The following is a 112210-nucleotide window of genomic DNA, read 5'->3' as shown; positions in this document are numbered from 1 at the left end:
CTGGTCGACCAGGACGCGGCGGAGATCCTCGCCAAGGAGGCCATCGACTCGGTCCTCGACCTGGAGAAGATGGGCCTGCCGTTCAACCGCACGCCCGAGGGCCGGATCGACCAGCGCCGGTTCGGCGGGCACACCCGCGAGCACGGCCAGGCCGCGGTGCGCCGCGCCTGCTACGCCGCCGACCGCACCGGTCACATGATCCTGCAGACGCTCTACCAGAACTGCGTGAAGCAGAACGTCGAGTTCTACAACGAGTTCTACGTGCTGGACCTGCTGACGGACCACGACCTCACCACCGAGCAGATCGAGGACGGCGCCGAGGTCAACGCGACCGGCGTCGTGGCCTACGACCTGGCCAGCGGCGAGATCCACGTCTTCCAGGCGAAGGCGATCATCTTCGCCACCGGCGGCGCCGGCAAGATCTTCAAGACGACGTCGAACGCGCACACCCTCACGGGCGACGGCATGGCGCTGGCCTACCGTCGCGGCCTGCCGCTGGAGGACATGGAGTTCTTCCAGTTCCACCCGACGGGCCTCGCCGGCCTCGGCATCCTCCTGTCGGAGGCGGCCCGCGGCGAGGGCGGCATCCTGCGCAACTCCGAGGGCGAGCGGTTCATGGAGCGCTACGCCCCCACCATCAAGGACCTCGCGCCGCGCGACATCGTCGCCCGGTCGATGGCCAACGAGGTGCGCGAGGGGCGCGGCGCCGGTCCCAACAAGGACTACGTGCTGCTCGACCTGACGCACCTCGAGCCCGCGCACATCGACGCGAAGCTCCCGGACATCACCGAGTTCGCGCGCACCTACCTCGGCATCGAGCCCTACACCGAGCCCGTGCCCGTGTACCCCACGGCGCACTACGCGATGGGCGGCGTGCCGACCAACATCCTGGGCGAGGTGCTCCGCGACAGCCACAACGTCGTCAAGGGCCTCTACGCCGCGGGCGAGGTCGCGTGCGTGTCCGTGCACGGCTCCAACCGCCTCGGCACCAACTCGCTGCTCGACATCAACGTCTTCGGCAAGCGCGCCGGCCGTTCCGCCGCCGCGTACGCGAAGACGGTGGCGCAGCACAAGGACATCGCCGAGAACCCGACCGCCCGCGTCGAGGCGCAGCTCGCCGAGATGCGCGACCGACCGGACGGCGAGCGCGTGGCCGAGGTCCGCAAGGCGCTGCAGGAGACCATGGACGCGAACGCCCAGGTCTTCCGCACCGGCGACTCGCTGAACGAGGCGCTGGCGGAGATCCGCGACCTGCAGAAGCGGTACCGGAACGTCTCCGTCCAGGACAAGGGCAAGCTGTTCAACACGGACCTGCTCGAGGCGATCGAGCTCGGGTTCCTGCTGGACATCGCCGAGGTGACCGTCGTCGCCGCGATCAACCGCAAGGAGTCGCGCGGCGGTCACTACCGCGAGGACTTCCCGGCCCGCGACGACGCGAACTACATGCTGCACACGATGGCGTACCGCCGTCCGACGTCGGCCTCCGACGCCGCCGACGGGCACGTCGCGGGCTACTTCGACCACGTCGAGGACTTCGGGGACTACAAGGTCGTCCTCGGGTCCAAGCCCGTCACCCAGACGCGCTACGAGCCGATGGAGCGGAAGTACTGATGACTGCTGTTCTCGAGAACCCCGCCACCGAGCCGAAGGCCGGTGCCGTCCCCAGCTTCGAGGTCACGCTCCGCATCCGGCGGTACAACCCCGAGTCGGAGCACGGCGAGGAGTCGACCTGGGACGACTTCACCGTCCAGGTGCACGGCACGGACCGCGTGCTCGACGCCCTGCACAAGATCAAGTGGGAGCAGGACGGGAGCCTGACGTTCCGCCGGTCCTGCGCCCACGGCGTGTGCGGCTCGGACGCGATGCGCATCAACGGCCGCAACCGGCTCGCCTGCAAGACGCTCCTCAAGGACATCAACCCGGACAAGCCGATCACGGTCGAGCCGATCAAGGGCCTGCCGGTCGTCAAGGACCTCGTGGTCGACATGGAGCCGTTCTTCGCCTCCTACCGCGAGATCATGCCGTTCCTCATCACCTCGGGGAACGAGCCGACCCGTGAGCGCCTCCAGTCCGCCGAGGACCGCGCCCGCTTCGACGACACCACCAAGTGCATCCTGTGCGCCGCGTGCACGTCGTCGTGCCCCGTGTTCTGGACCGACGGGCAGTACTTCGGCCCGGCCGCGATCGTCAACGCGCACCGGTTCATCTTCGACAGCCGGGACGAGGGCGGCACGCAGCGCCTGGAGATCCTCAACGACAAGGAGGGCGTGTGGCGCTGCCGCACGACCTTCAACTGCACCGAGGCCTGCCCCCGCGGCATCGAGGTCACCAAGGCGATCCAGGAGGTCAAGCGCGCGATGATCACCCGCGCGTTCTGACCCCTCGCCCCACCCTGCGGACGCTCGACTCCCGCAGCGCCCAGGAGCCCCGTCGTACCCCGCGTACGACGGGGCTCCACGGCTTTCCGGAGCCCTGGCCCCGGCGCACGACGCGCTCGATCTCGGCCGCGTCCCGCATGGCGGCGACCTCCGCCTCCGCGTACGCGATCTCGTCCAGCCGCGGTGGGTCGTACATCCACGCGCAGACGAGCAGCAGCACCCGGGCCACGAAGTTCACCAGCACCAGCACCGTCACCAGGCCGGCGAACGCGGCCAGCAGCGCGTTGCGCTCCGCGCCGGCGGCGACGACGGACGTCCCCGCCCAGCGCAGCACGCCCGAGACCAGCCCGGCCGCGACGCAGGCGATGAGCACGTCGCGCCGGCGGCGCGGGCGTACCCGGGCCACGACCCGGATGATGAGGTAGACCAGCAGCGCGTCGAGTGCGACGCCCACCGCGGCGGTGCCGAGCGCGGTGATCTGCGCGATCAGGACCGACCCGCCGAACAGGTCCTGGACCTGCCGGCTGATGGTCTGGGAGACGATGCTCGCGGCGGCCGACGCCACGATCATCGCGCCCAGGATCGCGAAGCCCAGGAGCTCCCAGACCTTCGACAGCACCGGGCTGACCCCGACGACGGGCTGGTCGAACATCGACCGCACCGAGATCCGCAGCGCCCGCATGAAGCCGATCGCCGTCCAGAGGAACACGACGGCGGCGATCACGCTGGTCCACGTCAGTGCCGAGCTCAGCAGGAGGTCGCTGGGCGCGACGACGCCGTTCTCGTTCTCCGGGGTCTTGATCAGCCCGGGCAGCCACGTGTTGATCTGCTCGAACACGGCGTCCTGCAGCTCGGGCCGGCTCGCGAGCGTCCTGGAGAAGACGGTGAAGGCGATCGTCAGCCCGGCGAAGAGCGAGAAGATCGCGGTGTAGGCGATGCCGCCGCACAGGAGGGCACCGCGGCGGTCGATGTACCAGTACCAGGACCGGACCGCCCGCAGGCTCTTGAACCAGTCGTAGACGGTCAGGGACCGATCCCTGACACGCGCGAGCCGGTCGTCCACGACGACGACCCTACACAGCGGGACCCCTCAGGGAGCGGTCCGCTCCCCCGCGAGCCGGAACGAGCGCTGCGGGCGCCACACGCCGTCGTCGCCGTGCTCGTACTGCCAGAGACGGTCCACCTCGAACACGCCGTCGAAGTCGGCCATCTCGACGAACGCGCGGTCCAGGTCCGCCTCGGAGACCTCGTGCGCGACGGTCACGTGCGGGTGGTAGTTGAACCGCAGGTCCTGGGCGAGCACGCCCGACCGGGCGGCGGTCTCCAGCTGCTCGCACTCGGCGATGCCCTCGGCGAGGGCCACGAACACCACCGGCGAGATCGGGCGGAACGTGCCCGCGCCGCGCAGGTGGACGCGGAACGGGGGCGTCTCCGCCGCGACCTTCTCGAGGTGCTCCACCACCGCGTCGAGCACGGACTCGTCCACGACGGTCGGGCCGATCACGGTGATGTGCGGCGGGATCGCGTCCGCCAGGGGGTCGCCGTGGCGTCCCCGGGCGGCCTGGAGCGCCGCGGCGTAGGGCTCGGGCACCGCGATGGCGACGCCGATCCGCACCTGGGCGGGCCCGCGGTCGGGGAGGTTCACCGGGCGCCTCGCGGCAGCAGCCCGAAGCGTTCGTAGACGCGGTCGAGCACCGGGCGGGCGATGTCCCGCGCGCGCTGGGCGCCGTCGGCCAGCACCTTGTCGAGCTGCGCCGGGTCCGACAGGTAGGTCTGCGCCCGCGCCTGGAACGGCTCGAGGAACGCGACGACCGCGTCGGCCAGGTCCACCTTGAGGTAGCCGTAGCCGCGCCCGTCGTACTCGGCGGCGATCTCGTCGACGCCGCGGCCGGTGACGGCCGAGAAGATCGTGAGCAGGTTGGAGACGCCCGGCTTGGCCGCGGGGTCGTAGCGGACGCCGTACGACTCGTCCGCGTCGGTGACGGCGGACTTGATGGCCTTGACGGCCTTCTTCGGGTCCTCGAGCAGCCAGACGACGCCCTTGCCGCCCGCGTTGGACTTGCTCATCTTGGCGGTGGGCTCCTGCAGGTCCTGGATCTTCGCCACGGCCTTGACGATGTGCGCCTCGGGGACGACGGCGGTGCCCTCGCCGAAGCGCGTGTTGAGCCGGGTCGCGAGGTCCCGGGTGAGCTCCAGGTGCTGGCGCTGGTCCTCGCCGACCGGCACGAGGGCGGTGTCGTAGAGCAGGATGTCCGCCGCCATGAGCACGGGGTACGTGAAGAGGCCCACCGTGGTGCCCTCGGACCCCTGCTTGGCCGACTTGTCCTTGAACTGGGTCATCCGCCCGGCCTCGCCGAAGCCGGTCTGGCAGCTGAGCAGCCACGCCAGCTCCGCGTGCTCCGCCACGTGCGACTGGACGAACAGCACCGACCGCTCGGGGTCGATCCCGCCCGCGAGGTACTGGGCGGCCGTGCGGCGGGTGCGCTCGCGCAGCGCCGCCGGGTCCGGGTTCACCGTCAGGGCGTGCAGGTCGACGACGCAGTACAGCGCCTCGTGGTCGTCCTGGAGCGCCACCCACTGGGCGAGCGCGCCCAGGTAGTTCCCGAGGTGCAGCGACCCGTCGGTCGGCTGCATGCCGGAGAAGATGCGGGCGAGCTCCGGCGCGGACGCTCCGCGCTCCGGGGACGGTGAGGTGGCGACGTCGGGCATGGCGTCCATTGTGGCAGGTCGCCGGGCCCCCTCGGAAACCGCGTCCGGGACCGTGCCCGGCCGCGCCGACGGGGGACGCGTCAGGTGGCCTCGTCGTCGAACGGGGCGGGCGCCGTGACGCGCGGCTCGGCGGGCGAGGCCGTCCCCGCGGACCCGGCGGCCCCGCCGGCGGCGGCCGTGGCCGCGGCCCGCGCCGGGGCCGGCGCCTCGTCGTCGTCGTCCATCAGCGCCTCGCGCACGATGCGGCGCGGGTCGTACTGGCGCGGGTCGAGCTTGGACCAGTCCACGTCCTTGAACTCCGGCCCGAGCTCGGTGTCCACGCGCGCCTTGGTGTCCTGGAGCAGGCGCTTGCCGCGCTTCACGAGCGAGGCCAGCTGGGCGGCGTACCCGGGGAGGCGCTCGGGCCCGATGAGCAGGACGGCGAGCACCACGATGATGATGAGCTCACCGCCGTTGATGTCGAACACGGGAGCAGCCTAGCGGTCGCGGGCCACGGCCCGGACGCGGCCCGGTGAGCGGACGGTGCCGGTCATTCGCTCTCCCGTTCCTGCAGCACGACCCGCACGTCCCGCTCGTCACCGTCGGAGCGCACGCGGAGCGTCACGGCGTCCCCCGGCTGACGGGCCCGGATCGCCACGATGAGCGCGTCGCTCATCGTGACCGGCCGGCCGTCGATCGAGAGGATCACGTCGCCGGGGCGGATGCCCGCACGGTCGGCGGGGCCGTCGGGCGTGACAGCGGCCTGCCCCTGCTGCGCGCCGGCGGAGACCTTGACGCCCTCGCCGTCGTACGACACGTCGAGCAGAGCCCCGATCACCGGGTACGTGGCGTGCCCCGACTCGATGAGCTGCTCGGCCGTGTGCCGTGCCTGGGAGGCGGGGATCGCGAAGCCGAGGCCGATGCTGCCGGTGGCGGACATCGCGCCCGGCGGCTGGGCGATCGCCGAGTTGATCCCGACCACGCGGCCGTCGGCGTCGATCAGCGGCCCGCCGGAGTTCCCGGGGTTGATCGCGGCGTCCGTCTGGATGGCGTCGATGAACGCCGTCGCGGCGCCGCCCCCGGTCTCGTCCCCTGCCTGGACCGGGCGGTGCAGCGCGCTCACGATGCCGGTCGTCACGGTGGAGTCGAGTCCCAGGGGCGCACCCACGGCCAGCACCGGGTCGCCCACCACCACGGCGTCGGAGTCGCCGAGCGCGAGGGGTGCGAGGCCGTCCTCGTCCACCTTGACGACCGCGAGGTCGTAGTCCGCGGTGCGCCCGACCACCTCCGCCGTCCGCTCGCGGCCGTCCGCGAACGTCACGAGGGCGGCGCCGCCCGAGCCCGCGGCGGGGGCGACCACGTGGTTGTTCGTGAGGATGTAGCCGTCCTCGCGCAGCACGAACCCCGAGCCCGTCGAGACGCCGTCGGCGCCCGTGACCTGGATCGACACGACGCTCGGCAGCACGTCGGCGGCGAGCGTCGCCACGGACCCGTCCGGGCGGGCCGTGCCCGACGAGGCTCCCGTCGTCGACCCCTGGCTCGCGACCGGTCCGGGCGTCGGGAGCGCCGCGTCGTCGGGCCGGCCGTCGTCGAGCGCGTCGGAGACCCGGTCCCCCGCGAAGCCGCCGACCACGCCCGCCACCAGCGCGAGCGCCGCGACCGCCGCGATGCCCGGGCGCCGCCGACGCGCCGGCCGCAGGGGTGCGTCGGTCGCCGGCGGCACGTCGGACGTCGGCGACCCGGAGTGCGGCCCCGGCTGTGACCCCGCGGGAGCGGACAGCGTGGCGGGGAACACCGACGCGGCCGACGCCGGCGCGAACGGCTCGGGCTCGGGCTCGGGCGCGACGGACGGCTCGGGGGCGCGCGCCGGCGGCTCGGGCGGCGCGAACAGGTCGTCGTCGGGGCGGGACGGGTCGGTCATCGGTGCCAGAGCGCTCCTGTCATGGTGGTCCAGCCGCGGGAGATCTCGTGCAGCACGCCGGAGTCGTCGCCCTCGGCCGAGCCGGGGAACGCCGCGACGATCTCGGCGAGGGTCTCGGCCGGTACGTCGGAGGTCGCGTCGAGGGCCGTGTCGCCCGCCTGCCACGCCACGTGCCACGGGTCGCTCGAGAGCACGCGCAGGTCGTGGTCGCGCACCAGGAGCGTGCCCTCGCCGGCGGGCGCGGCGGCCGCCGCGTCCGCGAGGCGGCCCTGCCGCAGGCACACCACCGCGGACCCGTCCGGGCCGGACAGGTCGAGCTCCACCGAGTCGGTGCCCGACCCGTCGGTGCCCGTGCACCCGTCGGTCCGCAGCGCGGCGACCTCGTAGCCGTCCGGGAGGGCGGCCGGGGCGGCATAGCCGTGCTCGGACAGCCAGGCGAGCGACTCCGCCGTGGCGGCCCGCGCGGACGCCGCGTCGACGTCCCCCTGCTCGGCGCCGGCCAGCAGGGTCAGCGCGGCCACCCTCGACGGGTCCGGGCTCACCACCGGGACCTGGCCCAGCACGAACAGGGTCACGCCGAGCACGCCGACGCCGCCGGCGCCCACGGCGACGAGGCGGCGGGTGCGGGTCCGCCGGCGCGCCCCGAGGTCGCCGGAGAGTGCCGGCTCCCAGGCGGAGGGCCGCTCCCAGCCCGTGGCACGCCCGCGGTCGCGCAGCGGGTCGCCCGTCGTGGACGGGATCGACGCCGAGAGCGCGAGCAGCCGGTCCGTGAGCGCCGGGTCCGGGGCCACGTCGCACGCGGCCGCCAGGGCGCGGTGCGCGGACCGGGCGGCGTCGAGCTCCGCGGCGCACCGGGCGCAGCCCGCGACGTGCACGAGCGCCCGCTCGGTGGACGCGGCGTCGAGCTGGCCGTCGGCGAGGTCGCTCACCCACGGCCCGAGGTGGCCGCCCCCGACGTACCCCGTCACGACGCGGCCCCGCCGCTCGCGTCCCGCGTCACCTCCGCGCGGCGGTGCTCCAGCGCGTCGCGGAGCTGCGCGCGGGCCCGGTGGATGCGGGAGCGGACCGTGCCGAGCTTGATCCCCAGCGTGACGGCGATCTCCTCGTAGCTCAGGCCCTCGATGTCGCACAGGACGACGGCGGCCCGGTACTCGGGGCGCAGCGCGTCCAGCGCCGCCTGCACGTCGTTGTCGAGGTTGGCGTGCTCGAACCCGCGCTCGGGCCGCCCGTGGTCCTCCGGCGCGGCCACGCGGGCCGCGTCGTCGCCCATCGCCTCCATGCGGATGCGCTTGCGGCGGCGGACCTGGTCGAGGAAGAGGTTGGTCGTGATCCGGTGCAGCCAGCCCTCGAAGGTGCCCGGGGTGTAGCTGGACAGCGAGCGGAACACCCGCAGGAACGTCTCCTGCGTGAGGTCCTCGGCATCCTGGCGGTTGCCGCTCAGCCGGTACGCCAGCCGGTAGACGCGCGCCGAGTGCTCCCGCACGATCGAGTCCCAGCTCGGGGGCGTCCAGGCGGCGGCGTCGGGCGCGCCGACGGGCGCCTCGGCGGGGGCCGCGGGCGCGTCCGGCAGGGTTACGGGGTCGGTCGTCATCGTCACCATCGTCCCACGGCAACGTCCGGGCACGCCGCGACGTTCCCGCGTACGATCACCGCAGCATCACCCCGCGCCGGCCGCCCGCCGGCGACCCGCCGTGGAGGAGCGCCATCAGCACCGACGTCGACGCCCGCAGCGGTCGCACCGCCGCCTGGGCCTACAGCGAGTCCTTCGTCCCCGAGGACGACGTGCTGCTGCGCGCCCGCGAACGGGCGGCCGAGCTGGGCTGCCAGGCCGCCTCCCCCGGGACCGGCGCGCTGCTGCAGGTCGTGGCCGCGTCGCTCGGCGCCCGGGCCGTGGTGGAGGTCGGCACCGGCACGGGCGTCGCCGCGCTGTGGATGCTGCGCGGCATGCCGGCCGACGGCGTGCTCACGACGATCGACGCGGAGCTGGAGCACCAGCGTGCGGCGAAGCGGGCGTTCGCCGAGGCCGGGATCCCGCCGGCCCGGACCCGGGCGATCCCGGGGCGCCCCGCCGACGTCCTGCCGCGCCTCACGGACCGCGCGTACGACCTGGTGCTGGTCGGGGCCGACCCGCACGGCTACCCCGAGTACGTCGAGGCCGGGCTTCGGCTGCTGCGGCCCGGCGGGGTGCTCGCCGTCGACGGTGCGCTGCACGGGGGCCGTGTCCCGGACCCGGCCCGACGGGACGAGGTGACCACCGTGGTGCGCGAGGTGGGCCGGTCGCTGCGGGCCGACGAGCGGGTGGTGTCCGCGCTCGTCCCCACCGGGGACGGGCTGCTGCTCGCCGTGCGTCGCTGAGACGCGAGGAGCGCGGGGCGGTCGCTCCGCCCCGCGCTCGTCACGGCTGTGTGCTGCCCTCGCGTCGTCAGCCGACGACGGCCTGGAGTGCCTCGCCCAGCTCGGTCGCCTCGGTGGCGTTCAGCTCCACGACCAGACGGCCGCCCCCCTCGAGCGGGACCCGCATGACGATGCCGCGTCCTTCTTTGGTGACCTCCAGCGGCCCGTCGCCCGTCCGCGGCTTCATCGCAGCCATCTGTGGCTCTCCATTCCGTTGTCCGGTTCCTCGGCCCCACCTCGACCCCCGTGGCGCCCGCCGGTCGGCGGGGGCGGGTCGAGGCGCGCCTCACCATTCTAGTTCAGAACCTGCCCCTGACTTCCACACCCCGGACGTCAGCGGCCGACAGGCGAGACCCTCGACCGTCAGGCCAGCCCACGCGCGACGGCCCGTGGCGGCGCCTCGTCGCGGACGGCCGCGACCAGGTCGAGCACGCGCCGGGTGGCGGCCACGTCATGGGCGCGGAAGACGCTCGCCCCCAGCCATGCGGCCAGCGCGGTGGCGGCGAGGGTGCCCTCCAGGCGGTCGTCCGGGCCGAGCCCCAGCGTCTCGCCGACGAAGTCCTTGCGGCTGAGCGCCATGAGCAGCGGGTACCCCAGCCCGGCGAGCGCCTCCGTGCGGCGCAGGAGGTGGAGCGAGTGCCACGTGTTCTTGCCGAAGTCGTGCGTCGGGTCCACGAGGACGGAGCGCGGCGGCACGCCGCACGCGACCGCCCGCGCGGCGGCCGACCGCAGCGTCGCGACGACGTCGTCCACGACGCCGTCGCGGGGGTCGGCACGCGGGCCGCCGTCGAGGCGCGGCGGGTACTCGACGCGGTACGGGTCGGTACGGGGCACGGCCCCGCCCGTGTGGGAGCAGACGACCCCGACGCCCGCCGCGCCGGCCACCTCGACGAGCGCCGGGTCGTGCCCGGCCCAGGTGTCGTTGACGAGGTCGGCCCCCGCGGCGACGGCCTCGCGGGCGACGCCGGAGCGCCATGTGTCGACGGACACGAGCAGGTCGGGCAGCTCCTCGCGCACGCGCGCGAGGAACGGGACCACGCGCGCGATCTCCTCCGCCTCGTCGACCTCGGGGCCGACGCCGGCCCGCACGCCGCCGACGTCCAGGATCTGCGCGCCGTCGGCCCACGCCCGGTGCGCGGCCTCGAGCGCGGCCCCGTCGTCGGACAGCCTGGCCGGCGCGTAGAACGAGTCGGTGGTCCGGTTGACGATCGCCATCACCGCCGGCCGGAGCGCGCCGTCCGGGCCCCGGCCGACCTCGCGGCCCCGCAGCACCAGCGGGGTGCCCGCCGGGGGAACGCCGTGGGGCGTGCCGTCCGGGTCGCTCACGACCCGTCGGCCGAGGCGCGCGCCGCGTCCTGCTGGTCCTCCTGGAGCTCCTCGCGGGCCTCGCGCTCGGAGGCCGCCAGGGCCCGGCCGCGCTCGACCACGAACTCGACGGCCTCGGCGGGCGAGTCGGTGAGGTGCAGCAGGTCGAGGTCGGCGCGGCTGATCATGCCGCGGTCCGCGACGGCCCCGCCCACCCAGTCGAGCAGCCCGCCCCAGTAGTCGGTGCCGATCAGGACGATCGGGAACTCCGTGACCTTGTGCGTCTGCACGAGCGTGAGCGCCTCGAACAGCTCGTCGAAGGTGCCGAAGCCGCCCGGCAGCACGATGAAGCCCTGCGCGTACTTGACGAACATCGTCTTGCGGGCGAAGAAGTAGCGGAAGTTCACGCCGAGGTTCACGTACTCGTTCATGCCCTGCTCGAACGGCAGCTCGATGCCGAGCCCGATCGACGTGCCGCCCGCCTTGTGGGCGCCCGCGTTGGCGGCCTCCATGATCCCGGGCCCGCCGCCCGTCATCACGGCGTACCCCTCGTCGGCGAGGAGCCGGCCGACCTCCACGGCCTGCGCGTAGTCCGGGTGGTCGGGCTTGGTGCGTGCGGAACCGAACACGGACACCGCCGCCCCGACCTCGGCGAGGGCGCCGAAGCCCTCGACGAACTCCGACTGGATCCGCATGACGCGCCACGGGTCGGCGTGCACCCAGTCGGCGTCGCCGCCGCCCGACAGCAGCCGCTGGTCGGTGGTCTGGGCAGGGATCTGCGTGCCCCGCAGCAGCACGGGGCCCTTGCGGTAGCCGCGCCCCTTCTGCGGCACCCCGTCGTCGCCCCGGCCGGTGCCCGAGCCGGGTGTGGTCGTCGCTCGCGTCATGCCTTGAGCCTAGGCTCCCAGCAGCCAGGAGCGCAGCGCGTCGCGGCCCACCGCGAGCCGGGCCACCGGCAGCCGCTCGTCGTCCTTGTGGGCCAGCACCGGGTCGCCCGGCCCGAAGTTCACCGCGGGGACGCCGAGCTGCGCGAACCGCGCGACGTCCGTCCAGCCGTACTTGGGCCGCGGCTCGGTCCCCGTGGCGCCGAGGACGGCGGCGGCGAAGTCCGCCACGAGCGGGTCGTCGAGGCCGGGCCGCGCCCCGGGCGCGGCGTCCGTGACCACGACCTCGAAGCCCTCGAACAGCCGGCGCACGTGCGCCTCCGCCTCCTCGACGCCCTGCGACGGGGCGAAGCGGTAGTTGACGGTCACGGTGCAGGCGTCGGGCACGACGTTGCCGGCGATGCCGCCCTGGATGCCGACGGCCCCCAGGCTCTCGCGGTACACCAGGCCGTCGACCTCGACCTCGCGCGCCTCGTACGCGGCGAGGCGCGCGAGCACCGGCGCGGCCGCGTGAACCGCGTTCACGCCCGTCCAGGCGCGGGCCGAGTGCGCCGTGACGCCGTGGGTGCGCACCTCGACGCGGAGCGTCCCGTTGCAGCCGCCCTCGATGCCGTTGTTGCTGGACTCGCCGAGGATCGCGAAGTCGCCCGCGAGCGCCTCGGGGTGATGGTCCACCAGCCGGCCGAGCCCGCTGAGGGACGCCTCGACCTCCTCATGGTCGTAGAAGACGTACGTGAGGTCGTGGACAGGCTCGCGGCCCGGCCGCCCCAGCTCGACGGCGAGCGCGAGCATGATCGCCACGCCGCCCTTCATGTCCACGGTGCCGCGGCCCCACATCTCGACGGTGCCGTCCGGGGCGGTCTCGAGCCGCGTGGGCAGGTTCGGGGGGTCGGTCAGCGGCACCGTGTCGAGGTGGCCCGCGACCACCACGCGCCGGTCCCGGCCCAGGCGGGTGCGCGCGACCAGGGCGTCGCCGTCGCGCAGCACCTCCAGGTGCGGCTGCGCGCGCAGCACCCGCTCCACGGCGTCGGCGAGCGCGGCCTCGTCGCCGGAGACCGACGGCACGTCGCACACCGCGGCGAGGAGGTCCACGAGGTCCGACGACGCGATCGTCGCGGGGTCGAGGAGCGCGTCGAGGTCGGGGGCGGCGCCGGCGGCGGGCGGGGCGGAACGGTCCGTGGTCACGCGCACCATCGTGGCAGACCCGCCGACTAGGCTGGGCCGCATGACGACGCCTGCTTCCTCCCGCCCCGCCTGGGGCCTCGGTCTCGCCACGGTCGCCGACGACGGCACGACGCTCGACGTCTGGTACCCCGCGCCCGTCCTCGGCGCCCCGCCCGAGTCCGACGTCGACATCCCGGCCGAGCTCGACGCCCTCACCGAGCGGGACGACGCGCGCCGCGTGGACGTCGTCGTCGTGCGCACCGTCGTCGACCTCGACGCCGCCCCGGCGGACACCGCCGACGCGTACCTGCGCCTGCACCTGCTCTCCCACCGGCTCGTGCAGCCGCACGGGCTCAACCTCGACGGCCTGTTCGGCGTGCTGACCAACGTCGTGTGGACGTCGCACGGCCCCTGCGCGGTGGAGGGCTTCGAGGCCACCCGCCTGCGCCTGCGCGCCGACACCGGCCGCGCCGTCACGGTCTACGGGATCGACAAGTTCCCCCGCATGGTCGACTACGTCGTGCCGTCGGGCGTGCGCGTCGCGGACGCGGACCGCGTGCGCCTCGGCGCGCACCTCGCGTCGGGCACCACGGTCATGCACGAGGGCTTCGTGAACTTCAACGCCGGCACGCTCGGCGCGTCGATGGTCGAGGGCCGCATCTCCGCCGGCGTCGTCGTGGGCGACGGGTCCGACGTCGGCGGCGGCGCGTCGATCATGGGAACCCTGTCCGGGGGCGGCACGGAGATCATCAGCGTGGGCGAGCGGTCCCTGCTCGGCGCGAACGCCGGCCTCGGCATCCCGCTCGGCGACGACTGCGTGGTCGAGGCGGGGCTCTACCTCACCGCGGGCACCAAGGTCACCGTCCTCGGCGAGATGGGCGCGGACGGCGACCCGCTGGTCGTCAAGGCCCGCGACCTCGCGGGTCGGGACAACCTGCTGTTCCGCCGCAACTCGCGCACCGGCACGGTCGAGGTGCTGGAGCGGGGCGGCGTCGGCATCGAGCTCAACGCCGCACTGCACGCGAACTGACCGTGACCGGACGTCGGCGCCGACGACGAGCACGGGCGGCGGCGGGCGCGACGGTCGCCGCCGTGCTCGTCGTCGCCGTCGGCGCGACGGCCGGCGTCGTGTGGTTCCTCGACCGCACCGAGGCTCCCCGGCCGGAGCGCTGCGCCGCCGAGCTCGCGGGCACGTCCTGGTACCTCTCGCCGGTGCAGGCGGAGAACGCTGCGCTGCTCGTCGGGACGTCCGTGCAGCGCGGGCTGCCCGGCCGCGCGGCGACGATCGCGATCGCCACGGCGCTGCAGGAGTCGCGCCTGGTCAACATCGACTACGGCGACCGGGACTCGCTCGGCCTGTTCCAGCAGCGGCCGTCGCAGGGCTGGGGCACGCCCGAGGAGATCATGAACCCCGTGTACTCCACCGGCGCGTTCTACGACGGGCTGGTCGAGGTGCGCGGCTACGAGGACCTCGAGGTCACGGTGGCCGCGCAGGCGGTGCAGCGCTCGGCGTTCCCCGAGGCGTACGCCCAGCACGAGGCGCGGTCCCGGGCCTGGGCGTCCGCCCTCACCGGCCACTCCCCGGGCGCGATCACCTGCACGCTGCCGCCGACCGCCGACGACGACGCACCGGCGGGCGGCGAGGCCCGCGACGTCCTCGCCGAGCGCGCGGCCCGCGACCTGGGGCTGCGCGCGGACGCCCTGCGCCCGGCGACGGACGGCGACGAGAACGCCGTCGCCGTCGACGCGACGGCCGTGCCGCTCGACGGCGACCTCGCGACCTGGGCCGTCGCCCACTGGGCGGTGGCGACCGCGTCGGTGACGGGCGCCGAGGAGGTCCGGGCGGGCGCGCAGGCGTGGTCGCGCGGGGAGGGCACGTGGTCCGTCGTGGACGACGACGCCGACCGCCTGCCCGACGGCCAGGTCACGATCGTCCTGTCGTGAGTCCTGGCCGCGGGCCGGCGGTCGGCGTCGGCGGTCCAGCGGTGGGGCGGCGCTCCGGTCAGCGCCGCTCGAGCGCCACGTAGTCGCGCTCGGTGGGGCCCGTGTAGACCTGCCGCGGGCGGCCGATCTTGGTCTGCGGGTCGCTCATCATCTCGCGCCACTGGGCGATCCAGCCGGGCATGCGGCCGAGGGCGAACAGCGGCGTGAACATGGCCGGGGAGAAGCCCATGGCCTTGTAGATGAGACCGGTGTAGAAGTCCACGTTCGGGTAGAGCTTGCGCTCGACGAAGTAGTCGTCCGACAGGGCGATCTCCTCGAGACCGCGGGCGATGTCGAGCAGCTCGTCCTTGGCGCCGAGCTGGTCGAGCACGGCGTCGGCGTGCTTCTTCACGATCGCGGCGCGCGGGTCGTAGCTCTTGTAGACGCGGTGCCCGAAGCCCATGAGGCGGACGCCGGCCTCCTTGTTCTTGACCTTCTTCATGAAGGTCTCGACCGAGTCGTCGCCGCTGCGGATGCTCTCCAGCATGGTGAGCACGGCCTCGTTGGCGCCGCCGTGCGACGGGCCGGACAGCGCGTTGATACCGGCGGCGACCGACGCGTACAGGTTCGCGTTCGACGAGCCCACGATGCGCACGGTGGACGTGGAGCAGTTCTGCTCGTGGTCGGCGTGCAGGATGAGGAGCTTGTCCATGGCGGACACGAGCACCGGGTCGGACTCCCACTGCTCGTACGGCCGCGAGAACGTCATGCGCAGGAAGTCGTCCACGTAGCCGCGGGCGTAGTCCGGGTACATGAGCGGCTCGTCGCGCGTGGCGCGGTGCAGGTACGAGGTGATGGTGCGGATCTTCGCGAGGATCAGCACGGTGGCGAGCTCGACCGCCTCCGGGTCGTGCGGGTCCAGCGACTCCGGGTAGTAGGTCGCCAGGGCGTTCACCGCGGAGGCCAGGATCGACATCGGGTGGCCGCCGCGCGGGAACGACGACAGGAAGGCGCGGAAGCCCTCGGGCACCAGGGTGTGCCGGTTGACGCGCTCCTCGAACCCGGAGAGCTCGGAGGGCGACGGCAGCTCGCCGTGGATGAGCAGGTACGCCACCTCGAGGAAGGTGGACGAGTCGGCCAGCTGCTCGATGGGGTATCCGCGGTAGCGCAGGATGCCCTGGTCGCCGTCGATGTAGGTGATCTCGGACTCGCACGACGCGGTGTTCGTGAACCCGGGGTCGACGGTGACCATCCCGGTGTCCTTGAGCAGGGACGACACGACGATGCCGTCGTTGCCCTCCGTGGCGGGGACGACCGGCAGCTGCCGGGCGGTGCCGTCGACGACGAGCTCGACCGCGGCGGGCGTGCTGCCGGCGGCAGGCGTGGTGGAGGTCATGACTTCCTTCCGTGACGGGCCCGCCGGGTCCCGACGACGGGACCGGAGAGCGCGTGACTCGTGACACTGGGACGGGGGCGGCCCGGGGCACGCCGGTCGCGTGAGTCCTCCAGGGCTACCGCGGCCTGCGGTCGAACCTACCCCCGAACACCAAGGCGATCCAATCCCCTGCTCATCGCGCAGTCACGTAGATGTGATGCGGGACACAGCCTCGGCCACGGAATCGTCCGGCGCGGTGAGCGCGACGCGCACGTGCCGCTCCCCCGCCGCACCGTAGAACTCCCCCGGCCCCACGAGGATCCCCCGGCGGGCGAACCACGCGGCGAGCTCGCGCGACGACGCCCCGGCGGGCGGCCTCGGCTCCGCGGAGCCCGCCGCGGGCCGCGCCCACAGGTACAGCCCTGCCTCGGAGCCGTCGACCACGAACCCCGCGGCGTCGAGCGCGCCGCGCAGCGCGGCGCGCCGGCGACGGTAGACCTCGCGCTGCGCGGCCACGTGCGCGTCGTCGCCCAGGGCCGCGGTCATCGCCGCCTGGACCGGGGCGGGCACGATCATGCCGAGGTGCTTGCGGGTGGCGAGCAGGCCGGCCACCAGGGCCGGGTCGCCCGCGACGAACGCGGCGCGGTACCCGGCCACGTTGGACTGCTTGGACAGCGAGTACGCCACGAGCAGCCCCTCGTGGCTGCCGCCGGTGACCCGCGGGTCGAGCAGGCTGGGCACCCGGGAGACCCCGTCGTCGCCCACCCACTCCGGCGCCCACGGCAGCTCGGCGTAGCACTCGTCGCCCACGACGACGGCGCCGATCTCGCGCGCGGCCGCCACGACGCGGCGTAGGTGCGCGACGTCGGCGACCTCGCCCGTCGGGTTGCCGGGCGAGTTGACCCAGACCATGCGGACGTCGCCCCGCCCCGCCCAGGCGCCCACGTCGTCCGTGGCGAGCGGCGTCGCGCCGGCCAGCCGCGCGCCGACGTCGTACGTCGGGTAGGCGGTCGCCGGGTGCACGACCACGTCCCCCGGCCCCAGGCGCAGCAGCGACGGGAGCAGGCCGACGAGCTCCTTGGAGCCGACGGTGGGCAGCACGGCCTCCGGGTCGAGGTCGGGCACGCCGCGGCGCCGGGCGAACCAGCCCGCGACGGCCTCCCGCAGCGCAGGCGTGCCGTGCGTGAGGGGGTACCCGTGGGCGTCCGACGCCGCGGCGAGCGCGTCGCGCACCACCGCGGGCGTCGGGTCGACCGGCGTGCCGATCGACAGGTCCACGACGCCGCCCGGGTGGGCGCGCGCCGTGGCCCGCACCTCGCCCAGGGTGTCCCAGGGGTAGGGCAGGGAGCCGAGGTCCGCGAACCCCATCAGGCCTGGGGCGGCAGGGCGGAGATCATCGGGTCGTCCTTCTCGATGACACCCATCTTCGCGGCGCCGCCGGGCGAGCCGAGGTCGTCGAAGAACTCGACGTTCGCCCGGTAGTAGTCCTTCCACTGCTCGGGGACGTCGTCCTCGTAGTAGATGGCCTCGACCGGGCACACGGGCTCGCACGCGCCGCAGTCCACGCACTCGTCCGGGTGGATGTACAGGGACCGCGAGCCTTCGTAGATGCAGTCCACGGGACACTCCTCGATGCACGCCTTGTCCTTGACGTCGACGCACGGCTGAGCGATCACGTAGGTCACTGCGGGCTACCTTCCAGGTGACGAGGGCGCCGCCCGCACGGGGCGGGGCTGCGGTACTCGGTGTCTCTTCGGTGCTACCAGGGCTGGCAGAGCTGGCAGAGCGGGCAGTGCCCGCGCGGCCAACTCTAGTATCGCTGACGTGGTGCCTCCGTCGTCAGCCGTCCCACCTGCCGTCCCACCTGCCTGGGCGCGAGTGCCCGTGGGCACCCGCGTCGCCGTCCGGCGCCGGCTGTCCGCCGCCGAGGCCGCCGCCAGCGGGGCCCGGTGGACGGACGTCGTGGGGATCCTCACGGCCACCGGCGCGGACGGGGTCCGCGTGCGCCCCGACCGCTCCCCCGGCCCGCCCGAGGTGGCGGTGGCGGCCGAGGACGTCGAGGCGGTCAAGCCGGTCCCGCCGCGCCGCCCGCGCCGCGGGCGGCCCGCCGACGGCTGACGGGCGCCCGCCTCAGCGCGGTGCGCGGACCCGGACGGCGCCGTCGTCCACGCCCACGACGACCGCCCCACCCTCGCCGCGCGCGACGAGGGCGTCGACGACCCCCGCGGTCCAGCCGTCGGCGCCGCCGCCCGGCAGGGGCAGCTGCTCCTCGGCACCGGCCGCGCGTGGCCGGCCGGCGCGCTCCGCGCGCACGTCGTCGGCCGCGTGGAAGACGTCGTGCAGGGAGCCGTTGGTCTCCAGCGCGCCGATCACGACCTCGAGGTCGCGCACCGCCTTGCGCAGCGCGGGGGCCACCCACGCGGCGTTCTCCGTGACCATCGCCTCGGTGCGGGCGGGGTCGGTGAGCGCGACGCGGGTGCCGTCGCGGAAGCTGCCGGCCGCGAGGCCCAGCGCCAGGTCGCGCACCGGGGCGCCCGCGACGGCGTTGAGGAGCTGGGTGGCCAGCACGTGCGGCACGTGGCTGATCAGGGCCGCCGCCTCGTCGTGCCGGTCGTCGGTCACGACCGCCGCCGTGCCCGCGAGCGGGCCGGTGACGAGGCGCAGCACGTGCGCCAGGCGCGCCGGCTCGCCCGGCGCCGCGTCGCCCCGCTCGGCCACGGTGACGGCCCACGGGGCGCCGTCGAGCAGCCCGGCGTCGGACGCGGCGAAGCCGCTCTGCTCGGTGCCCGCCATGGGGTGCGCCCCCACGTACCGGTCGCCGAGGCCGGCCGTGCGCACCGCGGCGCGCACCGGGCCCTTGACGCTGCTGACGTCGGTCACGGTCGCGCGGCCGTCGTCGTCGCGCAGGAGCGGGGCGAGCTCCGCGGCGGTCGCGCGGACGGCCCGCAGCGGGACGGCGAGGACGACCAGGTCGGGCGCGGCGGCGCACAGGCCGGCCAGGTCGTCGGCGACCCGCAGGCCCACCGCCCGGGCGTCGGTGCGGGTGCCCGGGTCGGCGTCCGTCGCGACGACGTCCACGCCGCGCGCGGCGAGCAGCCTGGCCAGCGAACCCCCGACGAGCCCGAGGCCGACGACCCCGACCCGCCCGACGCCGCGGGACCCGGTCACCACAGCAGGCCCCGCTCCAGCGCCGCGGCGCCGTCGCCGCCCAGCACGCTGCCCGTGGGCACGTGGTCGGGCAGCACGCCGTCGAGCCCCAGGCGGTCCGGCGCGACGGGGAACGACCCGAGCACCTTGAGCGAGTCGCCCGCGCCGAGCAGCGCCGCGAACAGGTCGCGCACCTGGGGGTCCCACGGGGCGCCGTCGAGCGTCACGACGAACACGTACTGGCTCTCGCGCACCTTGAGCGGCCGCTCGACCAGGCTCGACATGTTCACGCCGCGCTCCGCGAACTCCGCGGTGACGCGCGCCAGCACGCCCGGCCCCGTCACGACCGGGGTCACGGCGACCATCGTGCGCCAGGGGTCCGTGCCGGCGGCCCGGACCGGCGCCCACGCGCCCGCGGCGGCATCCCGGCGGCACAGCACGACGAACCGCGTGCGGGCGCCGGCGAAGTCCTCCACCCCCGTGGCGAGGGTCTCCAGCCCGTACAGCTCGCCGCACAGCCGGGGACCGAACGCGACCTGGTGGTCGGCGAGGTCGCGGCACGCCGCCGCGTTGGACGACGCGGGCACGGGCAGCAGGCCGCGCTCGGCGACGAACCGGGTGCACTGCGCCAGGCCGTGCGGGTGCGCCGTCGCCTCCCGGAGACCGGCCGGGTCGGCGTGACCGGGGCGGACGAACGCGTCGAACGACACGTCGAGCACCACCTCGTCGACCGCCACCACGTCGGGGCTGCCCACCAGCGCGTCGAGCGACGGCACGACGTACCCCTCGACGGAGCTCTCGACGGCGACCACGCCGCGGTCGGCGGCGCCGGACGCGACGGCGTCGTGCACCTCGCGGACGGTCGCCAGGGGCTCCTGGGTCACGTCCGCGCCGCCGGCCCAGCGGCGCACGGCCTCGTGCGTGAACGTGCCCTCCGGGCCGAGGTACGCGACCCTCATGCGCGCGCCCTCACACCTCGGCCCACCGGGGGGCCAGCGGCGCCGGCCCGGGCACGAAGCCGGCACCGGGGAGCACCGCGAGCGTGCGGTGCGCCACGCCGCGGCCGTCGAGCTCGGCGACCAGCCCGTCCAGCACGTCGACCGTCGGGCAGCGGAACGAGGTGAAGAACACGTGCGGCCCCCGGGTCGACGGGTGGCTGCGCAGGTGCTGCAGGTCCACGCCCGCGGCCGAGAGCACCGCCAGCGTGTGCTGCAGCGAGCCGCGGTGGTCGTCGGACGGGCCGACGGCGAGCCACACCTGCGCGGGCTCGTCGAAGCGCGGCCACGCGGCGCGCGACTCCAGCAGCCCGTACCAGACCGGGGGACGCCCGGCGAGGCGCCCGCTGCCGGGCACCTCGGCCCAGCCCGCGGGCACCCGCGTCCGCTCGACGACGATCGAGCCCGTGTCCCCGGCCAGCGCCACCCGCTCGTCGACGGACGTGCGCGTCGGCACCAGGCGGGGGCTCACGCCCATGCCCCGCAGGAGGTCCTGGCAGTCCCGCATGCCCGCCTCGTCGATGACGACCTGGCCGCCGGACGCGCCCGCCGGCGCCGCCCACACCCACTGCGGCGCGACGGGGACCGCCGCGGTCACGATGAGGGACGGGTCGCCCGCCAGGAGCGCCTCCTCGAGCGCCGGCGACGGCTGCTCCGGGTGCCCCAGGTGCACCACCGCCGCGAGGTCGTCGATGGTCGCCACCGTGGCGAGCGTGTCGGACGTCGTGCCGAGGTCCAGCAGCTCGAGCGACTCGTCCGCGACGGCCGTGGCCACCGCCGACCCCGGCGCGACGCCCGACCACCCCGCGTCGTGCGCCGCCTGCGCCGCGTGGGCCGGGGACTCGCGTTCCGAGCGTCCGAGCATCAGTTCTCCTTGGCCTTGTCGTCGCCGTCGGACGTGCCGTCGCCGTCCGCCTTCGTGTCGTCCGGGGCCTCGCGCTCGTCGTCCCGGTCGGCCTTGGGCTGGTCGCAGACGACGCCGTTGTCCGGCTTGTACGTCCAGGTCTTCGACTCGTCCTTGACCTGCTCGCCGTCGTGGAAGACCTGGCGGTAGTTCGTGATGCTGAACCCGTCGCTCCCGCCCGGGTAGGCCTCGCACGACGCGCCCGTGCTGTGCACCGTCGTGGCCGGCACCACGTTCGATTTTCCGCTCGCCGACGTCTTGACGTCGTAGTACGGGGTGGACCAGATCGCGACGTGCACCTCGCCGCCCGAGACCCACGACTGCATGACCGCGCCGTACGGGGTGTCGTTGGTGAACTTCATGTCGATCGCGCCCACGTAGATGGTGGCCTCGCGGCCCGCCGGGTAGCGGTCGAACCAGTAGCTGTGCGGCTGGTGCCCGGCGTCGTCGAACCCCGCGAAGTACCCGGCGTTGTACGTGGTCGTGGCCATCTGGGACAGGCCGCCGCCGATGGCGTCCGTGTGCGCTCCGTTGCTGATCACGCCGGACGAGACGTACCCGTTCTCGACGGTGATGGGCGACAGGGTGTCGAGCAGCGAGAACGTCTCGCCCGGCGCGACGAGCGTGCCGGTGACCAGCTCGGCGCCGCGGACGAGGTTCCTGGTCCGCACCGTGTCGCTCGTCAGCGGGGTCGAGAACTGCGACACGACCTCCTTGACGCCCATGCCCTCGAGCGCCTCCTTGGTGCGCTCCGGGTCCCGCTCGGTCAGCTCAAGCTGCGTCGTGCGCTCGTCGCCGAGCGACGCCTTGCCGACGGCCGCGGCCGTGTCGTCCGGGTCCAGCGTCGTGCCCTGCTCGCCGCCCTCGACCACGGGCTTGCCGCCCTCGAAGACGAAGTGCGCGTCGTCCGGCTCGGTGAGCAGGTCGTCGGTGCGGTCCACCACCGCGGAGACGAGCTTCTCGCCGTCGAACTGCGGCTCGAGCGTGCCGTCGACATTCTTGAAGGACGTCGCCTTGGCGAGCACCTTCGGCCCCAGCTCGGCCGTCTGGTCCCCGACCTCGACGTCCACCGGCGCGCTCACCACCTGCTGCGCCTCGGTCAGGCCCGCGTCCGTCGCGGCCTGGGTGACGGCGGGCTCCACGGCCTCGGTCGGCAGGTCCACGGGACCCGAGGTCACGAGCCAGGCGTCCGCCACCGCGTCCACCGCGTCGTCGACGACCACCTGGGACCCCGCCTTGGCGTCCGTGGCGACGGCTTCGCCACGGCTGAAGCCGACCGTGCCGTCCACGGCCTCGACCTGCAGGGACTCCTCCAGGCCGGAGATCGTCTCGGTCAGCGTCGTGCGGTCGACGTCCACCTCGGGCGGCACCTCGTCGCCGCCGACCAGGTGCTCCCACAGGTGCGCCGGGCTCAGCGAGAACCCGGTGAGGCCGTCGACCGTCGCCTCGGCGTCGAACGCCAGGCCCGCGTCGGCCGGGTCGATCGTGCTCGACGCCTCGCCGGCCTGCACCGTGATCGGCTCGGCCACGCGCGACGCCAGGCCGTCGTCGAGCGCGGCGACGGCCGCGTCGGCGTCCATCCCGCCGACGTCCACGCCCGCGACCGTCGTGCCCTTCGGCACCGAGCCGGCCACGACCCACTGCGCGCCCACGTAGAGGCCCGCGACCACGACGAGCCCGACGCCGGCCCACAGCGCCACCTTCGGCGCGCGGCTGGGCGCGCCGTCGCCGGCCAGACCGTCGAGCGGCGACCCCGCCGCCGGCGGCTCGGCCGGGCCGGAGGGGCCACCGGGGGTGACGGGGGCGGCCGTCGGCGGCGCGGCGAACACCGCGGCGACGGGCGGGGCGACCGGCGCCGTGGCCTGCACGGCGGGCATCGCCTGCGTCGGCGGCCCCGTCGGCGCGGGGACCGTGGCGATCACGCGCTGCTCGTACAGCCGGACCTGCGGCTCGTACGGCACCTCGTCCGCCGCGTCCGGCCATGCGGGAGCCGCCGCGGCAGGAGCCTGCTCGGCCGGAACCGGCTCGGCCGGAACCGGCTCGGCCGGAACCGGCTCGGCCGGAACCTGCTCGGCCGGTGCCTCCGGGGGCGTGCTCGGGTCCGTCGGGCTCGTCGCGGTGGTCTCGCTCTCGGCTCCGGACGCGGGTCCGGACTCGGGGCGCGCGGGCTCGGCGGGTGCGGACCCGGTGCTCTCCGGGTCGCGCTCGGTCGGGTGACCCATGCATGCTCCGTCGTGGGTGCAGGTGCGGGGACGAACGCCCCGGGGAGGACAGATGACGCGGGGCGGGCCCGCGTGGAGGATCCTACTCGGGAGACCCTGCCCGACCTTGTCCCATTCCGGGTGAAACTGCCATTTCGGACGGGAGTCCGCACAGGTTCGTCACGGGCGGCCGGGCGGTGCGCACGGGACGCTCACACCCGCCTGGACCAGCCCCGTGATCAGTCCCGTCGGTCGCTGAACCAGGAGCGCGGCAGGAACGCCGCGACCAGGAACATCGCCAGCCCGCCGTACGTCCAGACCAGGCCCACCGCCTGCGCCGGGACGAGCACGTCGCCGCCCGGCCCGGCCACCGACAGCACCTGCACGGCCACGATCCAACCGGCGCCGGCGGCGAGCAGCGGGCCGAGGCCCGCCCACGCCCGGCAGAGCACGGCCGTCGACAGCGTGATCGCCAGCGCCAGCACGATGCCGACGGGCAGGTCGTGCCACTGGGTGCGGTGCGCCACGGTGCCGAGCACCCCGACGACGGCCCCGAGGACCAGCGCGAGCACGGTGCGGGCGGCGGACCTCCACCAGCGACCGGCGCGGGCCGGGGCGGGCGCCGCCGGGGGTGTCGTCGCGTGCTCGGGCGTGGTCATCGCGCCGAGCCTACCGGCGTCGGGACGAGGTACGACTCCTGCGCGAGGACCGGGGCGAGCACCCCGTTGCTCAGCGCGTACCAGCCGAGCAGCGCCGGGCGGTCCGCGAGCCCCGTGCCGCCCGTGCCGGTGGCGTGCTGCACCTGCGTGGCGTGCGCCCGCATCGCCGCGAGCACCCGGTCGAGCACGGGGGCGACCTCGACCTCCCGCACCTCGCCGTCCGCGAGGTCCGCGTCGTGCCCGGCGAGCGGGGGCAGGGGCTCGTCGGGGTCCGGGAACGCCAGCCCGGCACGTCGGGCGAGCCCGACGGCGTCCGCGTCGGCGGCCAGGGCCCTGCGGCCCGCCCGGAGCGCGTCGGACGGGGTCACGGCCTGCCAGAGCTCCGCCTCCCGCCACGGCCCTCCGGGCACCCGGGCGCCGGGGTCCGCCGCGAGGGCCAGGGCCCGCACGACGACCTCGTGCGTGCGGACGTGGTCGGGGTGCCCGTAGCCGCCCCGCGGCTCGTAGGTCGCGACGACGGCGGGCCGGTGCGCGCGCACCAGGGCCGCCAGCCGCGCGGCGGCGTCGTCGAGCGGCACCCGCGCGAACGCCGTCGCCGGCGCGTCGTCGGCCGGCCCGGCGATCCCCGGGGCGACCCACGCCATCCCCGAGTCCTCGTACCGCGCGCCGGCGGCCGCGACGGTCGTCCCGGCCGCGCCCCCGGCGACGTCCGGGACCAGGTCCGCGACCGTGTCGAGGAACACCCGCCCGACGACGCCGGGACCGCCGCCGAGCGCCGCGAGAGCGGCGGCCAGCTCCGTCTCGCGGTGCGCGGCCAGCGCCGGGCCGTCGCCCTCGAGGCGCGCGAGCCCCGTCGGGTGCGACGACGTGTCGATGACCTCGCCGCGCTCCCCGCGGGAGCACGTCACGACCGTCACCGGCCGGCCGGCGGCCGCCCACGACGCGACCAGCGCGCCCGTCGCGAGCGTCTCGTCGTCCGGGTGCGCGTGCACGGCCAGGAGCGGCCCCGCCGGCCCGGGCACGCCCGTCAGGACGCCGTTCACGGCGCCTGCCTCAGGAGCGCTTGGCCCGCGCCGTCGCCCGGGCCCGCGCCGTGGCGGCGAGCTCGACCTTGCGGATGCGCACGACCTCCGGCGTCACCTCGACGCACTCGTCCTCGCGCGCGAACTCGAGCGACTCCTCGAGCGTCAGGTGGCGCGGCGGGATGAGGTTCTCGAAGTTGTCGGCGGTCGAGGACCGCATGTTCGTCAGCTTCTTCTCCTTGGTGATGTTGACGTCCATGTCCTCGTTGCGGGAGTTCTCGCCGACGATCATGCCCTCGTAGACCTCCTGCGTGGGGTCGACGAAGAACGAGCCGCGCTCCTGCAGGTTGATCATGGCGAACGGCGTCACCTTGCCGGCCCGGTCGGCCACGAGCGAGCCGGTGTTGCGCGACTCGATGGGGCCGTGCCACGGCTCGAAGCCCTCCGAGATCGAGGCCGCGATGCCGGTGCCGCGCGTCTCGGTGAGGAACTGGGTGCGGAAGCCGATGAGGCCGCGGGCCGGGACCATGAACTCCATGCGGACCCAGCCGGTGCCGTGGTTGCTCATCGTCTCCATGCGGCCCTTGCGCTGGGCGAGGAGCTGCGTGACGGCGCCGAGGTACTCCTCCGGGACGTCGATGGTCATGCGCTCCATCGGCTCGTGCCGCTTGCCGTCGACCTGCTTCGTGACGACCTGCGGCTTGCCGACCGTGAGCTCGAAGCCCTCGCGGCGCATCTGCTCGACCAGGATGGCCAGCGCGAGCTCGCCACGGCCCTGGACCTCCCACGCGTCCGGGCGCTCGGTCGGGAGCACCTTGAGCGACACGTTGCCGATCAGCTCCGAGTCGAGGCGGTCCTTGACCTGGCGCGCGGTGACCTTGTGGCCCTTGCCGCCCTTGCCGGCCAGCGGCGAGGTGTTGATGCCGACGGTCATCGAGATCGCCGGGTCGTCCACCGTGATGAGCGGCAGCGGGCGCGGGTCCTCGGCGTCGGTGAGCGTCTCGCCGATCATGATGTCCGCGATGCCCGCGACGGCCACGATCTCGCCGGGGCCGGCGGACTCGGTGGGCACGCGGTCGAGCGCCTTCGTCTCGAGGAGCTCGGTGATCCGCACGCTGGTCAGGGTGCCGTCGTGCCGCGCCCAGGCGACCGTCTGGCCCTTGTGCAGGGTGCCGTTGAAGATGCGCAGCAGCGCGAGGCGCCCGAGGAACGGCGACGCGTCGAGGTTGGTGACGTGCGCCTGCAGCGGCATGTCGGGCTCGTACGTCGGGGCGGGGATCTTCTCGAGGATCGTGCCGAACAGCGGCTCGAGGTCCTCGTTCGCGGGCAGCCCGCCGTCGGCCGGCTGGTCGATCGAGGCGCGGCCCGCCTTCGCCGAGGCGTAGACGACCGGCACGTCGAGGATCGCGTCCAGGTCGAGGTCGGGGACCTCGTCGGACAGGTCGCTCGCGAGGCCGAGCAGCAGGTCGGTGGTCTCGCCCACGACCTCGGTGATGCGGGCGTCGGGGCGGTCGACCTTGTTCACGACGACGATGACCGGAAGCTTCGCGGCGAGCGCCTTGCGCAGCACGAAGCGGGTCTGCGGGAGCGGGCCCTCGGACGCGTCGACGAGCAGCACGACGCCGTCGACCATCGACAGGCCGCGCTCGACCTCGCCGCCGAAGTCGGCGTGGCCCGGGGTGTCGATCACGTTGATGGTGATGCCGTCCGGCTCACCGGCCTCGGCGGCCGACGGGCCGGCGTACCGGACCGCGGTGTTCTTCGCCAGGATCGTGATGCCCTTCTCCCGCTCCAGGTCGCCGGAGTCCATCACGCGGTCGTCCACGTGCTGGTGGGCGGAGAAGGCGCCTGCCTGGCGCAGCATGGCGTCCACGAGGGTCGTCTTGCCGTGGTCGACGTGGGCGACGATCGCCACGTTGCGCAGGTCGGAGCGCACAGACATCGAGGGTTCTCATTTCCTGGAGGGAGGGCGGCCCGAGACCCGGGCCGCCGTCCATCTTACCCGCCCCCGGTTCCGCCCTGCGGACCGTCCCCCTCGTCGCTCGCGCGCCGGCGGCGCGGGACCTTGAGCCGCAGCGATCCCGGCGCCGACGGCAGCACGTTCTCCCACCGTCCGGCGAGCGTGGTGGCCACCTTCTCGGTGACGTGCTCCGTGAGCTGCTGCCGCGCCGCCCGGCGTTCGGCGCGCACGATCTCCCGGTGCTCGGCACTGAGCTCCTTGACGATCGACACGGCCATGCCGATGAGCACCACGGAGAACGGCAGGGCGATGAGGATCGCCGCCGTCTGGAGCGCCTGCAGCCCGCCCGCCAGCAGCAGCGCCGCCGCGACGAGCCCCTCGAGCACGGCCCAGAACAGCCGGCTCCACAGCGGCGGGTTCGGGTCTCCCCCGTTGGCCAGCATGTCGACGACGAACGAGCCGGAGTCCGACGACGTGACGAAGAAGACGACCACGAGCACGATGCCCGCGACGGCGAGCCACGTGCCGGAGCCGGGCAGCGAGGCGAACAGCTGGAACATCGCGGTGTCGGTGTTCACCTCGCCCGTGGCCGGGTCCAGCATGCTGCCGGGCTGCGTCATCTCCTGGTGCAGCCCCGCCCCGCCGAACACGCTGAACCAGATGGTGGTGACCACCATCGGCACGGCCAGGGTGCCGAGCACGAACTCCCGGACGGTGCGCCCCCGGGAGATGCGGGCGATGAACACCCCCACGAAGGGCGCCCAGGAGATCCACCAGCCCCAGTAGAAGATCGTCCAGCTCGACTCCCAGGCCAGGCCCTCGTCGCCCCGGAACGCGAGCGTGTCGAACGTCATCTGGACCACGTTCGCGAGGTAGTAGCCGAAGGACTGCACCCAGCTGCGCAGGAGGAAGAGGGTGGGGCCGAGCACCAGCACGACGGTCAGCACCACGCCCGCCAGCACCATGTTGCCGTTCGACAGCCACTTGATGCCCTTGGACAGGCCCGACGCCACGGACATCGCGGCGATGGCGGTGATCACCGCGATCAGGCCGATCTCGAGCGCGATGCTGGGCTCGACGACGTCGAGGTAGCCCAGCCCGTGGGCCACCTGCAGCACCCCGAGCCCGAGGGAGGTGGCGACGCCGAACACCGTGCCGATGATCGCCACGACGTCGATCACGTTGCCCAGCCAGCCCTTGACCCGGTCGCCGAGGATCGGCTCGAGCGCCCACCGGATCGACACCGGGCGGCCCTTGCGGTGGATCGCGTACGCCAGCGCCAGGCCGGCCACCACGTAGATCGCCCACGCGTGGATGCCCCAGTGCACGTACGTCTGGCTGATCGCCGCCTGGGCGAGGGTGGCGTCGTCGCCGGTGACGCCCGGCTTCGGCTCCACGAAGTGGGACAGCGGCTCCGAGACCCCGTAGTAGACCAGGCCGATGCCCATCCCGGTGGCGAACAGCATGGAGAACCACACCGGGAGCTTGAAGTCGGGCGGATCGTCGTCCGGCCCCAGCACGATGTCGCCGAACCGGCTCAGGCCCATCCAGATCGCGAAGATCACGAACCCCGCGACGATCAGCACGTAGTACCAGCCGAACGCGCCGATGACCTCGCCCTGCAGCGTGTTCATCACGGCGGTCGTCGCGTCGGTGGCGAACACCGCGAGCAGCACGAAGACCAGGATGATCCCTGCCGCCGGATAGAAGACCCCGCGGGCCAGCGTGGACGCCCGTGCCATGTGCTTCACCCTCACCCCATGACCCGGGGTCGGCAAACGGAACCTGCGGCACGACGAGGGCCGACGGACGACGCGTGTCGTCCGCCGGCCCTCGTCGTGGGACCCGGGAGGTCAGCCCGCGATCGCGGCGTCCTCCAGGCCGGCGCCCGGGATGGCGGCCAGCAGGTCGCGCGTGTACTGCTCGCGCGGGCGGTCGAACACCTCGTCGGTGGTGGCCTGCTCGACCACCTTGCCGTTCTGCATCACGACGACCTGGTCGGCGATCTGGCGGACCACCGCGAGGTCGTGCGTGATGAACAGGTACGACAGCCCGAGCTCGTCCTGCAGGTTCCCGAGGAGCTCGAGGATCTGCGCCTGGACGAGCACGTCGAGGGCCGAGACGGCCTCGTCGAGCACGATCACCTCGGGCTGGAGCGCGAGCGCCCGCGCGATGGCGATGCGCTGGCGCTGGCCGCCGGAGAGCTCGTTCGGGAAGCGACGCATCGCCGACTGGGGCAGCGACACCATGTCGAGGAGCTCGCGCACCCGCTTCTCGCGCGCCTTCCGGCCGCCGACCTTGTGGAGCGCCAGCGGCTCCTCGATCGACCGGTAGATCGAGTAGGTCGGGTCGAGCGAGCCGTACGGGTTCTGGAACACCGGCTGGATGCGCCGTCGGAACGCGAACGCCTCCTTGGTGGAGAGCTTCGCGATGTCCGTGCCGTCGAACTCGACGACGCCGGAGGTGGCGTCGAGCAGGCCCAGCACCATGTTGGCCGCCGTGGACTTGCCGGAGCCCGACTCGCCCACGATCGCGAGCGTGTGCCCGCGCTTGAGCGCGAAGCTCACGTCGTCGACGGCCTTGAACTCCGTCGACGCCCCCGGCCGGCCGCCGCGGATGCTGAACACCTTGGTGAGGTTGCGCGCCACCACGATGTCGCCCGGCGCCTTGTCCGCGGCGCCGGCGCGGGGCCGCGTCGCGTCCAGGTCGGGCGCCAGCAGCTCGTCGGACTCCGCGCCGTGCTCGTGCGCCACCTGGATGCGGCGGGACGCGAGCGACGGCGCCGAGGCGACGAGGCGACGGGTGTACGGGTGCTGCGGGTTCGCGAGGATCTGCCGGGCCGGGCCCGACTCCACGACGCGGCCCTTGAACATCACGACGAGGTGCTCGGCGCGCTCGGCGGCCAGGCCCAGGTCGTGGGTGATGAACAGGACGGCCGTGCCGAGCTCCTGCGTCAGCACCTCGAGGTGGTCGAGGATCTGGCGCTGCACGGTCACGTCGAGGGCCGAGGTGGGCTCGTCCGCGATGAGGAGCTTCGGCCGCGAGGCGAGGCCGATCGCGATGAGCGACCGCTGCCGCATGCCGCCCGAGAACTCGTGCGGGAACTGGCGTGCCCGGCGCTCGGCGTCGGGCAGGCCCGCCTCCTGGAGCAGGCCCGTGACGCGGTCCTTGCGCTCGCGCTTGCCGCCCTCGAAGCCGTTGGCCTTGAGGGCCTCCTCGATCTGGGCGCCGATGCGCCACACCGGGTTGAGGTTGGACATCGGGTCCTGCGGGACGAGGCCGATGTCCTTGCCGCGCATCGCCTCGATCTCCGCGCGGGGCAGCCCGACGAGCTCGCGGCCGTCGAACATGATGCTGCCGCCCGTGACCTTGCCGGTGCCCGGCAGCAGGTCGATCACGGCGTGCGCCGTGGTCGACTTGCCGGAGCCGGACTCGCCGACGATCGCGACCGACTGGCCCGGGTACACCGTGATGTCGGCGCCGCGCACCGCGTGCACGACGCCCTCGCCGGTCGTGAAGGAGACCTCGAGGTCGCGGATCGCGAGCAGCGGCTTGTCGGTCCCGGCCTCGTAGGTCGTCCCGTCGTTCCCGCCCTCGGGCAGGTTGCCGTTCGTCACTGGGAACTGTGTCGTCATCGCTTCCGTGCCTTCGGGTCGAGGGCGTCGCGCACGACGTCGCCCATCATGAGGAAGCCGAGCACCGTGAGGGCCAGGCCGCCGGCCGGGTAGAAGAGGATCTCGGGGGCCTGGCGGATGGACGCCTGCGCCTGCGCGATGTCACCGCCCCACGAGACCGTGCTCGGCGGCAGGCCGATGCCGAGGAAGCTCAGCGTGGCCTCGGCGACGATGAACGTGCCCAGCGCCACCGTGGCGTACACGATGATCGGCGCGGCCGAGTTGGGCAGCACGTGCTTCATCAGGATCTGGCCGCGCCCCATGCCGAGCGAGCGGGCCGCGGTGACGAACTCGTTGTTCTTCACGGACAGCACGGTGCCGCGCGTGATGCGGGCGATGGAGGTCCAGCCGAACGCCGCGAGCACCAGGGCCACGGTGAAGCTCGTGCGGTTGACGGTGATCGACATGATCACGATGGCGGCGAGCACCAGCGGGATGGCGAAGAAGATGTCCGTGATGCGCGACAGGATCACGTCGGACCAGCCGCCGTAGTAGCCGGCGATCGCGCCCATGAGCGTCCCGAAGATGACGACCATCACCGTCGACATGACACCCACCAGGACGGACGCGCGCGCGCCGTAGATGGTGCGGGCGTAGATGTCACAGCCCTGCCGGTCGAAGCCGAACGGGTGCCCCGGCTCGGGCCCGGCGAGCGACTTGGGCAGCTCGCACTCGAAGCGCGGGTGGATGTCCGTGAACCAGCCGGGGAAGGCGGAGACCGTCACCACCAGCAGGATGATCGCGGCCGCGACCCAGAACATCGGGCGGCGGCGCATCTCGCGCCACGCGTCGCGCCACAGGCTCGACGGCGCGGCGTCGGACTTGACCGCGTCGACGGCACCGAGGCCGCCCTCGTCGACGTCCGCGGCGAAGTGCTCCTGCCCCGGGCGCGGTCGGCGCCCGCCGGGCACGGTCTCGAAACGGTTCTCAGGCATAGCGGATCCTCGGGTCGAGGGCGGCGTAGAGGAGGTCGACGAGCAGGTTCGCCAGGATGTAGACGATGACCAGCACGGTCGTGAGCGAGACCACGGTGATGTTCTCGCCACGGATGATCGACTGGTAGAGCGTCCCCCCGACGCCTTGGATGTTGAAGATGCCCTCCGTCACGATCGCGCCACCCATGAGGTTGCCCAGGTCGGCGCCGAGGAACGTGACGACGGGGATCAGCGAGTTGCGCAGCACGTGGCGGCCGGTGACCTGCGTGCGCCGCAGGCCCTTGGCCCGGGCGGTGCGCACGTAGTCGGCGCTCAGGTTCTCCGCGACCGACGTGCGCGTCAGCCGTAGCACGTAGGCGAACGACGTCGCGGCGAGCACGATCGCGGGGAGCAACAGGCTGTAGAAGTTCGGATCTCGTCCGACCGTCACGGGGAACCAGCCGAGCTTGACGCCCATGACGAACTGCAGCACGAAGCCGATGACGAACGTCGGCACCGAGATGACCAGAAGGCTGATCACCAGCACGGTGCCGTCGAAGATCCCGCCCTTGCGCATCCCGGCGATGAGGCCGAAGCCGATGCCGAAGACGGCCTCGATGACGAGCGCCATGACCGCGAGCTGGAAGGTGACGGGCAGCGCCTGCGCGATCACGTCCATGATGTCGCGGCCGCGGAAGTCGACGCCGAAGTCGAGCGTGAAGACGCCCTTGAGGAAGAGCAGGTACTGGACAATGAAGGGCTCGTCCAGGTTGTACTGCTGACGGATCTGTTCCTGCACGGCCTCGGGGAGCCCGCGCTCCCCGCCCAGGCCGGCCACGGGGTCACCGGGCCGCAGGAACACCAGCGCATAGAGCAGGAGGGTCGCCCCCAGGAACACAGGGATCACCTGAAGGAGCCTGCGTCCGAGATACCAGAGCATGCGTTTTTCTCCTCGTTCGCTCCGGGGGGTACCCCGGGCTACGGGTCGTTGTCCGGCCGTCGTTGCCCGGACAGGGGCGGGGGCGGAGCGTGCGTCGTCGGCACGCCCCGCCCCCCTCACAGTCGGGTGGCCGACCGCGACGCTACAGGACGCGGTCAGCAGCCTCCGAATCGGACGACCGGCCCAGGGTGGACGGATCGGGCGTGAGCCCCGCCCTCCCCGGGCCGGTCGACCAGGACTGCCCGAGGATCACTCAGACTTGGTGACCTGGTACAGCAGCGGGTCGCTGTCCCAGCCGAACACCACGTTGTCGACGTCCTCGCCGTAGCCGGCGGTGACGTTCTGGTACCAGAGCGGGATGCCCGGCATGTCCTCGAAGAGGATCGTCTGGGCCTCCTTGTAGAGCTCGATCGCCTTCTCCGGCGTGTCGGCCCCGTTGGCCTCCTTGAGCTTGGCGTCGAAGGCCTTGCTCGAGTAGCCGCCGTCGTTCGAGCCAGCGCCCGTGCCGTAGATCGGCCCGAGGAAGTTGCTCATGGCCGGGTAGTCGGCCTGCCAGCCGCCACGGAAGAGGCCCTTGAGGGTCTCCTTGTCACGCGCGTCGAGGAACTCGTCGAACGTGGGGAACGGCGCGAACTCGCAGTCGACGCCGAGCACGCTGCGGACGTTGTTGCAGACCGCGTCCACCCAGGTCTGGTGGTCGGAGTCGGCGTTCGAGGCGATCGTGATGGGCTTGTCGCCCCACGCCTTGATGTCCTCGGCCTGGGCCCAGAGCTTCTTGGCCTCGTCCGGGTTGTAGGACAGGACCTCGTTGCCCGGGATGTCGTCCGACCAGCCGTCGATGACCGGCGAGGTGAAGTCGGTCGCCGGCGTCCGGGAGCCGTTGTAGATCGTCTTGGTGATCTGGTCGCGGTCGATGGCCATCGAGATGGCCTTGCGACGCAGGTGACCGGCCTCGCCGCTGTACTCCGGCAGGTACTCCGGCACGTTGACGACCTGGATGACGGCCGACGCCTGGTTGACCGCGCGGTCGCCCAGGTCGTCCTCGAACGTGGCGAAGGCCGACGACGGGACGTTGGTGACGATGTCCAGGTTGCCCGAGAGGAGGTCGTTGTACGCCGTGTCCTCCTCGGTGTAGGCGAGCAGGTCGATGCCGCCGTTCTGCACCTTGCGCTCACCCTGGTAGTCCGCGTTGGGGCGCAGGGAGATCTGCTGGTTGTGCTCCCACGTGTCCAGCTGGTACGGGCCGTTGCCGACCGGCGTCTCGCCGAAGGCCTCCGGGTCGTCGAAGAACGACTCGGGCAGCGGCATGAACGCGGCGTAGCCGAGGCGGGTCTGGAAGTCGGACTCCGGCTGCGTCAGCTTCACCGTGAACTCGGTGTCGGAGACGACCTTGAGGCCGGTGAGCTCCGAGTCCTTGTCGTACGAGAAGCCCTCGATGGGCTCGAAGAAGTACGACAGGTTCTGGGCGTTCGACAGCTGGGCGCCGTAGTTCCAGGCCTTCACGAAGCTCTCGGCCGTGACGGGGGTGCCGTCGGTGAACTTCCAGCCGTCCTTGATCGTGATCGTGTAGGTCTGCTGGTCGTCCGTGTCGATGGACTCGGCCATCTCGTTGTGCACGGCGCCGTCGGCGTCGTAGTACACGAGGCCGGCGAAGAGGTTGTTGATGACCTTGGACCCGTAGGTCTCGTTGGTCATGGTGGGGATGAGCGGGTTCTGCGGCTCGCCGTTGCTGACGGTCACGATGCCGGTCGTCGAGCCGCCGTCGCCCGTGGCGCCGGTGTTGTCGTCCCCGGAACCGCCACCGCACGCAGACAGCAGCAGGGCCGAGGCGAGGGTGAAGGCCCCGATGCCTGCAAGTCGTCGTCGAGGTGTCACGTGTCCTCCTGAGTTGGGTCGCTCACCGGCGGGGGTCACCCCTCGGTGAGGTGCAGGCGCGTGTGCCCGCGCACTGCACTGTGCGCGGGTGAGCCTAGTCACGTGATCGCCCCCGGTCATACCCTTGGTCCGGTTTGCGCCCGGAACCGTGACCAATCCGGTATCTGACCGCAACCTCCGGGATCCGAACGGTGACCGGTCCCCGGCACCGTCAGACCGTCACCAGCCGCCCGTCGCGGACCACGAGCACGCGGTCCGCCATGTCCACCAGGTCCGGGTCGTGGGTCGCGACGACGGCGGCCACCCCGCGAGTGTGCACGAGGTCGCGCAGCAGCACCATCACGCGCGCCGCCGTGCCGGAGTCGAGCTGGCCGGTCGGCTCGTCCGCCAGCAGCACGCGCGGCCGCGCCACCAGGGCACGGGCGACGCCCACCCGCTGCTGCTGCCCGCCCGAGAGCTCGTACGGCCGCTGCTCGGCGTGCTCCGCCAGCCCCACCGCGTCGAGGGCCTCCGCGACCCGGCCGGCGCGCTCGCCGGCGGGCACGCGCGCCAGCCGCAGGGGCACCTCGACGTTCTCCGCCGCGGACAGCACGGGCACCAGGCCGAACGACTGGAACACGAAGCCGATCTCCCGGCGGCGCACCGCGTGCAGCTCGTCCTCCCGGAGCCCGCCGAGCTCGCGCTCCACCGCGGCCGGCCCGCCGTCCGCCGCGGGGTCGGCCCCGAGGTGCACCGTGCCCGACGTCGGCCGGTCGAGGCCGCCGAGCAGGTGCAGCAGCGTCGACTTCCCGGACCCCGACGGGCCCACCACCACGACGAGCTCGCCCGCGCCCACCTCGACCGACACGTCCTCGAGCGCGCGCACCTCCCCCGCGCCGCTGCCGTAGACCCGCGACAGGCCCGTCGCGCGCAGCACCGCCGTCGTCGTGGCGCTCATCGTCCCTCCCCCGCCCGGTCCCGGCGCCCGTCCGGCCGGACCTCGACGTGGTCCTCCTCCAGCGCGAGCCGCACGCGGTCGCGCAGATCCAGCGCGCTCACGAAGTCCTGCGGGAGCTGGAGGCGACCCACCCGGTCCAGCACGGCGAACTCCTCCGCGACGTGCCGCTGCGCGCCGTGCTCGTCCACCTCCGTGCGCCGCAGCACCTCCGTGGAGGTCCGGCCGTCCCGGATCTGCACCGTCCGCGCGACGTGCTCCGAGACGGCCGGGTCGTGCGTGACGATGAGCGTCGTCACCCCGGTCGCGGCGTTCACCGCGCGCAGCGACTCGAGCACCTCGACGCTCGTCGCCTCGTCGAGCTCGCCGGTGGGCTCGTCCGCCAGCAGCACGCGGGGCGAGCCGGCCACGGCCACCGCGATCGCGACCCGCTGCTGCTGGCCCCCGGACATCCGGCCGGGGACCCGGTCGGCGACGTGCCCCACGTCGAGCATCTCGAGCAGCTCCGTCACGCGCGCCGCGCGCTGCGCCCGCGTGCCCGCACGCGAGATCTCGAGCGGCACCCGGACGTTCTCGGCCGCCGTGAGGTAGGGCAGCAGGTTGCGCCCGGTCTGCTGCCAGACGAACCCGACGGTGGAACGCTGGTACGCCACGCGGTCGCGGCGCGTCATCGCCAGCAGGTCGGTGCCCGCCACCCGGGCCGCCCCCGCCGTGGGCAGGTCCATGCCGGACAGGATGTTCAGCAGCGTCGACTTGCCCGATCCGGACGCGCCGACGACGGCCACCAGCTCCCCGCGCGCCACCGTGAGGTCCAGCCCCTGCAGCGCCTGCACCTCGATCCCGTCGGTCGCGAAGATGCGCACCAGCCCGCGGCAGCGGATCTCCTCGCCCTCCCGCCCGGAGGCGCCGGCCGTCGGCCGCGGGGCCTCCTCCTGGGTCACCACCATGTCCTCACCACCCTGTCGTCCGTCCTCATTCCGCCTGCTCCCGCCACCGCTCCGTGGTGGCGCCCCGTCGGCCGGCGACGGCGGCCAGGCCCGCGCCGGCGGCCACCGTCACGACGAACCCGGCCACGCCCGCCACCACCAGCAGCGGGTCCACCGTCAGGGCGGGCTGCGGGCCGCCGCCGGTCAGCGACGTCAGGTCCACGCCGGCACGCAGCAGCGCGGGCACGCCCGCGCCGACCAGCGCGCCCACCACCAGCGCGCCCAGGGCCCACGGCGCCACCTCCCAGGCCACCAGCCCGCGCGACTCGCGCCGTCGCAGCCCCATCGAGCGCAGGACCAGGAGCAGGCGCTCGCGGTCCGGGGCGGCCAGGACGAGGGTCAGCGCGACCGTCAGCGCCACCAGCACCCCCGCCAGCGCGACGGACACCGCCGCGGCCGTGGCGATCCCGCGCGACGCGGGCGCGTCGAGCAGCGCGCTCGTGACCGTCCGCCGGTCGTCCACCGTGGCGCCCGGCAGCGCCTCCCGCAGGGCCGCCGCGACCCGGTCCGGGTCCGCGCCTTCGTCCAGCGCGACCAGGGCGGTGCGCGCCTCCGTCGTCATGTCGAGCGCCCCGGCGAGGACGCCGGTGTCCAGGAGCACGGTCGACGGCGCGTCGCTCACGCCCGGCACCTGCGCCGCCGCAGCCGGCACCGTCACGTCCGCCCGCTCGTCCCGGAGGTCCAGCACGAGACCCTCGGTCCCCGCCGCGACGTCCGGCACGGTCAGCGCCAGGAGCGGCAGCGCGCCGTCCTGGCCGGACCGGGCGAGCGCCGCGACGCCGTGCGGGGCGTCCGGGACGCCCGCCTGCACGCGGCCCAGCGCGGCCGCGTCGACGGCCTGCACCTGCACGGTGCGGCTGCGCCCGTCGGGCCAGGTCAGCCGACCCACCTCGGGCAGCAGCGCCACCCTCGCCACCTCGGCGACGCCGGCCACGCCCCGCGCCGCCTCCACGGCGTCCGCGTCCAGCGCGGGACCGGAGACGCGCAGGTCGGCGCCGAGCTGCACCCGGGCCTGCCGGTCGACGCCCGCGTCGACCGTGGACAGCACCACCGCCGACGACGCCCCGACGGAGACCGCGAGCACCAGGGCGAGCGCGGGCACGACCCCGCCTGCCGGCGCCCGGGTGGCCCGCGCGGCACCCAGGAACGGCACGAGGTCGCGGCGGCGGGACAGCAGCCGCTCGAGCCCGCGCGCGACCAGCGGGATCACCCGGACCGCGACGAGCGCCGCGGCCGCGGCGACGAGCAGCGGGGTCGCGGCCAGCAGCGGGTCGACGCCGCCGGTGCCGGTGCCGGCGACCACGCCCCGGCGCGCGAGGAGCGCGACCGCGAGGGCCGCGAGACCGACGACCGACAGCTCCGCCGTCCGGCGCCACCGGCCCCCGGCGCCCGTCGTGAGGTCGCGGCGCTCCGTGCGCAGCGAGCGCGGCACCGTCACGGCGGCGGCCGCGACGGCGGGCGCGAGGGCCGCCGCGGCGGCGAGCAGCACCTGGGTGCCCGTCACGGCGCCCGGCCACGCCAGCAGGCCGAGCAGGACCCCGACGACGGCCGCCGGCACGCTCACCACGAAGCCCTCCGCCGCGGTGAGCAGCCGCAGCCACGCCCCGGTCGCGCCCCGCGCGAGCAGCACCGCGAGCGCCGAGCGGCGCCGCTCGACGACCAGCCGCGCGGCCAGCACCGTGACGGCGCCGAGCGCCCCCAGCGGGCCGACGACGAGCACCGCGAGGACGGCGTCGGTCGTCACCCGCTCGCGCAGCAGCCGGTCGAGCACCTCCGAGAGGGAGGTGCGCGCCTGGAGCACCGCGGGGTCGCCCGGCACGACCTCGAGCGTGTCGTGCGTCAGGCCGCGCACCTGCGCGGCCAGGGTCGCGACGTCGTCGGACCGGATGCCCTCCACCGACACGGGGTACCACAGGACCGTCTGGGCGCCCCGGAACGCGAGCGCGCCGATCATCGCGGGGTCGACGTACACGGCGGCGGTCGCGACGGTGGCGCCGTTCGGGGTGGTCTCCAGCTGCGCCGCGCGGCCGAAGGGCTGGTGGTGCCAGGTCTCGGCGCCGGGGTCGGTGGCCTCGGTGAGCCCGACCACGCGCAGCGGGGGGAACCTCCACTCGTCGACGGCGTAGGTGCCGCCCAGCGTCCACCCGAGCGTGTCGGCGGCGGCCCGGGACACGACCACCTGGACGGGTTCGTCGCCCTCCGGGCCGGAGTAGCCGGAGCGCACCGGGGTGGCCGTGGGCCACTCCCCCTCGACGAGGCGCACGTCCTCGGCGAGCCGCGGCGACGCGCGCAGCACGACCTGCGGCACCTGGACGCCCGAGCCCGGCACCTGCTCCGTCGTCATGACCCGGGAGGACACGCTGAACGACGGCTCGCCGAGCACGCCGCGCAGCGGCTGCGGCAGGCCGTCGCGCACCTGTGCCATGCCGTCGAGGAACTCGTCCCAGGCCGGCTCCGGCGGGACCTCGGTCCGCGCGTCGGGCTCGATCACCGGGACGCCGCCGACCGACGCCTGGCCGCCGGGCACGGCGCCGGCGCGGGAGACGACGTCCCGGCGCAGCGGCGACAGCTGCTCGGTGGCGTACGTGACCTGCGTCGAGCGCATCTCGCCGATCGCCCGCGCGGCGGCGGTCGCCGCCCCGGCCGCGAGCACGGTCACCAGCCCCAGGACGAGCGCGGTGCCCCACGCGGTGCGCAGGTGGCGGCGCAGCAGCAGCCACAGCATCACCGGACCTCCTCACGGTACGAGCCCTCGCGGGCCTGCGCGGCGACGCCGGCCCGCACGGCGAGCGCGACGACCGCCAGGCCGCCGACCAGCAGGAGGCCGGGTACGAGGGCCGCCCACGGCGCCAGCGCGGTGACGGCGCGCGGCACGACCGCGAACCCCGTGATCGTCGCGGCCGCCAGGCCCGGCACCGTCGCGGCCGCCAGCCACGCCCCGGCCAGGACGCCCACGACGAGCGCGGCCCCGGTGACGACGGCGAGCTCCAGGGCGCGCCCGCCGCCCTGCGCCCGCGGCGGCATCCCGACGGCGCGCAGCACCGCGACCTCGCCGCGCCGACCCCGCACGGTGGCGACGCTCACGGCGCCCACGCCCACGAGGGCGAGCAGCACGGCGGACAGGGCGGCGACGGTGAAGGCCTGCCGCACGGGCCCGGCGGCGTCCGAGCGGCCGCCGCCGCCCGCGGTCGTGACCTGCGTGCCGTCGGCCCCGGCCGCCTCGCCGGCGGCCGACGCCAGCCGGTCGAGGTCGGCCGCCCCGGCCCCCGGGAGCGCGCGGACCCACATCTCGTCGGCACCGGGGACGGCCGTGTCGAGGCGCAGGGACGCCGCCTGCAGCCCGGCGAGCCCGACGAGCGCGGCGGCGGGGTGGAGCGCGCCCGGGACCACGTCGACGACGTCCGCCACCTGCACGTGCAGCCGGTCGCCCCCGTCCAGCGGGAGCTCCGTCCGCTCGCCCTCCGTCACGTCGAGGAGGTCGGCCAGCTCGCGGGAGAGGACGGCGGGCACCGCCTCGGCCCCGCCCGCCGCGACGACGCGGAACGGCCTGGGCGTCCCGCCGGACCCGGCCTGCGCGGCGAGGCTCAGCCCCGTGCCCCGGCGGGCGGCGAAGGCGGCGGCGACCTCGGGGGCCTCGTCGGCGGGCTCCCAGGACGCCCGGTCGACGTCCACGGCGGAGGTCGCGCCGGTCCCTGTCACGGCGGTCAGCGCGTCCACCGAGAGCTGCAGCGACGTGAGGTAGCCGCCCGGCCCCGGCAGCCCCGCGTCGAGCGCGACGACCGTCCACTCCCCCGGCGTGCCGTCGGCGGCGTCCGGGGCGGGGGGCACGTCCGCCGCGAGCCGGGCCGTCCCCTCGCCCGGGCCGATCGGGTGCGCCTCGTCGCCCTCGCCGTCGAGGTCCACGTCCAGCGTCCCGGCGTCGAGGGCCAGCAGCTGGCCGTCGGGGTCGGCGAGCCAGAGCGTGAGCCGCACCGTCGAGCCCTCGAGCGCACGGAGCGTCTCCGCCCCGGCCGACGACGACGCGGCCGCCTCCCGCAGCGCCGCCCAGGAGGACGGGGCGCCCAGCGGTCCGGCGTCGTCGGCGCTCTCGTCGACCACGAAGTACCGCCCGGAGACGCGCAGGTCGAGCCCCTCCGTGCCCGCCGGGAGCCGGGGGGACTCGGCGGCCGGGGCGGGGATCTGCAGCGCCGAGGCGATCGCCGCGACGTCGGTGCCCGCCGGCCCGAGCGCCACCGGCGCGATCCGCGCGGCGGGGACGCCGGCCACGGACACCGGCACGTCGTCCACCGCGCCCTCCGACGCCCGCACCGGCGCGGCGTCGGCGGCGCCCCGCAGCGCCTCGTACCGCGCCACCGGGCCGGGGCCGTCGTCGCCGGCGACGACGCGCACGTCGCTGCCCGCGGCCACGGTCGCGGCACCGTCCCGCAGCCGCTGGCCCGTCCCCGCGTACGCGGCGGCGAGCACGACGCTTCCCGCGGCGACCACGACGAGCACCACCGGGACCGCGGTGACCGTGAGCCGTCGTGCCACCTGGCGCGCGGCGAGCACCCCCGTGCCCGGCCGCCGGGCGGCGAGCGTCGCCCAGGCGCGGGACAGCGGCCCGAGCAGCGCCACCGCCACGACCGCCGCCGCCGCGAGGACGAGCGCGGGAGCCGCGGCCGCCGCCGGGTCGGTCTGGCCGCCGTCCGGCGTGAGCACGAGCGGCGAGCCGTAGCGCCGCAGCAGCCACGACGTCACCGCCGCGGCGACGAGGAGGAGCACCACCGTGCCCCACGCCGCGGCCTGCCGTGCACGGCCCGAGGAGTCCGCGAGCCGCAGCGCGGCCGCGGCGCGGGCCTGCACGCCCGCGACCACCACCAGCACGAGCAGCGCGACGGCCGCCGTCGCCGCCGCCGAGGGCAGCAGCGCGGTCGTCAGCGTGGTCGTCAGCGGGCCGGCGGGCGTGCCGCGGGCGGCGAGCGCCGCGGCCGCGGCGCCCGCCCCGACGACCGCGCCGCCCACGATCACCACCCCCGCCTCCGCGGCCGCGGCGACGGTCAGCTGCGCGGGCGACGCGCCGCGCGAGACCAGCAGCCGCACCTCGCCCTCCCGGGTGGCGGCGAGCAGGCGGGCGACCTGCGCGACGGCGACCACCCCCGCCAGCACGAGCACCAGCATCGGGACGAGGGCGACCGCCGCCGCGGCGCCGATCGCGGCGGCGGCGTCGGCCGCCCGCTCCCCCAGGTCGCCCGTCACGGTGGCCCCCCGCACCGCGACGGCGTCGTCGGCGAGCACCGTCTCCAGGAGCACGTCGGCCCCGGTCGCGAGCACCCGCAGGTCGCCGGTGCTCGTCGCCGCGACGTCCGGCGTGAGCGTCCACCGGACGAACGGGTCGTCCGAGTCGTCGTCCGGCACCTCCGCGCGGGCCAGGTCGTACGGGGCCCCGGCGAAGAGCGCGCCGACGTCGCCGCGCAGCGCGTCGTCCTGCGCGGCGGCGTCCGCCTCCGGGGCGAGGCGCGTCGTCACCTCGAGGACGCCGGCGTCGCCGCCGCGCGTCAGCCCGTCGTGGACGATCCGCACCTCGGCGGCGCGCACGGTGCCGACCGTGGTGCCGAGGGCGGCGGAGACCGTGGCGACCAGGAGAGCGACGAGCAGCAGCAGCCCGCGGTGCGCGGTGGCGCGGCGCGCGAGCAGGCGGGCCGGGGGCGCCGGAGTCACGGCCGGTGCCCGCGCTTCTCGTTGCCGCGCCGGTAGTTCCCGGTCGCGCGGGCCAGCAGCTCCTGGTCGGTCGCCGGGTCCTGCCCGAGCAGCGCGGCCAGGCGCTCCGCGCGGGCCCCCGAGACGGTGACGACCAGGCGACCTCCGCGGCTGACGAGCACCCGGCCGTCCTTCGTCACCCGGTGGTCGAACGGGTCGTCGTCGAGGCCCACGGGACGCTCCTCAGCGACGCCACTCGTACGGCGTCGTGGTCGACACCTTGATCAGGCCGGAGCGCTCCAGGATGGGCCGGGAGAACTCCGTGGAGTCGCTGTGCAGGTAGGTCTTGCCGCGGTCGAGCGCGGAGCGCGCGCGGGCGGCGGTCAGTGCGCGGTAGATACCGCGGCCGCGCCATTCCGGCCGGGTCGACCCGCCCCAGAGGCCGGCGAACTCGGTGCCCGGCACCGGCTCGAGCCGGCCCGCGGAGATCACCTGCCCGTCCGCCTCGGCCACCCACAGCTCCATCTCGGGGTCCCGCTCCTGGCGCCGCAGGATCGCGTCGGCGTGCCCGGAGGTGGCGGGGTCGTCGCCGAAGACCTCGTCGGCCATCGCCGACATCGCCCGCACGTCCGCCTCCGCGGTCACGCGGCGCAGCGTCACGCCGTCCGGCAGCGGGACGTCCGCGACCAGGCCCCGCGTCTCGCCGATCATGATCGACTCGGGCTCCTCGGGCACGAACCCGTGGTCCACGAGCGCCCCGTGCAGCCCCGGCGCGACGTCGTGGCCGCGCGTCTTCCACTCGGCCCTCGTGATCTGCGCGTCGTCGCGGAAGTGCGCGAGGGCGGAGGCGACGAGGCCGCGGATCGTGGCGGCGTCCGCGCCGCCCAGGTCCTGGTAGGTGACGAAGCCGCGACCGCCGGAGAACGTCACGAGCCGCAGCGGCCCCAGCCGGGTGACGTCGACGGCGCTCGGCGTCTCGGCGTCGGTGCGGAGCTGGTCGTCGTAGGCGGCCAGGAGCCGCGCGGCGTCCAGGTCCGCGGAGGGTGCGTTCACGGCGGCCAGCCTTCCAGAGCCCCGTGGCGGCGGGCAACGGTTTTCACCAGGGAGCGCTTCCCGGTCATGCGCTTGCCGGCCGTTCCGCAGGGCGTCCGTCCGGCGGCCGGCGCCGGGGCGCGGCCGCTAGGGTCAATACCCGTGAGCGATCCCGCGACGGACTACGTCGGTCGGCTGCGTGCCCTGGTCGGGCAGGCCCCGATCCTCCTGCCCGCCGCCTGCTGCGCCGTCCTCGAGCGCGACGACGACGGCGTCCCCCGCGTGCTGCTGCAGCAGCGCGGCGAGCCCGGCGGCCCGTGGGGCCTGCCCGGCGGCGCGCTGGAGCTCGGCGAGACGGTGTCGCAGGCCGCGGTCCGCGAGACCCGCGAGGAGACCGGGCTCGTGGTGGAGCCGCACGACCTGCTCGGGGTGTTCTCGGGGCCGCAGCTGCACACCTACCCGAACGGCGACGTGGTCCAGTCGGTCGTCACGGTGCTGGTGGCGGGGGTCGTGGCCGGCGAGCTCACGGCCGACGGCGACGAGACCCGCGCCCTGGGCTGGTTCGCCCTCGACGCGCTGCCGGATCCGCTGTTCGCACCGCACGAGCCGATGCTCGAGGTGCTCGTCGCGGGCGACCGCGGCGCCTGGGACTGACCCTCGCGCTCAGTCCCCGGCCTCGCCCGCCGCCCCCTCGAGGTCGTCCCAGACGACGAAGACGGAGCCGGCGTCGATCTCGGCACCCGCCGCGCGGTAGGTCGCGAGGGCCGCGTCGTTGTCCGCCTCGGTGCCCGTCCACATCCCGCGGCAGCCGCGCGCCAGGGCGAGGTCGCGCAGCGCCGCGAGCAGCGCGGACGCCACGCCGCGGCGCCGCCAGCCCTCGTCGACGCCCAGCTCGTACAGGAACATCTCGGCGTCCTTGTCCGCGTGCCGCATCTCGACGCCGGACACGAAGCCGACGTCGCGCCCGTCCGGCGAGCGCGCCAGCAGCACGACGTGACCGGGCCGGGCCAGCACGTCCGCGGCGCCGTCGGGCGGGACCGGGCCGTCGAACAGGTGCGACGCCGCGACGAGGTCGGCCGGGTCCGTGACCTGCACGACCGTCCACTCCGCCATGCCGACCATCCTCGCCCGGTCCGGTCCGCGCGGCGAACGGGTGTCACGGACAACCGTCCGGCCCCCTCCCTCCCCACCATGACCGCCGGGACGATCCAGACGGTGCAGGCGCTGACCGGCCTGCTGCCGGGCGCCCCCGCGCTGCTGGGCTTCCTCGGCCCTCTCCGTCGCGGCAGACGGGACCGACCGTCACGCTCGTTCCGGGACGGGCTGCTGCGCGTCACCTTCGTCGAGGACCCGGACGGGCACCCCGTGCAGCTCCGTGCAGCTCGCCTAGCCTTCCGGGCGCTGCCGGGGCGCGGAGTTGACCGACGCGATCCCCTCGCTGGAGGCCATCCAGGCGGCAAACGTCACGACGCCTGCCTCGAACGCCACCAACCGCCGGTCCCAGGTACGCCCCGGCCCCGTCGCCGCGCGGACGAGCGCCAGCCCGCCCGCCAGGTTGGCGACACCCCACACGAGGTTCACGAGCGGGGACGACCCGTGGCCGCAAGGGGTGTCAGGTGCTCGCGCCCTGTTGCTGCCGACGCCAGGTGCGGCGCGCTGTTGCCCACGAGTAGACCGCCCACGAACGCAGCCGCGTGCCGACCGCGAGTCGGAGACACAGGCGCGGGACCGCTCATCCGGACGACGCTCCCAGACCCGTGCGGGAGGCGCAAGGCCGTCGGCCGCCGCACGACGGGTAGGAGACGGTGGATCAGAGGTGTCGGGCGACGACCGCGCGCCGCGGCCGCAGGTGCCAGCCCCGGCGGTCCGCCTCGACGAGCAGGCGCAGCAGCAGGCCGCCCACGAGCAGGCCGCCCACGAGGTCCGAGATCCAGTGCCAGCCCAGGTAGTAGGACACCGCGACGGCGTTGAGCGCGATCACCCCCACGCCGACCCGCAGGATGCGCATCGTGCGCGCGGACGCCATCGTCCACCGCCCCACCAGGTACACCGCGGTGCCGTAGATCAGCACGGCCTCCGAGGCGTGCCCCGAGGGAAAGCTGATCCCGCTCCAGCCGAGCGCCTGCAGCCCGCCGTCGAAGAGGTCCGCGTCGTCGGTGGTCGGCGCCGGGCGGGCCAGCACGACCTTGAGCAGGCCGACGCCCCCGTAGAACGCCAGCTCCGCCATGGCCGCGCACCACAGGGGACGCCAGGTGCGGTTCCGCCACGACAACGTCACCGCGACCGCGGCGAGGACCGGGAGACAGACCGCCTGCCCCGCGATCGGGTCCAGCACGTGCTGGATGAACGGCTGCAGACCCGGGGTCAGCCGGCGGGCCCAGAACCCGTGGGCCGCCTCGTCCATCCCCTGGAAGGGACCCGCCGCGAGGAGCGTCACGACGACCAGGCCCGCCAGGAGCACGGGCGCGGAGGTCAGCCGGGCGAGCGGTTCGTCGAGCTGGTCGGCGCGGTCCCGAGGCCCGCCGTGGGCGCCGAGGCGCGGGCCGTCGAGGGCGCGCGCGGGCGCAGAGGGGGCCTGGAGCAACATCCGCCCCAGGGTAAGCAGCGTGTCTGAACGCTGCCTGCCCGTAGCGGCCCGAGGCGGTGCGACTGGCGCCCGAGGCGCCCTCGCCCCGTTGCCCGGCGAAACCGCTGACCTGCACCGATACGGGGTAGGGGTGGCGCCGCACCTGCGGGCTGTGGCGTGCCGCACGTTCGCGGCGCGCGGCGCGGCGCGGGTCGGTCGCGGGTCAGTCGCGCGGCGACAAGGCCTCGACGAGCCACCGGTTGCGGGTGCTCAGCAGCCGCGTCATGTAGCGGGTCAGGACGACCCGGTCCACCAGCCGGCCCAGCGGCCCGGCCGGCGACGCGTACTCCACCGTGTCCGTCATGAGCGTGCCTCCGGGCGCGGGCTCGAACCGGTGCTCGTGCCACCAGCGGCGGAACGGGCCGGCGACCTGCTCGTCGACGAAGCGGCCCGGCGCGTCGTGGGCGCTGATGCGCGACGTCATCCGGAACGGCACCCCGAAGTGCCGGGCCCGCCACGTGACGGTGTCGCCGAGGCCCATGACCCCGGTGGTCACGCCGCCGACCGCCCGCTCCCCCGACCGCCTCATCGACGCCGTGTGGGCGTCCACGGAGAGGCTCGCCGCGAAGCAGGCCTCCGGGGACGACGGGATCTCGGTGGTCAGCACGATCGTCGGCACGGCGCGATGCTAGTCCCCGCCCGGCGCTGCCCCGACGGCGTGCGGCCTACACTCGAGGCAGGAGCTAACCCCGGTTCCCCGATGATGGGAGTCCGGATGTCCGGCGCCACCACACCTCCCTCTGCCGTCCCCACCATGCCGTCGCACGGCGCCGCGCCGGGCAGCGACCTGCTCACCCTCGGGCTGCTCGCCGGATCCTCGATGGAGAACGAGCGTCGGCTGCCGATCCACCCGCACCACCTGGACCGGATCGACCTGGACGTGCGCGCGAGGATCGTCGTCGAGCGTGGCTACGCCGCCGACTTCCAGCTGGAGCCCGGCTACGTCGAGTCGCGCGTGGGCCGGGTCGCGGAGCGCTCCGAGGTGATCGAGTCCGCCGACGTCCTGCTCCTGCCCAAGCCGCAGGCGGTCGACGTGGCGGCGATCCCCGAGGGCCGTGTCCTGTGGGGGTGGCCGCACTGCGTGCAGGATGCCCGGATGACGCAGACGGCGATCGACCGTCGGCTCACGCTGATCGCCTTCGAGGCGATGAACCACTGGACCCGCCGCGGCCATTTCGGCCTGCACGTGTTCCACAAGAACAACGAGCTGGCCGGCTACGCCTCCGTCCTGCACGCGCTGAGCCTCGTCGGCTCGACCGGAGACTACGGCCCGCGGCTCAGCGCGGTCGTCATCGGCTTCGGCGCGACGGCGCGAGGAGCGGTGACCGCGCTCACCGCGCTCGGGATCCACGACGTCGAGGTCCTCACGCAACGCGGCGTCGCCGCGGTCGGCTCGCCGATCCACGGCGCGCACATCACCCAGCTCCACACCGGCGACGGACCGACCCACCTCTCCACGGTCCTCACGAAGGACGGCGACACCCTGCTGCCGGAGTTCCTGGCGTCGCACGACATCGTGGTCAACTGCACGCTCCAGGACGTCGCCGCGCCGTTGACCTACCTGCGGACCGAGGACCTGGAGGCGTTCACCCCGGGGAGCCTGATCATCGACGTCTCGTGCGACGAGGGGATGGGTTTCGAGTGGGCGAGGCCCACCACGTTCGACGACCCGATGTTCACCGTCGGCCGCGGGGTGGGCTACTACGCCGTCGACCACAGCCCCTCGTACCTGTGGGGCTCGGCCACCTGGGAGATCAGCGAGGCGATCCTGCCGTTCCTGCGCACGGTCATGGAGGGACCGTCGTCGTGGGCGACGAGCCCCACCATCTCGCGCGCGATCGAGATCCGCGACGGAGCGGTCAACAACCCGAGCATCCTGAGCTTTCAGGGTCGCGAGCCGGCCTATCCGCACACCCTGACCGCTTAGTCCGACCAGTTGGTCCGACCGCTCGGTCGACGAGGGATCGCCGACGTCACGCCGGCGGGAGGGGAAGCCCTGACGGCACCGCGTCGCGGCTGCGGCCGAAGGCACGCATCGCCACCGGCGACCGCTCGAAGTAGTCCCCGACCTGCGCGGCCGCCGCGGTCGGGACGCCCACGTCGTCCAGCGCCCGACGGAAGAGCCGGACGCACACCTCGTCGAGCTCCACGTGCTCCCCGTTGCCCGCGTGCATGCGCTGCGCCGTCGACTCGTCCCCGTACCCGCCCGTGTACAGGTGCGGGCCGCCGAGCGCCTCCGCCAGGTACGCGGCGAGACGCTCGTCGTGCTGCGGGTGCAGGGTGCCGTGCGAGAACGGGTGCGCCGCCACCGGGTCCGCCAGGCACAGCGCGTTCCACCGCCGGCAGACGGCCAGCAGCACGTCGAAGCCCCCGACGTCCTCGTACAGGGTCATGCCGACCAGTATCCGACCGGCCGAGCTTGTTCGAGGGCGGCCCGCCGCGGAGCCTTGATCTCCCTACGATGACCTCATGACCGTGAGGATGGACAACGTCGGCATCGTCGTCGAGGATCTCGCCGCGACGATCGAGTTCTTCCGCGCTCTCGGGCTCGAGCTCGAGGGGCAGACCGTCGTGGAGGGAGAGTGGGCAGGGCGCGTCACCGGCCTCGGGCATCAGCGCGTCGAGATCGCGATGATGCGCACGCCGGACGGGCACGGGGCGGTCGAGCTGTCGCGGTTCCTCGAGCCCGAGGTCGTCGCCGACCATCGGAACGCCCCGGTGAACGCCCTCGGCTACCTGCGCGTCATGTTCGCGGTGGACGACCTCGACGCGGCCCTCGAGCGCCTGCGGGAGCATGGCGCCGAGCTCGTCAGCACGGACGTCGTCCGTTACGAGGACGTGTACCGGCTCTGCTACGTGCGCGGGCCTGAGGGCATCCTCGTCGGGCTCGCCCAAGAGCTCGGCTGAGGCCCGAGGTGGTCGCGTGAGACGGCACGTCGCCGCGCGCTGGCACGGGCCGAGGATGTCGCCGAAGGCGCTCGTGCTGGTCCCGGTCCTCGTCCTCGGGCTGGTCGCCTGCTCGACCGGCACATCGGCCGCGGAGGACGACGCGTGCGGCTCCGTCCATGCGTGGGACACCGGCGGCGGCCGACCTCGGCTGGGAGCCCGCCGAGGGATGAGACGCGGAAAGGCCGGCCCCCTTGCGCGGGCCGGCCTCTCAGGGCAGATCTGGCAGATCGGCCAGATCTGGACCCGGCCCAGACGTTGAAGCGAATCTCCACCATCACCCTGGCCGTTGAACCTCGAAGGCAGGTCGAAGTCGCGTTCCGCCTCCACCGGATCCGCGCGGACAGCATTGTGCAGTCACCGCGACACGCCAGGTGCGCAGCACGGTGGGCAAGCATGTCCGTGCGGCCTGCACTGCACGTCGACTCTCATGAGAGCGCGCCGAGGAACGCCAGCGCGCGCTCACGCAGGAGTCCTGCCGCGGCGGGGTCGAAGCTGAGCAGCGACGAGTCCGCGAACAGGTGCCCCGTGCCGGAGTAGAGGAAGAGCTCGGCCGTCGACGTCGTGTCCGCCAGCTCACGGGCCGACGCCAGGTCCTCGGCGAACCACTCGTCGTCGACGCCGCCGTGGATCTGGACGGGTACGCCGTCCGGCCAGGTGCCGAATTCCGCGACGGGAAGGCACGCGTCCATGAAGAGCGCCCCGACGGCCCCCACCCGGTTCTGGGCGAGCTTCTGCGCCGGCATGACGCCCATCGAGAAGCCGGCGTAGACGACCTGCGCGGGGAGCGACTGTACGGCGGCGGCGCCCCGGTCGAGGATCGTGTCGAACCCGATCTCCTGGGCGTGCGCGACGCCGGTCTCGACGTCGCCGAACGTGCGGCCCTCGAACAGGTCGGGGACGTGGACGGTGTGCCCGGCGGCGGTCAGCCCGTCGGCGAACGCGCGGACTCCGGGAGTGAGCCCCTGGGAGTGGTGGAACAGGACGATCTCGGCCATGGCCCCTCGATTCAATGATCCAAAACTCTCGAACGTTCGACAACGCTAGTATGGTTGACCATGGACGGCAACACCCCCGACTACCCGCTCGACGAGCGGACGGTCCTGACCACCGCGGCCCAGGTCCGGGCGCTCGGCCACCCGCTCCGCACCACGATCCTCGGCCTGCTCCACGAACGGGCCGCGAGCGTCACCGAGCTCAGCAGCGCGGTGGACCGGCCGAAGAGCACCGTCGCCCACCACGTCAAGGTGCTCACCGACGCGGGGCTCCTGCGGGTGGTCCGGACGCGCCGGGTCCGCGCCGTCGACGAGGCCTACTACGGCCGGACCGCACGGATGTTCCACGTCTCGCTCGAGGGCGCGGACGGAACAGGGCCGGATGGCGAGGGGGGCCGCCCGCTGGACTTCAACGACCTCCAGGTCGCCGCCCAGGAGTCAGGGCCGGCGTACGCCGACGGAACCCTCTGGGGCTTCATCCGGCACGCCCGGATCGACGAGGGGCAGAAGCAGGAGTTCTGGCAGCGGATGGCAGCACTCGTGGCGGAGTTCGACACCCTTCCCCGCCGAGGCGACCTGGTGCACGGGTTCGCCATCGGCATCTACCCCGTCGAGGACTACCCGCAGCTCCCGCCGCCGTCGGACGACAAACGCTGAGCCTCCCCCCGGCGCCACCGCCCACCTCCACCGCCATGTGGACGTGCGTGAGGCCCAGGAGACGCCGAAGCCCCGCCCCCGGGGGGCAGGGCCTTCGTATCGAATGTCCCTGACCTTTCGATCAGACGTCGGAGCGGAACTCCACCGCGTTCCGCAGCCGATGCACCTCTGCCGTGATCGCCGCGCGCAGCGAGTCGTGCGCCGGACCGAGTGCCGTCGCCGGATCCCGCCAGCGCTCCCCCGGATACAGCCAGACCGGCTTGCCGAGGATGCCAGCCGGTTCCCACTCGTAGCGCGGCCAGAGGTGGCAGTGCAAGAACGCATCCGTGTTGCCCAGGATCTCGACGTTGATCCGGCGGTACGCCGGGTCGAACCGCTGACAGACCGTCTCGACCGCCGTTGCGAGCAGATCGACGTCGGCGAGGTACGAGACACGCTCCGACCGCGGAAGATCGGACAGCCGATCGACCCCAGGAGCCTTCGTCAGCGCCAACGAGTATCCCGGCAGGAACTGGACATCACCGATCACGGCGTACGACGCCTCCAGCTCTGCGAGGACGGTGGGATTCCGCCCTTCGATCGCGCTCTGGACCCGATCGCTCCGCCAGTCGGTCACGCCACCCGCAGCGGCGTGATCGCAGCGACCTGCTCGGCGACGCGATCCTGGGCCAGCTCCAGCTCGTACCGCGTCTGCAGGTTGAGCCAGAACTGCGGGTCCACCCCGAAGTAGCGCCCCAGCCGCAGGGCAGTGTCGGCAGTGATGGCACGCTTGCCGTGCACGATCTCGTTGATGCGACGGGGCGGCACGCCGATCGACACCGCGAGCTTGTTCTGCGTGACGCCGAAACCCTCGAGGAAGTCCTCCTTCAGGACCTCACCCGGGTGGATCGGCGGGTAGAGCTTGTCGGACATCATCCCTCCTCAGTGGTAGTCCGTGATCTCGACGGCTTCAGCACCGGCGTCCGTCCAGCGAAAGCAGATTCGCCACTGCTTGTTGATGCGGATGCTGTGCTGACCGGACCGGTCACCCTTGAGCGCTTCCAGGTGATTGCCGGGCGGCACGCGGAGGGCACCCAAATCCGTCGCCGCGTCCAGCAGATGTAGCTTTCGATTCGCCGCCCTGTGGATTCGTGAATCAAGCCGTTTCGCCGGTTCACGACGCCACACGCGCTCGGTGTCGCGGTCGGCGAAGGATCGGATCACGGGACGCACCCTATAACGCGATGCGTCAATAACGCTACACGTTAAACCGGAACTCCACGACGTCGCCGTCCTGCATGACGTAGTCCTTGCCCTCGACGCGCGCCTTGCCGGCGGAGCGGGCCGCCTGGACGGAGCCGGCCTCGACGAGGTCGTCGAAGGAGATGACCTCGGCCTTGATGAAGCCGCGCTCGAAGTCGGTGTGGATGACGCCGGCGGCCTGCGGGGCGGTCCAGCCCTTGCGGATCGTCCAGGCGCGGGACTCCTTGGGGCCGGCCGTGAGGTAGGTCTGCAGGCCGAGGGTGTGGAAGCCGACGCGGGCGAGCTGGTCGAGGCCCGCCTCCTCCTGGCCGGAGTCGGCGAGCATCTCGCGGGCGTCGTCCGCGTCGAGCTCGACGAGCTCGGACTCGAACTTCGCGTCGAGGAAGACGGCGTCGGCGGGGGCGACGAGGTCGCGCAGGCGCTGCTGCATCCCCTGGTCGGCGAGGCCGGCGTCGTCGGTGTTGAAGACGTAGATGAACGGCTTGGCCGTCAGCAGCTGCAGCGACGCGATGTCGGCGAGGTCCAGGCCCTCGGCCTTCGCACCCTGGAAGAGCGTCGTGCCCGACTCGAGGATCTTCTGCGCGGTGGTGGCGGCGGCGAACAGCGCGGCGTCGCCCCGCTTGATCTTGACCTCCTTCTCCATCCGCGGCAGCGCCTTCTCCAGCGTCTGGAGGTCGGCGAGGATCAGCTCGGTGGAGATGGTCTCGATGTCGCCCTCGGCGTCCACCGACCCCTCGACGCGGACGACGTCGCCGTCGTCGAACACGCGGGTGACCTGGCAGATCGCGTCCGCCTCGCGGATGTTCGCGAGGAACTTGTTGCCGAGCCCCTCCCCCTCGGACGCGCCCTTGACGATGCCCGCGATGTCGACGAACGACACCGTGGCGGGCAGCGTCTTCTCCGAGGAGAAGAGCTCCGCGAGCGTGTCGAGCCGAGGGTCCGGCAGCGGGACCACCCCGACGTTGGGCTCGATCGTCGCGAACGGGTAGTTCGCCGCGAGCACCTGGTTGCGGGTCAGTGCGTTGAAGAGCGTGGACTTGCCGACGTTGGGCAGGCCGACGATGCCGATGGTGAGTGCCACGTCGGGAGAGTCTACGTGCCGGCCCCTACCGGGCTTCCCGGCCGCGGTCCTCGAGCGTCGCCAGGTCGCGCACGACGAACTGCAGGTGCGCCCAGTGCTCCCGGGCGACGACGCCGAGCGACTGGTGCACCGCGCGGGTGGTGCCTTCCGGCGCCCAGGGCGGGAGCCGCGGCGCGTCGCCGGAGACGTCGGCGCCGGAGAGGTCGTCGTAGAGAGCGCGCACCTGGGCGATGCGGTCGGCGTGGGCCGCGCGGGTCTCCTCCCACGACGGGGCCGCCGCCAGGTCGACGCCGAGGCGCGCGACCTCCGGCTCGTACTCGGTGAACGGCAGCCCCGCATACCAGAAGGCGTCGTCGATCCCCCGCAGGCCGTAGCGCACCCAGCCGTCCATGGCGAACACCAGGTGCCGGAGCGTCTGCGCCGTCGACCACTCGCCGTCGACGGAGACGTCGACGGTGCCGGCGGCCATCGCGGACACGCGCTCGAGGTGGGCGTCCCAGGCCCGGAGCGCAGCGTCCAGCGACGCCCGCTGCTCGGCGAGGTCCGCCGAACGGGCCTGCTCGCGGCCCGGGTACCGGCGGTTCAGCTCCGCCTCGACCAGCGGCGCGACCTCGACCCCGTTGACCCGCAGACCCGTGATCTCGCCGTCGATGTCGGCGTCCGTGAGGTCGACGCCGCGCATCACGGCCCCGGGCAGGAAGCTCTGGTCGAACCGCACGCCGTCCAGCTGGACGAGGCGGAAGGAGGCGCCCGTCATGTCGGCCTCGACGAACCGCGCGCGCCGCAGCTCGTCGTCCGGCCCGAACCTGGTCATGGGGCGACCGTAGGCCGCGACACCCACACCGGACTCAGACGTCGACGTCCTGGTGCCAGGACTCCGTGACGTACGAGGTGCGCCAGCCCCAGCTCTCGTACAGCGCGGCGGCGCCGGTCGGGCTGTCGGCGTCGACCTCGAGGCCCACGCGGTCGCGCCCGCGCGCGGCCGCGTCGCGGATCACGGCGAACAGCAGCGCCGTCGCCACCCCGCGGCCCCGGGCCCGCCGGTCGGCGCCCAGGTACTCGACATAGCTGCCCTCCTTGCCCGAGGCGCCCGAGGGCAGGACGGCGCCGACGAGCGCGCCCATCGGCTCCGGCTGGGCGTCGGGACGCTCCGGGTCGCTCACGAGCGCCAGCCACCAGTGGTCCCAACGGTGGCCCGGGTCGGCGCGCAGCCGCACCAGGAACTCGCCGAAGCTCTCGCGGTAGGAGTTGAAGTGGTCCTCGAAGGCGCTCTCGAGCACGCGGTGCACCGTCTGCAGGTCTTCGGCCACGGGCAGGCCGTCGTCGTGCGTCGCGACCCGGCGCACGGTCACGCCCGGCCGCGGGTCGGGCAGCACGCCGCGCAGCGCCTCCTCGGGCACCACGGGCCGCGACATCTGCAGCCAGGAGCGCGCCCGGGCGTAGCCCGCGGCGGCCAGCCAGCGGAGCTGCGTCTCGTCGCCGGCGTACGCGCCGGAGTCGAGCTGGGTGCGGTCCAGCCCGCGCTGGGCGGCCAGCTCGCGGCCCTGCCGCGCCGCCCACGCGTATCCCCCGGCGGCGAGCGCGTCCGCCTCGGGTGTCTCGCGGTCGACGTCGACCCCGACGACGACGCGCCCGGCCGCGCGGTCGTGCGCCGTGGCCCACGCCCGCACGACGCCGCCCGTGTCGCGCACCACGACCTGGCGGCGCGTCCACGACATCGGACCGGCCACCTCCGCGGCGAGCGCGTCCTGGTTCACGACCGACGACCCGGTGAACGGCGCCGCGGCCGCTCCCCGCAGCTCGCCGAGGCGGGGCAGGTCGGCCAGGTCGGGCGTCTCCGCCGTCCAGTGCGCGGGCAGGGAAAGGTGCTCGGGGTTCACGGAGGTCACGGCCCCATTGTCGCAAAGTCTTCTTGGTCAGCCCATGACCGAGGCCTCATGAAGCGTCGAGGAGGGCTGCCGGTGCGTCACCCGAAGGCCATGACCCGTTGCAGCAGCTCGGGCAGCCGGCGGTCGTAGGTCCGCGCGCCCCAGCGCACGCCGAGCACCAGCACGAGCACGCCCGTGACCAGCCCGACGCCGAGCGCAGCCCATCCGAGCGCCGCCTGCGGCAGCAGGATCGCGGGCAGCGCGAGCGCGAGCGTGGGCAGGCTCACGCCGAGGATGATCCCCATCGTCGCCATCTGGGCGAGCATCGTCGCCATCGTCGCGCCCTGCGGGGACTTGAACGGGCTCTCACCCGGCTTCGGCACCGGGTAGACCAGGCGCGCGGACACCGCGCTGGAGATCCCCACGGACGCGCCCAGCGTGCCGGCGGTGAGGCCGAGCATCGCGGGCAGTGCGTCCCACCGCTGTGCGACGGCGCAGCCGACCAGCGCGAACGCCAGGCACAGCGGCAGCCCGCCCGCCAGCACGGGCAGCGCGCGCCCCCACCGATCCGCGCGGCCCGGCGTGCCGGTCGCCACGTGCAGGGCGAACGCCGTGTTGTCGTAGCCGACGTCGTTCGAGATGCCGAAGCCCAGCAGCCAGGCCGCCAGCGGGCCCATGACCAGCAGGAAGGCGCCGCCCTCGCCGTTCGAGACCCCGACGGCGAGCAGCACCAGCGGCAGCAGCGGCACCATTGCGATCGACGCCGCGTAGCGGGGGTCGCGCAGCCAGTACGTGGCGGTGCGCGCCGCCACCGCCCCGGTGGGCGTGGCCGGCAGCCGGCCGAACCAGCCGAGCCCCTTCGCCTCCGCCGCCGCCGAGCCGCCGCGCGGGGTCACGAGCTCGCGCGCGAGCGTGCGGTCCCAGACCGCCCAGGCGAGCGCGAGCGTGCCCAGGGAGATCGCCAGTCGCGCCGCCAGCAGCCCCCAGGCGCCGTCGTGCACCGCCGAGGCGAGGGCCCACGGCGCCCCGAGCGGCGTCCAGCCGGCCACCTGCGCGAGCGGCGCGACCGCGGCCCCCAGCGCGTCCGCGCCGGAGCCGCCCACGGTGACCTCGACGCCGTCGGCGAGCCAGCCGAACGCGGGGCCGACCAGCAGGAGCGGGACCACGGCCACGATCGTCAGCACCTCGCGGTAGCGCCGCGAGTCGAGCAGGGGCGCGAGCGCCGTCGTCGTCGCGCGCGAGCCGACGACGCACAGCGCCGTGGCGAGCACGCCCCCGACGAGGGCCGCGGCGAGCGCGGCGGGCTCGCGCCACCAGGCGAAGGACACGCCCAGCGCGGCCAGCGTCGTGACCGCCGCGGGCACGGAGACGAGGCCGCCCAGCGCGAGGCCCGCGAGCAGCGTGCGGCGCGGCATCGCGAAGGTCACGAAGCGGCGCGGGTCGAGGGTGGCGTCCACGCCGAACGCGAACACCGGGACCACCCACCACGCGAGGACGACCAGCGCCCCGACCACGGTGATCACCTGGCCGGTCACGGCCGCGTCCGCCGTCCCGCCCGCGACGGCGCCGGCCACGGCGAGCACCAGCACGAACAGCCCGTAGAGGGACCCGACGACGAGCCCGATCGTCTGCCACACGCTCCGCCGGAACGTGTTGGCGAGCAGGGTCAGCTTGAGGCGGACGAGCTGCGCAACCACGCCAGTCCCTCCGACTCCCGACGGCCGCCCACGAGGTCCACGAAGCGGTCCTCCAGGCTCTGCTCCCCGCGCACCTCGGCGACCGTCCCGCCGGCGAGCACGTGGCCGCCGGCGATGATCGCCACGTGCGAGCACATCCGCTGCACGAGGTCCATCACGTGGCTCGACACCACCACCGTGCCGCCGTCGTCGACGTAGGCGTGCAGGATGTCGCGGATGGTCGCCGCGCTGACCGGGTCGACGGCCTCGAACGGCTCGTCGAGCACGAGCACCCGCGGGGCGTGGATCATCGCCGACGCGAGGCCGATCTTCTTGGTCATGCCGGCGGAGTAGTCGACGACGAACGTGTCGCGGTCGCCCGCGAGGTCCATCGCCCGCAGCAGGTCCTCGGTGCGCTCGGCGACCGTGTCCCGGTCCAGCCCGCGCAGGAGCCCGGCGTACGTGAGCAGCTGCGCCCCGGTCAGCCGGTCGAAGAGCCGCACGCCGTCGGGCAGCACCCCGAGCGTCGCCTTGGCCCGCTCGGGGTGCGCCCACAGGTCGGTGCCGTGCACGTGCACCGCGCCGAAGTCGGGCCGCAGCAGGCCCGTCGCCATCGACAGGGAGGTCGTCTTGCCCGCGCCGTTGGGCCCGACGAGGCCGAAGAACGACCCGGTCGGGACGTCGAGGTCCACGCCGGCGACGGCGATCTTCTGGCCGAACCGCTTCCACAGGCCGCGCAGGCTCAGGGCGGCCCCGAGGTCGGGCGGGACGGGTACGGGGGCGGCGGGCGGCGGCCCGCTCTGGTCGCTCACGGGTCAACCGTAGTGCCGGCGCCCGCGGCCGGACAGCCCGCCCGCTGCCGCACGCCCAGGTCAGCGCGGCGCAGCGGCCCCCCGTGTGCATCGAGCGTGCTGACGTGATCCTCATTCCGGCCGTTTGAGGATCAAGTCAGCACGCTCGTCGCGTGGGGGCTGGGACGTGTCGGTGCCCCGTGACACCGTGTGCCCCATGACGACGACCACGGCCCTGCTCCTCACGCTCGGCGCCCTCGCGGTCGGGGCGCTGGTGGGGTGGCTGGGACACGCGAACCGTGCGGCGCGAGCCGGGCGGTCGCAGGAGATGGAGCGCCTGCGCGAGCACGGCGAGCTCGAGTCCGCGCGCCGCGACGCAGCGGAGCTGCGCAGCCGCCTCGGCCAGGTGGGCGACGAGACCGAGCGCCGGCTGGCGGAGCAGCGCGAGCTGGCCGAGCGCGACCTCGACCGGGCCCGCGACGAGGCGGACCGCCGGGTGACCGAGGTCCGCGAGAACGCCGACCGCCTGATGGGGCAGGTCAAGGCGGACCTGGAGCGGCAGCTCGCCGAGGCCAAGGACGACCAGGAGGCCGCGGCCCAGCGGTTCCGCGCGCTGGCCAGCGACGCGCTCGCGGCGAACCAGAAGCAGTTCCTCGACCTCGCGGACGAGCGGCTGCAGCGCAGCACCCAGAAGAACGAGGAGACGCTCGCCCAGCGGGAGCAGGCCATCCGCGCCCTCCTCGACCCGATGGGCAAGACCCTCGACAAGGTCAGCGCCCGGGTCGACACCGCCGAGCAGGCGCGCCTCCAGGGGCACACGGCCCTGACGGAGCAGCTGCGGCAGCTCGAGACGGTCAACTCGCAGCTGCGCGTCGGCACGAGCGACCTGGTCTCGGCCCTGCGCTCCAACCAGACCCGCGGGGTGTGGGGCGAGCTCCAGCTGAAGCGCGTGGTCGAGGCCGCCGGGATGGTGGACCACGTCGACTTCGAGGTCCAGGTGCACCGCACCACGGCGGAGGGCGAGACGCTCATCCCCGACCTGGTGGTCAGCCTCGCCGGCGGCAAGAACATCGTCGTGGATGCGAAGGTGCCGCTCAGCGCCTACCTCCGGTCCCAGCAGGCACAGAGCCCGGCCGACGGCGACAGGGAGCTGGACGCCCACGCCAAGGACCTCGCCAAGCACGTGGACGTGCTCGCGGGCAAGGCCTACTGGTCGCAGTTCGACGCGGCGCCCGAGTTCGTCGTGCTGTTCGTGCCGGCCGAGCCGATCCTCGCCGCCGCCGTCGAGCGCCAGCCCGACCTCCTCGAGACCGCCATCCGCAAGCGCGTGCTCGTCGCCACCCCGATGACGCTCGTCGCCATGCTGCGCACCGTGGCCTACGCCTGGCAGCAGGACGCGATCGCCGAGGACGCCCAGCGGGTGCTCCAGACGGGCAAGGAGCTGTACGCCCGCATCGTCACGATGACCAAGAGCATCACCCGGCTCGGGCAGTCCATGACGACGGCGACCAAGCACTACAACGCGTTCGTCGGGTCCCTCGAGACGCGCGTGCTGCCGCAGGCCCGCCGGATGGTCGAGCTCAAGGTCGTGGACGCCGGGCAGGCCATCGAGCCCCTCAAGGCGGTCGAGGACACCACGCGCGCCGTCACCAAGCCGGAGCTCCTCGCCGTCGAGGAGGGGCTGATCGTCGATCTCGGCACCGTCGCCGCCGGCGGCGACCGGGACCACTCCGTCGAGTCGCTCGTGGACGCCGCGCAGCGCGACCTCGAGCGCGCGTCCGGGTCGGACGAGAAGGACGAGTCCGCCGCCGGCTGAGCCTGTCGAAACCACCCGCCGGTTGAGCCCGTCGAAACCACCCGCTGGTTGAGCCCGTCGAAACCACCCGCTGGTTGAGCCCGTCGAAACCACCCGCTGGTTGAGCCCGTCGAAACCACCCGCTGGTTGAGCCTGTCGAAACCCGGGTCTCGACACGCTCGACCGACGACATCTCGACACGCTCGACCGACGACGCCTCGACACGCTCGACCAGCGACGGTCAAGCTCGACCGGCGGCGGTCAGGCCGGCTCGACGGGCAGCGCGGTGCGCGCGCCGCGGCGGGGGCGCTTCTCCTCCTGGCCCACGGCCTTGAGGCCACGTGCCAGCTCGCGCGGCAGGGAGAACATCAGGTCCTCGGTGGCGGTGCGCACCTCCTCGACGGCGCCGAAGCCGTGCGCGTCGAGGTGGGCGATGACGTCCTGCACGAGGATCTCCGGCACGGATGCGCCGGAGGTGACGCCGGCCGTCGTGGCGCCCTCGAGCCAGGCGTCCTCGATCTCGGCCGCGCGGTCCACCCGGTACGCGCTGCGGGCGCCGGCCTGCAGCGCCACCTCGACCAGCCGCACCGAGTTCGACGAGTTCGCGGAGCCCACCACGATCACGACGTCGCACTCCGGCGCCAGCTTCTTCACCGCGACCTGGCGGTTCTGCGTGGCGTAGCAGATGTCGTCGCTGGGCGGGTCCTGCATCTCCGGGAACCGGTCGCGCAGGCGTCGCACGGTCTCCATCGTCTCGTCCACGGAGAGGGTGGTCTGCGAGATCCAGACCACCTTCTGCGGGTCGCGGACCTGCACCTGGTCGACCTCGTCCGGGGAGTTCACGACCTGCACGTGGTCGGGGGCCTCGCCCGCCGTGCCCTCCACCTCCTCGTGCCCGGTGTGGCCGATGAGGAGGATGTCGTAGTCGTCCTTGGAGAACCGCACGGCCTCCTTGTGCACCTTGGTCACGAGGGGGCAGGTGGCGTCGATGGTGTCGAGGCTGCGGGCCGCCGCCGACTCGCGCACCGCGGGCGAGACGCCGTGCGCGGAGAACACCAGCCGGGCGCCTTCGGGCACCTCGTCGGTCTCGTTGACGAAGATCGCGCCGCGGTCGCGCAGCGTCTCCACGACGTGCTTGTTGTGCACGATCTCCTTGCGCACGTACACCGGCGCGCCGTACGTGTCGAGCGCCTTCTCCACCGCCACGACGGCGCGGTCGACCCCCGCGCAGTAGCCGCGCGGCGCGGCGAGGAGCACGCGCTTGGTGGTCGTCGGGCTGGTGGGAGCCGTGGCGGTCGCAGTCACGCCGCCAGTCTAGGTGCGCGGGTGTGGACGTCCTGTGACGGGCTGCTGACGGGCCCGTCGGGGGCGTGCGGCATGCTGGACCGCGTGTCGGACGTGTCCCAGCCGCAAGCCCAGCCGCAGCCCCTGCCCGAGCTCGCTCGCGAGACGACCCCCGAACGCCCCTGGCCGGTGCGCCTGCTGTCGGCGAAGATCCGGGACTACGTCGCGAAGATGTCGACGGTCTGGGTCGAGGGCCAGGTCGTGGAGCACACGTACCGCGGGCGGTCGGGGCTGCAGTTCGTGACGCTGCGCGACACGGACGCCGAGGCCTCGCTCCCGGTGCACGTGCTCACCAAGATCTACGACGGCCTGCACCACAAGCCCGAGGTGGGCGACCACGTCGTCGTGCAGGCCAAGCCGGAGTTCTGGATGAAGAACGGCCGCCTGTCGATGCGTGCCACCGCGATCCGGCAGGTCGGCGTGGGCGAGCTCCTGGCCCGCATCGACCAGCTCCGCCGGGTGCTCGCCGCCGAGGGCCTGTTCGACCTCGACCGCAAGCGGCCGCTGCCGTTCCTGCCCGCCGTCGTCGGCCTCGTCTGCGGGCGGGAGTCCAAGGCCGAGCACGACGTCGTCGTCAACGCGCGCGCCCGCTGGCCCCAGGTGCGGTTCGAGATCCGCGAGGTCGCGGTGCAGGGCGTCGACGCCGTCCGCGAGGTGAGCGCCGCGATCGCCGACCTCGACGCGCGGCCCGAGGTCGAGGTGATCGTCGTGGCGCGCGGCGGCGGTGCGGTCGAGGACCTGCTCCCCTTCAGCAACGAGGCCCTCGTGCGCGCGGCGGCGGCCTGCACGACGCCGCTGGTCAGCGCCATCGGCCACGAGACCGACGCCCCGCTGCTCGACCTCGTCGCGGACCACCGCGCGTCGACGCCGACGGACGCCGCGAAGCAGATCGTGCCCGACGTCGCCGAGGAGCGTCTCCGCCTCGACCAGGCGCGACGACGGATGCGCGCCGCGGTGGGGGCCCGGGTCGAGCGCGAACAGCACGGCCTGGACGCCCTGCGGTCGCGGCCGGTGCTCGCGCGGCCGCAGACCACGGTCGACGCCCGCGAGCGCGAGGTCGCCCAGCATGTGCGGCACGCCCGGCACCTGCTCGACGCCGCCCTCCTGCGCGCGGCCGGCGAGATCGGCCGCCTGGGCGCCCAGGTGCGGGCCCTCTCCCCCGAGTCGACGCTCGCCCGCGGCTACGCCGTCGTGCAGCGCGGCGACGGGCACGTGGTGCGCGCGGCGCGCGACGTCACCCCCGGCGACGCGGTGCACGTGCGCGTCGCCGAGGGCGCCCTGGACGCCGCCGTCACTGCGACGTCCGCACCCGCGCCGCTCGGCTGAACCGGGCCGCCAGCCGGTCGAACGCCGCGGCGAGCTCGGCCCTGCCCGGCCTTGCGACGTGGGACGACCGATGGTTGAGCCTGTCGAAACCCGGTGCCGGGTCTCGACAGGCTCGACCAGCGTCACCGGGCGCGGGCGACCCGCCCCTCGTCCCAGACGGGCTCGGCGGTCTCGCGCACGGTGCCGTCCTCGCCGAACACGAGGAACCGGTCGAACGAGCGCGCGAACCAGCGGTCGTGCGTGACGGCCAGCACGGTGCCGTCGAAGGCCTCGAGGCCCTCCTGGAGCGCCTCGGCGCTGGCGAGGTCGAGGTTGTCCGTGGGCTCGTCGAGCAGCAGGGCGGTGCAGCCCGCGAGCTCGAGCAGCAGGATCTGGAACCGCGCCTGCTGGCCGCCGGAGAGCCGGTCGAACTCGCGGTCGGCGGCGACGGTCAGCTCGTAGCGACGCAGCACGGACATCGCCGCGCCGCGGTCGCGCGCGTGGTCCTCCCAGAGCACCTGGGTGAGGGTGCGGCCGAACAGCTCCGGGTGCGCGTGCGTCTGCGCGAAGACGCCCGGCACGACGCGCGCGCCGAGGCGCCACTCGCCGGTGTGCGCGACGTCGCCGCCGCCGAGCAGCCGCAGGAAGTGCGACTTGCCCGACCCGTTGGAGCCGAGGACGGCGACGCGCTCGCCGTAGAACACCTCGAGGTCGAACGGCTGCATCAGCCCCGTGAGCCCCAGCCGCTCGCACGTCACGGCGCGCACGCCGGTGCGGCCGCCGCGCAGCCGCATGCGGATGTCCTGCTCGCGCGGCGGCTCGGGCGGGGGCCCGGCCTCCTCGAACTTGCTCAGCCGCGTCTGCGCGGCCCGGTACCGCGACGCCAGCGCGTCGCTGTTGGCCGCGGCCTGGCGCAGCTCGCGCACGAGCCGCACGAGCTGGGCGTGCTTCTCGTCCCAGCGCCGGCGCAGCTCCTCGAACCGCGCGAACCGCTCGCGCCGCGCCTCGTGGAACGTGGCGAACCCGCCGCCGTGCACCCAGGCGTCGGCGCCCGACGGCGCGGGCTCGAGAGAGACGATGCGGTCGGCGCCGCGCGCCAGCAGCTCGCGGTCGTGGGAGACGAACAGCACGGTCTTGCGGGTGGCCCGCAGCTGCCCCTCGAGCCAGCGCTTGCCCGGCACGTCGAGGTAGTTGTCCGGCTCGTCGAGCAGCAGCACCTCGTCGGGGCCGCGCAGCAGCGCCTCCAGGACGAGCCGCTTCTGCTCCCCGCCGGACAGGGTGCGCACCTCGCGCCACCGCGCCTGCTCGTACGGGATGCCGAGCGCGGCGACGGTGCACACGTCCCACAGCGTCTCCGCCTCGTACCCCTGCGCCTCGGCCCAGTCGGCGAGCGCCTGCGCGTACGCCATCTGCGCGGGCTCGTCGTCCACCTCCATGATCGCGAGCTCGGCGGCGTCGACGGCCCGCGCGGCGTCCCTGACCCGCGGCGGGGCGACGGACACGAGCAGGTCGCGCACGGTGCTCGCGTCGCGCACCGATCCGACGAACTGCGGCATGACGCCGAGCCCACCGGTCACCGTGACGGCGCCGGCCTGCGGTGCGAGCTCGCCCGACAGGAGGCGCAGCAGGGTGGTCTTCCCGGAGCCGTTGGGGCCGACGAGGGCGGTCGCGCTGCCCTCGGGGACGCGAAACGAGACGTCGTCCAGCAGCGTGCGACCGTCCGGCAGCACGTGCTCGACGTGCGCCACCTCCAGATGACCCATGCCGCGCACGCTGCCCGACCGGCCGCTGCCCCGCAAGGCAATTCCGCCCGACGGGCGGAACGGACGGCACCCTGTCGGGCGGGTGTTGTTGACTGTCCCCGTGACCGAGCCGAACACCGACGCCCCGACCGCACCGCCCGGCGCGTCCTCCGACCTGCCCGCCGACGTCTCCGGGCTGACCTACGAGCAGGCGCGCGACGAGCTGGTCCAGGTCGTCGCCCGCCTCGAGGCGGGGAGCGAGCCGCTGGAGGCGTCGCTCGCGCTCTGGGAGCGGGGCGAGGCCCTGGCGGCGCGCTGCCAGCAGTGGCTCGACGGCGCGCGGCAGCGGCTCGCGGCCGCGCAGGCGGGCGCCACCGCCGCCTCCGACGACGCCGTCGCCGAGACCGAGGAGGACGACGCGTGAGCGCGCACGTCCTCGCGGTCGGCGAGGCGCTGGTCGACGTCGTGCACCGCCCCGACGGGACGAGCGAGGAGCACCCGGGCGGCAGCCTGGCGAACGTCGCGCTGACCCTCGGCCGCCTCGGCCGCGACGTGCGGCTGGCCACCTGGATCGGCCCCGACGAGCGCGGCGACGACGTCCGGGCGTGGCTCGGCGAGTCGCGCGTGCAGCTCGCGCCGGGCAGCGACGGCGCCGCGCGCACGAGCGTCGCGCAGGCCACCCTCGACGACACGGGCGCCGCCACCTACGAGTTCGACCTCGACTGGCAGGTGCCCGACGGCGCGGCCGTCGACGGCGACACGCTGGCCGTGCACACCGGCTCCATCGCGGCGATGCTCGCGCCCGGCGACGCGGAGGTGCACCGCCTGCTGACGGCGGCGCGCGGCACCGCGACCGTCACCTACGACCCGAACGCCCGACCCGCGATCATGGGGGACGCCGCCTCGGTGCGCCCGCGCGTCGAGGAGATCGTGGCGCTGTCCGACGTGGTGAAGGTGAGCGACGAGGACCTGGCCTGGCTCGCCCCGGGCGTTGAACCGCTCGACGCCGCCCGTGCCTGGCAGCGGTCCGGCCCGGCGGTCGTCGTGGTGACGTTCGGCGGCGAGGGCGCGACGGCGGTCACGGCCGCCGGCGAGGTGACGGTCAAGGCCCCGCGGGTGGACGTGGTCGACACGGTCGGCGCGGGCGACTCGTTCATGGGCGCTCTCCTGGACGGCCTGTGGTCCGCGGGCCTGCTGGGTGCCGACCGGCGTGCGGCGCTCCACGCCGTCCCGACCGCGGTCACCGCGAGCCTGCTCGAGCGCTGCGCCGCCGTGGCCGCTGTGACGGTCTCGCGGGCAGGCGCCAACCCGCCGTGGGAGCGCGAGCTCGATTCCGTCGACGACCAGGAGGCACACGCATGAGCACCACCCCCACTGAGGCCTGGGCGCGGCTGCGCGCCGGTAATGCCCGGTTCGTGCAGGATGCGCCGGAGCACCCCGACCAGGACGCCGTGCGCCGCCGCGAGCTGCGCGGCTCCCAGCACCCGCACACCGTGATCTTCGGGTGCTCGGACTCCCGCGTCGCGGCCGAGATCGTCTTCGACCAGGGCCTGGGCGACGTCTTCGTGGTGCGGACGGCGGGGCACGTCGTCGACACCACCGTGCTCGGCTCCATCGAGTACGGGACCGAGGTGCTGGGCACGCCCCTGGTGGTCGTGCTGGGGCACGACTCGTGCGGCGCCGTCGCGGCCACGGCCCACACGCTCAGCACGGGCGAGCAGCCCCCGGGCTTCGTGCGCGCCGTGGTCGACAAGGTCATCCCGTCCGTGGCGGAGCTCACGAGCCGGCACGGGCTCACGGACCCGATCGACCCCGACGTGCTGCGCACGGCGCACGTCAAGCACACCGTCGCCCTGCTGCGCGGCTACTCGGCCGCGATCGCCGCGGCCGTCGACGCCGGCCGCCTGGCCGTCGTGGGCGTCGTCTACGACCTGGACGACGGCAGCGCGCGCCTCGTCGCGGTCGACGGCGAGATCGGCGAGCAGCCGGTCGACTGACCCGGCGGTTGAGCTCGTCGAAACCCGGTTCGTGGTCTCGACAGGCTCGACCGACGACTCGTCAGGCCCGCGCGGCGGCAGCCAGCAGGCGCTGCACGGTCCCGAGGGTGCGCGTGGTGGCGACGCCGCCGGTGAACCGCTCGACGGCGGAGTTCGGGTCGCCCCCGGCGCCCGGCCCGCCCCGCGCCACCCCGAGCACGACGCCCGGGCGCGCCGCGACGAGGTCGAGCAGGTCGCGCGCGTCCGTCCACGGCAGGTCCACGGGCAGCGGCTCCCCGCCGTCGACGAACGTCACCGTCTCGCGGTAGGTGCGCTCGTCGCGGGTGAGCGCGAACGGATCGCCGTCGATCGCGGCGGCGACGTCGGCGAGCGGGCGCACCAGGGCCGCCCCGGCGTAGCCGCATCCCTCGGCGAGCAGCGGCGCGGCGGCCCGGGCCACGGCGACGCCGTCGTGGTCCCCCGCGTCGAGCAGCACGGTGCCGTTCGTCTGGAACGGCCGCACGGCGCGTGCGCCGCCGTCAAGCAGGGCGCGCTCGAGGACCTCGCGCACGGGGCTGCCGCGGTGCCCCAGGTTCATCGCGCGATAGAGGACCACGTGGGTGAACGTCACCGCACCATCGTGGCGTGCCGCACCGACACGGACGTGACCCGCCTCACGACGGACCGCCCGCCGGGGTGCGGCACGATAGAGGCATGACTTCCGACACCGTCGTCCCCGGCGCGTCCGGCGCGGGCGAGACCGAGTACCGCATCGAGCACGACACGATGGGTGAGGTGCGCGTCCCGGCGCACGCGCTCTACCGCGCGCAGACTCAGCGGGCCGTGGAGAACTTCCCCATCTCCGGCACCACGCTCGAGCGCGGGCACATCGAGGCCCTGGCGCGCATCAAGAAGGCCGCCGCCCGCGCGAACGCCGAGCTCGGCGTGCTCGACCAGGACGTCGCCGACGCGATCGCCGCCGCCGCCGACGAGGTCGCCTCCGGGGCCCACGACGCGCACTTCCCGGTCGACGTCTTCCAGACCGGCTCCGGCACGTCGTCGAACATGAACACCAACGAGGTGCTCGCCACGCTGGCCACGCGCTCGCTCGGCAAGGACGTGCACCCGAACGACCACGTCAACGCCTCGCAGTCCTCCAACGACGTGTTCCCCACCTCGGTGCACGTGGCCGCCACGGCCGGGGCCCTCCACGACCTCGTGCCCGCGCTCGGGCACCTGGCCGACGCGCTGGCCGCGAAGTCCGAGGAGTTCGCGACGGTCGTGAAGTCGGGCCGCACGCACCTCATGGACGCCACCCCCGTGACCCTGGGCCAGGAGTTCGGCGGCTACGCCGCGGCGATCCGCTACGGCATCGAGCGGGTCGAGACGGCGCTGCCCCGCGCGGCCGAGGTCCCGCTGGGCGGCACCGCCGTCGGCACCGGCATCAACACCCCGGCCGGCTTCCCGCAGCGCGTCATCGAGCTGCTGCGCGAGGACTCGGGCCTGCCGCTGACGGAGGCGCGCGACCACTTCGAGGCGCAGTCGGCGCGCGACGGCCTCGTCGAGCTCTCGGGCGCGCTGCGCACCATCGCGGTGTCGCTCACCAAGATCTGCAACGACCTGCGCTGGATGGGCTCCGGCCCGAACACCGGCCTGGGCGAGATCGCGATCCCCGACCTGCAGCCGGGCAGCTCGATCATGCCGGGCAAGGTCAACCCGGTGATCCCGGAGGCCGTGCTCATGGTCGCCGCGCGCGTGGTCGGCAACGACGCCACGGTCGCGTGGGCCGGCGCCAGCGGCTCGTTCGAGCTCAACGTGCAGATCCCGGTCATCGCGCAGGGCGTCCTCGAGTCGATCCGCCTGCTCGCCAACGCGTCGCGCGTGCTGGCCGACAAGACGGTGTCCGGCATCACCGCCAACGTGGACCGGGCCCGCGCCTACGCCGAGTCGTCGCCCTCGATCGTCACCCCGCTCAACCGGGTGATCGGCTACGAGGCCGCCGCGAAGGTCGCGAAGCACTCGGTCAAGCAGGGCCTCACGGTGCGCGAGGCCGTGATCGACCTCGGCTTCGTGGAGCGCGGCGAGGTCACGGAGCAGCAGCTCGACTCCGCCCTCGACGTGCTGAAGATGACGAAGCCCCCGCAGGGCTGACGTTCTCGCTGGTTGAGCCTGTCGAAACCCGGTGCGTGGTTTCGACGGGCTCAACCACCGCTCGATAGGGGTTGGTAAGGCTAACCTCACCTGCTACTGTCGGCGTACGCGAGGAGGCGCCCCTCGGGGCGCGGGGCTGGGGGGTTCCACCTGACGTGCGGCGCCTCCTCGCACAGCACTAGTAGTCGCGCGGGTCCAGCCGCCGCAGCACGACCGCGAGCAGTCGGCCGAGCTCGGCCCGCTCCGGCTCCGACAGGTCCGCCAGCGCGGTTCGCTCGTGCTCCACCTGCCGCGGGAACAGCTCGTCCACGAGCTCCTCGCCCCGCGCGGTGAGCGCCACCAGGACCCCGCGCTTGTCGCGCTCGTGCACCGTGCGCTCCACCAGCCCGGCGCGCCCCAGCCGGTCGAGCCGCTTGGTGATCGACGCGCCGGGCGAGCCCGTCATCGTGGTGATCTCCCCCGCGCGCAGCGGCCGCCCCGACCGGCGCAGCGCCGTCAGGACGTCGAGCTCGGCCCGAGTGACCTCGCGGCCGGCGAGATCGTCGGACAGCTCGCCCTCCAGCAGCGCCGCGATCCGGCGCACCCGCGCGCCCACCTCGGCCGGCGACGTGTCGACCTCGGGCAGCAGCTCGGCCCACTGCGCGCGCACGCGCTCGATGTAGTCCACGGCGACCAGGATAGAGGTCACACCCGTACTACTTCCATGATGATTTACCTGTGAACTATCATGGCCGCAATGCCTCCCTCCCCCGCGACACCCTCCGCGACGACGTCCGTGCCCTCCCCCGTCCTGACCAGCGCGCGCGACGTGCTCGACCCCGGCCACCTGCGCGCCGCGCTGCGCGTCAACCCCGCCGACGCCACGCTCGCCGCGGCGCTGCGCGTCGGCGCTACGGCGGCGGTCGTGCTGGCCCTCAGCGCCGCGGCCGGCCGCACCGACCTGGCCGGGTTCGCCTCCCTCGGGGCGCTCACGATCCTGTACGGCCGGTACGAGCCCTACCGGCGCCGCGCCGCGCTGCTGGCCGGCGTCGCGGTCGGCTTCACGGTCGCCTTCGTGCTCACCGCGTCGTTGGCCGCCGCCGGGATGCCCTCGCTCGTCGTCCTCACGGTGGTGGCGCTGATCGCCGGGGTCGCGACGGCGCTCTGCGCGCTGGTGCGGACCGGTCCCCCGGGGGCGACCATCGTCGTCTTCGCCGCCGCGGGCGGCATGGTCGGGCCGCTGGCCTGGTCCGACGTCGCGGAGCGCGGCACGGCGTTCGCGCTCGGGGCCATGATCGCCTGGGCCGTCGGGATGAGCGGCTATCTCGTGCGCCCGAGCGCCCCGGCCCGCCTGGCCGTGCGCCGGGCAGCCGACGCGGTGCGGAGGTCGCTCGACACCGACCCCGACGCCGTGCCGGACGCCGCGACGAATGCCGCGAGGACCGCCGCGGCCGCCGTCGCCCGGGCCCGCGAGGTCCTCGCCGACGACCTGTCGCACCGGCGCACCCGCGACACGGCGCGCGTCCTCGCCGCCGAGCTGGCCGCGGTCGCCGCGGCCCTCGGCCCGACCGCGCCCGAGGGGACGATCACCCGCCCGTCGACCCCTGCCGACGCCCTGCCGGCGCGGCGACGCCTGCGCGACGACGCCCGCGCGACCTGGGCGACGAGCGGCTGGCGCCTCGCCGGCGTCCGCGTCCTGGTGGCCGGCGTCGTCAGCGGCGCGGTGACGCTCGCCTCCGGGCTCAGCCATCCGGCCTGGGCGCAGCTGGGGGCCACCGCGACCCTGCAGGGAGCCACCACCCACCACGCCGTGGTCCGCGCCCTGCAGCGCGGCGGCGGCACCGTGCTCGGCGCGCTTCTCGCCTGGCCGCTGCTCGCCGCCCACCTGTCGTTCGCCGCCACCTGCGTCGTCGTGGTCGTGCTGCAGGTCGTCACGGAGGTCGTCGTGGGGCGCCACTACGGCCTCGCGATGCTCACGATCACGCCGATGGCGCTGCTCATGACGTCGCTCGGCGGCGCCGTCGACCCCGCGGGCATCGCCGCCTCCCGCGCGCTCGACACCGTGCTCGGCGCCGCGCTCGGCGTGCTCGCCGTCGTCCTGGTGCACCCGCGCCGACCCGGTGGTTGAGCCTGTCGACACCGGTCTCGACAGGCTCGACCACCGGGTCAGGCTCGACCACCGGGTCCGGCTCGACCACCGGGTCCGGCCGGCGGCCGCGATCAGATCTCCAGCGACTCCAGCATCTCGGTGACGAGGGCTGCGACGGGCGACCGCTCCGAGCGGGTCAGGGTCACGTGCGCGAACAGCGGGTGCCCCTTCATCGCCTCGATCACGGCCGCGACGCCGTCGTGTCGGCCCACCCGCAGGTTGTCGCGCTGCGCGACGTCGTGGGTGAGCACCACGCGCGACTGCTGCCCGATACGCGAGAGCACCGTGAGGAGCACGTTGCGCTCGAGGGACTGGGCCTCGTCGACGATCACGAACGCGTCGTGCAGCGAGCGCCCGCGGATGTGCGTGAGGGGCAGCACCTCGAGCATCTCCCGGTCGATCACCTCGTCGAGGACCTCCGGGGAGACCAGCGCCCCGAGCGTGTCGTACACGGCCTGGGCCCAGGGGTTCATCTTCTCGGACTCGGACCCGGGCAGGTAGCCCAGCTCCTGACCGCCCACGGCGTACAGCGGCCGGAACACGAGGATCTTGCGGTGCTGCCGCCGCTCGAGCACCGCCTCCAGCCCGGCGCACAGGGCGAGCGCCGACTTGCCCGTACCGGCGCGACCGCCGAGCGACAGGATCCCGACGTCGGGGTCCAGCAGCAGGTCGATCGCGATGCGCTGCTCCGCGGAGCGCCCGTGCACGCCGAACACGTCCTGGTCGCCCCGCACCAGGCGGATCGTCTTGTCGGCGGTCACCCGGCCGAGCGCGGAGCCGCCGGGCGAGTGGATCACCAGGCCGGTGTGGCACAGCAGCGGGGACGCCGCCTCCACCACCTCCGGGTCGAGGGCCGCCAGCTCGACCTCGCTCCCCTCGTACAGCGTCGCCACCTGCTCGTCGGCGACGTCGACCTCACGCATCCCGGTCCAGCCGGAGTCGACGGCGAGCTCGTGGCGGTACTCCTCCGCGCGCAGGCCCACGGCCGAGGCCTTGACCCGCATCGGCAGGTCCTTGGAGACCACGGTGACGTCGCGGCCCTCCGCCGCGAGGTTCGCCGCGACCGACAGGATCCGCGTGTCGTTGTCGCCCAGCCGGAAGCCCGCGGGCAGCACCTGCGGGTCCGTGTGGTTGAGCTCCACACGCAGCGTGCCGCCGGAGTCGCCGACGGGGATCGGGGCGTCGAGGCGGCCGTGCTTGATGCGCAGCTCGTCGAGCATCCGCAGCGCGCTGCGGGCGAAGTAGCCGAGCTCGGCGTGGTGCCGTTTGGCCTCCAGCTCGGTGACGACGACGACCGGCAGGACGACGTCGTGCTCGGCGAACCGGTGGATCGCGCGGGGATCGGACAACAGCACGGACGTGTCGACGACGAACGTGCGACGGGCGGTGCCGTCGGCGTCGGCGGTGTCCTGCTCAGGAACGGGTGCTTTGCGGGCCACGGCGAGCTCCCTCCGGCGCCTCGGCGCCGTCGCCGCCCCCGGACCCGGCGGCCGGACCTGGACGGTCCGGACCGGGCAGGGGCGATCTGGTGGTGGGCAGGCGACCGGCCGTGGGCGCCGTACGGCGCGGGGCCGGTGCCGGCCCTCCCGCACGGAGCGTGAACCCCATCGGCTGGCCTCCCGGAGGACGGCTGGACACCGTCCCTGGCGCCAAACTACGACGCTGTGATTCTCGCCACCACCCCTGCCGCGGCGGGTCGGGAACTTGTCACCCGCCGTTCACACGCCCGACCCCGCCGCGACGCACGCCGGCGCCGCGAGCACGATGGACCCATGCCGTCCTCCGCCCCCGCCCGCACCGCCTACGTCGTCCTCCTGCGCGGCGTGAACCTGGGCCGTTCGCGGCGGGTGGGCGCCGCCGACCTGCGCGAGTCGGCCGCCGCCGCGGGCCTCGCCGACGCCCGCACGTACGCCAACAGCGGCAACCTCGTCGCCACGGGGTCCCCGGGCGACGACGCGGTCGCCGACCGCGTCGCGGCGGCCCTCGCGACGCACCTCGGCGGCGACGTGCGCGCCGTCGCGCTGACGGCGGGTCGGGCCGCCGAGATCCTCGACGCCGACCCCTTCCCCGACGCCACCGCGGACCATCCGTCCCACGTGCAGGTGCACCTCGGCCCCGACCCCGTCGACGCCGAGGGCGTCGCTCGGCTCGCGGAGGGGCGCCCCGAACGGTTCGTGGTGGCCGGCGGCGTGCTCTACGTGGACTACGTCGACGGCATCGGCCGCTCGCGGCTCACCTCCGCCGCGATCGACCGCGCCGCGGGCACCTGGACCACGGGCCGGAACTGGAACACCCTGGCGCGGCTGGTCGCGATGGCCCGCGACGCGACCTGACGGACCGCCACGACCCACCCGCCGACCGCCCCACCTCCCGCCGGCCGTTAGGCTGGCCCGCGGTGAGCCGGGAAGTCTGGTCGGTGGCACCGGCTGCAACGCCGGGAGACGATCGACCCACGACCCGACAGGAGAACGCCCTGAGCTCCGAGACCACCACCCCGTCCGTCGGCGCCCGGCTGCGCCGCTTCGCCTCCCGTGAGACCACCGGGGGCGCGCTCCTCATCGCGGCAGCCGTCCTCGCGCTGATCTGTGCGAACGCGCCGTGGCGCGACTGGTACTTCTCCCTCTCCGAGGCGATGGTCGGCATCGACGCCATCGGCCCGGTCCCGGTCCACCTGGACCTCACCGTCGCAGAGTGGGCCGCCGACGGCCTGCTCGCGATCTTCTTCTTCGTCGTCGGCGTCGAGCTCAAGCACGAGTTCGTCGCCGGCAGCCTCCGCAGCCCGAAGGAGGCGGGCGTGCCGATGCTCGCCGCCGTGGGTGGCATGGCGGTCCCCGCCATCATCTACGCGGTCGTCGTGGTCGCGCTCGGCGAGCCCGGCGCGCTGGGCGGCTGGGCGATCCCGACCGCCACGGACATCGCGTTCGCGCTCGGCGTCCTCGCCGTCTTCGGCAAGGGGCTGCCGATCGCGGTCCGGACCTTCCTGCTGACCCTCGCCGTGGTCGACGACCTCCTGGCGATCATCGTGATCGCGATCTTCTACACCGAGCACCTCAGCTTCGGCTACCTCGCGGCCTCGCTCGTGACGATCGCCGTCTTCGGCTGGTACGTACGCTCGCGCGCCCCGCGCTGGTGGCTGCTGGTCCCGCTGTTCGTGGTGGCGTGGGCGTTCATGCACTCGTCGGGCGTGCACGCGACCGTCGCCGGGGTGCTCATGGGCTTCACCGTCGCCGCGCGCCCGGCCCACGGCGAGGCCGAGCCCCGCACCCACCGCTACGAGTCCGCCGTCCGGCCGTGGTCGCAGGGCGTCGCGCTCCCGGTCTTCGCGTTCTTCGCGGCGGGCGTGAACCTCGTCGACGGCGGCGGCGTGGCCGAGATCCTGGGACAGCCGGTGGTACCGGCCATCACGGTGGGCCTCGTGGTCGGCAAGCTCATCGGCGTGCTCGGCACGACGGCGCTGGTCACGCGCTTCACGCCCCTGCGGCTCGCGCAGGGCATCGGCGTCCGCGACCTCCTGCCGGTCGGCTTCCTCGCCGGCATCGGGTTCACCGTGGCGCTGCTCGTGTCCGAGCTGTCGTTCGGCCACGCGTCCGAGCACACCGAGGGAGCCAAGGCGGCGATCCTCCTGGGGTCGGTCATCGCCGCCGTGCTCGGCGCGGTGACGCTGCGCTGGGACTCGCGCCGGGCGCGCACCCCCGACATGAACCTCGACGGCGTCGACGACGCCGTCGCGGACTTCATCGGGGACGAGAAGGACCGCCGGGACCACTGAGGGCGCCCGCGGCGTCGGCGGCCCGCGCCGGCAGGCCCGGCCCGCCGGCGCACGCGAGCGCGGGCTCCCGGACGTCGGCGCGTGCCGCGGCGTCGGCGAGGCTCGCCCGGGTCGCGGCGGCCCGGGCGCCCCAGGCCGTCAGGACCCGGTCGACGACGAAGCCCAGGACGGTGCCGACGACGATCCCGACCGCGACCGCCAGCAGCGGCCGGTCGCCGAGCGACTGCGCCGCCACCACCCCGAGGAGCACGGACCAGCCCGCCCACGCGAGGGACGCCACGGCCGACAGCGCCATGAAGCGGCGGCGGGAGAACCCGACGGCGCCCGCGGTGACGTTGACCGCCATGCGCCCCACCGGTACGAACCGCGCCCCGAGCACGACCGACGCGCCGCGCCGCTGGAACGAGCGGGCCGCCCAGGCCACGGCGCGCTGACCGCGCGGCCCGCGCAGGAACGGCACCCGGGACGTGCCGAGCCGTCGCCCGAGCGCGTAGGCCACCTGGTCGCCGCACCACGCGCCCAGCGCCGCCACGAGCACGACGAGCGCAAGGTTGACCCCCTGCCCCGTCTCGGCGCCCACCGCCAGCATCATGATCACCGTCTCGCCGGGCACCGGCGGGAAGAAGCCGTCGGCGGCCGTGGACACGAAGAGCGCCGGGAACGCCCAGGCGGAGGAGACGAGCGCGAACAGCGTGCTCTCCAGCTGGGCCCACAGGGAGGCGATCGCGTCGATCATGCCTCCCACCCTCCGGCGCCGGGCACGCCCGCGACCATGGGGTGTGCCCCCGGTTCGACCCTGGGGGAACCCTGAGCGCGCGGGTCAGGCCGCCGTCCGGCGCGAGCGCGCCACGAGCGTCAGCGCGACCAGCACGCCGACGACGCTCACCGCCGTCGCCACCCAGAACGCGGCGGAGAACGCACCCGCGGGATCCGTCGTGGTCGCGGCGAGCAGGGCCGTCACCACGGGCGCCGCGGCCGCCGAGCCCACGGTGCGGACCACGCTGTTCAGGCCGGTCGCCGCGCCGGTCTCCGTGGGCGGCGACCACGTGACGACGAGCTGGGCGCAGATCGCATAGCCGATGCCGTTGCCGAGGCCGAGCACCGCGAACGCGACGACGACGGCCCACGGCGTGGCGGGCCACAGGGCGATCCCGACGGCCCCCACGGCCATGACCGCGGCGGCCGCCGCTCCGGTGAGTCCGGGGCCGATGCGCCGCACCAGCACCGGGGTCAGCCGCCCGCCCAGGAACACGAGGACGGCGCTCGGCAGCATGGCGAGGCCCGAGCCGGTCACGCTCAGCCCGTGCCCGTAGCCCGTGCTCGCAGGCGCCTGCATGAGCAGCGGCAGGGCGACGTAGCACACGTAGGGCACGAACCCGACGGCGACGGTCAGGAGGCTGACGAGCACGATCGGGCCGTGGCGGAACGTCCGCACGTCGACGACCGGCGCCGCGGTGCGCAGCTCGACGACCACCAGGAGGACGAGCAGCACCAGGCCCGCGGCGCCCACGCCGAGCGTCCGGGGCGAGCCCCAGCCCCAGGTGCCGCCCTGGGAGACCGCGAGCAGCACGCCCACGAGCGCGCCGGCGATCAGGGCGATCCCGGCCCAGTCGGTGCGTCGCTGCACCGCCGGCGCGCCGCCCCGCGGCACCCAGGCGGCGACGAGGCCGGCGGAGAGGAGGATCAGGACGGCGCCCAGCACGAACAGCCAGCGCCACGACAGGGCGTCGACGACGACGCCGCCGACCACGAGCGCCGTGCCCGCGCCGAGGCCGATCATGCCGGGGATCCAGCCGAAGGCGGCGGCGAGGCGGGGGCCGGACAGCGTGGACCGGGCGATCGCGAGGGCGAGCGGGAACGTCGCGGTGCTCACGCCCTGGACGACGCGCGCCGCGAGCAGCACGCCGAGGTTCGGGGCGGCGGCCGCCGCGAGGGTGGCGGCGGCGAACACGAGGATCGTGCCGAGCAGCACGCGGCGGTGGCCGAAGCGGTCACCGAGGTTGCCGACCACCGGCGCCAGCACGGCGCCGGCGAGCAGGAAGGCGGTGAGGATCCACCCGGTGCCCTGCGCGGTGGCGCCGAGCTCGCGGCCGAGCGTCGGCAGCGCCGGCACGACGAGCGTCTGCATCAGCGAGAACGCGAGGACAGCGGCGCTCAGCGCGAAGGTCATGCGGCCCGGGTGGCGCACGACGGTGGCGTCGGTCGGCGGGCCGGGGACGCCGTCGGGCGCCGGGCTGGTCGGAGGCACGGGAGTGCTCGCTCTCTGTGTGGTGAGGGGTGGCTGCGCCTCGTCGCGCGGGCCGAGTCGAAACGGAACGGAATGCTCGTTCCGATTCACCATAGCATCGGGCCGCGGGCTACCGTGTGCCCATGCCCTCCCCCGCCGATCCCGCCGACCGTCCGCTGCCCGGCCGGAAGCGAGAGGCGCGCGCCAACGACACCGCGGTGCTCGCCGCCGCCCGCGAGGTGTTCTCCGCCCAGGGCCACGGCGCCTCGATGGCCGACGTCGCCCGGCACGCCGGCGTCGGCGTCGGCTCGGTCTACCGCCGCTACCCCACCAAGGACGCGCTGGTCGAGGCACTGCGCGTGCACGGCGTCCGCGAGGCGGCCCGGCTCGCGGCCGAGGTCGCCGACGAGGTGGAGGCGGCGGCGCCGGGGAACGCCGGCGACGGCGGGGTGGGTACGTTCCTCGCGCGGCAGATCACGGGCGCCACGGGGCCGATCCTGCGACCGACCGGCGCGACCGGACCGCTACCGGCCGACCTCGCGGCCGCCACGGACGACCTGCACGCCGCCCTCGACCGCCTGGTCGCGCACGACCGCGCGTCCGGCGTGCTGCCCGCCGGGTTCACCACCGCCGACGTGATGCAGCTCCTGCTCCACCTGCGGCCGTCGCTGCCGTTCGCCCGCGCCGAGGCGGACGCCCTGCACCTGCGCTACCTCGGGCTCGTCCTGGCCGGCCTGCGCGCCCGGGCGGGCGACGGCGCCGGGCTCGACGACGGGCCGCGCTGGGACCACTGGGTGGGCGCCTGGCACGACTGACGCGCGGTCAGCCGTCGGCCGGGGCGTGCCGCTCGAGGAACTCGTACACCTCGGTGGTGTCGACGCCCGGGAACGCACCCGACGGCATCGCCGCCAGCATCGACGCGTGCGGGCGGGCGCTGGGGAACGCGTGCCCGTCCCAGCGCCGCGCGAGCGGCTCGTCCGGGCGGCGGCAGCAGCTCTCGTCGGGGCACCGGGACGTGCTGCGGGCCGTGGTCTCGCGCCCCAGGAACCACTTGACCTGCGCGTACGGCACGCCGACGCTCACCGAGAACCGGCCGTCGGCCGTGTCCGTCACGCGCGACGTGCACCAGTAGGTGCCCGTCGGGGTGTCGGTGTACTGGTAGTACGGGCTGAGCCGGTCGGTGACGCCGAACACCTGGCGCGCGGTCCAGTGCCGGCACACGTGCTGCCCCTCGACGGTGCCCAGCGGGTCGGACGGGAACCGGACGCCGTCGTTCTCGTACGCCTTGTGGATGGACCCCGACTCGTGGACCTTCATGAAGTGCACCTTGATGCCGAGGTGCCGGGTGGCCAGGTTCGTGAACCGGTGGGCCACCGTCTCGTACGACACGGCGAACGCGTCGCGCAGGTCCTCCAGCGAGATCGTCCGCGCGTCCTTGGCCTCGCGCAGCTGCTTCACCGCCTCGCGCTCGGGCACGAGCAGCGCGGCGCACAGGTAGTTGGCCTCGACGCGCTGGCGCAGGAACTCCCGGTAGTCGCGCGGCTCGGCGTGCTCCAGCACGTGCGAGGCGAGCGCCTGCAGCACGGCCGACCGCGCGTCGGACCTGCCGCGGATCCCGTTGCTGGGCAGGTAGACGCGGCGGTGCCGCTGGTCGATGACGGCACGGGTGGACTGCGGCAGGTCCGGCTCGTAGTGGATCGAGAAGCCGAGGTGCGCGGCCAGCTCCCCCGCCGCTCGCTGCGGCAGCGGGCCGCGGCCGTGCCCCACGTCGTCGAGCAGGTCGCGCGCGACGATCTCCAGGTCGGGGAAGTAGTTGTCCTGCGCGCGCATGTCGGCGCGCAGCTCGGTGTTGGCCCGGCGCGCCTCCTCCGGGGTGAGCGCGCGCTCGGAGTGCAGACGCTCCAGCTCGCGCTGCAGCCCGACGATCGCCTCGAGCGCGTCCGTCGGCAGGGACTTGCCCACCTTCACGGGCCGCACGCCGAGCGCGGAGAAGAGCGAGCCCCTTTGCACCCGCTCCAGCTCGATCTCGAGCGCGTCGCGGTGCGACGGCGCCTCCGCGGAGAGCAGGTCCTCGACGCTCGCGCCGAGAGCGCGCGCCACCGCCTGCAGGCGCGCGATCGTGGGCTCGCGCTTGCCGTTCTCCAGCATCGAGACCTGCGACGGCGCACGTCCGATGGCCTCTCCGAGCTGCTCCAGGGTCATGCCGCGGCGGGTGCGCAGGTGCCGGATGCGGCGGCCGATCGTGAGCGCGTCGGCCTCCTGATCGATGGGCAGCGCCGCGTCGTCCCGGGTACCGGGCCGCGGGTCGGTCGAGATCGCCATGCTCGAGGGTGACACGTGCCACACCTTCCGTCCAGGAGAAGAAGTCCAGAACTTCTGCTCCGGATTCCTGGCCGAGGGGTGCTGCGCCGGGCCAGGGTCGTGGTCAAGGACGACGGCGGCCCCCGTGGTCGCCCCACGACGAGAGACGAGAGAGGCACGACATGACCGCGATCCTCGAGCCCCGCACCACCGGCTCCACCGGCGACCAGACGCAGACCGCCGCCGACCTGGCCGAGCAGTGGGCGACCGACCCCCGCTGGGCGGGCGTCGAGCGCACCTTCTCCGCCGAGGACGTCGTCGCGCTGCGGGGCTCCGTGGGCGAGGAGCACACCCTGGCCCGGCGCGGCGCCGAGCGCCTGTGGCGGCAGCTGCACGACGAGGACTTCGTCAACGCGCTCGGCGCGCTGACCGGCAACCAGGCCGTGCAGCAGGTCAAGGCCGGCCTCCAGGCCATCTACCTCTCGGGCTGGCAGGTCGCGGGCGACGCGAACCTCGCGGGCCAGACCTACCCCGACCAGTCGCTCTACCCGGCGAACTCGGTGCCGGCCGTGGTGCGCCGCATCAACAACGCGCTGCTGCGCGCGGACCAGATCGACGTGTCCGAGAACGGCGCGGCGACGCGCGACTGGCTCGCCCCGATCGTGGCCGACGCCGAGGCCGGGTTCGGCGGCCCGCTCAACGCCTACGAGCTGATGCGGTCGATGATCGCGTCGGGCGCCGCGGGCGTGCACTGGGAGGACCAGCTCGCCAGCGAGAAGAAGTGCGGCCACCTCGGCGGCAAGGTGCTCGTCCCGATGCAGCAGCACGTGCGCACGCTCAACGCGGCGCGCCTCGCGGCCGACGTCGCCGACGTGCCGTCGGTGGTGATCGCCCGCACCGACGCCGAGGCCGCCACCCTGCTCACGTCCGACGTCGACGAGCGCGACCGCCGGTTCCTCACCGGCGGACGCACGGGCGAGGGCTTCTACGAGGTCAGCAACGGCATCGAGCCGTGCATCGCCCGGGCCAAGGCGTACGCGCCGTACGCCGACCTGATCTGGATGGAGACCGGCACCCCCGACCTCGAGGTCGCGCGCACGTTCGCCGAGGCGGTCAAGGCGGACTTCCCCGACCAGATGCTGAGCTACAACTGCTCGCCGTCGTTCAACTGGAAGAAGCACCTGGACGACGACACCATCGCGAAGTTCCAGCGCGAGCTCGGCGCGATGGGCTTCACGTTCCAGTTCATCACCCTGGCCGGCTTCCACGCCCTCAACTACTCGATGTTCGACCTCGCGCACGGGTACGCCCGCGAGCAGATGTCCGCGTACGTGCGGCTCCAGGAGGCCGAGCTCGCCGCCGAGGACCGCGGCTACACCGCCACGAAGCACCAGCGCGAGGTCGGCACCGGCTACTTCGACCGCGTGTCGACGGCGCTCAACCCCGACGCCGCCACCCTCGCGCTCGCCGGCTCCACCGAGTCCGCCCAGTTCTAGCCCGTCCCCCCGCCCCGCCCGCACCGACCGGAGGCACGTCATGACCACGCTCGCTCCCCCGACCACCAGCCCGTCCACGGCGACGCCCCTCGCCGACACCGCGACCGACCCGTTCGTCTGGGGCGGGACGTCGCTCGCGGAGGGTCACGTCACGGTCACCGCCCCGCTCGGGCCGCGCGACGAGGAGATCCTCACCCCGGAGGCGCTAGCGTTCCTGGCGATGCTGCACGACCGGTTCGCCGACGACCGCACCGCCCTGCTCCTCGAGCGGCAGCGCCGCATGCGGCGCATCGCGGACGGCGACGACCCGGACTTCCACCCGGCCACCCGGCCGGTGCGCGACGACCCGTCCTGGCGGGTCGCCGGCGCGGCGGGGGCGCCGGGGCTGAGCGACCGCCGCGTCGAGATCACGGGCCCGACGGACCCGAAGATGACGATCAACGCGCTGAACTCGGGGGCACGGTGCTGGCTGGCCGACGCCGAGGACGCGCAGTCGCCGACGTGGCGCAACGTGGTGGAGGGCCAGCTCGCCCTGCACGACGCGATCCGCGGCACGCTCACCTTCACCGGCGCGGCGGGCAAGCGGTACGCGCTGCGCTCCACCGACCTCACCGAGCTGCCGACGATCGTCTTCCGGCCGCGCGGCTGGCACCTGTTCGAGTCCCACCTGGCCTACACCGGCCCGGACGGGTCGACGCAGCCGGCGTCGGGCACGCTGGTCGACTTCGGCCTGTACCTGTTCCACAACGCGCAGGAGCTGGTCTCCCGCGGGCGGGGCCCGTACTTCTACCTGCCGAAGCTGGAGGGCTACCGCGAGGCGCGGCTGTGGAACGAGGTCTTCGAGGCGGCGCAGGACGCGCTCGGCATCCCGCGCGGCACCGTCCGCGCCACGGTGCTCATCGAGACGCTGCCGGCCGCGTTCGAGATGGAGGAGATCCTCTACGAGCTGCGCGACCACTGCGCCGGGCTCAACGCGGGGCGGTGGGACTACCTGTTCAGCGTCATCAAGTGCTTCCGCACGCGGGGGTCGTCGTACGTGCTGCCCGACCGGGGCCAGGTGACGATGACGGCGCCGTTCATGCGGGCGTACGCCGAGCTGCTCGTCGCCACGTGCCACAAGCGCGGGGCGCACGCCATCGGCGGGATGAGCGCCTTCGTCCCCGACCGCCGTTCCCCCGAGGTGACCGAGCGCGCCGTCGAGCAGGTGTGGGCCGACAAGACCCGCGAGGCCCACGACGGCTTCGACGGCACCTGGGTGGCGCACCCCGACCTGGTCGAGGTGGCGCGCGGCGCCTTCGACGAGGTGCTCGGCGACCGGGACCACCAGGTGGACCGGCTGCGGGACGACGTCGAGGTGGGCCAGGCGGACCTGCTCGACGTCGCGTCGGCCCGGCGCTCCGGCGCGACGGTCACCGCGGCGGGGCTGCGCACGAACGTGTCGGTGGGCGTGCGGTACGTCGAGTCGTGGCTGCGGGGCGTGGGTGCGGCAGCGATCGACCACCTCATGGAGGACGCCGCCACGGCCGAGATCTCCCGGTCGCAGGTGTGGCAGTGGGTGGCCTCGGGCACGACGACGGAGGACGGCCTGCCGATCACCCGGGTGCGCTGCGAGGCCGTGCTGCGCGACGTGCTCCGCGGGCTCCCCCGGTCCTCCGGCGACCGCTTCGACGACGCCGTGTCCCTGTTCCGCGAGGTCGCGCTCGGGGAGGACTTCCCGCCGTTCCTCACCACCGGCGCGTACGCCCGGTACCTCGCCGGCTGACCTCGGACCTGCCGAGCATGCGGTTGCGCTCGTTCTCACGTCTCGGAACGAGCGCAACCGCATGCTCGGCGCCGGGTTCTCGGGGGCTGTGGATAACGTCGGCGGGCCGGGTCGTCGCTGCGGCAGGGTGACGACGCATGAACACCTCACTCACCCCGTTCCGCCCGGGCGACCAGGTCGCCGACGACGCCGAGCTGCTGGAGCTCGCCACCTTCCTCGCGGGCGGCACCCACCCACGACGGCGCACGCTCACCGTCACCTGGCTCGACGCCGAGGACCGGCTCCTCGGCCTCGCCCTTCCCGTCGACGACGTGCCCGCCCGCCCCGACCCGGCCGCCCTCGCCGGGCTGGGCACCGTGCTGCGCAGCGTCGTCGAGGACGAGGCGCCCGGCGGCTGCGCGGTCCTCGTGCTCGAGCGCCCCGGCGACGCCACCGTCACCGCCGACGACCGCGCCTGGAACCGCGGCCTCCGCGCCGAGGCCGACGGCCGTGGCGTCCGCCTGCGCGGGTTCTTCGTCGCCGCCGGCGGGCAGGTGCGGCCGCTGGCGCTCGACGACGCGTGACGACCGCCGACGCCGCCCTCCGGTCACCGGGCCAGCGCCGTCAACCGCCCCACGACCGCCGACGGCGGCGGCAGCGCGCCCATCTCGTCGGCAAAGCCCCGTGCGGCGGCCCGGTAGCGCGCGTCGTGGAGGACGGCGTGCAGCGCCGGACGGAGCCGGTCGGCGAGCCCCGGCCCGGCCTCGAGGGCGATCCCCGCCTGCAGCTCGGCGACCCGGCGGGCGTTGATCCACTGGTCGGAGGCGAACAACGGGACGACCACCTGCGGGACGCCCGCACCGAGCGCCATGGTGGTGGTGCCGAACCCGCCGTGCCCGACCATCGCCGCCGCGTCCCGCATCACCGCCTCCTGCGGCCACCAGCGCTCCACGTGCACGTTGCGCGGCCACGGGGCCCAGGCCTCCGGGTCGCCGTGGGCGCCGACCGTCACGAGGGCGCGCACGTCCACCTCGGCCATGGCCTCGACGGCGGCGGCGTAGGCGCCGTCGAACCCCTGCGCGGCGGCGACCGTGCCGAAGGAGACGTAGACGAGCGGCGCGTCGGGGTCGCCCCACGCGGGCAGCGGCGGCGCCGGCGCGCCGGACATCGGGATCCGGTAGCGCACCGGCGGGACGTCGTCGTGGTCGTCGTCGAACGAGGACGGCACGCTGGTGAAGACGGGCTCCGCCGCGGCCGCGGCGGCGAGGTCGTGGTCGATGCCCGCCCCGGCCGCGAGGGCGGCCAGCGGACCGGTCAGCTCGTCGACGAAGGCCGCGAGCAGGGACCGCAGCCCGATCGCCACCTGCGCGTGCGGGACCCCGGCGGCCTCCGCGGCGACGAGGGAGGCCACCTCCGCGGGCTCACGGACCACCAGGTCCGGCCGCCACCGGTCGACGAGCGAGGCGACCGCAGGCAGCGCCGCGACCGGGTCGAGACGGCCGAACACTTCGGTCATCACCCGCGCGTTCGCCTCCTGCGGGGACAGACCCGGCAGCGCGCCGAAGACGGCCCCCAGCGCCGCGGGGTCAGCATCGCCGAACGGCTCGTGGCGCAGACCGGTCGGCGCGACGTGCTTCGCGAAGGAGGCGGGCGCCGCGATCCGCACGTCGTGGCCGGCCTCGGCGACCGCGTGAGCGAGCGGCACCATCGGCAGAAAGTGCCCCTGACCGCCCGTCGTCGCGAACAGCACCCGCATCCTTCGAGGGTAGGTCGGTCGCGCCCGGCGGAAGGGGCGAATTCCGAGGCCGGACCGGGTCGCCTCTCCACCGCTCTCGTCCGCCGTCGCTGCCGGCAGCGCGTCGCGCGTGTGGATCCCGAACCCGAGTGTCGACCTTGCCTTCGAGGCGACACGCGATCTAGATCACGTCGTCCTCGACCCGGCGCTCGATGACCACGCGCAGGTTGTCCCACGCACGGGCGTACGCCGCGAGGATGGCGGCCTGCATCGTGTCGCTCTCGCCGGCGCCCTTGGCCTCCTGGACGGCGAGGAATGCGCCCTCGGCGACGGCGGCCTGGATCCGCGGCTGCACGTTGCGGAGAGCCTGCGACTCGTGAAACAGGCGTGGGTCCGGATTGCACCGCTCCGGCTCCCCGTCGGGAGGTTGAACCGGCGACGCGCCCCCCCTCGGGAGACTCCTGGCTCATGCCGCGCACCTCGGGGCCATGGCCTCCATCTGCGCCATGACGAGACGGATGGCCTCGGGCTGCTGGTCCGGCGGGTACTTGTGGACGATGAGCAGGCGCTTGATCGACGAGCGGAGCTTGGCCCGGACGTCGTCGCGCACCGTCCAGTCGGTCTTGACGTCCCGCCGCAGGACGGCGATCAGCTTCCGCGCGATCTCCGCCAGGGTGGCATCGCCCTGCAGCAGCGCGGCGGCCTCGTTCTGCGCGAGCGCGTCGTAGAGCGCCAGCTCGTCGTGTCCGAGCGGCGGGTCGAACCGTTCTCCGCGCTTCGACTCCGCGACGACATCGTGCGCCATCTCGACGAGAGCGGCGATCACCTCGGCCGACGTGAGGTTGGCGTTGGTGTACTTGAGCATGAGCTGCGAGAGGCGCTGGGAGAACGCCTGACGTCGCACCAGGTTCCCCGCGGTCGCGGCGCGTGCCTCCGCCGTCACGAGGGCACGCAGCGCCTCGATGGTGATCTGCGGGTGCGGCGCGTCCTTCGCCTTCGCGAGGAAGTCGGCGTCGAGCTGGTCGAGGCGCGGGCTCTCCAGCCCCGCCGCACCATAGACGTCCACGACGTCACGCGCGTCGACGGACGTCGCGGTGAGCTGGTTGAGCAGGCGCTGGACGTCCTCTGGGATGGGCTGACCGCTGGCCTGCCGCTCCTCGGCGTCGAGCTTGCCCATCCAGACCCGTACCTCCTCGTAGAAGCGGGCCTCGTCCGCGAGGTCGACGAGCGAGTCGTGCCGACCCGACGCCGACCAGGCACGCGAGAGCGCCTGTGCTCGACGGCGGAAGGTGTCACCGACAGGCTCCGCGTCGGAATCGGCGGGCACACGGTTCTGCGGCGTGCGCGGGCTGCGGAGCCAGCTCACGACATCGAGCACCACACCGATGTAGGCGCGGCCGCCGGAACCCGCCTCACGAAGCCTCGCGCGCCAGCCGGTGGGCTCGACCAGCTCTCGCAGCGCCAGGACGAGCTCGCGCGTGGCGGCGGCGACCTCCGCGAGCGGTGTCCCGACGGGCTTCTCCGCCTGGTCCCGCACCGTGTACTGCGCGAGCGCCGCCGCGAGGTTCTCCGCGACGGGAGCGTAGGCGACCAGCAGACCGGCGTCCTTGCCGCGGAACGTCCGGTTCACGCGCGCCAGGGTCTGCATGAGCAGTGCGCCGCGGAGCGGTCGGTCGAGGTACAGGGTGTGGAGCGGCGGGGCGTCGAACCCGGTCAGGAGCATGTCCTTGACGATGACGATCTCGAGCTCGTCGTCGGGGTCCTTGAGCCGGTTCTTGATCAGGGTGTTCTCGCCGTCGCGACGCACGTGGTCGGCGATCGGCGGCTGGTCCCCGGCGTCGCCGGAGTACACGACCTTGACCCGGCCGCGGGTGACGTCGTCCGAGTGCCACTCGGGCCGCAGCGCCACGATCTGCTCGTAGAGCCGGGCGCAGATCTCCCGGGTGCCGGCGACGACGAGCGCCTTGCCGGGGGCACCGACAGCCGCGACTCGCGCTCCGGTCGCGGTCGCCGGGCGCACGAGCTCGGCGACCGCGTCCCTGCGCTGCTCCCAGTGCGACACCAGGTCGTCCGCCAGGGTCTTCAGACGGGCGGGGGCTCCGTAGACGGCGTTGACGACGGCCACCGACTTCTCGATGCGGGCGCGTTCGGCGTCGTCGAGGCCGACGGTCGCCTCGTCTGCGGCGGTGTCGATCGTGCCCGGGTCGACGTCGTCGGGGAACCCGACCTTGACGAGTCGCGACTCGAAGTAGACCGGGACCGTCGCGCCGTCGGCGACCGCGCGCGTGAGGTCGTAGACGTCGATGACGTCGCCGAACACGGCCTCCGTGTCCCGCTCGCCGGTGACCGGCGTCCCGGTGAACGCGATCAGGGTCGCGTTCGGCAGCGCGTTCTTGAGGTGCCACGCGTAGCCGTCGAGGTCGTCGTAGTGGCTGCGGTGCGCCTCGTCGACGACGAGGACGACGTTGCGCCGCTCGGAGAGCACGGGGTGCTTGCGGCCCGCGCGCTTCTCCTCGGCGGTGAGCCCGAACTTCTGCAGCGTCGTGAAGTAGATACCGCCGGTGGCACGGTTCGCGAGCTCGCTGCGCAGCTCGCTGCGACGCGTGACCTGGCGCGGCTGCTCGGCGAGCAGCTGGGAGCGGGCGAACGTCTGGAAGAGCTGGTCGTCCAGGTCCGTGCGGTCGGTGATAACGACGATCGTGGGGTTCTCGAGCGCGGGATGCCGCCCGATCGCCGCGGCGTACAGCTCCATCTCCATCGACTTCCCGGAGCCCTGCGTGTGCCACACGACGCCGGCCCGGCCGTCCCCGCGGACCGCCTCGGCGGTCGCGGCGACCGCCTTGGTGACGGCGAAGTACTGGTGCGGCTTGGCGACCCGCTTGTGCAGCCCGTCCTCGTCCGCGTCGAAGGCGACGAAGCCCCGCAGCAGCTGACCGAAGCGTTCCGGGTTGAACAGGCCGTCGAGGGTGACCTCCAGGGGCGTGCGCGCCGCCACCTCGCCGAGCAGGCCGTCGTCGTGCACCAGGTGCAACGGCCGGTCGCCCTCCGGGCGTCCGTCGGGGCCGACCACCCGACCGTCGTCGTCCACGTTCCACGGCGCGTAGTGGTTGAGCGGGGTGAACGGGGTGCCGTACTTGGCGACGACCCCGTCGCTGATGACGGTGAGCACGCAGAAGCGGAACGCCATCGGCAGCTCGCGCACGTAGGTGGTGAGCTGCGCGTGCGCGGCGGCGACGTCGGCATGCGGCGAGCCCGCGTTCTTCAGCTCGACGATCACCACGGGCATCCCGTTGAGGTAGAGGACGACGTCGAAGCGTCGCTCGACGTCTCCGTCGACCACCGTGACTTGGTTGACGGCGAGCCACTCGTTCTCGTGCTCGTGCGCCGAGACGAGGCGCACCGTCGCGGTCTGCTCACGCCCGTCCTCGACGTACGCGATCCGGTACCCCTGCACGAGGACGTCATGGATCCGCTTGTTCTCGGTGATCGCGTCCTGCGAGCTCGGCCGGAGGATCTCCGCGAGCGCCTGCTCCAGGTACTCGCGCGGCACGTCGGGGTTGAGCCGGCGGACGGCCGCGCGCATCCGCGACGGGATCGCGAGCTCGGACCACGCCTCGCGCTGCGGCTGCTCGCCGAGCGCCGTGTAGCCCGGGTGCCCGATGTCGGACAGCGCGCCGGGAACGATCTGCTGCCCGCGCAGGGGCTGCCAGCCGAGCGGCTCGGCCAGGTGGTCGAGCGCGAGCTGCTCCCAGTCGGCCTCGTGCGGTCGCATTGGTCCTCCGTGCTGGTCGGGTGGTCGTGGCTGTCGTCCTCGGCACCCATCGTGGCCGAACCAGCGGACCGAAGCAGCAGTTTCGGCCGGTAATCACCCTTATCAGGTCGTCGGTTCTCCAGGCTGCATAGTCGCGGCCGCATCGCTCTACCTGCGCCACGGCCGCATCAGTCGGTCCGCGCCTGTGTCAGATGTGATTCATCCCGGGCCCGAGCAGCCAATGCGTCAAAAATGATGCATCGCGACGCGTGACCTGATATGAATCAGATATGAGCGCCCTGCCGTGGTTCCGCGCCCGCACAGGCCCTGCCCTGGGGACCGCGATCAAGCGCGCGCGGGAACGTGCGCTCCTGAGTCAGGACGAGCTGGCCGAGGCTGCCGGGACGTCGCGACCGACGGTCTCCCGCCTCGAACGTGGCGCGTCCGTCGCGAGCGGCACCGTCATCGAGCTGGCGAGCGCATGCGGCTACGAGATCGTCCTGGTGCCCCGCGGTGCCCGGATCACCGTCGAGCCCCGCGACGAGGGGCGGGGATGACCGTGGTCGCCGCACTCACGATGTTCCTCCGGGGCGAGAAGCTCGGCGAGGTCCGCCGCCTGCGCAACGGACGCCTCCGGCTCCGCTTCGCGACGAGCGCCCTCGGGCGGTGGGGCGAGGGCAGCCGGCCGCTGTCGCTGTCCCTCCCGCTCACCGAGCGTCGCGTCGAGGGCCCCGAGCTCGAACGGTTCCTGGACAACCTGCTCCCCGAGGGCGCTGCCCGTGCCGCCCTGGAGCGCGAGCACCACGTGCGTGCGGGCGACACGTTCGGCCTCCTGTCGCGCGTCGGTGCCGAGTGCGCCGGAGCAGTCCAGCTCCTTCCCGAGGGCGCGGAGCCGACCGACGGGCACCTCCGTCCGCTCGACGACGCCGAGGTCGCGCGGATCGTGGCCGACCTGCCGACCCTCGAGCCGCCGGACGGACTCGCGGTCACCGCGTCGCTGGGCGGGATCCAGGCCAAGGTCCTGCTGCACCGCACGTCGACGGGGTGGGCCTGGCCGGCTGACGGCGCGATGTCGACCCACCTGATCAAGCCCGAGCCCTGGGGTGCGACCGGCGTTCCGCACCTGGTGCAGCTCGAGCACTGGACGCTCGGGCTCGCACGCGCGGCGGGTATTCCCGCAGCGCGGTCGGAGCTCGTCACCCTGGGCGGGCGCGAGGCCATCGTCGTGGAGAGGTTCGACCGGGCCGACGGGAGGCGGCTCCACCAGGAGGACCTCGCCCAGGCCCTCGGGCTCGCCGCCGTGGACAAGTACGAAGGCTCGGGAACGGGGCCGGGCCGGCTGGCGACTGTCGCCCGCCAGGCAGCTGCCGAGGCGGTCGACCCGAGCGAACTCCTCCGCGACCTGCTGCGCCAGGTGACCTTCAATGTCGTCATCGGCAACGGTGACGCGCACGCGAAGAACTACTCGTTCACGATCGACCAGGAGGCGTCGTACGGTGTGGCGCCCCTGTACGACACCGCTCCGGTGTTCCTCGTGTCCGCCGCCTACCGTCATTCCGGCATGGCGATCGCCGGCAAGAACAGACTGGACCTCATCGCCGGTGGCGACCTGGTGCACGAGGCCGAGTCGTGGGGGATGCGGGTGGACGACGCGCGCGCCCTCGTCGGGACGACCGCGAACGCGGTCGCCGATGCCGTGCACCGCGCTCCAGACCTCGAGCCGTACCGCGACCTTCCCGCGACGCTCGTCGGCCGGGCAGATGAGGTTGCGAGCTCCGCGGAGGCCGCGTGAACCCGTGCGCCAGCCGCTGAGATCCAGCTCGGCATGCGGTCAGTCCGCCTCGATAAGGTAGCGGCTATCACGGCCAGCCCCTCTGACCGACCCTGTCGGGCACGGGCTGGTCTTCATGTGCAGGCGGGCAATAGTCGCCGACAACGAGCCTTACCGGTCTCGTTTCACGTCTCGCTTGATGCAGGCGGTCGGCGGACCTCGGCGCGCCGACCGCCCGGGCGAAGCGGCTCAACTGACGTCGGCGGCCTGGTTTGTCACCCCGTACGGCACATGCACGCTCGGCGCGAACGCCGCCGTCGACAGCAGGTGTGATTCCTGGTCGTCGAAGAAGATGTGCGGACGCATGACCTCGAGGATCCGCCCCTTGTCGATGCCGCCGAGGAAGAACGCATCGTTGACGGTCACGCCCCACTGCTGGAGCGTCCGCACCGCCCGCTCATGGGCCGGTGCATTCCGGGCCGTGACGATCGAGACCCGGAGCCTAGGCTGGTAGGTCGGGTCTGCGTCGCACACCTGTGACTCGACCGTCTGGATGCGGTTGACGTCCCGGAGGAATCCGCTGAGCGGTCCAGGATTCAGCGGGATCGCCTGATGCTGCCGCTCGTACTCCCGGAACTTCTCGATCCCACCACCCTGGTAGACGCGCTCCGAATCGTCCGCCGCGAGGACCCCGTCGAAGTCGAAAGCGATGCGCAGCTCGTGTCCGTCGTCCTCCGTCGCCGCGGACGAGCTGAGCACCTGTCCCGCGGGGAGGTCCAAGTCGACCGCCGCACGGACGTCGGCCGGGTCTCTGGACAGGAACAGCGACATGTCCAACGCCGGGATGTAGTCGTACGGCGCCTTGCCCTGCGTGAAGACGGACCGCGTGATGTCCAAGCTGTGGGTTGCGATCGATCGCATCACCCGCAGCCCCGTCGACGGGTCGTTCTTCGACAGCACGATGACCTCGACGAGCGGGTCATCCGCCCGCAGGTTGTTCAGTGCGAGGAGCCGCTGGAGGAACGGGAACGCGACCCCCGGCTTCAGGGTGTCGTCGATGTGCGCCTCCTGATGGAGCCGGTACGCCTCCTCTCCCTGCGCCCGGAAGACGGCGTCCGACTCCGTCAGGTCGAACAGCGCGCTCGACGCGACACCGACAACCAGCCGGCCGGCCAGCTCATAGGGCATCCACGACCTCCTGGGCCTCGCGCATGCGAACGCTGCCCGACATCAACTGCGGGAGGAGCGTGTCGCGAATCGCCGCCAGGGAGAGGTTCTCCCGTTCGGCCAGTAGGGCCCGCTCCCAGAGTGCCGCCATCCCCGCGTCCTCGGCGGCGATGGAGTCCTTCGACGGCACAGTAACCAGTTCGTCGAGATGGCGGCGCTGGATGTGCCCCATCGTCGTCGCCTTGTCGGCCGCGATGGCACGGAACTGCTCAAGCTTGTCCAGGATGAGCTGATGGATCAGCCACGTCGGATAGCCGCTGTTCGGGATCACCTTGAAGATGTGCTGATTCACCACGCCCTCGTCGCGAAACCAGCGACTCAAGGTCAGCGATCCTGACCAGGCGAACAAGAGATCGCCCGGCCGAGCCACATTGTCGTCGCACGCGTCGACCTCGTTGCGTACCGTCGACCCCGTCAGCCCTGAGTTCAGCTCCGCGATCCGGATCACCACACGACCAGTCCCTGTAGCCCCCTTGGTGAAGTTCCTCCCGTTGACGAACCGTGCCGTCTGGCTCAACGGCTCGCGCCGGTTCGAGTCGTTGACCATTCGGCGGAAGCACAGTCGCGCCAGCTCGTCGGCGGTGGCGGCGAGGCGGGTGTTGGCCGCGATCTTGTCGTCGAGGGCGCCCAAGACCTCGGCGATCGCTCGCTGCTCACCTAGATTGGGAAGCGAGACGTTCAGAGCGTAAAAGTCTTCGCGAGTTGTCGACGGAATTGCAGATCCCGACCCAAGCGAGTTGATATCGGCATGCTTTAGCGAATAGTAAGCCCAAAACGGGTCTACGGTGGCATCGAGGTCCAACCAGTACGCAGTGTCGATTACCCAGAATGGTCCGCGCGCCAGCGTGACCCCTCGATATGCACCCTTGCGTCCGATGATGAGCTTCGGGCCAGCACCTAGAGCCTTTCTGTCCGTGAAGCCAATCGGCCCCACGGTGCCAAATACCTCAACCGCCCCGGATTCCCCGCGTTCAACCGTTGGTAGCGCCCGCCCATAGTTGAGGTTCCCAACGGCACCCCAGGTAGTCTCACGCCACTCACCCACGGACCCGCTCCAGCTGCTCGCGCACGACCTTTTCCAGCCGCGCCGACTCGTCGAACTGCTCGAACAGTTCCTTGGTCAGCCGAGCGATCTTCGCCTCCACCGGCTCGCCGTCGTTCTCGGCCTCGGCGGCGCCGACGTACCGACCGGGCGTCAGGGCATATCCGGCGTCCTTCATGTCCGCGAGCGCCACGGTCTTGCAGAACCCCGCGACGTCGTCGTAATCGAGCCCCTGCTCTACGGCCGAGGCAGTCCCCCGCCACGCGTGGTACGTCCCGGCGATCCGGGCGATGTCGTCGTCGGAGAGCGCGCGCTCGGCACGGTCGACCATGTGCCCGAGATTGCGGGCGTCGATGAACAGCACCTCGCCGGCGCGCGCGCCCTTGTCCTTCGCGAAGAACCACACGCAGACGGGGATGCCGGTCGAGCGGAAGAGCTGGGTGGGCAGCGCGACCATGCAGCTCACGAGGTCGGCCTCGACGAGCTGGGCGCGGATGTCACCCTCTCCCCCGGAGTTCGACGACATCGACCCGTTCGCCATGACCACGCCCGCGGAGCCGGTGGGCGCCAGCTTGGACAGGATGTGCTGGATCCACGCGTAGTTCGCGTTCCCCGCGGGCGGCACGCCGTACTTCCAGCGGGTGTCGTCGGTGCTGCGCGCCCAGTCCTTGATGTTGAACGGCGGGTTCGACATCACGTAGTCCATTGGCACGTCCGGGTGCAGGTCTCGCGCGAACGTGTCGCCCCAGCGTGGACCGAGCTGCCCGGACAGGCCGTGGATCGCGAGGTTCATGCGCGCCAGCTGCCAGGTGCGCTGGTTGAGCTCCTGCCCGTACACGCTGATGGCCTGCGGGTCGGCGCCGTGGCGCTCGAGGAACTTCTCCGCCTGCACGAACATGCCGCCGGACCCGCACGCCGGGTCGTACACGCGCCCGCGGTACGGCTCGAGCACCTCGACGAGCACGCGCACCACGCTGGGCGGCGTGAAGAACTCGCCGCCGCGCTTGCCCTCGGCGCGGGCGAACTTCTCCAGGAAGTACTCGTACACCTCGCCCAGCACGTCGCGTGCCTTGGACACCTTGGTGCCGTCGGCCATCACGCCCGTGAACCGGGCCGAGGAGAACAGGTCCACCAGCTCGCCCAGGCGGCGCTGGTCCACGCTGATCGAGTTGAAGATCGTCGGCAGCGTGCCCGCCAGCGGCGGGTTCGCCCCCATGAGGTGCGCCATCGCATCATCCACGAGCTGGCCGACCGACGCCTCCGGCTCGTCGATCGTCGCGACGCGGCCCTTGGCGTTGCGGGCCAGGTAGCCCCACCGCGACCGCTCCGGCACCCAGAACGCGCCGGCGCGTCGGTACTCGTCGACGTCCTCCAGCAGCGGCGCCGCGTCGTCCTCGCTGAGCCCGTCGGCCACGCACTCCGCGAGGATCGCCTCCCGGCGCTCCTCGAACGCGTCCGACACGTACTTCAGGAACACCAGCCCCAGGATCACGTCCTTGTACTGGCTCGCGTCCATCGAGCCGCGCAGCTTGTCCGCGGCCTTCCAGAGCGTGTCCTTCAGATCCTTCATGGTGGTCGCCGTGGCGACCGACGGCATGGCCGCCTTGGTCCTCGGGGGCACTCGGTTGTCCTTCCTCATTCGGTGGCCTCATCTTGTCCTGCGGCACTGACGCCGTCGTCGACCTCGCCAGGGACGATCTGCACGACGCCGCTCGCGACGCCGTCGACCAGCGCCCCGGCGAGCGCCTCCAGACGGTCGAGCTCGCGGCGCGCGGCAGCGGCACGGTCGGCGACGGCGCGGAGCGCCCGTTCGACGTCGCCCGCCTGGTCCGCCGGCAGCATCCGCACCCGCCATGACCGCCACCGCTTGGCACCCGAGGGCTGGGCTGCGATCTCGCGGGCCACGACATCGGACAGGACGCGAGGGCAGTCCCCGCCACCGTCGGGGTCGACGACGCGCAGGACCCACGCCGGGTACACGACGGCGGAGAAGCCGTCACGGTCCACCTCGGCCGCGGGACGGGGCGTGGTCGTGACGACGACGTCGCCCGGCTCGGTGAGCCGCGCACCGGGGTGCTCGGCGGCCAGGCGCATCCGGTCGACGGCCCGCGTGCCCCACGGGACGGCACCGAGCAGCTCGTCCGGGCCCAGCACGCGGGTCAGTGCCGGATCCCTCCCCGGCGCCGGCACGACCATCGACTCCGCGAGGCGGACTCCGGGCAGTCTGCGCACCCTCCCGTCGTCGGCAAGGGTGCCCAGCAGGGCCTCGTGCAACGGCCGGGCAGCGCCCCGACGCACGGTGACGTCGAGCGGGCGCCGGTCCTCGCCGTCGAGCAGCTCCGCGAGCTCGCGGACGCGCACCGCCGCCGCACCGCGGTCGTCGCGCGGCACCTGCGCCAGGCCTCGTCCCGACTCGATCAACGAGCCGCCGCGCGCGAGCACCTCCGGGAGCCTGACGAAGCGGGCGAACCGGAAGGCGTGCGCGCGCACGGAGTCCGCGCTGTCGAGGGAGGCGACGACGTCGGTGAGCAGGTCGTCGAGCACCCCCCTGTCGAAGGCCGGGCCGTTCACGGTGGCGTCCGAGAGGTCCGCGACCATCGTCCACCGGTCCCCGATCGCGACGTCGGCGTGCGCATCGCCGAGCACCCACAGCGCGAGGCGCTGCCGCGAACGGTCGACGACGAGCCCCGGCGGCAGCAGCACCGCCGTGCGCAGGCGGTGCGTGCGCAGCAGCGCCGACCGCGCCGACTCCACCGCCGGGCTCGAGGCCGCGTCGACCAGCGCGCTCGCGGGACCGATCACCACGGCCCGCTGACCGGGCCCCAGCGACAGGACGACCTCGTCGACCCGGGCCAGCGCCTCCTCGTCCGACACGTCGCCGACGCCGACCTCCGGCACCTGGCGGACGACGACCGCCTCGGTCGGCAGGTCGCCGCCCTCCAGCGTCCGGACGTCCCAACCGTGCGCGACCAGGCGGCGTCGCGCGAGCCTGCGCCCCTCCCCCGGCGGCACCAGTGCGGTCGGGACGTCGACGGCGTCGGGCGTGGCGAGGACCGCATGCAGCAGGTCGCCGCACCCGGGCGCCGGGCTCGCCACGACGTCCGCCGGCGCCACCGCCTCCACCACCCGCGCGACCAGGTCGAGCGCCGCCGGCGCGAGCGCCGACCGGGTGAGGTCCGCACGGCCGGCGCGGTAGCGGTCCGCGAGCACGGCCTCCGCGGCGCGGCCCGGCGAGTATGCGGCGGACGCCATGAGGTCCGCGAGCTCGCACACGGCCGGGAGGTCGGCCCCGAGCGCCGCCACCTCCCGGTAGAGGAACTCGTCGTCGGGGTCGAGCTCGTCGGCCAGGTCGAGCACGTCGTCGGGGGCGAGGTCCGCGAGCGCCACCGACGCGTACGCGCGCAGGCACAGCAGCGCGAGGAGACCGTCGGTGGGGCGGCCGCTCCCCGGACGGGCGTCGAGCACGCCACGTACCGCGACGTCGGCGGCGAAGTGGGGGTTCTTCCCCAGCCCGGTGCGCTCCACCCATGCGACGACCTCCGACGCGCGGAAGCGCGGCGAGCCCGCGCCGTCCACGACGGGGGCAGGGAACGGGCTCGGGCCGGCAGCGTGGCGCGTACGCCACATGGACACCACCGGTCGCTGCACGCCGGCCGTGAGCGCGATGTCCGACAGGGACAACGTCAGGTCGTGCAGCACGGCCTCGGCCGTCCGTGCCGGTCGCAGCGGTGTCGAGTCCATCGCGCCTCCTCTCGTCGCGCCAAGGGTAGGCGCACGACCCGCGCCGGCAAGGTCTCGACGGCGCGATAAGAGGCTTTATCACCCGCTTCCCTGACAGCGCCTGTCTCCCGAGTCGATGCTCCTGCCAGACGGGTCGGAACAACCCACCCGACGCACATCGACGCGAGGAGCCGACGATGAACGAGGACGCACCGGTCGACGGCCGCGTGGCCACCGCTCCGCCTCCGCCGCAGGGCCCGCCGCACGACGACCCGACGCGGGACGACAGGCGATACCGCCCCGGGACGGTCGTCGCCGCGGCTCTCGGCGGGATGGTGGTGGGAGCGTCCGTCGTAGCGCTCGCACTGTCACTCGGAGGTCCGGCACCCTCCGGCGACGCGACCGACACCGGGCCCGGTGCGGCAGCCTTCGAGGCCGCCTACGACAGCTGCGGGCCCAGCGACGGAATGGAGCTCGTCGACGACAGCACCACCCTGGCGCTCGACGTCCAGGGCGACGACGACCTCACCGGCACGAGCTACACGACCGTCGACTGTGTCCTCAGCGCGCTCGAGACGCCGTCCCGCGTCACGGAGCTCATGTACTCGACCCGGGCGCTCGACGGCAGGCAGACCGACTCCTGGGACGGCATCACCACGTCGTGGGGCTACCACCCCGACACCGGGCTCGACCTGCTCCTGACGGTGGATCCGACGGGAGACCAGACGTGAGCGGCGCCGATGCTCGACCCCGGACGTCGTCCCGATGGGTGCGTGAGCACCGCACGCCGATCGCGCTCAGCACGGCAGGGGCGCTCCTGGCCGTGTTCGCAGCGGGCGCGACCGTCGTCGCCGCCGACCGCGACCGCGACGCCCGGACCGCGCAGACGCAGGCCGCCGACACCGCCGCCGAGCTCGACGCGACGCGCACGGAGCTCGACGGCGCCCTCGCACGCGCCGAGACGGCGGAGAGGCGGATGGACGACGCCAAGACGGAGGCGGCGACCCAGCAGGCCGGGCTGGACGAGCGCGAGTCCGGGCTGGACGAGCGCGAGCAGGACGTCGCCGACCGCGAGAAGGCCGTGAGCAGGACCGAGAAGAAGATCGAGAGCAGTCGCATCGACGAGGGCGTCTGGACCGTCGGCACCGACATCGAGGCCGGCACCTACCGCACCACCGAGCCCGTCTCCGGTGACTGCTACTGGGCGATCTACCGGTCCGGCACCAACCAGGGCGCGATCGTCCAGAACGACATCGTCACCGGGGGCCGCCCCACGGTCGGACTGAGCGACGGCCAGGACTTCGAGACCAACCGCTGCGGCACGTGGGACAAGCAGTGACCCCGTACGAGCCGCCCCCTCACCACTCACCCCACACCACAGAAGGAGCTCTCATGTCCACCACTCCGAACGGCCCGACGTACGAGCCGTACCCCGTTCCTCCGGTCCCCGGCACGCCGCCCCTGGGGCGGGGCAACGGGCTCGCCGTGGCCGGATTCGTCGTGGCCCTGGTCGCGCTGCTGCTGTCCCTGATCCCGATCGTCAACAACGGGGCGTTCGTGCTCGCGATCGTCGGCCTGGTGCTGGCGATCGTCGGGCTGGTGAAGGCCCGCCGTGGTGCGCCCCGGCAGGGCATGGCGGTCGCGGGCATCGTCCTGGCCGTGCTCGCGGGCGTCGGCGTCCTGGCGTCGCAGGCGTTCTACAGCTCGGTGCTCGACGACGTCTCCGACGCTCTCGACGACACTCCCGCCCTCACCGGCGAGGATGCTCTGGCCGAGCCGGATGCGGACGTCGCGGACCAGGCGACCACGGAAGAGGACACCACCGCCGCCGACCCCGAGCCGGCCGCGGCCGAGGAGGGCACCCGCGACACCCCCTTCACGTTCGCGGACACCGTCAACAACGACGACTGGACCATCGACCTCGGCAAGCCCCACGAGGCGTGGACGGACATCCACGCCGAGAACCAGTTCAACGAGGCGCCCACCGACGGCATGGAGTACTGGATCGTCCCGGTCGAGGCGACCTACACGGGCGGCGAGACCGGCACGCCGTGGGTCGACCTCACGGTCGAGTTCGTCGGCGACGACAGCGTCACCTACTCCGACTCGTGCGGCGTCATCCCTGACGACCTCACCGACGTCGACGAGCTGTACGAGGGCGGCTCCGCCAAGGGGAACGTGTGCGTCGCCGTCCCCGCCGGGGCCCCGGGGACCTGGACGCTGACGGCGGGCTGGTTCGCCGACCCCGTCTTCTTCCGCGCGAAGGGCTGACACCCGCCGGCGGCGGGCGCGCCGGGTCCACGCCCTGCGCGCCCGCCGCTCACCACCACACCGACAAGCACGAGCACGTCCACGAGGAGCCGACCATGCCGTTCATCCACTCCGTCCACGTCGCCGAGCCCGGCACGCACAACGAGCACATCGAGGCTGTCGCCGTGTCCGACCTAACTACCGGCCCGCTCCGGGTCTCGAGCCGCGAGGCCGTGCACACCGACATCGTGCGCGGCACCCGCTACCGGGCCCTGCACCCGGTTACCCACGAGCAGACCGACGTCGTCGCGCGCACCAGCCCGCGCGGTACCCGCTACATCACCACCCTCGCCAACGGGACCGAGAGCGACAACCTGCTGCGACTCCCCCGCTTCTGAGCAGTCGCGTCAACGGCTGCTGGACGCGGGCACTTCACGGCACGCGCACGACCGCGCCAGACGTTCCCGCCGGTTTCGTCGCAAGCCGCGGTCCGCTGTTGCCGAGATCACCCGGCCCAAAGCCGAGATCGCCCGATTTCACCCGGTCGGACCCGATCGCGCCCGCCTCCGACGTGTCACGATTCCCGCGCCCCCCTCCCGCGACGCCCCTTCTGAAAGACCTCGAATGACCACCTTCATCACCTTCGCCGTCTGCGCCGCCATCGTCGGGATGGGCCTCTGGACGCTCGTCAAGATCCGCAACGCTCACCGGCTGGCCCGCCTACGGATCGAAGGCGTCCGCGCCGTCGTCGCCGACGTCCCCCATCCGGCAACGTCCGACTACCGCACACTGATGCTCCGGCGAGCCCAGGACGGCAACGTCGAGGTCGCGCACCTCTGGCACGAGTACAACGAGACCCTGGTCAACGGTCGCGACGGCGCGCTGTTGAACACCTGGACGCCGACCACTACTTCCGGTCCGACACCCTCGCGCCGGAGCTTCTGCACGATCGGGTCATCAGCAACCGCTCGTCGGTCCTGACCGTCCTCGGTGTGCTCGGCACGTTCCTGGGCCTCACGGCGGGACTCGCCGGCGTCGACCTCGCCGGCAACGCCGATCAGCTGACCGACGGCGTCCGCACCCTGATCAGCGGAGCCTCGACCGCCTTCATCACCTCGGTCTTCGGGGTCGTCGCCAGCCTGATCGTCCAGGGAGTGGAAAAGAGCGCCGGACACAAGGTCGAGGGCTCGATCCAGGCGCTCCAGGCGCAGCTCGACCGGCTCTTCGACAAGCAGACCTCCGAGGCCTCGCTGGTCAGCATCATGAACAGCTCCGAGGAGAGCGAGAAGCATCTGGCCGTCCTGGGTGAGCAGATCGGCGCCAAGCTCCAGGAGACGGTGGGGTCGCTCGCCGGCGACCTTCGCGAGTCCGTCGACCACATGCAGCGCTCGGTCGAGGAGGCGATCACCAGCACGATCGCGCCCGAGATGGAACGCATCGCGACGATGGCGGCGCAGCAGTCGTCGGACATCTTCGAGGGCCTGGTCGAGAAGTTCGCGGGGCGCTTCGAGCAGATCGGCATCACGCTGGCCGATCGGCTCGACGACGCCTCGTCGACCATGTCGACCACGCTCGACTACCTCGGCTCCCGGATGGCGCAGCAGGCCGACGAGCACGCCGAACGCATGGAGGAGATGCGCTCCGCCACCCAGCGCCAGGTCGAGCTGCTCGAGGAGCATCTGCCTCGCGTCGTCGAACGACTCGACGAGGCGACCGCGCGTCTCGACGCCGTCTCGGAGCAGCTGGCTCCGTCGGCGGAGAACCTCCGCACCACAGCCGAGACCTTCGAGCGGACGAGCACGGCGTTCCGTGACGTGCTCGCGGACAGCGTCGAGTCGTTCGAGGAGATCAACGCCAAGCACGCCGGCGCTACCGAGATGATCACTGCCCTGACCGAACGTCTGGAGAGCCTGACGACCTCCACGGCCGCCGCATCGTCCGTGCTCGAGGAAGCCTCGGGTGCCCTGCGCGACGGCATGGCCGGCATGCAGGAGCAGCAGGGCGCCTCCTTCGAGGCCGTGCGTGCGCAGCAGCAGTCGTTCCTCGACGCCCTGCGGGCCCACCAGGCCGAGGTGCTCGACAAGCTCGCGACCGAGGTCGACGGCTTCCGCACCTCGCTCACTGCCTGGTTCGTCGACTATTCCGGCGCGGTCAAGGAGCAGACCGACTCGCGCATGAACGCATGGAACGAACAGACCCTCGCGTACACCTCGACGATGCTGGACGCCGCTCGTGCACTCTCGGCCGCCGTCGAGGACATCGAGCAGCTGCAGGTCCCCTCGCCCGGCGGCGGTGACGAGACCCGTCAGGTGGCCGCATGAGAGCGCCTGCCCGACGCGCGCGCCAGAGCAGCGCCGAGGACACGTCGCACTGGATCTCGTTCTCCGACCTCATGTCGGCGCTCCTGCTGATCTTCCTGCTCGCCGTCGTCCTGCTCGTCGTGTCGCTGACCAACAAGCAGCAGGAGCTCGCTGCCGAGCAAGAGCAGGCTCGCTCCGACGCCGCCGCTTTCGCAGCGCAGAAGGAGAGCCTGACCAGCCAGATCGCGACCCTGCGGGACCGCGAGGAGGTACGTTCGCAGATCGTCGAGGAGATCCGTGACGACCTCCGCGAGCGCGGCATCGCGGTCGAGGTGAGCGATGACAGCTCCGTCCTGCACATCCCGACCTCGGCCCTCGGCTTCGCTTCAGGGTCCTACGAGATCAGCTCGGCCCACCGGCACGTCGCCCTCACCATCGGCGAGGTCGTCTCCGCCGCCGTCCGTGCCGACGACCGGTACAAGGCGCTCGACACCGTCTTCGTCGAGGGCCATACCGACAGTGAGAAGTACCAAGGTCTCGAAGGGACCGGTAACTGGGGGCTGTCCACGTTCCGGGCGATCTCCCTGTGGCGACTCTGGGACGCCGACATGCCGAGCGCACAACAGCTCGACACGCTCGCACGCTCTGACGGCGAGCCCATCTTCTCCGTCTCGGGGTACGCGGACTCCCGACCCGTGGAGGACAAGCAGGCCACCGACGAGCAGCGAGCCGCGAACCGTCGCATCGACCTCAGGTTCACCGTGAAGGGCCCGACGGCCGACGAGCTCGCCACGATCGTCGAGGAGTCCGACGGCGACCTGACCGCCGACGCCGCCGAGGGCACGAAGTGACCCTGGTCCTCCCGCCCCCCGAGCTGACCGCGGCGCCCTGGCCGCCGGACCTGGCCGACGCCTGGCGCACCGCGGCGGAGGGTGCCGCCGAGGTCTCGCGGCGGGCGGGAACCGGCACCCGGTTCGAGGCAGTGCTCGGCGAGGCACGCACGCTCCTCGAGTCCCGGCGGTCCGAGGAGATCGTCGCGCGGTCGACCGACCGACATTTCGCGCGCGCCGTGGTGGTGCTCTGGTCGGAAGAACCGCGCCTGGCCCAACGGTCGATGACTCCCCCGCTCGTCGACGCCGTCACCGCGGGTCCCCCCTCACGGCAGACCGTCATCACGCTCGCCGCACTCCTGCTGACGCACTACGACCTGCTGGACGACTGGCACGAAGGCCTCTTCGCGGCCGTGACCTCGGCGGTCGACCGCGCGGTCGGCGGCACCCGCCACCGGGAGCACCAGGACCTCGTCGAGGTCATCCGTGCCTCCGGTCGGTACGTCACTCGCGTCGACGGGCCGCAGGTCCTCGCAGGCGAGCTGGTCGCCACCGGCACGACGCCCGAGAACCAGCCGGAGGCTCGCGCGCTCTGCGGCAACGACCAGGGGCGCTATGCGCGAGTGCTGCGCAACTCCTATTACCTGGCGCAGATCCATGCGGCCGACCACACCACGGACGGTCACGCGTTCCTCGCCGACGCCACCGCACGAGCCACCACGCTGCGCCGCGACGAGGACGACCGCCGGTTCGGGATCGCCGTCCTGACCGCGCTGCTCGACAAGCCCGACGGTCGGATGCCGAGCGCATCCTGGGTCGAGGCGGTGGTCGAGGTCGGCGGCGACCCGCGCCACGAGCAGAACCCGACCTGGCGCGAGTGGTGGGCGCACGTCCCCGACGATCTCCGTGCGCGCGCGGTCCGCTGGATGTCGGGGGCCGACCTGCGGACGTTCCTCGCTGCCGTCGAGCTTTTCGGCATTGAGAACGGGAACGTGGACCTCCAGCGCATGTTCCCCCAGCGCCAGCGCTTTCTCATGGGGCTCTACGAGTCCGGCCTGGTGCGGTCAACACGGCTCATCCTGGGCGAGGACGTTCGCGCCACAGTCCGGCGCGTCACGAATCTCGGACTCTACGACGTCCCGCGCTTTGCGGACCCCAGGCGTGACACCGCGATCGTTTTCGTCGACTGCGGCGACTTCCACCTCGTGGAGGGCTCGCACAACTTCAAGCTGCACGTCTATCTCGGCGAGCCGGAGCCCGTCCTCACCGACCCGCTCCATCGCTCGTTCACCCGTGACGACCTGACGAAGACAGTGCCGTACCGCCACCAGCAGCGGCACGGCGAGAGCGCGTTCGGAGCCTGGTCGCACCATGGCAGTGCCTGGCTCTGGCATGCGCTGGACTTCCTGCGGGACGGCGGCGTATCGCTCGACGAATCGGCGCTTGTCACCCGCCAGGACCTTGCCTACGTCGTGCAACGACGCCGTGGCACGACGGCGCCACACACACCTGCCCGTTCCCGACGCTGGTGGAGCCGATGAAATTCCGCGACCTGCTCCGACGAACCCCCATGCTGCCGGACGACCCTGCTGCGCCGATGCCGCTCTTCACCGTCGAGCACGGCGACGCCACGCGGTTCACGACGACGGCGGAGACCTTCGCCGAGCTGCTCGCGGGCCGCGGGCAGCGCAGCGCCCAGGAGCAGTTCCTCGTGCTCGAGTCCCTGGCAGACGACGGCCGGGCACGTGCTGTGGACGACGGCTTCGAACTCACGGCCGACGAGATTGCTCGTCTGCCGCGCGACGAGGCCGGCCTGTTGAGGCTCCCGCCCCGGTTCACCGGCGCGTTCGACGTCACCGTCCGCTCCGTGACCTCCCGACCCGACTTCACGGTCGGGCTCGCCCTGCGTACCGACCGCTACGAGGAGCCGTTCCGCCGGGAAGGCGCCACCGTGCTGCTCGGGATGGCCCCTTACGCGCGGGCGTATCGGCTGTCGCCCGCCGCCCTGCGCACCGTCCGCGCGGTCCAAACGCACCAGGCGCTCGCACCACAGGCCCGCAGCGAAGCACGCAACGCGCGCCTCGTCGCCGAGCTCCAGGCGGCCCAGCGGATGGCGGCCTCCAGCGACGCCGACATCCGCGACGAGCACTTCGCGCTCGACCTTGGACATCTGGATGGGTTCACCACCATCGCGCCGTCCAAGGTCGGCCTGCGGGTCGAGCCCCAGGACGACGGATCGCTGCTCGTCGCGCCCCATCTCGACCTCGACGGCGACCCCCGTGCCCTGGACACGCGCTGGCACCAGCTGCCCGACGAGGAGGACGCCAACGGTGGCGTCCTTCGTGTCGACAAGCAGCTCGTGCTGCTCGACCGTCAGCAGCTCGAGGGTGTGCGCGAGGTGCGGCGCCGTCCGCGGATCCCCAAGGAGCAGGTCCCCACGTTCTACGAGGCCCCGGGCGCGTTCTTCGACCCGGAGCTCGTCGACATCGAGCTCACCTTCATGTGGCTCGTCGCCGGGCTGGGTCGGCTCGCCCCCGTGTCCTATGCCGAGGCCGCGAAGTCCGGGACGGACTGGATCAACCCGGACCACGGGGTCACGGCCCCGGAGGTGCTGGCCGAGCGCCCGCAGACGACCGGGGAGCAGCAGGAGATCGAGCAGGCGGTCGCCGACGCGTGGGAGCGCGCGGAGGACCTGTTGACCCTCGGTCAGGACGTGGTCGACATCTCGGACCACAGCCGGGTCGACGAGGCTCTCGAGGCGTCGCGACGCAGGCTCGCCGACCTCGGCGTGGACACCTCGTCGCCGCCCGTCGACGACGACCCCGAGGCTGGACCGCAGGTGCGGGTCGGCTGGGTGCTCGACGATGCGACGACGCTCGCCGACCGGCTGCGGGCTGCGGCCGAGGCGGCGACCCTGCGGGGACCGGTCGACTACACGAGCCTCGGCCGTCGACCGTTCCCGCACCAGATCGAGGGCATCGACTGGATGACACGGCTCATGCAGGCGTCGTTCGAGGGCCCGGACGACGACCCGGCACGCGTGCGAGGCGGGCTGCTCGCCGACGACATGGGCCTCGGCAAGACGTTCATGACGCTCGCTGCGCTCGGCGAGATCGTGCGGACCGGTCGAGAGACCGGCATTGCCACGCGTCCCACGCTCGCCGTCATGCCGGTCGCTCTGCTGGAGAACTGGCTCGACGAGATCCAGGAGACCTTCGGCTCCAGGCACGGCCCCTTCGACGACGTCGTCGTGCTCCACGGCGACGGACTCAGCCACTACCGCACCGGCCGCGGACGCGAGAGCGCCGTGAGCGAGGAGCACCTCGACGCCTCCGGCATGGTGCGGTCGGACGTCCTTGCCGACCTCATGCTGCTCCGCGTGGGCGAGGCCTGGGGCGACGCGCGACTCGACCGGCCCGGGACGCTCGTCCTGACCACGTACGAGACCGTCGCCCGCTACCAGGTCTCCCTCTCACAGGTGGACTGGGGTGTCGCCGTCTTCGACGAGGCGCAGAACCTCAAGAACCCGGACATCCTGCGCACCCGCGCCGCCAAAGCCCTCCGCGCGCGGTTCAAGCTTCTCGCCACCGGAACCCCCGTCGAGAACTCCCTCAAGGACTTCTGGTCGCTGCTGGACACCGCGCAACCTGGGCTGCTCGGTTCGTGGTCGCAGTTCCGCGAGGCGTGGGAGACCCCGATGAGCGCGGCGAGCGGCGACGCCCACGCGGACCTCGGGCAGCGGCTCCGGTCCGCCGTCGGCCCCTACATGCTCCGTCGTATCAAGGAGGACCACCTCACTGAGCTGCCCCCGAAGCACGTGCACGCGGGCCAGCACGGCCGGGTCATGCCGCCGGCCCAGGTCGCGGCCTATGACGACGTGATCGCCCGCTACCGGGCGAAGGCCGGGACCAAGGGAGCCATGCTCGGCACGCTCCAGCGTCTGGCGCAGGTGAGCCTGCACCCGGGGCTGCTGACGCCCGAGGTCGAGATGAGCGACCCGACCGCGGCCGGGGACTCCGCCCGTACGGATGTCGCGGTCCGGGAGATCCTCGACGGGATCCGGGGCCGCGCCGAGAAGGCGATCGTCTTCTGCTCGTCCAAGGCCATGCAGCGCACGCTCGCCCTCTGGCTGCGTGCGCTCTACGGGGTCCCCGTCGATGTCGTCAACGGAGACACCCCGGCGACCGGCCGCGGCGACACGCGACTGCGCAAGATCCGGGAGTTCGAGGCGCGCGACGGGTTCGCCGTCATCGTGATGTCACCGCTCGCGGTCGGCGTCGGCCTCACGGTCGTGGGCGCGAACCACGCCATCCACCTGGAGCGGCACTGGAATCCCGCCAAGGAGGCGCAGGCGACCGACCGGGTCTACCGGATCGGTCAGACCAAGCCTGTGCACGTCTACCACCCGATGGCGCTGCATCCCGACGTCGACTCGTTCGACGTCAACCTCGACCACCTGCTCCGCAGCAAGGTCGCGCTCAAGGACGCGGTGGTCGTTCCGGAGTCCGTCTCCGAGGAGGAGATCGCCCGCGCGATGGGCCTGGGGTGACGCTGCGGGCGCCCGGTCACTCCACCGTCCGCACGGACTGCCGGCCGTCCACGACGTCGGCGGTGCCGTGCCGGAGCTCCCGCGGCTCGAGCTCCAGGTACACCAGCCCGCCGTCGCCGACCTGCGAGCGGGCGACGGCGAACCCGGAGGGCGAGGCGCCGTCGTCGAAGAGCCGTGCGCCGGATCCGACCACGACCGGCGCGACGAAGATCCGGTAGACGTCCACCAGGCCGAGGTCGTGCAGGGTGCTGGCGAGCCGTGCGCTGCCGTGCACCTGCAGCTCGCCGGCCGGGCCGTCCTTGAGCGCCCGCACCCGGTCGTCGAGGTCGGCCGGGTCGATCACCGTGGTCCCGGCCCAGGCGGGCTCGCCCAGGGTCGCGGACACCACGTACCGCGGACCTGCATCGATGCGGGCGGCGAGGGCGTCGTCCGGGTCGGTCACCTGCCCCCAGGACGCGTGGAAGATGTCGTACGTGGTGCGGCCGAGCAGGAAGGCGTCGACCTCGTCGAACCACTCCTCCACGACCTCGCCGAACAGGGGATCCGTGGTGAACGGGACGAACCAGCCGCCCTCGGCGAACCCGCCGCGTGTGTCCTCCTCGGGCCCTCCGGGACCCTGCACGACCCCGTCGAGCGAGGTGAAGATGTTGACGCTGAGCCTCATGGGGACCTCCGTCAGGTGTCGTCGACGGAGGGTGGACGGCGCGCGCGGACCGGACTCATCGGGCCGTATGCCCTGGACTTCCGCGCCTCCGCGGCATACTTTCACCTCGGCAGCATGCTGTGACCCGATTCACACGCTCGTCACGCATGCCGAGGAGGGAGCGGAGCCGTGGCCGACGTCCTGGTGCTCAACGCGGGCTACGAGCCCCTGCACCGTGTGTCGGTCAAGCACGCCATCACGATGCTGGTCCGCGAGGTGGCGGTGGTCGAGGAGGCGGTCGAGGGGCACCAGTTCGGCCCGTACCCGCTCCCCCGCGTGCTGCGCCTGGTCCGGTACGTGGCGATGCGCTGGCGGTACCGCGGCGCCGGGCGCCCCGCCGTCACCAAGGACGGCGTCAAGCGTCGCGACGGCGCCTGCGCGTACTGCGGCGGCCCCGCCGAGACGGTCGACCACGTGATCCCCCGCTCGCGCGGCGGCGACTCGTCGTGGCTGAACCTCGTCGCGGCCTGCGAGCGCTGCAACGGCCGCAAGGCGGACCGCACCCCGCTGGAGGCCGGCATGCCGCTGCTGCTCGCGCCGTACGTGCCGCCCGCCGAGCACGGTCTCGTGCGCCGGCGGCGGCGCACCGCCGCGACGGCCGCGGCCTGACGTCCCAGGGGGCCTCGTCCCGCCGACGTCCCGGCCGCGGCCCGGGCGTCAGGCCGCCGGCTCGTCCTCGGGCAGGTCGGGGACCACGGACAGCGACCCGGTGATCGCCACCGCTCCGCCGCCGCCGTTCTCGGCCGGCGACAGCGCGCGCGACGCGATGACGCTGCTCGCGAAGTTGGCGTGGCACTCCGTGCAGTACCACTCCGGCGTCGGCACGGGCACCTCGAAGCCGCCGTAGACGACGTCGGGCTCGGCGTTCATCACGTCGTCCTGGAACGTCATGCCCCACACGATGCGCTTGGTCTTGCCGCGCGCGCCGCAGCCGGGGCACTGCGGGCGCATCCGCGCCCGCTGCGACGCGACGGTGTGCGCGTGCATCAGGTCGTGGCACTGCTCGCACATCAGGTGCACGTCGCGCACCAGCTGCTCCAGGGTGCGGCCGCCCGCCGTGGTGGTGCCGAGCCGGACGGCGCCGTCGTCGTGGGCCCGCATGCGGTGCACGTCGACGAACCGCTCGCAGGTGGCGCACCGCTCCTCGCGCCGCATCGACCAGCCGGTCACGGCGCGGTGGCCGAGAATGCGCAGGGCGTGCACGTCGGGCGCGGTGGCGCCGGCGCCGCAGTCCCCCGGGTCGAGCGTGTGCACCGGGCCGCCGCGGAACTGCTCCGCGACCCCGTCGAGCACGAGCCGCGCGTGGTCCGGCGGCAGCCAGCCCGACGAGCCGGTGTAGGTGTCGGCGCCCTCGAACAGGTCGGCCCACACGATCGGGCGGTCGGGGCCGAACAGGTCGTCGCTCACCCAGCTCTCCCCGTCGCTGGAGCCCATGAGCTCCACGGCGGCGACGACGCCCGCGTCGCCGAGCACCGTCACGACCACGTCGCCCCGCTGCGGCCCGTCCGGCCCGCCGGGCAGCCGGTGCTCCGGCGCGCGGGTGGCGATCGCGACGGACTCCGTCAGCCAGTCGGCCGACCAGTTCAGGTACACGGACGGCACGAGCCACGCGGGGAGGGCCGACAGGGAGGGGAGGGTCTCTCGGGTCACCCGCAGAACATATCGGGCGCGGACCCTCCGACACCACGGGCGTGGTCGTTCCGGTCGCGCCTTCGGCACGCTAGGTTCCCCACCAGGCACGACGGCGTCGCCGCTCCGCCCTCGGCACCGCCGCCGTCCGCCGTCGAGCTGCGCCGCGAGGAGGCACCGGATGGACATCGGACTGTGGGTCGCCACAGGGCTGCTGGCCCTGCTCTACCTGGCGGTGGGCTTCGTGAAGCTCACGCGCAACCGTGAACGACTGCGATCCGGCATGGGATGGGTGGAGGACTTCCCCGGCGTCACGGTGCGGTTCATCGGCCTCGCGGAGATCGCGGGCGCGCTCGGCCTGATCCTGCCGTGGGCCACCGGGACCGTGCCCGTGCTCACCCCGGTCGCGGCGTCGTGCCTGGTGGTGCTGCAGGTGCTCGCCATCTCGGTGCAGGTGCGCCGGCGGGAGCTCGGGCAGCTGTGGGTCAACGTGCTCCTGCTCCTCCTCGCCGGGTTCGTCGCGGTGGGCCGGTTCGCCGGCTGGTGACGGCGCGGGCGCTCAGCGCGCCGCCGCCCACTCGGCGTCGGTCAGCAGCCGCGACCGGATGAGGAACCGCACCCCCTCGGGCGCCTCGACGCTGAACCCGGCGCCGCGTCCGGGCACCACGTCGATCGTGAGGTGCGTGTGCTTCCAGTACTCGAACTGGGAGCGGCTCATCCAGACCGGCACCGTGAAGGTCTCCCCGGTCGCGCCGGGCTCGTCGGCCGGCCCGTCGGTCACGGCGAGGTCGCCCAGGTGCACGTCGGCATCCCCGAGCAGGAAGTCGCCGTCGGGGTAGCACATCGGGCTGGACCCGTCGCAGCACCCGCCGGACTGGTGGAACATCAGGTCGCCGTGCTGACGCCGCAGCCGGGCGAGGAGCCCGGCCGCGGCGTCCGTCACGGCGACGCGGGAGATCGCGTCGTCGGTCATGTCGGGTCCCGTGGCCTAGAAGAACCCGAGCTTCTGGCCCGAGTAGCTGACCAGGAGGTTCTTGGTCTGCTGGTAGTGGTCGAGCATCATCTTGTGGTTCTCGCGCCCGACGCCGGAGCCCTTGTACCCGCCGAACGCCGCGGCCGCCGGGTACGCGTGGTAGCAGTTGGTCCACACGCGGCCCGCCTCGATGGTGCGGCCCGCCCGGTACGCCGTCTCGCCCTGCCGGGACCAGACGCCCGCGCCGAGCCCGTAGAGCGTGTCGTTGGCGATCTTCATGGCGTCGTCGAAGTCGGCGAACTCCGTCACGGACACCACCGGCCCGAAGATCTCCTCCTGGAAGATCCGCATGGAGTTCTTGCCCTCGAAGACCGTGGGCGTCACGTAGTACCCGCCCGCGAGGTCCCCCTCCATCTCCGCGCGGCCGCCGCCGGTGAGGACCTTCGCCCCCTCCGCCTTGCCGATGTCGATGTAGCTGAGGATCTTCTCGAGCTGGTCGTTGCTCGCCTGCGCGCCGATCATCGTCTCGGTGTCCAGCGGGTTGCCCTGCGTGACGGCCTTCGTGCGCTCCAGGGCGTCGCCGAGGAACTGGTCGTAGATGTCGGCCTGGATGAGCGCGCGCGACGGGCACGTGCACACCTCCCCCTGGTTGAGGGCGAACATCGTGAACCCCTCGAGGGCCTTGTCGTAGTAGTCGTCCCGCGCCGACGCCACGTCCGAGAAGAAGATGTTCGGGCTCTTGCCGCCCAGCTCGAGCGTCACCGGGATGATGTTCTGCGACGCGTACTGCATGATCAGCCGGCCGGTCGTCGTCTCGCCAGTGAACGCGATCTTGCGGATGCGCGAGCTCGACGCGAGCGGTTTGCCCGCCTCGACACCGAACCCGTTGACGATGTTGAGCACTCCGGGCGGCAGCAGGTCGCCGATGATGTCGATGAGGAACAGGATCGACGCCGGCGTCTGCTCGGCCGGCTTGAGCACGACGGCGTTCCCCGCCGCGAGCGCCGGGGCCAGCTTCCACGTGGCCATGAGGATCGGGAAGTTCCACGGGATGATCTGCCCGACGACGCCGAGCGGCTCGTGGAAGTGGTACGCGATCGTGTCCTCGTCGATCTCGGAGATCGACCCCTCCTGGGCGCGGATGGCGCCGGCGAAGTAGCGGAAGTGGTCGATGGCGAGCGGGATGTCGGCGGCGAGCGTCTCGCGCACCGGCTTGCCGTTCTCCCACGACTCGGCGACTGCGATCTTCTCGAGGTTCGCCTCCATGCGGTCGGCGATCTTGTTGAGGACGTTCGCCCGCTCGGTCACCGACGTGCGGCCCCAGGCGGGCGCCGCGCCGTGCGCGGCGTCGAGCGCGGCCTCGATGTCGTCCGCGTTGCCGCGCGCCACCTCGGTGAACGTCTGCCCGGTCACCGGGCTGGGGTTCTCGAAGTACTGGCCGCTCGACGGCGGCACGTACTCCCCGCCGATCCAGTGGTCGTACCGGGAGCGGTACTCGGCGATCGCCCCGGGCTGGCCCGGCGCTGCGTAGACGGTCATGCTGCCTCCTCGCGTCCCTGCGGCGCCTCGTCGCGCCGCGATGACGCGACCGTAGGCCGCCGAAGGTTGCAGTCCCGTTGCAGTCCCTCCCGAGAACGTGGAAGTGCTGGACTACCGCCCGCCCGGTCCGCAGGATCACGGCGTGGGCCGGCGTGGGGCCGGACAGGACGGGAGGCGCTCGTGGGCAGCACGAGGCGGTTGCTCGTCGGCGGCGGAGCGGTCGCGGCGGTGGTGGCCGGGCTCTTCCTCCTCACGCCGACCGGCCTGACCCACGCGCGGTTCGCGCTGCGCGAGAGGCTCGCGTCGTGCGGGCAGGTCGAGCACGGCGCGCAGGGCGGAGGCATCCCCGACGATGCGCGGGAGTGCCTCGACGCCGGGTGGGAGTCCGGGGCCGAGTTCTCGGTCATGACGCCGACCACGGAGGGCGACCCGACGTACGCGTACTACCGCGTCGGCGGAGGCGGCCTGGAGATCTACCACGACACCACGGCCGACACCTACGGCACCGGGGGCTGGAGTCGGCGGGTCTGCCCCGGCGACGACGTCGAGGACGCGCTCGCGAGCTGCTGAGCTGCCGCCCCGCAGACGCCAGGACAGCCGTCAGGACAGCTCGGTGTCGAGCAGCGTGACCCGGGCCCGGGCGCGCAGGGCCTGCGGGCTGCCGGCGGGCGCGGCGACGAGCAGCCGGGTCCACGCGGCGTGGTCCTCGGCCCCGTCGGGGCCGCGCACCCACGCGTCGAGGGCGTCGGCGTCGCCAGACGCCAGGACGGCCGCGCGCACCTCGGCGGACAGCTCCGCGCGGAGCCGCTCGACGCCCGGCGCGGCCGACCGCGGCAGCAGCGGCGCGTAGGCGGCGACGGCGGCGCGCACGTCGCCCAGGGCGAGGGCGGCGCGCACGGCGTCCGCGTCGGTGCGCAGCGGCCGGGCGAGCCGGTACGGGCGGGACCCGGCGAGCAGCGGCCCCACCACGTGCCGCAGGCGGGACACCTCGGCCCGCACGGTGACGTCGGACAGCTCGCCGGGGTGCAGCAGCACGGCGAGCTCGTCGGCGCCCAGACCGCGCGGACGCTCGGCGAGCAGCAGCAGGATCTCCGCGTGGCGGAGCGACAGCGGCCGGTCGCCGTCGCGCCCCCGCAGCGCCGGTCGTCCGAGGATGCGCAGGTCGACGGCCGCCGGCGCGGCGATCCCCGGCGGTGCGAGAGCGGCGGCGCGGGTCGCGAGCTCCCGCTCGACGGTCGCGACGGTGGCCCGCACCAGCGACAGCACGACGTGGGTCGCCGCGGCCCGTCGCCCGGTGACGTCGAGGACGCCGAGCACCCGGCCGGTGGCGGGGTCGCGGACGGGGGCGGCGGCGCAGCTGAGCTCCTGCACCGGGCGCGAGAAGTGCTCGGCGCCGATCACCTGGACCGCGCTGCGGGTGGCGAGCGCGGTGCCGGGCGCGTTGGTGCCCACGCTCTCCTCGCGCCACACCGCGCCCTCGACGAACCCGACGCGGTCCACCGTGCCGCGCAGCCGGTGGTTCCCCTCGACCCAGAGCAGCCTGCCGACCTCGTCGGAGACGGCGACCACGAGCCCGTCGTCGGCCGCGCCGTCGACGACCAGCTCCCGCACCACGGGCATCACGGCGGCCAGGGGGTGCGTCGCACGGTAGGCGGCGAGGTCGTCGTCCGCGAGGGAGACCTGCGGGTGCGGGGTGTCCGGGTCGACGCCGTTGCGCAGCGACCGGCGCCAGGAGTCGGCCACGACGGGGTCGATGCCGCCGGGCGGTTCGCCCGTGCCGAGGAACTGCTCGTACGCGGCGCGCACCGTGCGCGGGTCACGACGTGCCCCGCCTCCGTGCGAGCCCCCTGCGCGCGCCAGCGAGGCGGCCGTCCGTTCCACCCCGACCTCCCGACGTCGTCGTCCGGTGCGTGCGTGCCAGTGTAGGGCGCGCGTCCGGGCCCGCGTCGAGGCCGCGCCCGTCGGTTCGTCCTGCCGGCGGCGGACGACCGTAGCCTGTGCCGATGGTCGACGACGAGGTCCCCCTGCCGCACCAGGACGAGCCCGCCCCGTTCCGGCGCGGTGACCCGGTGGCGCTCCGGAGCGTGCGCGACTTCGGGGGCCGGCACGGTGTGGCCGTCGGCTTCGCCGTCGCGGGCACGGTGGTGCTCGACGACGCCGACCTCGTGGTCGTCGCCACCCGCCCGGGGTCCGGGATGCGGACCCGGTCGGGTCGGCGCGGGGGGCCTCGCGGTCGCGTCGCCCTCCCGGCGGACTGGGACGGCGCCCACGACGAGCGCGTGTGGACGGGCGACACCGTCGTGCGCGTGCACCGGCGCGGCGAGCGCTGGTCCGTGTGGCGGTGGCACGACGGCAGCCGGTGGACGGACGCCTGGTACGGGAACCTCGAGTCGCCATGGCGTCGGTCGCGGATCGGCTTCGACACCCAGGACTGGGCGCTCGACGTCGTGGGCACGGGGGACCCGGTCGAGGGCCCGTGGTCCGTGCGGTACAAGGACCAGGACGAGCTGGAGTGGATGGTCGAGCGCGGGTCGGTGTCCGCGGCCCAGGCAGCCCACGTGCAGCAGGTCGGTGCACGGCTGATGGACCGGGCGACGGACGCGTCCTGGCCCTTCGACGCCGACTGGGACGCGTGGCTGCCCGACCCCGGGTGGGCGGCCGTCACCCTGCCCGAGCGCTGGGACCGCCTCCGTCCCTAGGAACTACACCTAGGCGGCGCGGCGGCCGCCGCCGTCGACGGCGGCGGCGTCAGTCCCGCCCGAACGCCGTGCGGAGCTCGTCCTTCGCCCGCTCGAGCACGTCGCGCTGCGCGGCGGGGAGGTTCGCCCCGGCCCGGTTGACGTAGAACGTCAGCATCGACATGGCCGACTGGTAGGGCGTGCCCTTGCGCCGGTCGCTCGCCTCGGCCGACCGCTTCAGCGACGCCGCGATGCGGGCCGGGTCGTCCCAGGTGAAGACGTCGTCCTCGAGGTCCAGCGCGTCGGAGTGCTCGGTCACGTCGTGCGACCACCGCTCCCCCGACGCGTCGTCGTGCTGCTTCGCCATGCCGGCGACGCTAGGCACGGGACGTGATGCTCGCAGCGCGGCCGGCGCGGCTCAGTCGCGGAGCGCGAGGCGGCGCGCCAGCACGGCGCAGACGACGAGCTGGAGCTGGTGGAAGATGATCACCGGCACGGCGATCACGCCCGCGACGGCGACCGGGAACAGCACGCTCGCCATGGGCAGGCCGGTGGCGAGCGACTTCTTGGACCCGCACATGAGGAGGGCGATGCGGTCCTCGACGGGCAGCCGCAGCGCGGCGCCGCCCCACCACGTGAGGCCGAGCATGACCGCGAGCCACACACCGCTCACGGCCAGCAGCGCGACGATCGTCCAGGCGGAGA

At 73.7% G+C, this 112210-nt stretch carries 105 protein-coding genes (2 of these 105 cut by a window edge); 38 read left to right on the top strand and 67 right to left on the bottom strand.

Annotated elements, in window-relative coordinates:
- Both sdhA and ACQFYA_RS07275 read left to right on the top strand, forming a co-directional pair.
- On the top strand, positions 1-1611 hold the 3' portion of the coding sequence (sdhA, locus tag ACQFYA_RS07280) for a succinate dehydrogenase flavoprotein subunit (RefSeq protein WP_499122580.1). Its footprint begins 225 nt before the window's first position; the window shows 1611 of its 1836 coding nt (coding positions 226-1836); its start codon lies off the left edge, out of view; its stop codon occupies positions 1609-1611.
- Positions 1611-2378 (top strand): succinate dehydrogenase iron-sulfur subunit, encoded by a 768-nt coding sequence (locus ACQFYA_RS07275; protein WP_499122578.1) that lies wholly within the window; start codon positions 1611-1613, stop codon positions 2376-2378. The genes sdhA and ACQFYA_RS07275 overlap by 1 nt, the downstream gene beginning before the upstream one ends.
- On the opposite strand, the gene ACQFYA_RS07270 is transcribed toward ACQFYA_RS07275, so the two are convergent.
- From ACQFYA_RS07270 to sigE, 7 genes are all read right to left on the bottom strand, one after another.
- Positions 2362-3441 carry a YihY/virulence factor BrkB family protein gene (locus ACQFYA_RS07270; protein ID WP_499122577.1) on the bottom strand — a complete coding sequence of 360 codons (1080 nt, stop codon included), beginning with the start codon at positions 3439-3441 and terminating at the stop codon, positions 2362-2364. The genes ACQFYA_RS07275 and ACQFYA_RS07270 overlap by 17 nt on opposite strands.
- 27 nt (positions 3442-3468) lie before the next feature.
- Complete coding sequence (locus tag ACQFYA_RS07265) at positions 3469-4023, bottom strand: 2'-5' RNA ligase family protein (protein WP_499122575.1); 555 nt, start codon at positions 4021-4023, stop codon at positions 3469-3471.
- Positions 4020-5087, bottom strand: a complete 1068-nt coding sequence (gene trpS / locus ACQFYA_RS07260) for a tryptophan--tRNA ligase (RefSeq protein WP_499122574.1) — start codon at positions 5085-5087, stop codon at positions 4020-4022. The genes ACQFYA_RS07265 and trpS overlap by 4 nt, the downstream gene beginning before the upstream one ends.
- A gap of 80 nt (positions 5088-5167) precedes the next feature.
- A complete protein-coding gene (locus ACQFYA_RS07255) occupies positions 5168-5554 on the bottom strand; it encodes a twin-arginine translocase TatA/TatE family subunit (protein WP_499122573.1) in 387 nt (128 codons plus the stop codon).
- 62 nt (positions 5555-5616) lie between these two features.
- Positions 5617-6987, bottom strand: coding sequence for a S1C family serine protease (locus ACQFYA_RS07250; RefSeq protein ID WP_499122572.1), 1371 nt, complete (start codon positions 6985-6987; stop codon positions 5617-5619).
- Positions 6984-7955, bottom strand: coding sequence for an anti-sigma factor (locus ACQFYA_RS07245; RefSeq protein WP_499122570.1), 972 nt, complete (start codon positions 7953-7955; stop codon positions 6984-6986). Before ACQFYA_RS07245 ends, ACQFYA_RS07250 begins: the two co-directional genes overlap by 4 nt.
- A complete protein-coding gene (gene sigE, locus ACQFYA_RS07240) occupies positions 7952-8578 on the bottom strand; it encodes an RNA polymerase sigma factor SigE (protein ID WP_499122568.1) in 627 nt (208 codons plus the stop codon). The genes ACQFYA_RS07245 and sigE overlap by 4 nt, the downstream gene beginning before the upstream one ends.
- Positions 8579-8769: 191 nt before the next feature.
- Here sigE and ACQFYA_RS07235 point away from each other — a divergent pair, with 191 nt between their 5' ends.
- Positions 8770-9342 (top strand): O-methyltransferase, encoded by a 573-nt coding sequence (locus tag ACQFYA_RS07235; protein ID WP_499122567.1) that lies wholly within the window; start codon positions 8770-8772, stop codon positions 9340-9342.
- A gap of 67 nt (positions 9343-9409) precedes the next feature.
- Here the strand turns inward: ACQFYA_RS07235 and ACQFYA_RS07230 are convergent, their stop codons facing one another.
- The 4 genes from ACQFYA_RS07230 to dapE all read right to left on the bottom strand — a co-directional run bounded on the left by ACQFYA_RS07230 (position 9410) and on the right by dapE (position 12764).
- The gene (locus tag ACQFYA_RS07230) at positions 9410-9577 is read right to left on the bottom strand and encodes a DUF3117 domain-containing protein (protein ID WP_430557106.1); all 168 of its coding nucleotides are present in this window, start codon (positions 9575-9577) and stop codon (positions 9410-9412) included.
- A gap of 167 nt (positions 9578-9744) precedes the next feature.
- Entirely contained in the window at positions 9745-10707 is a 963-nt protein-coding gene (gene folP / locus ACQFYA_RS07225; RefSeq protein WP_499122565.1) for a dihydropteroate synthase, read from the bottom strand.
- On the bottom strand, positions 10704-11573 hold the full coding sequence (locus ACQFYA_RS07220; protein ID WP_499122563.1) for an LOG family protein: 870 nt from the start codon (positions 11571-11573) through the stop codon (positions 10704-10706). The genes folP and ACQFYA_RS07220 overlap by 4 nt, the downstream gene beginning before the upstream one ends.
- Before the next feature lie 9 nt (positions 11574-11582).
- Entirely contained in the window at positions 11583-12764 is a 1182-nt protein-coding gene (gene dapE, locus ACQFYA_RS07215; protein ID WP_499127468.1) for a succinyl-diaminopimelate desuccinylase, read from the bottom strand.
- A 31-nt stretch (positions 12765-12795) separates the two neighbouring features.
- Between dapE and dapD the strand changes: the two genes are divergently transcribed.
- Together dapD and ACQFYA_RS07205 are read left to right on the top strand one after the other, a co-directional pair.
- A complete protein-coding gene (gene dapD, locus ACQFYA_RS07210; RefSeq protein ID WP_499122561.1) occupies positions 12796-13764 on the top strand; it encodes a 2,3,4,5-tetrahydropyridine-2,6-dicarboxylate N-succinyltransferase in 969 nt (322 codons plus the stop codon).
- A 2-nt stretch (positions 13765-13766) separates the two neighbouring features.
- A complete protein-coding gene (locus ACQFYA_RS07205; RefSeq protein ID WP_499122560.1) occupies positions 13767-14678 on the top strand; it encodes a hypothetical protein in 912 nt (303 codons plus the stop codon).
- Positions 14679-14736: 58 nt separating this feature from the next.
- Here the strand turns inward: ACQFYA_RS07205 and ACQFYA_RS07200 are convergent, their stop codons facing one another.
- The 3 genes from ACQFYA_RS07200 to fdxA form a co-directional block, all read right to left on the bottom strand.
- Positions 14737-16053, bottom strand: coding sequence for a citrate synthase (locus tag ACQFYA_RS07200; RefSeq protein WP_499122558.1), 1317 nt, complete (start codon positions 16051-16053; stop codon positions 14737-14739).
- A gap of 183 nt (positions 16054-16236) precedes the next feature.
- Entirely contained in the window at positions 16237-17400 is a 1164-nt protein-coding gene (dapC, locus tag ACQFYA_RS07195) for a succinyldiaminopimelate transaminase (protein WP_499122556.1), read from the bottom strand.
- Positions 17400-17717 (bottom strand): ferredoxin, encoded by a 318-nt coding sequence (gene fdxA / locus ACQFYA_RS07190; RefSeq protein WP_499122554.1) that lies wholly within the window; start codon positions 17715-17717, stop codon positions 17400-17402. Before fdxA ends, dapC begins: the two co-directional genes overlap by 1 nt.
- A 199-nt stretch (positions 17718-17916) precedes the next feature.
- Between fdxA and ACQFYA_RS07185 the strand changes: the two genes are divergently transcribed.
- A complete protein-coding gene (locus ACQFYA_RS07185) occupies positions 17917-18150 on the top strand; it encodes a hypothetical protein (RefSeq protein WP_499122552.1) in 234 nt (77 codons plus the stop codon).
- Between the two features lie 12 nt (positions 18151-18162).
- On the opposite strand, the gene ACQFYA_RS07180 is transcribed toward ACQFYA_RS07185, so the two are convergent.
- The 18 genes from ACQFYA_RS07180 to ACQFYA_RS07095 form a co-directional block, all read right to left on the bottom strand.
- On the bottom strand, positions 18163-19200 hold the full coding sequence (locus ACQFYA_RS07180; protein ID WP_499122551.1) for a prephenate dehydrogenase: 1038 nt from the start codon (positions 19198-19200) through the stop codon (positions 18163-18165).
- A complete protein-coding gene (locus ACQFYA_RS07175) occupies positions 19197-20138 on the bottom strand; it encodes a prephenate dehydratase (RefSeq protein ID WP_499122548.1) in 942 nt (313 codons plus the stop codon). The genes ACQFYA_RS07180 and ACQFYA_RS07175 overlap by 4 nt, the downstream gene beginning before the upstream one ends.
- A gap of 10 nt (positions 20139-20148) precedes the next feature.
- Entirely contained in the window at positions 20149-21039 is an 891-nt protein-coding gene (locus tag ACQFYA_RS07170) for a hypothetical protein (RefSeq protein ID WP_499122547.1), read from the bottom strand.
- Positions 21039-23300 (bottom strand): VanW family protein, encoded by a 2262-nt coding sequence (locus ACQFYA_RS07165; RefSeq protein WP_499122544.1) that lies wholly within the window; start codon positions 23298-23300, stop codon positions 21039-21041. Before ACQFYA_RS07165 ends, ACQFYA_RS07170 begins: the two co-directional genes overlap by 1 nt.
- A gap of 218 nt (positions 23301-23518) precedes the next feature.
- Complete coding sequence (locus tag ACQFYA_RS07160) at positions 23519-23938, bottom strand: DUF6113 family protein (protein ID WP_499122543.1); 420 nt, start codon at positions 23936-23938, stop codon at positions 23519-23521.
- The gene (locus ACQFYA_RS07155) at positions 23935-24981 is read right to left on the bottom strand and encodes a PIG-L family deacetylase (protein WP_499122542.1); all 1047 of its coding nucleotides are present in this window, start codon (positions 24979-24981) and stop codon (positions 23935-23937) included. Before ACQFYA_RS07155 ends, ACQFYA_RS07160 begins: the two co-directional genes overlap by 4 nt.
- Positions 24982-24991: 10 nt before the next feature.
- Positions 24992-26902, bottom strand: a complete 1911-nt coding sequence (typA, locus tag ACQFYA_RS07150; protein WP_499122539.1) for a translational GTPase TypA — start codon at positions 26900-26902, stop codon at positions 24992-24994.
- 56 nt (positions 26903-26958) lie between these two features.
- Positions 26959-28662, bottom strand: coding sequence for a BCCT family transporter (locus ACQFYA_RS07145; protein ID WP_499122538.1), 1704 nt, complete (start codon positions 28660-28662; stop codon positions 26959-26961).
- Between the two features lie 111 nt (positions 28663-28773).
- Positions 28774-30555 carry a dipeptide ABC transporter ATP-binding protein gene (locus ACQFYA_RS07140; RefSeq protein ID WP_499122536.1) on the bottom strand — a complete coding sequence of 594 codons (1782 nt, stop codon included), beginning with the start codon at positions 30553-30555 and terminating at the stop codon, positions 28774-28776.
- Positions 30552-31529, bottom strand: coding sequence for an ABC transporter permease (locus tag ACQFYA_RS07135; RefSeq protein WP_499122534.1), 978 nt, complete (start codon positions 31527-31529; stop codon positions 30552-30554). The genes ACQFYA_RS07140 and ACQFYA_RS07135 overlap by 4 nt, the downstream gene beginning before the upstream one ends.
- On the bottom strand, positions 31522-32448 hold the full coding sequence (locus ACQFYA_RS07130) for an ABC transporter permease (protein WP_499122533.1): 927 nt from the start codon (positions 32446-32448) through the stop codon (positions 31522-31524). The genes ACQFYA_RS07135 and ACQFYA_RS07130 overlap by 8 nt, the downstream gene beginning before the upstream one ends.
- A 249-nt stretch (positions 32449-32697) precedes the next feature.
- Positions 32698-34323 (bottom strand): peptide ABC transporter substrate-binding protein, encoded by a 1626-nt coding sequence (locus ACQFYA_RS07125; RefSeq protein ID WP_499122531.1) that lies wholly within the window; start codon positions 34321-34323, stop codon positions 32698-32700.
- Positions 34324-34534: 211 nt separating this feature from the next.
- Positions 34535-35260, bottom strand: a complete 726-nt coding sequence (locus tag ACQFYA_RS07120) for an ABC transporter ATP-binding protein (RefSeq protein ID WP_499122529.1) — start codon at positions 35258-35260, stop codon at positions 34535-34537.
- Positions 35257-36204, bottom strand: a complete 948-nt coding sequence (locus tag ACQFYA_RS07115) for an ABC transporter ATP-binding protein (RefSeq protein ID WP_499122528.1) — start codon at positions 36202-36204, stop codon at positions 35257-35259. The genes ACQFYA_RS07120 and ACQFYA_RS07115 overlap by 4 nt, the downstream gene beginning before the upstream one ends.
- Before the next feature lie 25 nt (positions 36205-36229).
- Positions 36230-38968 (bottom strand): FtsX-like permease family protein, encoded by a 2739-nt coding sequence (locus ACQFYA_RS07110; RefSeq protein WP_499127467.1) that lies wholly within the window; start codon positions 38966-38968, stop codon positions 36230-36232.
- Positions 38968-41940, bottom strand: coding sequence for an ABC transporter permease (locus tag ACQFYA_RS07105; protein ID WP_499122526.1), 2973 nt, complete (start codon positions 41938-41940; stop codon positions 38968-38970). The genes ACQFYA_RS07110 and ACQFYA_RS07105 overlap by 1 nt, the downstream gene beginning before the upstream one ends.
- On the bottom strand, positions 41937-42152 hold the full coding sequence (locus tag ACQFYA_RS07100) for a hypothetical protein (RefSeq protein ID WP_499122525.1): 216 nt from the start codon (positions 42150-42152) through the stop codon (positions 41937-41939). The genes ACQFYA_RS07105 and ACQFYA_RS07100 overlap by 4 nt, the downstream gene beginning before the upstream one ends.
- Positions 42153-42162: 10 nt before the next feature.
- Positions 42163-42972 (bottom strand): GNAT family N-acetyltransferase, encoded by an 810-nt coding sequence (locus ACQFYA_RS07095; RefSeq protein ID WP_499122523.1) that lies wholly within the window; start codon positions 42970-42972, stop codon positions 42163-42165.
- A 141-nt stretch (positions 42973-43113) separates the two neighbouring features.
- On the opposite strand from ACQFYA_RS07095, the gene ACQFYA_RS07090 reads away from it, so the two are divergent.
- Complete coding sequence (locus ACQFYA_RS07090; protein WP_499122521.1) at positions 43114-43605, top strand: NUDIX domain-containing protein; 492 nt, start codon at positions 43114-43116, stop codon at positions 43603-43605.
- A gap of 9 nt (positions 43606-43614) precedes the next feature.
- Here the strand turns inward: ACQFYA_RS07090 and ACQFYA_RS07085 are convergent, their stop codons facing one another.
- From ACQFYA_RS07085 to ACQFYA_RS07075, 3 genes are all read right to left on the bottom strand, one after another.
- Positions 43615-44064: a GNAT family N-acetyltransferase gene (locus ACQFYA_RS07085; RefSeq protein WP_499122519.1), complete on the bottom strand. Its 450-nt coding sequence runs from the start codon at positions 44062-44064 to the stop codon at positions 43615-43617.
- Between the two features lie 697 nt (positions 44065-44761).
- Entirely contained in the window at positions 44762-45538 is a 777-nt protein-coding gene (locus tag ACQFYA_RS07080; protein WP_499122518.1) for a phosphatase PAP2 family protein, read from the bottom strand.
- Between the two features lie 202 nt (positions 45539-45740).
- Positions 45741-46196 carry an SRPBCC family protein gene (locus tag ACQFYA_RS07075; RefSeq protein WP_499122516.1) on the bottom strand — a complete coding sequence of 152 codons (456 nt, stop codon included), beginning with the start codon at positions 46194-46196 and terminating at the stop codon, positions 45741-45743.
- A 135-nt stretch (positions 46197-46331) separates the two neighbouring features.
- Between ACQFYA_RS07075 and ACQFYA_RS07070 the strand changes: the two genes are divergently transcribed.
- A complete protein-coding gene (locus ACQFYA_RS07070; protein ID WP_499127466.1) occupies positions 46332-47504 on the top strand; it encodes a N(5)-(carboxyethyl)ornithine synthase in 1173 nt (390 codons plus the stop codon).
- Positions 47505-47550: 46 nt separating this feature from the next.
- On the opposite strand, the gene ACQFYA_RS07065 is transcribed toward ACQFYA_RS07070, so the two are convergent.
- Positions 47551-47970 carry a globin domain-containing protein gene (locus ACQFYA_RS07065; RefSeq protein WP_499122513.1) on the bottom strand — a complete coding sequence of 140 codons (420 nt, stop codon included), beginning with the start codon at positions 47968-47970 and terminating at the stop codon, positions 47551-47553.
- Between the two features lie 76 nt (positions 47971-48046).
- Between ACQFYA_RS07065 and ACQFYA_RS07060 the strand changes: the two genes are divergently transcribed.
- Positions 48047-48484 carry a VOC family protein gene (locus ACQFYA_RS07060; protein WP_499122510.1) on the top strand — a complete coding sequence of 146 codons (438 nt, stop codon included), beginning with the start codon at positions 48047-48049 and terminating at the stop codon, positions 48482-48484.
- A gap of 467 nt (positions 48485-48951) precedes the next feature.
- Here ACQFYA_RS07060 and ACQFYA_RS07055 read toward each other — a convergent pair whose 3' ends face one another.
- A complete protein-coding gene (locus ACQFYA_RS07055) occupies positions 48952-49521 on the bottom strand; it encodes a dienelactone hydrolase family protein (protein ID WP_499122509.1) in 570 nt (189 codons plus the stop codon).
- A gap of 60 nt (positions 49522-49581) precedes the next feature.
- Here ACQFYA_RS07055 and ACQFYA_RS07050 point away from each other — a divergent pair, with 60 nt between their 5' ends.
- On the top strand, positions 49582-50175 hold the full coding sequence (locus ACQFYA_RS07050; RefSeq protein ID WP_499122506.1) for an ArsR/SmtB family transcription factor: 594 nt from the start codon (positions 49582-49584) through the stop codon (positions 50173-50175).
- A 121-nt stretch (positions 50176-50296) separates the two neighbouring features.
- Here ACQFYA_RS07050 and ACQFYA_RS07045 read toward each other — a convergent pair whose 3' ends face one another.
- The 8 genes from ACQFYA_RS07045 to ACQFYA_RS07010 all read right to left on the bottom strand — a co-directional run bounded on the left by ACQFYA_RS07045 (position 50297) and on the right by ACQFYA_RS07010 (position 56854).
- Positions 50297-50791 (bottom strand): HIT family protein, encoded by a 495-nt coding sequence (locus ACQFYA_RS07045; RefSeq protein ID WP_499122505.1) that lies wholly within the window; start codon positions 50789-50791, stop codon positions 50297-50299.
- Positions 50788-51087: a HigA family addiction module antitoxin gene (locus tag ACQFYA_RS07040; RefSeq protein WP_499122504.1), complete on the bottom strand. Its 300-nt coding sequence runs from the start codon at positions 51085-51087 to the stop codon at positions 50788-50790. Before ACQFYA_RS07040 ends, ACQFYA_RS07045 begins: the two co-directional genes overlap by 4 nt.
- A gap of 9 nt (positions 51088-51096) precedes the next feature.
- The gene (locus tag ACQFYA_RS07035; protein ID WP_499122502.1) at positions 51097-51378 is read right to left on the bottom strand and encodes a type II toxin-antitoxin system RelE/ParE family toxin; all 282 of its coding nucleotides are present in this window, start codon (positions 51376-51378) and stop codon (positions 51097-51099) included.
- 34 nt (positions 51379-51412) lie between these two features.
- The gene (gene ychF, locus ACQFYA_RS07030) at positions 51413-52498 is read right to left on the bottom strand and encodes a redox-regulated ATPase YchF (protein WP_499122499.1); all 1086 of its coding nucleotides are present in this window, start codon (positions 52496-52498) and stop codon (positions 51413-51415) included.
- Between the two features lie 25 nt (positions 52499-52523).
- Positions 52524-53312: a DinB family protein gene (locus tag ACQFYA_RS07025; RefSeq protein ID WP_499122498.1), complete on the bottom strand. Its 789-nt coding sequence runs from the start codon at positions 53310-53312 to the stop codon at positions 52524-52526.
- Positions 53313-53346: 34 nt separating this feature from the next.
- Positions 53347-54387 carry a GNAT family N-acetyltransferase gene (locus ACQFYA_RS07020; RefSeq protein ID WP_499122496.1) on the bottom strand — a complete coding sequence of 347 codons (1041 nt, stop codon included), beginning with the start codon at positions 54385-54387 and terminating at the stop codon, positions 53347-53349.
- A gap of 77 nt (positions 54388-54464) precedes the next feature.
- Positions 54465-56063 carry a hypothetical protein gene (locus ACQFYA_RS07015; protein ID WP_499122493.1) on the bottom strand — a complete coding sequence of 533 codons (1599 nt, stop codon included), beginning with the start codon at positions 56061-56063 and terminating at the stop codon, positions 54465-54467.
- Complete coding sequence (locus tag ACQFYA_RS07010; protein WP_499122491.1) at positions 56033-56854, bottom strand: ABC transporter ATP-binding protein; 822 nt, start codon at positions 56852-56854, stop codon at positions 56033-56035. The genes ACQFYA_RS07015 and ACQFYA_RS07010 overlap by 31 nt, the downstream gene beginning before the upstream one ends.
- Positions 56855-57050: 196 nt before the next feature.
- On the opposite strand from ACQFYA_RS07010, the gene ACQFYA_RS07005 reads away from it, so the two are divergent.
- Positions 57051-58649 (top strand): DNA recombination protein RmuC, encoded by a 1599-nt coding sequence (locus tag ACQFYA_RS07005; RefSeq protein ID WP_499122490.1) that lies wholly within the window; start codon positions 57051-57053, stop codon positions 58647-58649.
- A gap of 240 nt (positions 58650-58889) precedes the next feature.
- On the opposite strand, the gene ACQFYA_RS07000 is transcribed toward ACQFYA_RS07005, so the two are convergent.
- On the bottom strand, positions 58890-59933 hold the full coding sequence (locus ACQFYA_RS07000) for a 4-hydroxy-3-methylbut-2-enyl diphosphate reductase (protein ID WP_499122488.1): 1044 nt from the start codon (positions 59931-59933) through the stop codon (positions 58890-58892).
- A gap of 72 nt (positions 59934-60005) precedes the next feature.
- Here ACQFYA_RS07000 and xseA point away from each other — a divergent pair, with 72 nt between their 5' ends.
- On the top strand, positions 60006-61298 hold the full coding sequence (xseA, locus tag ACQFYA_RS06995; RefSeq protein WP_499127465.1) for an exodeoxyribonuclease VII large subunit: 1293 nt from the start codon (positions 60006-60008) through the stop codon (positions 61296-61298).
- A gap of 122 nt (positions 61299-61420) precedes the next feature.
- Here xseA and ACQFYA_RS06990 read toward each other — a convergent pair whose 3' ends face one another.
- Entirely contained in the window at positions 61421-63040 is a 1620-nt protein-coding gene (locus tag ACQFYA_RS06990) for an ABC-F family ATP-binding cassette domain-containing protein (protein ID WP_499122485.1), read from the bottom strand.
- Between the two features lie 100 nt (positions 63041-63140).
- Between ACQFYA_RS06990 and ACQFYA_RS06985 the strand changes: the two genes are divergently transcribed.
- The 3 genes from ACQFYA_RS06985 to ACQFYA_RS06975 are packed head-to-tail and all read left to right on the top strand — an operon-like array spanning position 63141 to position 65016.
- Positions 63141-63443 (top strand): exodeoxyribonuclease VII small subunit, encoded by a 303-nt coding sequence (locus ACQFYA_RS06985; protein ID WP_499122482.1) that lies wholly within the window; start codon positions 63141-63143, stop codon positions 63441-63443.
- Positions 63440-64381, top strand: a complete 942-nt coding sequence (locus tag ACQFYA_RS06980; protein ID WP_499122480.1) for a carbohydrate kinase family protein — start codon at positions 63440-63442, stop codon at positions 64379-64381. Before ACQFYA_RS06985 ends, ACQFYA_RS06980 begins: the two co-directional genes overlap by 4 nt.
- Entirely contained in the window at positions 64378-65016 is a 639-nt protein-coding gene (locus ACQFYA_RS06975; RefSeq protein WP_499122479.1) for a carbonic anhydrase, read from the top strand. The genes ACQFYA_RS06980 and ACQFYA_RS06975 overlap by 4 nt, the downstream gene beginning before the upstream one ends.
- 61 nt (positions 65017-65077) lie before the next feature.
- On the opposite strand, the gene ACQFYA_RS06970 is transcribed toward ACQFYA_RS06975, so the two are convergent.
- Entirely contained in the window at positions 65078-65626 is a 549-nt protein-coding gene (locus ACQFYA_RS06970) for a DUF1697 domain-containing protein (RefSeq protein ID WP_499122477.1), read from the bottom strand.
- An 83-nt stretch (positions 65627-65709) separates the two neighbouring features.
- Here ACQFYA_RS06970 and ACQFYA_RS06965 point away from each other — a divergent pair, with 83 nt between their 5' ends.
- Positions 65710-67146, top strand: a complete 1437-nt coding sequence (locus ACQFYA_RS06965) for a class II fumarate hydratase (RefSeq protein ID WP_499122476.1) — start codon at positions 65710-65712, stop codon at positions 67144-67146.
- A gap of 178 nt (positions 67147-67324) precedes the next feature.
- Here the strand turns inward: ACQFYA_RS06965 and ACQFYA_RS06960 are convergent, their stop codons facing one another.
- Positions 67325-67813 (bottom strand): MarR family winged helix-turn-helix transcriptional regulator, encoded by a 489-nt coding sequence (locus tag ACQFYA_RS06960; RefSeq protein WP_499122473.1) that lies wholly within the window; start codon positions 67811-67813, stop codon positions 67325-67327.
- A 69-nt stretch (positions 67814-67882) separates the two neighbouring features.
- Between ACQFYA_RS06960 and ACQFYA_RS06955 the strand changes: the two genes are divergently transcribed.
- Positions 67883-69253, top strand: coding sequence for an FUSC family protein (locus ACQFYA_RS06955; protein WP_499122471.1), 1371 nt, complete (start codon positions 67883-67885; stop codon positions 69251-69253).
- Between the two features lie 92 nt (positions 69254-69345).
- Here ACQFYA_RS06955 and phoH2 read toward each other — a convergent pair whose 3' ends face one another.
- On the bottom strand, positions 69346-70713 hold the full coding sequence (gene phoH2 / locus ACQFYA_RS06950; protein WP_499122469.1) for an RNA 5'-3' helicase PhoH2: 1368 nt from the start codon (positions 70711-70713) through the stop codon (positions 69346-69348).
- Between the two features lie 333 nt (positions 70714-71046).
- Between phoH2 and ACQFYA_RS06945 the strand changes: the two genes are divergently transcribed.
- Positions 71047-71607, top strand: a complete 561-nt coding sequence (locus ACQFYA_RS06945; RefSeq protein WP_499122466.1) for a DUF1697 domain-containing protein — start codon at positions 71047-71049, stop codon at positions 71605-71607.
- Between the two features lie 83 nt (positions 71608-71690).
- Positions 71691-73043, top strand: coding sequence for a Na+/H+ antiporter NhaA (gene nhaA, locus ACQFYA_RS06940; RefSeq protein WP_499122464.1), 1353 nt, complete (start codon positions 71691-71693; stop codon positions 73041-73043).
- Here the strand turns inward: nhaA and ACQFYA_RS06935 are convergent.
- Positions 73009-73779: a DedA family protein gene (locus ACQFYA_RS06935; RefSeq protein ID WP_499122462.1), complete on the bottom strand. Its 771-nt coding sequence runs from the start codon at positions 73777-73779 to the stop codon at positions 73009-73011. The two genes, nhaA and ACQFYA_RS06935, sit on opposite strands and share 35 nt — an antisense overlap.
- An 84-nt stretch (positions 73780-73863) precedes the next feature.
- Entirely contained in the window at positions 73864-75291 is a 1428-nt protein-coding gene (locus tag ACQFYA_RS06930) for an MFS transporter (protein ID WP_499122459.1), read from the bottom strand.
- Between the two features lie 122 nt (positions 75292-75413).
- Between ACQFYA_RS06930 and ACQFYA_RS06925 the strand changes: the two genes are divergently transcribed.
- On the top strand, positions 75414-76085 hold the full coding sequence (locus ACQFYA_RS06925) for a TetR/AcrR family transcriptional regulator (protein WP_499122457.1): 672 nt from the start codon (positions 75414-75416) through the stop codon (positions 76083-76085).
- A 7-nt stretch (positions 76086-76092) separates the two neighbouring features.
- Here the strand turns inward: ACQFYA_RS06925 and ACQFYA_RS06920 are convergent, their stop codons facing one another.
- Positions 76093-77592, bottom strand: a complete 1500-nt coding sequence (locus ACQFYA_RS06920; protein WP_499127464.1) for a helix-turn-helix domain-containing protein — start codon at positions 77590-77592, stop codon at positions 76093-76095.
- A gap of 161 nt (positions 77593-77753) precedes the next feature.
- Between ACQFYA_RS06920 and aceA the strand changes: the two genes are divergently transcribed.
- The 3 genes from aceA (at position 77754) to ACQFYA_RS06905 (ending at position 81392) form a co-directional block, all read left to right on the top strand.
- The gene (aceA, locus tag ACQFYA_RS06915; RefSeq protein WP_499122454.1) at positions 77754-79067 is read left to right on the top strand and encodes an isocitrate lyase; all 1314 of its coding nucleotides are present in this window, start codon (positions 77754-77756) and stop codon (positions 79065-79067) included.
- Between the two features lie 40 nt (positions 79068-79107).
- The gene (aceB, locus tag ACQFYA_RS06910) at positions 79108-80829 is read left to right on the top strand and encodes a malate synthase A (protein WP_499122451.1); all 1722 of its coding nucleotides are present in this window, start codon (positions 79108-79110) and stop codon (positions 80827-80829) included.
- Positions 80830-80966: 137 nt separating this feature from the next.
- A complete protein-coding gene (locus ACQFYA_RS06905; protein ID WP_499122449.1) occupies positions 80967-81392 on the top strand; it encodes a hypothetical protein in 426 nt (141 codons plus the stop codon).
- Between the two features lie 23 nt (positions 81393-81415).
- On the opposite strand, the gene ACQFYA_RS06900 is transcribed toward ACQFYA_RS06905, so the two are convergent.
- The 3 genes from ACQFYA_RS06900 to ACQFYA_RS06890 form a co-directional block, all read right to left on the bottom strand.
- Complete coding sequence (locus ACQFYA_RS06900) at positions 81416-82564, bottom strand: glycosyltransferase (protein ID WP_499122446.1); 1149 nt, start codon at positions 82562-82564, stop codon at positions 81416-81418.
- A gap of 160 nt (positions 82565-82724) precedes the next feature.
- Positions 82725-82898 (bottom strand): hypothetical protein, encoded by a 174-nt coding sequence (locus ACQFYA_RS06895; protein ID WP_176168806.1) that lies wholly within the window; start codon positions 82896-82898, stop codon positions 82725-82727.
- Between the two features lie 111 nt (positions 82899-83009).
- The gene (locus ACQFYA_RS06890; RefSeq protein ID WP_499122444.1) at positions 83010-86315 is read right to left on the bottom strand and encodes a type I restriction endonuclease subunit R; all 3306 of its coding nucleotides are present in this window, start codon (positions 86313-86315) and stop codon (positions 83010-83012) included.
- A 269-nt stretch (positions 86316-86584) separates the two neighbouring features.
- Between ACQFYA_RS06890 and ACQFYA_RS06885 the strand changes: the two genes are divergently transcribed.
- Together ACQFYA_RS06885 and ACQFYA_RS06880 are read left to right on the top strand one after the other, a co-directional pair.
- Complete coding sequence (locus ACQFYA_RS06885; RefSeq protein ID WP_499122441.1) at positions 86585-86851, top strand: helix-turn-helix transcriptional regulator; 267 nt, start codon at positions 86585-86587, stop codon at positions 86849-86851.
- Positions 86848-88086 carry a HipA domain-containing protein gene (locus tag ACQFYA_RS06880; RefSeq protein WP_499122439.1) on the top strand — a complete coding sequence of 413 codons (1239 nt, stop codon included), beginning with the start codon at positions 86848-86850 and terminating at the stop codon, positions 88084-88086. The genes ACQFYA_RS06885 and ACQFYA_RS06880 overlap by 4 nt, the downstream gene beginning before the upstream one ends.
- A gap of 228 nt (positions 88087-88314) precedes the next feature.
- On the opposite strand, the gene ACQFYA_RS06875 is transcribed toward ACQFYA_RS06880, so the two are convergent.
- The 4 genes from ACQFYA_RS06875 to ACQFYA_RS06860 are packed head-to-tail and all read right to left on the bottom strand — an operon-like array spanning position 88315 to position 94075.
- A complete protein-coding gene (locus ACQFYA_RS06875) occupies positions 88315-89253 on the bottom strand; it encodes a 5'-nucleotidase (RefSeq protein ID WP_499122437.1) in 939 nt (312 codons plus the stop codon).
- Entirely contained in the window at positions 89243-90337 is a 1095-nt protein-coding gene (locus ACQFYA_RS06870) for a restriction endonuclease subunit S (RefSeq protein ID WP_499122435.1), read from the bottom strand. Before ACQFYA_RS06870 ends, ACQFYA_RS06875 begins: the two co-directional genes overlap by 11 nt.
- Positions 90330-91955, bottom strand: coding sequence for a class I SAM-dependent DNA methyltransferase (locus ACQFYA_RS06865; protein ID WP_499122432.1), 1626 nt, complete (start codon positions 91953-91955; stop codon positions 90330-90332). Before ACQFYA_RS06865 ends, ACQFYA_RS06870 begins: the two co-directional genes overlap by 8 nt.
- A gap of 14 nt (positions 91956-91969) precedes the next feature.
- On the bottom strand, positions 91970-94075 hold the full coding sequence (locus tag ACQFYA_RS06860; protein ID WP_499122431.1) for a hypothetical protein: 2106 nt from the start codon (positions 94073-94075) through the stop codon (positions 91970-91972).
- A gap of 176 nt (positions 94076-94251) precedes the next feature.
- Here ACQFYA_RS06860 and ACQFYA_RS06855 point away from each other — a divergent pair, with 176 nt between their 5' ends.
- The 9 genes from ACQFYA_RS06855 to ACQFYA_RS06815 all read left to right on the top strand — a co-directional run bounded on the left by ACQFYA_RS06855 (position 94252) and on the right by ACQFYA_RS06815 (position 103983).
- Complete coding sequence (locus tag ACQFYA_RS06855; RefSeq protein WP_499122429.1) at positions 94252-94785, top strand: hypothetical protein; 534 nt, start codon at positions 94252-94254, stop codon at positions 94783-94785.
- Positions 94786-94823: 38 nt separating this feature from the next.
- Positions 94824-95393: an Rv1352/Rv1906c domain-containing protein gene (locus ACQFYA_RS06850; RefSeq protein WP_499122428.1), complete on the top strand. Its 570-nt coding sequence runs from the start codon at positions 94824-94826 to the stop codon at positions 95391-95393.
- Between the two features lie 53 nt (positions 95394-95446).
- Positions 95447-96325, top strand: coding sequence for a DUF4190 domain-containing protein (locus tag ACQFYA_RS06845; protein WP_499122425.1), 879 nt, complete (start codon positions 95447-95449; stop codon positions 96323-96325).
- A 95-nt stretch (positions 96326-96420) separates the two neighbouring features.
- Entirely contained in the window at positions 96421-96702 is a 282-nt protein-coding gene (locus ACQFYA_RS06840) for a DUF3892 domain-containing protein (protein WP_499122423.1), read from the top strand.
- A 226-nt stretch (positions 96703-96928) separates the two neighbouring features.
- Positions 96929-97285, top strand: a complete 357-nt coding sequence (locus tag ACQFYA_RS06835) for a hypothetical protein (protein ID WP_499122421.1) — start codon at positions 96929-96931, stop codon at positions 97283-97285.
- The gene (gene zorA / locus ACQFYA_RS06830) at positions 97198-98625 is read left to right on the top strand and encodes an anti-phage ZorAB system protein ZorA (RefSeq protein ID WP_499127462.1); all 1428 of its coding nucleotides are present in this window, start codon (positions 97198-97200) and stop codon (positions 98623-98625) included. Before ACQFYA_RS06835 ends, zorA begins: the two co-directional genes overlap by 88 nt.
- Positions 98622-99455, top strand: coding sequence for an OmpA/MotB family protein (locus ACQFYA_RS06825; RefSeq protein WP_499122419.1), 834 nt, complete (start codon positions 98622-98624; stop codon positions 99453-99455). Before zorA ends, ACQFYA_RS06825 begins: the two co-directional genes overlap by 4 nt.
- Positions 99456-99586: 131 nt before the next feature.
- On the top strand, positions 99587-100975 hold the full coding sequence (locus ACQFYA_RS06820) for an EH signature domain-containing protein (RefSeq protein ID WP_499122416.1): 1389 nt from the start codon (positions 99587-99589) through the stop codon (positions 100973-100975).
- On the top strand, positions 100972-103983 hold the full coding sequence (locus ACQFYA_RS06815) for a DEAD/DEAH box helicase (protein WP_499122413.1): 3012 nt from the start codon (positions 100972-100974) through the stop codon (positions 103981-103983). Before ACQFYA_RS06820 ends, ACQFYA_RS06815 begins: the two co-directional genes overlap by 4 nt.
- 16 nt (positions 103984-103999) lie before the next feature.
- Here ACQFYA_RS06815 and ACQFYA_RS06810 read toward each other — a convergent pair whose 3' ends face one another.
- Positions 104000-104647, bottom strand: coding sequence for a dihydrofolate reductase family protein (locus tag ACQFYA_RS06810; RefSeq protein WP_499122410.1), 648 nt, complete (start codon positions 104645-104647; stop codon positions 104000-104002).
- 168 nt (positions 104648-104815) lie between these two features.
- Here ACQFYA_RS06810 and ACQFYA_RS06805 point away from each other — a divergent pair, with 168 nt between their 5' ends.
- Complete coding sequence (locus ACQFYA_RS06805; protein WP_499122408.1) at positions 104816-105295, top strand: HNH endonuclease; 480 nt, start codon at positions 104816-104818, stop codon at positions 105293-105295.
- A gap of 48 nt (positions 105296-105343) precedes the next feature.
- On the opposite strand, the gene ACQFYA_RS06800 is transcribed toward ACQFYA_RS06805, so the two are convergent.
- On the bottom strand, positions 105344-106336 hold the full coding sequence (locus ACQFYA_RS06800) for a hypothetical protein (protein WP_499122407.1): 993 nt from the start codon (positions 106334-106336) through the stop codon (positions 105344-105346).
- Between the two features lie 160 nt (positions 106337-106496).
- On the opposite strand from ACQFYA_RS06800, the gene ACQFYA_RS06795 reads away from it, so the two are divergent.
- Positions 106497-106862, top strand: a complete 366-nt coding sequence (locus ACQFYA_RS06795) for a DoxX family protein (RefSeq protein WP_499122406.1) — start codon at positions 106497-106499, stop codon at positions 106860-106862.
- Positions 106863-106874: 12 nt separating this feature from the next.
- Here the strand turns inward: ACQFYA_RS06795 and ACQFYA_RS06790 are convergent, their stop codons facing one another.
- Together ACQFYA_RS06790 and exaC are read right to left on the bottom strand one after the other, a co-directional pair.
- Positions 106875-107288: a DUF779 domain-containing protein gene (locus ACQFYA_RS06790; protein ID WP_499122404.1), complete on the bottom strand. Its 414-nt coding sequence runs from the start codon at positions 107286-107288 to the stop codon at positions 106875-106877.
- Positions 107289-107303: 15 nt separating this feature from the next.
- Positions 107304-108827, bottom strand: a complete 1524-nt coding sequence (gene exaC, locus ACQFYA_RS06785) for an acetaldehyde dehydrogenase ExaC (RefSeq protein ID WP_499122403.1) — start codon at positions 108825-108827, stop codon at positions 107304-107306.
- A gap of 180 nt (positions 108828-109007) precedes the next feature.
- Between exaC and ACQFYA_RS06780 the strand changes: the two genes are divergently transcribed.
- The gene (locus tag ACQFYA_RS06780; protein ID WP_499122401.1) at positions 109008-109397 is read left to right on the top strand and encodes a hypothetical protein; all 390 of its coding nucleotides are present in this window, start codon (positions 109008-109010) and stop codon (positions 109395-109397) included.
- Between the two features lie 30 nt (positions 109398-109427).
- Here ACQFYA_RS06780 and ACQFYA_RS06775 read toward each other — a convergent pair whose 3' ends face one another.
- Entirely contained in the window at positions 109428-110708 is a 1281-nt protein-coding gene (locus ACQFYA_RS06775; RefSeq protein WP_499122398.1) for a GAF domain-containing protein, read from the bottom strand.
- A 122-nt stretch (positions 110709-110830) separates the two neighbouring features.
- On the opposite strand from ACQFYA_RS06775, the gene ACQFYA_RS06770 reads away from it, so the two are divergent.
- Positions 110831-111526, top strand: coding sequence for a ribonuclease FAU-1 family protein (locus tag ACQFYA_RS06770; protein WP_499122397.1), 696 nt, complete (start codon positions 110831-110833; stop codon positions 111524-111526).
- A 49-nt stretch (positions 111527-111575) separates the two neighbouring features.
- Here the strand turns inward: ACQFYA_RS06770 and ACQFYA_RS06765 are convergent, their stop codons facing one another.
- Positions 111576-111872, bottom strand: coding sequence for a DUF3175 domain-containing protein (locus tag ACQFYA_RS06765; RefSeq protein WP_499122396.1), 297 nt, complete (start codon positions 111870-111872; stop codon positions 111576-111578).
- A 51-nt stretch (positions 111873-111923) separates the two neighbouring features.
- A protein-coding gene (locus ACQFYA_RS06760; RefSeq protein ID WP_499122395.1) for a bile acid:sodium symporter family protein crosses the window boundary here: on the bottom strand, positions 111924-112210 show its final stretch. Its footprint extends 694 nt past the window's final position; 287 of the gene's 981 nt are visible here — the last part of the coding sequence; its start codon lies off the right edge, out of view — the gene reads right to left on this strand; it ends in the stop codon at positions 111924-111926.

Origin of the sequence: Promicromonospora sp. Marseille-Q5078 (assembly GCF_050315395.1) — a bacterium.
Lineage (GTDB): Bacteria > Actinomycetota > Actinomycetes > Actinomycetales > Cellulomonadaceae > Isoptericola.
The sequence above is the reverse complement of the archived record's forward strand: the minus strand, read 5'-3'. Positions and strand labels throughout refer to the sequence as shown.

Bases quoted from the DNA above. Each gene is read 5' to 3' on its own strand.
- ACQFYA_RS07025 (WP_499122498.1), bottom strand. From the start codon at position 53,312: ATGACCAGGTTCGGGCCGGACGACGAGCTGCGGCGCGCGCGGTTCGTC.
- ACQFYA_RS06905 (WP_499122449.1), top strand. From the start codon at position 80,967: ATGAACACCTCACTCACCCCGTTCCGCCCGGGCGACCAGGTCGCCGAC.
- trpS (WP_499122574.1), bottom strand. From the start codon at position 5,087: ATGCCCGACGTCGCCACCTCACCGTCCCCGGAGCGCGGAGCGTCCGCG.
- ACQFYA_RS06825 (WP_499122419.1), top strand. From the start codon at position 98,622: ATGAGAGCGCCTGCCCGACGCGCGCGCCAGAGCAGCGCCGAGGACACG.
- ACQFYA_RS06885 (WP_499122441.1), top strand. From the start codon at position 86,585: ATGAGCGCCCTGCCGTGGTTCCGCGCCCGCACAGGCCCTGCCCTGGGG.
- ACQFYA_RS07170 (WP_499122547.1), bottom strand. From the start codon at position 21,039: ATGCTCGGACGCTCGGAACGCGAGTCCCCGGCCCACGCGGCGCAGGCG.
- ACQFYA_RS06945 (WP_499122466.1), top strand. From the start codon at position 71,047: ATGCCGTCCTCCGCCCCCGCCCGCACCGCCTACGTCGTCCTCCTGCGC.
- ACQFYA_RS07175 (WP_499122548.1), bottom strand. From the start codon at position 20,138: ATGAGGGTCGCGTACCTCGGCCCGGAGGGCACGTTCACGCACGAGGCC.
- ACQFYA_RS07165 (WP_499122544.1), bottom strand. From the start codon at position 23,300: ATGGGTCACCCGACCGAGCGCGACCCGGAGAGCACCGGGTCCGCACCC.
- ACQFYA_RS07250 (WP_499122572.1), bottom strand. From the start codon at position 6,987: ATGACCGACCCGTCCCGCCCCGACGACGACCTGTTCGCGCCGCCCGAG.
- typA (WP_499122539.1), bottom strand. From the start codon at position 26,902: ATGTCTGTGCGCTCCGACCTGCGCAACGTGGCGATCGTCGCCCACGTC.
- ACQFYA_RS06815 (WP_499122413.1), top strand. From the start codon at position 100,972: ATGAAATTCCGCGACCTGCTCCGACGAACCCCCATGCTGCCGGACGAC.
- ACQFYA_RS07060 (WP_499122510.1), top strand. From the start codon at position 48,047: ATGACCGTGAGGATGGACAACGTCGGCATCGTCGTCGAGGATCTCGCC.
- ACQFYA_RS07080 (WP_499122518.1), bottom strand. From the start codon at position 45,538: ATGTTGCTCCAGGCCCCCTCTGCGCCCGCGCGCGCCCTCGACGGCCCG.
- aceB (WP_499122451.1), top strand. From the start codon at position 79,108: ATGACCACGCTCGCTCCCCCGACCACCAGCCCGTCCACGGCGACGCCC.
- ACQFYA_RS07115 (WP_499122528.1), bottom strand. From the start codon at position 36,204: ATGGTGGTGACCCAGGAGGAGGCCCCGCGGCCGACGGCCGGCGCCTCC.
- ACQFYA_RS07230 (WP_430557106.1), bottom strand. From the start codon at position 9,577: ATGGCTGCGATGAAGCCGCGGACGGGCGACGGGCCGCTGGAGGTCACC.
- ACQFYA_RS07050 (WP_499122506.1), top strand. From the start codon at position 49,582: ATGGACGGCAACACCCCCGACTACCCGCTCGACGAGCGGACGGTCCTG.
- ACQFYA_RS06835 (WP_499122421.1), top strand. From the start codon at position 96,929: ATGACCACCTTCATCACCTTCGCCGTCTGCGCCGCCATCGTCGGGATG.
- ACQFYA_RS06955 (WP_499122471.1), top strand. From the start codon at position 67,883: ATGCCTCCCTCCCCCGCGACACCCTCCGCGACGACGTCCGTGCCCTCC.
- ACQFYA_RS07275 (WP_499122578.1), top strand. From the start codon at position 1,611: ATGACTGCTGTTCTCGAGAACCCCGCCACCGAGCCGAAGGCCGGTGCC.
- ACQFYA_RS06795 (WP_499122406.1), top strand. From the start codon at position 106,497: ATGGACATCGGACTGTGGGTCGCCACAGGGCTGCTGGCCCTGCTCTAC.
- ACQFYA_RS06840 (WP_499122423.1), top strand. From the start codon at position 96,421: ATGCCGTTCATCCACTCCGTCCACGTCGCCGAGCCCGGCACGCACAAC.
- ACQFYA_RS06880 (WP_499122439.1), top strand. From the start codon at position 86,848: ATGACCGTGGTCGCCGCACTCACGATGTTCCTCCGGGGCGAGAAGCTC.
- ACQFYA_RS07110 (WP_499127467.1), bottom strand. From the start codon at position 38,968: ATGCTGTGGCTGCTGCTGCGCCGCCACCTGCGCACCGCGTGGGGCACC.
- ACQFYA_RS06975 (WP_499122479.1), top strand. From the start codon at position 64,378: ATGAGCACCACCCCCACTGAGGCCTGGGCGCGGCTGCGCGCCGGTAAT.
- ACQFYA_RS07140 (WP_499122536.1), bottom strand. From the start codon at position 30,555: ATGACGACACAGTTCCCAGTGACGAACGGCAACCTGCCCGAGGGCGGG.
- ACQFYA_RS07200 (WP_499122558.1), bottom strand. From the start codon at position 16,053: ATGACCTCCACCACGCCTGCCGCCGGCAGCACGCCCGCCGCGGTCGAG.
- ACQFYA_RS07135 (WP_499122534.1), bottom strand. From the start codon at position 31,529: ATGCCTGAGAACCGTTTCGAGACCGTGCCCGGCGGGCGCCGACCGCGC.
- dapD (WP_499122561.1), top strand. From the start codon at position 12,796: ATGACGACGCCTGCTTCCTCCCGCCCCGCCTGGGGCCTCGGTCTCGCC.
- ACQFYA_RS07160 (WP_499122543.1), bottom strand. From the start codon at position 23,938: ATGACCACGCCCGAGCACGCGACGACACCCCCGGCGGCGCCCGCCCCG.
- ACQFYA_RS06765 (WP_499122396.1), bottom strand. From the start codon at position 111,872: ATGGCGAAGCAGCACGACGACGCGTCGGGGGAGCGGTGGTCGCACGAC.
- ACQFYA_RS07065 (WP_499122513.1), bottom strand. From the start codon at position 47,970: ATGACCCTGTACGAGGACGTCGGGGGCTTCGACGTGCTGCTGGCCGTC.
- ACQFYA_RS07220 (WP_499122563.1), bottom strand. From the start codon at position 11,573: ATGACGCGAGCGACGACCACACCCGGCTCGGGCACCGGCCGGGGCGAC.
- ACQFYA_RS06990 (WP_499122485.1), bottom strand. From the start codon at position 63,040: ATGGGTCATCTGGAGGTGGCGCACGTCGAGCACGTGCTGCCGGACGGT.
- aceA (WP_499122454.1), top strand. From the start codon at position 77,754: ATGACCGCGATCCTCGAGCCCCGCACCACCGGCTCCACCGGCGACCAG.
- ACQFYA_RS07005 (WP_499122490.1), top strand. From the start codon at position 57,051: ATGACGACGACCACGGCCCTGCTCCTCACGCTCGGCGCCCTCGCGGTC.
- ACQFYA_RS06810 (WP_499122410.1), bottom strand. From the start codon at position 104,647: ATGAGGCTCAGCGTCAACATCTTCACCTCGCTCGACGGGGTCGTGCAG.
- ACQFYA_RS06770 (WP_499122397.1), top strand. From the start codon at position 110,831: ATGGTCGACGACGAGGTCCCCCTGCCGCACCAGGACGAGCCCGCCCCG.
- ACQFYA_RS07055 (WP_499122509.1), bottom strand. From the start codon at position 49,521: ATGGCCGAGATCGTCCTGTTCCACCACTCCCAGGGGCTCACTCCCGGA.
- ACQFYA_RS06855 (WP_499122429.1), top strand. From the start codon at position 94,252: ATGAACGAGGACGCACCGGTCGACGGCCGCGTGGCCACCGCTCCGCCT.
- ACQFYA_RS06860 (WP_499122431.1), bottom strand. From the start codon at position 94,075: ATGGACTCGACACCGCTGCGACCGGCACGGACGGCCGAGGCCGTGCTG.
- ACQFYA_RS06920 (WP_499127464.1), bottom strand. From the start codon at position 77,592: ATGGCGATCTCGACCGACCCGCGGCCCGGTACCCGGGACGACGCGGCG.
- ACQFYA_RS07040 (WP_499122504.1), bottom strand. From the start codon at position 51,087: ATGTCCGACAAGCTCTACCCGCCGATCCACCCGGGTGAGGTCCTGAAG.
- sigE (WP_499122568.1), bottom strand. From the start codon at position 8,578: ATGACGACCGACCCCGTAACCCTGCCGGACGCGCCCGCGGCCCCCGCC.
- ACQFYA_RS06790 (WP_499122404.1), bottom strand. From the start codon at position 107,288: ATGACCGACGACGCGATCTCCCGCGTCGCCGTGACGGACGCCGCGGCC.
- ACQFYA_RS06890 (WP_499122444.1), bottom strand. From the start codon at position 86,315: ATGCGACCGCACGAGGCCGACTGGGAGCAGCTCGCGCTCGACCACCTG.
- ACQFYA_RS06875 (WP_499122437.1), bottom strand. From the start codon at position 89,253: ATGCCCTATGAGCTGGCCGGCCGGCTGGTTGTCGGTGTCGCGTCGAGC.
- ACQFYA_RS06900 (WP_499122446.1), bottom strand. From the start codon at position 82,564: ATGCGGGTGCTGTTCGCGACGACGGGCGGTCAGGGGCACTTTCTGCCG.
- ACQFYA_RS07145 (WP_499122538.1), bottom strand. From the start codon at position 28,662: ATGGCACGGGCGTCCACGCTGGCCCGCGGGGTCTTCTATCCGGCGGCA.
- ACQFYA_RS06925 (WP_499122457.1), top strand. From the start codon at position 75,414: ATGCCCTCCCCCGCCGATCCCGCCGACCGTCCGCTGCCCGGCCGGAAG.
- ACQFYA_RS06965 (WP_499122476.1), top strand. From the start codon at position 65,710: ATGACTTCCGACACCGTCGTCCCCGGCGCGTCCGGCGCGGGCGAGACC.
- exaC (WP_499122403.1), bottom strand. From the start codon at position 108,827: ATGACCGTCTACGCAGCGCCGGGCCAGCCCGGGGCGATCGCCGAGTAC.
- dapC (WP_499122556.1), bottom strand. From the start codon at position 17,400: ATGGGGTTCGCGGACCTCGGCTCCCTGCCCTACCCCTGGGACACCCTG.
- ACQFYA_RS07085 (WP_499122519.1), bottom strand. From the start codon at position 44,064: ATGGCGGAGTGGACGGTCGTGCAGGTCACGGACCCGGCCGACCTCGTC.
- ACQFYA_RS07130 (WP_499122533.1), bottom strand. From the start codon at position 32,448: ATGCTCTGGTATCTCGGACGCAGGCTCCTTCAGGTGATCCCTGTGTTC.
- dapE (WP_499127468.1), bottom strand. From the start codon at position 12,764: ATGGTGCGCGTGACCACGGACCGTTCCGCCCCGCCCGCCGCCGGCGCC.
- ACQFYA_RS07120 (WP_499122529.1), bottom strand. From the start codon at position 35,260: ATGAGCGCCACGACGACGGCGGTGCTGCGCGCGACGGGCCTGTCGCGG.
- ACQFYA_RS06935 (WP_499122462.1), bottom strand. From the start codon at position 73,779: ATGATCGACGCGATCGCCTCCCTGTGGGCCCAGCTGGAGAGCACGCTG.
- ACQFYA_RS06845 (WP_499122425.1), top strand. From the start codon at position 95,447: ATGTCCACCACTCCGAACGGCCCGACGTACGAGCCGTACCCCGTTCCT.
- ACQFYA_RS07070 (WP_499127466.1), top strand. From the start codon at position 46,332: ATGCCGTCGCACGGCGCCGCGCCGGGCAGCGACCTGCTCACCCTCGGG.
- xseA (WP_499127465.1), top strand. From the start codon at position 60,006: ATGCTGGACCGCGTGTCGGACGTGTCCCAGCCGCAAGCCCAGCCGCAG.